This window comes from Streptomyces sp. NPDC006134, assembly GCF_040628835.1.
Lineage (GTDB): Bacteria > Actinomycetota > Actinomycetes > Streptomycetales > Streptomycetaceae > Streptomyces.
Genome location: NZ_JBEXTV010000030.1, coordinates 1 through 106343, shown reverse-complemented (window position 1 = coordinate 106343; position 106343 = coordinate 1). Strand labels below are relative to the sequence as shown.

The 106343-nt window shown below is 72.0% G+C and carries 87 protein-coding genes, 1 tRNA gene and 2 pseudogenes; 57 read left to right on the top strand and 33 right to left on the bottom strand.

Annotated elements, in window-relative coordinates; translation table 11 throughout:
* Window positions 1-160 precede the first annotated feature (160 nt).
* The 4 genes from ABZ340_RS20900 to ABZ340_RS20885 form a co-directional block, all read right to left on the bottom strand.
* Window positions 161-2551 (bottom strand): DUF3488 and transglutaminase-like domain-containing protein, encoded by a 2391-nt coding sequence (locus ABZ340_RS20900; protein WP_358783288.1) that lies wholly within the window; start codon window positions 2549-2551, stop codon window positions 161-163.
* The gene (locus ABZ340_RS20895) at window positions 2551-3912 is read right to left on the bottom strand and encodes a DUF58 domain-containing protein (protein ID WP_358783287.1); all 1362 of its coding nucleotides are present in this window, start codon (window positions 3910-3912) and stop codon (window positions 2551-2553) included. Before ABZ340_RS20895 ends, ABZ340_RS20900 begins: the two co-directional genes overlap by 1 nt.
* Window positions 3912-4925 carry a MoxR family ATPase gene (locus ABZ340_RS20890; protein WP_358783286.1) on the bottom strand — a complete coding sequence of 338 codons (1014 nt, stop codon included), beginning with the start codon at window positions 4923-4925 and terminating at the stop codon, window positions 3912-3914. Before ABZ340_RS20890 ends, ABZ340_RS20895 begins: the two co-directional genes overlap by 1 nt.
* 322 nt (window positions 4926-5247) lie before the next feature.
* The gene (locus tag ABZ340_RS20885; RefSeq protein ID WP_358783285.1) at window positions 5248-5793 is read right to left on the bottom strand and encodes a carbonic anhydrase; all 546 of its coding nucleotides are present in this window, start codon (window positions 5791-5793) and stop codon (window positions 5248-5250) included.
* Window positions 5794-6264: 471 nt separating this feature from the next.
* Here ABZ340_RS20885 and rsmH point away from each other — a divergent pair, with 471 nt between their 5' ends.
* From rsmH to ABZ340_RS20805, 16 genes are all read left to right on the top strand, one after another.
* Complete coding sequence (rsmH, locus tag ABZ340_RS20880; RefSeq protein ID WP_358783284.1) at window positions 6265-7221, top strand: 16S rRNA (cytosine(1402)-N(4))-methyltransferase RsmH; 957 nt, start codon at window positions 6265-6267, stop codon at window positions 7219-7221.
* Window positions 7222-7261: 40 nt separating this feature from the next.
* Window positions 7262-7720: a hypothetical protein gene (locus ABZ340_RS20875; RefSeq protein WP_358783283.1), complete on the top strand. Its 459-nt coding sequence runs from the start codon at window positions 7262-7264 to the stop codon at window positions 7718-7720.
* On the top strand, window positions 7717-9729 hold the full coding sequence (locus ABZ340_RS20870; RefSeq protein WP_358783282.1) for a penicillin-binding protein 2: 2013 nt from the start codon (window positions 7717-7719) through the stop codon (window positions 9727-9729). The genes ABZ340_RS20875 and ABZ340_RS20870 overlap by 4 nt, the downstream gene beginning before the upstream one ends.
* A gap of 200 nt (window positions 9730-9929) precedes the next feature.
* Complete coding sequence (locus ABZ340_RS20865) at window positions 9930-11450, top strand: UDP-N-acetylmuramoyl-L-alanyl-D-glutamate--2,6-diaminopimelate ligase (protein WP_358783281.1); 1521 nt, start codon at window positions 9930-9932, stop codon at window positions 11448-11450.
* Between the two features lie 4 nt (window positions 11451-11454).
* Window positions 11455-12861 carry a UDP-N-acetylmuramoyl-tripeptide--D-alanyl-D-alanine ligase gene (murF, locus tag ABZ340_RS20860; protein WP_358783280.1) on the top strand — a complete coding sequence of 469 codons (1407 nt, stop codon included), beginning with the start codon at window positions 11455-11457 and terminating at the stop codon, window positions 12859-12861.
* Window positions 12858-13931 (top strand): phospho-N-acetylmuramoyl-pentapeptide-transferase, encoded by a 1074-nt coding sequence (mraY, locus tag ABZ340_RS20855; RefSeq protein WP_358783279.1) that lies wholly within the window; start codon window positions 12858-12860, stop codon window positions 13929-13931. Before murF ends, mraY begins: the two co-directional genes overlap by 4 nt.
* Window positions 13913-15331, top strand: a complete 1419-nt coding sequence (murD, locus tag ABZ340_RS20850) for a UDP-N-acetylmuramoyl-L-alanine--D-glutamate ligase (protein WP_358783278.1) — start codon at window positions 13913-13915, stop codon at window positions 15329-15331. Before mraY ends, murD begins: the two co-directional genes overlap by 19 nt.
* A gap of 74 nt (window positions 15332-15405) precedes the next feature.
* A complete protein-coding gene (gene ftsW, locus ABZ340_RS20845) occupies window positions 15406-16758 on the top strand; it encodes a putative lipid II flippase FtsW (protein WP_358783277.1) in 1353 nt (450 codons plus the stop codon).
* A 6-nt stretch (window positions 16759-16764) separates the two neighbouring features.
* Window positions 16765-17862 (top strand): undecaprenyldiphospho-muramoylpentapeptide beta-N-acetylglucosaminyltransferase, encoded by a 1098-nt coding sequence (murG, locus tag ABZ340_RS20840; protein ID WP_358783276.1) that lies wholly within the window; start codon window positions 16765-16767, stop codon window positions 17860-17862.
* Window positions 17863-17887: 25 nt separating this feature from the next.
* Window positions 17888-18682 carry an FtsQ-type POTRA domain-containing protein gene (locus ABZ340_RS20835; RefSeq protein ID WP_358783275.1) on the top strand — a complete coding sequence of 265 codons (795 nt, stop codon included), beginning with the start codon at window positions 17888-17890 and terminating at the stop codon, window positions 18680-18682.
* A gap of 287 nt (window positions 18683-18969) precedes the next feature.
* On the top strand, window positions 18970-20190 hold the full coding sequence (ftsZ, locus tag ABZ340_RS20830; protein WP_358783274.1) for a cell division protein FtsZ: 1221 nt from the start codon (window positions 18970-18972) through the stop codon (window positions 20188-20190).
* Window positions 20187-20915, top strand: a complete 729-nt coding sequence (gene pgeF / locus ABZ340_RS20825) for a peptidoglycan editing factor PgeF (protein ID WP_358783273.1) — start codon at window positions 20187-20189, stop codon at window positions 20913-20915. The genes ftsZ and pgeF overlap by 4 nt, the downstream gene beginning before the upstream one ends.
* 6 nt (window positions 20916-20921) lie before the next feature.
* On the top strand, window positions 20922-21641 hold the full coding sequence (locus tag ABZ340_RS20820) for a YggS family pyridoxal phosphate-dependent enzyme (protein WP_358783272.1): 720 nt from the start codon (window positions 20922-20924) through the stop codon (window positions 21639-21641).
* A 129-nt stretch (window positions 21642-21770) separates the two neighbouring features.
* Window positions 21771-22412 carry a cell division protein SepF gene (gene sepF / locus ABZ340_RS20815; protein ID WP_358783271.1) on the top strand — a complete coding sequence of 214 codons (642 nt, stop codon included), beginning with the start codon at window positions 21771-21773 and terminating at the stop codon, window positions 22410-22412.
* Between the two features lie 61 nt (window positions 22413-22473).
* A complete protein-coding gene (locus tag ABZ340_RS20810) occupies window positions 22474-22758 on the top strand; it encodes a YggT family protein (protein ID WP_030248691.1) in 285 nt (94 codons plus the stop codon).
* 53 nt (window positions 22759-22811) lie between these two features.
* Window positions 22812-23924, top strand: a complete 1113-nt coding sequence (locus tag ABZ340_RS20805; protein WP_358783270.1) for a DivIVA domain-containing protein — start codon at window positions 22812-22814, stop codon at window positions 23922-23924.
* A 270-nt stretch (window positions 23925-24194) separates the two neighbouring features.
* Here ABZ340_RS20805 and ileS read toward each other — a convergent pair whose 3' ends face one another.
* Window positions 24195-27344, bottom strand: a complete 3150-nt coding sequence (gene ileS / locus ABZ340_RS20800; protein WP_358783269.1) for an isoleucine--tRNA ligase — start codon at window positions 27342-27344, stop codon at window positions 24195-24197.
* A gap of 615 nt (window positions 27345-27959) precedes the next feature.
* Here ileS and ABZ340_RS20795 point away from each other — a divergent pair.
* The 7 genes from ABZ340_RS20795 to ABZ340_RS20765 all read left to right on the top strand — a co-directional run bounded on the left by ABZ340_RS20795 (window position 27960) and on the right by ABZ340_RS20765 (window position 34778).
* Window positions 27960-28880: a TraR/DksA family transcriptional regulator gene (locus ABZ340_RS20795; RefSeq protein WP_358783268.1), complete on the top strand. Its 921-nt coding sequence runs from the start codon at window positions 27960-27962 to the stop codon at window positions 28878-28880.
* An 89-nt stretch (window positions 28881-28969) separates the two neighbouring features.
* The gene (gene lspA / locus ABZ340_RS20790) at window positions 28970-29707 is read left to right on the top strand and encodes a signal peptidase II (protein WP_358783267.1); all 738 of its coding nucleotides are present in this window, start codon (window positions 28970-28972) and stop codon (window positions 29705-29707) included.
* 57 nt (window positions 29708-29764) lie between these two features.
* On the top strand, window positions 29765-30862 hold the full coding sequence (locus tag ABZ340_RS20785) for an XRE family transcriptional regulator (protein WP_358783266.1): 1098 nt from the start codon (window positions 29765-29767) through the stop codon (window positions 30860-30862).
* Window positions 30859-31296 (top strand): type II toxin-antitoxin system VapC family toxin, encoded by a 438-nt coding sequence (locus tag ABZ340_RS20780; protein ID WP_358783265.1) that lies wholly within the window; start codon window positions 30859-30861, stop codon window positions 31294-31296. The genes ABZ340_RS20785 and ABZ340_RS20780 overlap by 4 nt, the downstream gene beginning before the upstream one ends.
* Before the next feature lie 180 nt (window positions 31297-31476).
* On the top strand, window positions 31477-32421 hold the full coding sequence (locus ABZ340_RS20775) for an RluA family pseudouridine synthase (RefSeq protein WP_358783264.1): 945 nt from the start codon (window positions 31477-31479) through the stop codon (window positions 32419-32421).
* A complete protein-coding gene (locus ABZ340_RS20770) occupies window positions 32418-32888 on the top strand; it encodes a GNAT family N-acetyltransferase (RefSeq protein WP_358783263.1) in 471 nt (156 codons plus the stop codon). Before ABZ340_RS20775 ends, ABZ340_RS20770 begins: the two co-directional genes overlap by 4 nt.
* Window positions 32889-33191: 303 nt before the next feature.
* Window positions 33192-34778, top strand: coding sequence for a Na+/H+ antiporter (locus ABZ340_RS20765; protein WP_358783262.1), 1587 nt, complete (start codon window positions 33192-33194; stop codon window positions 34776-34778).
* Between the two features lie 69 nt (window positions 34779-34847).
* Here ABZ340_RS20765 and ABZ340_RS20760 read toward each other — a convergent pair whose 3' ends face one another.
* A complete protein-coding gene (locus ABZ340_RS20760; protein WP_358783261.1) occupies window positions 34848-35963 on the bottom strand; it encodes a mechanosensitive ion channel domain-containing protein in 1116 nt (371 codons plus the stop codon).
* Window positions 35964-36070: 107 nt separating this feature from the next.
* On the opposite strand from ABZ340_RS20760, the gene ABZ340_RS20755 reads away from it, so the two are divergent.
* Window positions 36071-36664, top strand: a complete 594-nt coding sequence (locus ABZ340_RS20755; RefSeq protein WP_358783260.1) for a dienelactone hydrolase family protein — start codon at window positions 36071-36073, stop codon at window positions 36662-36664.
* A 52-nt stretch (window positions 36665-36716) separates the two neighbouring features.
* Here the strand turns inward: ABZ340_RS20755 and ABZ340_RS20750 are convergent, their stop codons facing one another.
* The 4 genes from ABZ340_RS20750 to ABZ340_RS20735 form a co-directional block, all read right to left on the bottom strand.
* Complete coding sequence (locus tag ABZ340_RS20750; RefSeq protein WP_358783259.1) at window positions 36717-38402, bottom strand: alkaline phosphatase D family protein; 1686 nt, start codon at window positions 38400-38402, stop codon at window positions 36717-36719.
* Window positions 38403-38506: 104 nt separating this feature from the next.
* Window positions 38507-39352 carry a thioredoxin domain-containing protein gene (locus ABZ340_RS20745; protein ID WP_358783258.1) on the bottom strand — a complete coding sequence of 282 codons (846 nt, stop codon included), beginning with the start codon at window positions 39350-39352 and terminating at the stop codon, window positions 38507-38509.
* 80 nt (window positions 39353-39432) lie between these two features.
* Window positions 39433-40137, bottom strand: coding sequence for a hypothetical protein (locus ABZ340_RS20740; protein WP_358783257.1), 705 nt, complete (start codon window positions 40135-40137; stop codon window positions 39433-39435).
* Window positions 40138-40224: 87 nt separating this feature from the next.
* Entirely contained in the window at window positions 40225-41574 is a 1350-nt protein-coding gene (locus ABZ340_RS20735) for a DUF2252 domain-containing protein (RefSeq protein ID WP_358783256.1), read from the bottom strand.
* A 255-nt stretch (window positions 41575-41829) separates the two neighbouring features.
* On the opposite strand from ABZ340_RS20735, the gene dnaE reads away from it, so the two are divergent.
* Window positions 41830-45369, top strand: a complete 3540-nt coding sequence (dnaE, locus tag ABZ340_RS20730; protein WP_358783255.1) for a DNA polymerase III subunit alpha — start codon at window positions 41830-41832, stop codon at window positions 45367-45369.
* Between the two features lie 124 nt (window positions 45370-45493).
* Here dnaE and ABZ340_RS20725 read toward each other — a convergent pair whose 3' ends face one another.
* Window positions 45494-45661, bottom strand: coding sequence for a hypothetical protein (locus ABZ340_RS20725; RefSeq protein WP_358783254.1), 168 nt, complete (start codon window positions 45659-45661; stop codon window positions 45494-45496).
* Window positions 45662-45885: 224 nt separating this feature from the next.
* Between ABZ340_RS20725 and ABZ340_RS20720 the strand changes: the two genes are divergently transcribed.
* The 4 genes from ABZ340_RS20720 (at window position 45886) to ABZ340_RS20705 (ending at window position 49998) form a co-directional block, all read left to right on the top strand.
* Entirely contained in the window at window positions 45886-47106 is a 1221-nt protein-coding gene (locus ABZ340_RS20720; RefSeq protein WP_358783253.1) for an NYN domain-containing protein, read from the top strand.
* A gap of 142 nt (window positions 47107-47248) precedes the next feature.
* Complete coding sequence (locus ABZ340_RS20715; RefSeq protein WP_358783252.1) at window positions 47249-48223, top strand: ABC transporter ATP-binding protein; 975 nt, start codon at window positions 47249-47251, stop codon at window positions 48221-48223.
* 172 nt (window positions 48224-48395) lie between these two features.
* Window positions 48396-49217 (top strand): ABC transporter permease, encoded by an 822-nt coding sequence (locus tag ABZ340_RS20710; protein ID WP_358783251.1) that lies wholly within the window; start codon window positions 48396-48398, stop codon window positions 49215-49217.
* A 34-nt stretch (window positions 49218-49251) separates the two neighbouring features.
* Window positions 49252-49998, top strand: a complete 747-nt coding sequence (locus ABZ340_RS20705; RefSeq protein ID WP_358783250.1) for an AAA family ATPase — start codon at window positions 49252-49254, stop codon at window positions 49996-49998.
* Window positions 49999-50055: 57 nt separating this feature from the next.
* Here ABZ340_RS20705 and ybaK read toward each other — a convergent pair whose 3' ends face one another.
* From ybaK to ABZ340_RS20690, 3 genes are all read right to left on the bottom strand, one after another.
* Window positions 50056-50556, bottom strand: a complete 501-nt coding sequence (gene ybaK, locus ABZ340_RS20700; protein WP_358783249.1) for a Cys-tRNA(Pro) deacylase — start codon at window positions 50554-50556, stop codon at window positions 50056-50058.
* Between the two features lie 65 nt (window positions 50557-50621).
* Window positions 50622-51362: an LON peptidase substrate-binding domain-containing protein gene (locus ABZ340_RS20695; protein ID WP_358783248.1), complete on the bottom strand. Its 741-nt coding sequence runs from the start codon at window positions 51360-51362 to the stop codon at window positions 50622-50624.
* A 318-nt stretch (window positions 51363-51680) separates the two neighbouring features.
* Window positions 51681-53258, bottom strand: coding sequence for an oxidoreductase (locus tag ABZ340_RS20690; protein WP_358783247.1), 1578 nt, complete (start codon window positions 53256-53258; stop codon window positions 51681-51683).
* Window positions 53259-53465: 207 nt separating this feature from the next.
* Here ABZ340_RS20690 and hisD point away from each other — a divergent pair, with 207 nt between their 5' ends.
* The 8 genes from hisD to hisF are packed head-to-tail and all read left to right on the top strand — an operon-like array spanning window position 53466 to window position 59231.
* Window positions 53466-54791 (top strand): histidinol dehydrogenase, encoded by a 1326-nt coding sequence (gene hisD / locus ABZ340_RS20685; RefSeq protein WP_358783246.1) that lies wholly within the window; start codon window positions 53466-53468, stop codon window positions 54789-54791.
* Entirely contained in the window at window positions 54788-55894 is a 1107-nt protein-coding gene (locus ABZ340_RS20680) for a histidinol-phosphate transaminase (RefSeq protein WP_358783245.1), read from the top strand. Before hisD ends, ABZ340_RS20680 begins: the two co-directional genes overlap by 4 nt.
* Entirely contained in the window at window positions 55891-56484 is a 594-nt protein-coding gene (gene hisB / locus ABZ340_RS20675; protein ID WP_358783244.1) for an imidazoleglycerol-phosphate dehydratase HisB, read from the top strand. Before ABZ340_RS20680 ends, hisB begins: the two co-directional genes overlap by 4 nt.
* Window positions 56481-56645, top strand: coding sequence for a hypothetical protein (locus ABZ340_RS20670; RefSeq protein WP_358783243.1), 165 nt, complete (start codon window positions 56481-56483; stop codon window positions 56643-56645). Before hisB ends, ABZ340_RS20670 begins: the two co-directional genes overlap by 4 nt.
* A gap of 17 nt (window positions 56646-56662) precedes the next feature.
* Window positions 56663-57331 (top strand): imidazole glycerol phosphate synthase subunit HisH, encoded by a 669-nt coding sequence (hisH, locus tag ABZ340_RS20665; RefSeq protein WP_358783289.1) that lies wholly within the window; start codon window positions 56663-56665, stop codon window positions 57329-57331.
* 4 nt (window positions 57332-57335) lie between these two features.
* Complete coding sequence (priA, locus tag ABZ340_RS20660; protein ID WP_358783242.1) at window positions 57336-58058, top strand: bifunctional 1-(5-phosphoribosyl)-5-((5-phosphoribosylamino)methylideneamino)imidazole-4-carboxamide isomerase/phosphoribosylanthranilate isomerase PriA; 723 nt, start codon at window positions 57336-57338, stop codon at window positions 58056-58058.
* A gap of 16 nt (window positions 58059-58074) precedes the next feature.
* Window positions 58075-58479 (top strand): RidA family protein, encoded by a 405-nt coding sequence (locus ABZ340_RS20655; RefSeq protein ID WP_358783241.1) that lies wholly within the window; start codon window positions 58075-58077, stop codon window positions 58477-58479.
* The gene (gene hisF, locus ABZ340_RS20650; RefSeq protein ID WP_358783240.1) at window positions 58476-59231 is read left to right on the top strand and encodes an imidazole glycerol phosphate synthase subunit HisF; all 756 of its coding nucleotides are present in this window, start codon (window positions 58476-58478) and stop codon (window positions 59229-59231) included. Before ABZ340_RS20655 ends, hisF begins: the two co-directional genes overlap by 4 nt.
* A 31-nt stretch (window positions 59232-59262) precedes the next feature.
* Here hisF and ABZ340_RS20645 read toward each other — a convergent pair whose 3' ends face one another.
* Entirely contained in the window at window positions 59263-59898 is a 636-nt protein-coding gene (locus ABZ340_RS20645; RefSeq protein ID WP_358783239.1) for a TIGR03085 family metal-binding protein, read from the bottom strand.
* An 82-nt stretch (window positions 59899-59980) separates the two neighbouring features.
* Between ABZ340_RS20645 and hisI the strand changes: the two genes are divergently transcribed.
* The 10 genes from hisI to lgt all read left to right on the top strand — a co-directional run bounded on the left by hisI (window position 59981) and on the right by lgt (window position 69173).
* Window positions 59981-60385 (top strand): phosphoribosyl-AMP cyclohydrolase, encoded by a 405-nt coding sequence (gene hisI / locus ABZ340_RS20640; RefSeq protein WP_358783238.1) that lies wholly within the window; start codon window positions 59981-59983, stop codon window positions 60383-60385.
* Between the two features lie 11 nt (window positions 60386-60396).
* A complete protein-coding gene (locus ABZ340_RS20635) occupies window positions 60397-61890 on the top strand; it encodes an anthranilate synthase component I (protein ID WP_358783237.1) in 1494 nt (497 codons plus the stop codon).
* Between the two features lie 41 nt (window positions 61891-61931).
* Complete coding sequence (locus tag ABZ340_RS20630; RefSeq protein WP_358783236.1) at window positions 61932-62573, top strand: TIGR02234 family membrane protein; 642 nt, start codon at window positions 61932-61934, stop codon at window positions 62571-62573.
* A 219-nt stretch (window positions 62574-62792) separates the two neighbouring features.
* Entirely contained in the window at window positions 62793-63059 is a 267-nt protein-coding gene (locus ABZ340_RS20625) for an HGxxPAAW family protein (protein ID WP_358783235.1), read from the top strand.
* 223 nt (window positions 63060-63282) lie between these two features.
* Entirely contained in the window at window positions 63283-63792 is a 510-nt protein-coding gene (locus ABZ340_RS20620; protein WP_358783234.1) for a DUF2752 domain-containing protein, read from the top strand.
* A gap of 174 nt (window positions 63793-63966) precedes the next feature.
* Window positions 63967-64776: an indole-3-glycerol phosphate synthase TrpC gene (trpC, locus tag ABZ340_RS20615; protein ID WP_358783233.1), complete on the top strand. Its 810-nt coding sequence runs from the start codon at window positions 63967-63969 to the stop codon at window positions 64774-64776.
* Between the two features lie 329 nt (window positions 64777-65105).
* Window positions 65106-66392, top strand: a complete 1287-nt coding sequence (gene trpB / locus ABZ340_RS20610; RefSeq protein ID WP_358783232.1) for a tryptophan synthase subunit beta — start codon at window positions 65106-65108, stop codon at window positions 66390-66392.
* Window positions 66389-67204 (top strand): tryptophan synthase subunit alpha, encoded by an 816-nt coding sequence (gene trpA / locus ABZ340_RS20605; protein WP_358783231.1) that lies wholly within the window; start codon window positions 66389-66391, stop codon window positions 67202-67204. The genes trpB and trpA overlap by 4 nt, the downstream gene beginning before the upstream one ends.
* Before the next feature lie 87 nt (window positions 67205-67291).
* A complete protein-coding gene (locus ABZ340_RS20600; protein ID WP_358783230.1) occupies window positions 67292-68065 on the top strand; it encodes a thioredoxin domain-containing protein in 774 nt (257 codons plus the stop codon).
* Window positions 68066-68183: 118 nt separating this feature from the next.
* Window positions 68184-69173: a prolipoprotein diacylglyceryl transferase gene (lgt, locus tag ABZ340_RS20595; RefSeq protein ID WP_358783229.1), complete on the top strand. Its 990-nt coding sequence runs from the start codon at window positions 68184-68186 to the stop codon at window positions 69171-69173.
* Window positions 69174-69242: 69 nt separating this feature from the next.
* Here lgt and ABZ340_RS20590 read toward each other — a convergent pair whose 3' ends face one another.
* From ABZ340_RS20590 to ABZ340_RS20560, 7 genes and pseudogenes are all read right to left on the bottom strand, one after another.
* Window positions 69243-70247: a CoA ester lyase gene (locus ABZ340_RS20590; RefSeq protein WP_358783228.1), complete on the bottom strand. Its 1005-nt coding sequence runs from the start codon at window positions 70245-70247 to the stop codon at window positions 69243-69245.
* Complete coding sequence (locus tag ABZ340_RS20585) at window positions 70244-71533, bottom strand: CoA transferase (protein ID WP_358783227.1); 1290 nt, start codon at window positions 71531-71533, stop codon at window positions 70244-70246. Before ABZ340_RS20585 ends, ABZ340_RS20590 begins: the two co-directional genes overlap by 4 nt.
* On the bottom strand, window positions 71530-71913 hold the full coding sequence (locus ABZ340_RS20580; protein ID WP_358783226.1) for a PfkB family carbohydrate kinase: 384 nt from the start codon (window positions 71911-71913) through the stop codon (window positions 71530-71532). The genes ABZ340_RS20585 and ABZ340_RS20580 overlap by 4 nt, the downstream gene beginning before the upstream one ends.
* Window positions 71910-73277, bottom strand: coding sequence for an ADP-ribosylglycohydrolase family protein (locus ABZ340_RS20575; protein WP_358783225.1), 1368 nt, complete (start codon window positions 73275-73277; stop codon window positions 71910-71912). Before ABZ340_RS20575 ends, ABZ340_RS20580 begins: the two co-directional genes overlap by 4 nt.
* 248 nt (window positions 73278-73525) lie before the next feature.
* Window positions 73526-74695 (bottom strand): annotated as a pseudogene (locus ABZ340_RS20570) (ADP-ribosylglycohydrolase family protein); the annotation flags it as partial.
* 8 nt (window positions 74696-74703) lie between these two features.
* On the bottom strand, window positions 74704-76011 hold the full coding sequence (locus ABZ340_RS20565; protein WP_358783224.1) for an ADP-ribosylglycohydrolase family protein: 1308 nt from the start codon (window positions 76009-76011) through the stop codon (window positions 74704-74706).
* Between the two features lie 530 nt (window positions 76012-76541).
* Window positions 76542-77525, bottom strand: a pseudogene (locus tag ABZ340_RS20560) (ADP-ribosylglycohydrolase family protein); the annotation flags it as partial.
* A 290-nt stretch (window positions 77526-77815) separates the two neighbouring features.
* Here ABZ340_RS20560 and ABZ340_RS20555 point away from each other — a divergent pair.
* From ABZ340_RS20555 to ABZ340_RS20545, 3 genes are all read left to right on the top strand, one after another.
* Entirely contained in the window at window positions 77816-78547 is a 732-nt protein-coding gene (locus ABZ340_RS20555) for a VIT1/CCC1 transporter family protein (RefSeq protein ID WP_358783223.1), read from the top strand.
* A gap of 397 nt (window positions 78548-78944) precedes the next feature.
* Window positions 78945-83543, top strand: coding sequence for a glutamate synthase large subunit (gene gltB, locus ABZ340_RS20550; protein WP_358783222.1), 4599 nt, complete (start codon window positions 78945-78947; stop codon window positions 83541-83543).
* Window positions 83536-84999 carry a glutamate synthase subunit beta gene (locus ABZ340_RS20545; RefSeq protein WP_358783221.1) on the top strand — a complete coding sequence of 488 codons (1464 nt, stop codon included), beginning with the start codon at window positions 83536-83538 and terminating at the stop codon, window positions 84997-84999. Before gltB ends, ABZ340_RS20545 begins: the two co-directional genes overlap by 8 nt.
* A 335-nt stretch (window positions 85000-85334) precedes the next feature.
* On the opposite strand, the gene ABZ340_RS20540 is transcribed toward ABZ340_RS20545, so the two are convergent.
* Window positions 85335-86210, bottom strand: a complete 876-nt coding sequence (locus tag ABZ340_RS20540; protein WP_358783220.1) for an aldo/keto reductase — start codon at window positions 86208-86210, stop codon at window positions 85335-85337.
* Window positions 86211-86269: 59 nt separating this feature from the next.
* On the opposite strand from ABZ340_RS20540, the gene ABZ340_RS20535 reads away from it, so the two are divergent.
* On the top strand, window positions 86270-86611 hold the full coding sequence (locus ABZ340_RS20535) for a MerR family transcriptional regulator (protein WP_358783219.1): 342 nt from the start codon (window positions 86270-86272) through the stop codon (window positions 86609-86611).
* Between the two features lie 273 nt (window positions 86612-86884).
* Here the strand turns inward: ABZ340_RS20535 and ABZ340_RS20530 are convergent, their stop codons facing one another.
* A complete protein-coding gene (locus ABZ340_RS20530) occupies window positions 86885-87856 on the bottom strand; it encodes an SDR family NAD(P)-dependent oxidoreductase (protein WP_358783218.1) in 972 nt (323 codons plus the stop codon).
* Between the two features lie 55 nt (window positions 87857-87911).
* On the opposite strand from ABZ340_RS20530, the gene ABZ340_RS20525 reads away from it, so the two are divergent.
* The gene (locus ABZ340_RS20525) at window positions 87912-88334 is read left to right on the top strand and encodes a MerR family transcriptional regulator (protein WP_358783217.1); all 423 of its coding nucleotides are present in this window, start codon (window positions 87912-87914) and stop codon (window positions 88332-88334) included.
* A gap of 69 nt (window positions 88335-88403) precedes the next feature.
* On the opposite strand, the gene ABZ340_RS20520 is transcribed toward ABZ340_RS20525, so the two are convergent.
* Entirely contained in the window at window positions 88404-89309 is a 906-nt protein-coding gene (locus ABZ340_RS20520) for a hypothetical protein (RefSeq protein WP_358783216.1), read from the bottom strand.
* 238 nt (window positions 89310-89547) lie between these two features.
* Between ABZ340_RS20520 and ABZ340_RS20515 the strand changes: the two genes are divergently transcribed.
* The 3 genes from ABZ340_RS20515 (at window position 89548) to ABZ340_RS20505 (ending at window position 94361) form a co-directional block, all read left to right on the top strand.
* Window positions 89548-89898, top strand: a complete 351-nt coding sequence (locus tag ABZ340_RS20515) for a chorismate mutase (RefSeq protein ID WP_358783215.1) — start codon at window positions 89548-89550, stop codon at window positions 89896-89898.
* Window positions 89899-90053: 155 nt separating this feature from the next.
* Window positions 90054-92546 (top strand): aminopeptidase N, encoded by a 2493-nt coding sequence (gene pepN, locus ABZ340_RS20510; RefSeq protein ID WP_358783214.1) that lies wholly within the window; start codon window positions 90054-90056, stop codon window positions 92544-92546.
* Window positions 92547-92930: 384 nt separating this feature from the next.
* Complete coding sequence (locus ABZ340_RS20505; protein ID WP_358783213.1) at window positions 92931-94361, top strand: SidA/IucD/PvdA family monooxygenase; 1431 nt, start codon at window positions 92931-92933, stop codon at window positions 94359-94361.
* Between the two features lie 110 nt (window positions 94362-94471).
* On the opposite strand, the gene ABZ340_RS20500 is transcribed toward ABZ340_RS20505, so the two are convergent.
* Window positions 94472-96283 (bottom strand): 5'-nucleotidase C-terminal domain-containing protein, encoded by a 1812-nt coding sequence (locus ABZ340_RS20500; protein ID WP_358783212.1) that lies wholly within the window; start codon window positions 96281-96283, stop codon window positions 94472-94474.
* A gap of 353 nt (window positions 96284-96636) precedes the next feature.
* Between ABZ340_RS20500 and pyk the strand changes: the two genes are divergently transcribed.
* On the top strand, window positions 96637-98064 hold the full coding sequence (gene pyk, locus ABZ340_RS20495) for a pyruvate kinase (protein ID WP_358783211.1): 1428 nt from the start codon (window positions 96637-96639) through the stop codon (window positions 98062-98064).
* Between the two features lie 44 nt (window positions 98065-98108).
* Here the strand turns inward: pyk and ABZ340_RS20490 are convergent, their stop codons facing one another.
* Together ABZ340_RS20490 and ABZ340_RS20485 are read right to left on the bottom strand one after the other, a co-directional pair.
* Window positions 98109-98888: a helix-turn-helix domain-containing protein gene (locus ABZ340_RS20490; protein ID WP_358783210.1), complete on the bottom strand. Its 780-nt coding sequence runs from the start codon at window positions 98886-98888 to the stop codon at window positions 98109-98111.
* Between the two features lie 81 nt (window positions 98889-98969).
* Window positions 98970-99053, bottom strand: a tRNA-Leu gene (locus ABZ340_RS20485).
* Between the two features lie 97 nt (window positions 99054-99150).
* Here ABZ340_RS20485 and ABZ340_RS20480 point away from each other — a divergent pair.
* A complete protein-coding gene (locus ABZ340_RS20480; RefSeq protein WP_358783209.1) occupies window positions 99151-99807 on the top strand; it encodes a response regulator in 657 nt (218 codons plus the stop codon).
* Between the two features lie 64 nt (window positions 99808-99871).
* On the opposite strand, the gene ABZ340_RS20475 is transcribed toward ABZ340_RS20480, so the two are convergent.
* The 5 genes from ABZ340_RS20475 to ABZ340_RS20455 form a co-directional block, all read right to left on the bottom strand.
* Window positions 99872-100588, bottom strand: a complete 717-nt coding sequence (locus ABZ340_RS20475) for an ABC transporter ATP-binding protein (RefSeq protein WP_358783208.1) — start codon at window positions 100586-100588, stop codon at window positions 99872-99874.
* Window positions 100585-101496: an ABC transporter ATP-binding protein gene (locus tag ABZ340_RS20470; RefSeq protein WP_358783207.1), complete on the bottom strand. Its 912-nt coding sequence runs from the start codon at window positions 101494-101496 to the stop codon at window positions 100585-100587. The genes ABZ340_RS20475 and ABZ340_RS20470 overlap by 4 nt, the downstream gene beginning before the upstream one ends.
* 5 nt (window positions 101497-101501) lie before the next feature.
* Entirely contained in the window at window positions 101502-103313 is a 1812-nt protein-coding gene (locus ABZ340_RS20465) for a branched-chain amino acid ABC transporter permease (protein WP_358783206.1), read from the bottom strand.
* Window positions 103314-103318: 5 nt separating this feature from the next.
* Window positions 103319-104251 (bottom strand): branched-chain amino acid ABC transporter permease, encoded by a 933-nt coding sequence (locus ABZ340_RS20460; protein ID WP_358783205.1) that lies wholly within the window; start codon window positions 104249-104251, stop codon window positions 103319-103321.
* Between the two features lie 112 nt (window positions 104252-104363).
* Window positions 104364-105596 carry a branched-chain amino acid ABC transporter substrate-binding protein gene (locus ABZ340_RS20455; protein ID WP_358783204.1) on the bottom strand — a complete coding sequence of 411 codons (1233 nt, stop codon included), beginning with the start codon at window positions 105594-105596 and terminating at the stop codon, window positions 104364-104366.
* Window positions 105597-106343 lie beyond the last annotated feature (747 nt).

The following is a 106343-nucleotide window of genomic DNA, read 5'->3' as shown; positions in this document are numbered from 1 at the left end:
CACGTCGGGGGGCCCGGGGGGGGGCCCCCCCCGCCCCCACCCCCCCAAACACACAACACCGACCGGGGGGGGGGGGGGCCGCCCCCCCCCCGCGCCCCCCCCCCCTCACCCATGTCCTGCCTGCCCTGCATGGCTCGCCCTGCCGCCGGCGGCCCGCCGCTCAGCCCCGCTGCCGGGACGGCCTGCGCAGGGCCGGGCGTACGGCGGCGGCACGGGCCTTCGCACCGGCCCACCAGGCCGACGCCGCCCAGACCACCCGCACGGCGGAACGCGGGGCGAACCACGCCCGCAGCCGCGTGCCGCGGCCGGCCGTGGCACGCAGCCCGGCCGTCACCCGGTGGACGTCGACGGCGAGTCCCGCCGCCGGGCGGGGCCGGGGGGCGTAGAGGACCTGCTCCACGGCGTCCGCCACCCGGTGCACTGCCGCCGCGGCCTCCGGATCCAGCCGCCCGAGCCGGACGATCCGGGCCGCGGCCTTGCGCGGGGTCTGCGACTCGTCCGGCGCGATCCCGAAGTCCCACGCCGTGTCGGCCAGCTCCTGCCAGACCGCCAGGGCGTGCAGTGCCGCGCCGGCCTCGGTGCGGCCGTGCGCCCCCAGGCGCACCGCCCGCATCCGCTGCCGCCACAGCAGCGGCGCCAGGGGGATCAGCAGGAGGACGAGAGCGCCGAGGATCCAGGCCGGCACCACGTACCACTGCGGGCCGCCGTCGTCCCGGGCCGGCGCGGCCTGCTGCGACTCGCTGACGCACGCCTGCGCCTTCTTCTGCTCCACCGTGCAGCTCTCGCTCGCCGACGGTGCGGCCGAGGGCGCCGCCGACGCCTCCTGGGACGGCTGCGCGACGTCCGGGAGCGCGGTACCGGGCACGTCCGGTGCGGTGTACGACGGTGCCGTGCCCCGGGTGGGGGTGGGCTCGAAGCGGGTCCAGCCCACGCCCTCGAAGTACAGCTCGGGCCAGGCGTGCGCGTCGCGCAGCGTCACCGACATCGAACCGTCCGCCAGCGGCGAACCCGGCGCGAAACCGACCGCCACGCGCGCCGGTATGCCCAGGGAGCGGGCCATCGCCGCCATCGCGAAGGAGAAGTGGACGCAGAAGCCCTCCTTCTCCCACAGGAACCGGGCGATCGCCTGGGAGCCGCTGCCGACCTGCACCCGGGTGTCGTACTGGAAACCGCCGGTGACCGCGAAGTACTCCTGGAGCTTGACCGCGCGGTCGTAGTCGTTCGCCGAGCCCCTGGTGACGACGCGGGCGGTGCGGGACACCACCTCCGGCAGCGAGTCGGGCAGCTCGGTGTACTCGCGCGCCAGGGCCGCAGGCGGCCTGGGCGCCCCGGCGAGCTGCTCCGCCGTCGGCTGCACCTCCAGGCTCCTGACCTCGTACGTCAGGCCCCGCGTGTTCTGCCCGTGGTCGCCGACCAGGGTCATGCCGACCGGTTCGTAGCGCCAGTTGCCGCCGACCCGCACACCGCTCGGCGGATACGGCATCGGCAGCCAGTCCTGGGCGTACCAGTCCGCGGCGGCGATCGTCGTCTCGATCCGGGCGCGCCGGATGTCGGGGCCGAGGCCGGGCGGGGCGGGGAAGGCGTCGTCCGGGACGGCGGTGATCTGCCGTCGGGACGGCTTCCAGGTGGTGCCGTCGAAGTCGTCCAGGGACACGATCCGCAGATACAGGTCGGAGAGGTTCCTGGTGCTGGTCTTCACCGACAGGACCTGGCGGTCCTCGTCCACGTTGAGACTGTCGCGCAGGGAGACCAGCGGGTTCACCGCGGAGATCGTGCCGCCGTTCCCGGAGCCGGAGCCCGCACCCGGGCCGACGCCGTCCAGCAGGCCGCCGTGCATCGTGGGCAGGGCCAGGGGCACCACCACGGCGATGCCGAGGACGACCGCGCCGATGCGGCGCCCGGTGCGGACCGGGGCGACGGCGCCGCCCGGCTCACCTCCGAGGGTGCGCGGCGTCCCGCCGAAGACCCGCCCCCACCGGGCGATCCGGTCCCGCCCCTCGGCCAGCAGCAGCATCAGGTAGCCGGTCGCCGCGAGCAGGAACCACAGCCAGTCGGTGCCGCCGTCGGACAGCCCCGCGGCCACCGAGTACAGCGCCAGCAGCGGCAGCCCGGCCGGTGCCGCGCCGCGGAAGGTCACCGCGAGCACGTCCACCAGCAGCCCGATCACCAGCACCCCGCCCACCAGCATCAGCCGGATGCCGTCGGACTCCAGCGGGGCCGGGATCGCGTACCGCGCGATGTCGTCGGCGCCCTGGCGCAGCAGGTCGCCGAAGTGGCCGAAGGCCCGGGGCCCGGGAATCAGCCAGGCGAGAGCCTGCTCGCGGGCGAAGACCAGCGTCAGCAGCACCAGCAGGGTCACGCCCTGCGCCGCCACGGTCAGCGGCCGGGCCAGCGGCACCCGCCGGCACGCCGCGCCCACCCCGGACTGGATCGCCAGCAGGACCGCGGCCTGGAGAATCCACGTGGCCGGGTCGACCAGCGGCAGCAGCGCGCAGGCCGCCATCAGCGTGGCCGCCCACGCGCACAACGCCAGCCGTCCCCGCCCGCTCATCACGCGCCCTCCCCGCCACTCGCCGCGGCGGCACCCGTGCGTTCCCGGTCCGCCAGGCGCCACAGCTCCTCCAAGGAGGCACCCCGCTCCACCCCGAGGGCCGTCCAGCCCGCCTCGCGCAGCATCCGCAGGCCCTCCCCGCTCCGGCCCGGCGGACCGGGCACACCGGCCGGTTCCCGCAGCCAGCTCCCGCTGTCCAGGACGAAGGCGACCGCGCCCCCGCTGCGCCGCCGCATCCTCGCGGCCACCGCGGCCTGTTCCTCGTCGAGGTCGCCGAAGAACGCCACCAGCAGCCCCTCGCCGCCGCCGCGCAGCACGTCGTAGGCCCGGGACAGCCCGGTGCCGTCGGAGTGGTCGATCACCGCGAGGGTGTCCATCATCAGCCCGGCCGCGTCCGCCGTCCCCTGGCCCGCCCCCGCGAACCCGTCGGCGCCCTCGCCGGGCACCGCGCTGCCGGTGTCCGTGAGCAGCCGCACCGTGAAGCCCCGCTCCAGCATGTGCACCAGCACCGACGCCGCGCCCGAGACCGCCCACTCGAAGGCGGAGTCCGGGCCCGCGCCCTCGAAGGCGGCGCCCCGGGTGTCGAGCAGCACCGTGCAGCGGGCGCGCTGCGGCTGCTCCTCGCGGCGCACCATCAGCTCGCCGTGCCGGGCGGTGGAGCGCCAGTGCACGCGCCGCAGGTCGTCGCCGTAGCGGTACCCGCGCGGGATCACGTCGTCCTCGCCCGCCAGCGCCAGTGAACGCTGCCGCCCGTCGCCGTACCCCTTGGCCTCGCCGCCGAAGCGCACCGGCGGCAGCGGCACCACGCGCGGGATCACGGTCAGGGTGTCCTGCGCCGAGAAGGACCGGGTCAGCTCGCACATCCCGAACGGGTCGGTCAGCCGCAGCTGGAGCGGCCCCAGCGGATAGCGGCCGCGCAGGTCGGAGCGGACCCGGTAGGACACCTCGCGCCGGCCGCCCGCCTCGACCCGGTCGAGCACGAAGCGGGGGCGCGGCCCGAGCACGTAGGGCACCCGGTCCTGGAGCATCAGCAGGCCGGTGGGCAGCCGCGAGACGTTCTCCACGCGCAGGTGGACCCGGGCCTCGCCGGTGGCGGGGACCCGCGCGGGGGAGAGGCGGCGGCTGCCCGCGACCCGGTAGCGGGTGCGGTACAGCACGGTCGCGCACACCAGCGGCAGCACCGCCAGCAGCAGCCCGACCCGGAGCAGGTCGCTCTGGCCGAGGGCGTAGGCGCACACGGCGGCGGCGACGCCGGCGGCCAGGAAGGAGCGCCCGCGCGTGGTCAGGCCCGCCAGGGCGGTGCGCACACCGCTGCGGCCCCCCCGGCCGTCCTCCGCCTGCCCCGTCCCCCCGGCGGACATCACAGCCTCCGCGGCGTCTGCCGGCCGTACGCCGGGCCACCGGGGGCCAGGCCGTAGCCGCTCGGCTGCGGGGGCGCCGCGGGCACCGGGGTGCGCTGGAGGATCTCCTGCACGACCTGCTCGGCGGTACGGCGGTCGAGCTGGGCCTGGGCGGTGGGCAGCAGCCGGTGGGCCAGGACGGCGACGGCGAGGGCCTGCACGTCGTCCGGCAGTGCGTACTCCCGGCCGCTCAGGGCGGCGGACGCCTTCGCCGCGCGCAGCAGGTGCAGCGTGGCCCGCGGGGAGGCGCCGAGTCTGAGGTCGGGGTGGGTGCGCGTGGCGGCGACCAGCTCCACGGCGTACCGCCGCACCGGCTCGGCGACGTGGACGCCCCGGACCGCCTCGATCAGCTTCACGATCTCGTGTGCGTGCGCCACCGGCTGCAGGTCCTCCAGCGGCGAGACGCCGCCGTGCACGTCCAGCATCCGCAGCTCGGCCTCCGCGCTGGGGTACCCCACCGAGACCCGCGCCATGAAACGGTCGCGCTGAGCCTCCGGCAGCGGATAGGTGCCCTCCATCTCGACCGGGTTCTGCGTCGCCACCACCATGAAGGGGCTGGGCAGCTCGTAGGTCTGGCCGTCGATGGTGACCTGCCGCTCCTCCATCGACTCCAGCAGCGCGGACTGCGTCTTGGGCGAGGCGCGGTTGATCTCGTCGCCGATCACGACCTGCGCGAAGATCGCGCCCGGCTTGAACTCGAAGTCCCGGCGCTGCTGGTCCCAGATGGACACGCCGGTGATGTCCGACGGCAGCAGGTCGGGCGTGAACTGGATGCGCCGCACCGAGCAGTCGATCGACCGTGCCAGCGCCTTGGCGAGCATGGTCTTGCCGACCCCGGGGACGTCCTCGATCAGCAGGTGTCCCTCGGCGAGCAGCACGGTCAGCGAAAGCCGTACGACCTCGGGCTTGCCCTCGATCACGCCCTCCACCGAACCGCGCACGCGCTCGACCACAGCGGTCAGGTCTTCCCCCACTCCCGAACTCACTCGGGTGGGGGCACCCCCATGGCTCGCTCGATCGTCATAGGTCGTCACCCGGCCCTCCTCGGCCCTTCCCCGCGCTCGCCAAGGAGCAAGGGGTACCCCAGCTTTCCGGACCGGTGCGCGACGCTGCGGACCGGCCCGCCCCGAAACACGGACACCACGCGTGAATGGTTCCGCGCGACGCCACTCCCCGCATTCTTGCTGCCGTTACCGATTCGTGTCACTCGCCTGTGGACAACTGCCCGCGATATGTCGGCTCTTCAGGCCTTTTGCGGCGCTCGTGCGGCGGGGTGTTCCGGGGCGGGAGGGACGGTCAGACGGGGGTGACCTCGCGCAGCAGGCCCGTCTTCACGTCGTAGACGAAGCCGCGCACGTCGTCGGTGTGCGGCAGGAACGGCGAGGTGCGCACCCGCTCGATCGACTGCCGCACGTCCTGGTCGACGTCCTTGAAGGAGTCCACCGCCCAGGCGGGGCGCTGGCCGACCTCGTGCTCCAGCTCGGCGCGGAAGTCCTCGGTGAGGGTCTCCATGCCGCAGCCCGTGTGGTGGACCAGGACCACGCTGCGGGTGCCCAGCTTGCGCTGGCTGATGGTCAGGGAGCGGAGCACGTCGTCGGTGACGACACCGCCCGCGTTGCGGATGACATGGCAGTCGCCGTTGCGCAGGCCGAGCGCGGCGGTCACGTCCAGACGCGCGTCCATGCAGGCCACGACGGCGGTGCGCAGAGCGGGGCGGGAGTCCAGAGCGGCGTCGGCGAAGGCGGCGGCGTACCGGGTGTTCGCCTCCAGGAAGCGGTCGGTGGCGGAGCCGCCGTCCAGGGCGGCCTCGGAGCCGGCGGGAACCGATGCAGAGTTCGTCATGGGTAAAACCGTACTGGCCAGGCATCCTCCCGGTCCGCACGAGGGGGGACGAACGGAGGACGGGCAGGGGGCGGGGCCGTGACGGTGGGCGCGAAGCGGCGGAGGCCGTCAGCGGGGCGCGCGGCCCGCTGGTCCCCAGGAGTGGTGCGCCTTCACCCGTTCGGGTGGTATCGCGGGCCGTGCCGCTCCCCGGCCCACGGCTTCCGCGACGCGCAGGCCGGTTGATTGACCGGGCGACACGGTGGACTAAAGTGACGCGAAGCGGGAGGCGAGGCTCTCCCCGCTGGACTGAATTTCACGGAGACCCCGGCGCCGCTGCCGGAGACTTCCCACGTGCGCGGCGCGTACGTACGGCTCGGCCTCCCCCCGCTCCCGGTCGGCTGACGCTTCCGGCGCCGGCGGGCCGTCTCCACCGCACGAGCGGGCGGGGACCCGGCGGTGCGTACCGCTCGCCGGACCTGAGAGGCCCCCTTGAGCCAGAGTCGACACGTCCCGGTGATGCTCCAGCGCTGCCTGGACCTGCTGGCACCCGCCCTGACGGAGCCGGGGGCCGTGGTCGTCGACTGCACGCTCGGCCTCGGCGGGCACAGCGAGGCACTGCTGCGGCGGTTCCCCGAGGCGCGGCTCGTCGCCCTGGACCGCGACAAGGAGGCCCTGCGCCTGTCCGGCGAGCGCCTCGCGCCCTACGGGGAGCGCGCCACCCTGGTGCACGCCGTCTACGACGAGCTGCCGGACGTCCTCGGCCGGCTCGGCATCCCGCGCGTGCAGGGCGTCCTGTTCGACCTGGGCGTCTCCTCCATGCAGCTCGACGAGGCAGGCCGCGGCTTCGCCTATGCGCAGGACGCCCCGCTCGACATGCGCATGGACCAGACCACCGGCATCAGCGCCGCCGAGGTCCTCAACACCTACCCGCCGGGCGAGCTGGTGCGGATCCTGCGCGCCTACGGCGAAGAGAAGCAGGCCAAGCGGATCGTCGCCGCGATCGTGCGCGAGCGCGAGAAGGAGCCGTTCACCACCAGCGCCCGCCTGGTGGAGCTGATCCGCGACGCGCTGCCGCAGGCCGCCAAGCGCACCGGCGGCAACCCGGCCAAGCGCACCTTCCAGGCGCTGCGCATCGAGGTCAACGGCGAGCTGTCCGTCCTGGAGCGGGCGATCCCGGCCGCCGTCAAGGCGCTCGCCGTGGGCGGGCGGATCGCGGTGCTGTCGTACCACTCCCTGGAGGACCGGCTGGTCAAGCAGGTCTTCGCGGCCGGCGCCGCGAACACCGCCCCGCCCGGCCTGCCGGTCGTCCCCGAGCGCTACCAGCCCCGGCTCAAGCTGCTCACCCGCGGTGCCGAACTTCCCACCGAGGAGGAGATCGCCGAGAACCGGCGAGCGGCGCCGGCCCGGCTGCGCGGGGCCCAGCGCATCAGGGAGGACGCCGAGTGAACCGGGCGCAGGCGCGGCGCCCCGGCCGGGAGGGGAGCGCGTGAGCGGGAAGAAAACCGAACTGAAGGGGAGGGCGGCCAGGCTCGCCCGGCTCCTCCCGCCGAGCGGCGGACAGGCGGCCCGTGCCCCCTTCGTCCTCCTCGTCGTCGTCCTTCTCGGCGGCGGCCTCATCGGGCTGCTGGTGCTGAACTCCGCCCTGAGCGAGGGCTCCTTCCAGCTCGACGACCTGAAGGAGGAGACCAAGAGCCTCACCGACGAGGAGCAGTCCCTCCAGCGGGACATCGACGCCTACTCCGCCCCGCAGGCCCTGCTGCGCCGCGCCCGCGAGCTCGGCATGGTGCCCGGCGGCGACCCGGCGTTCCTGGAGCCGGACGGCACCGTCAAGGGCGTCCCCAGCCCCGCCCCCGCCGCGGCCACCCCGCTCGTCCTCGCCCCCGAGGCCCTCACCGCGACCGCCCCGGCCGCCCCGCCCATGCCCTCCACGACCCCTGGCAGGTGACGGAAGTGGTCGACGACTTCGGCAGGCAACCGCCGCGCCGCCGCGTGCCCGGGCCCGCCCGCCCGGCCCGCCCCGGCGCCCAGCACCGTCCCGGCACCCAGCGCCGTCCCGGCACCCAGCGCCGTCCGGGCCCCGGCGCCCGCCCGGCCCGCCGCCCGGCCCCGCCCCGCCAGGCCGCCTCGCGCCCCCTGAAGCTGGGCAGCCCCCGCCCCCGGCTGCGGATGATCGGCCTGGCGCTGACCCTGGTCATGTCCGCCTTCGTCGTACGGCTGCTGCAGGTGCAGGCCGTCGACGCGAGCACGTACGCCGCCAAGGCCGAACAGAACCGGTACGTCGTCCACACCCTGCCCGCCGAGCGCGGCGGCATCACCGACCGCAACGGCGTCGCCCTCGCGTCCACCGTGGACGCCTACGACATCACCGCCGACCCGACGATGTTCACGCGCGAGCAGCTGAAGATCGGTGACGGGCCGGAACAGGCCGCCGCCCTCCTCGCCCCGATCCTCGGCGAGGACCAGGAGGCGCTGGCCGCCAGGCTCCGCCCGAAGAACAAGGAGCTGCGCTACGTCCGGCTCGCCCGCGGCAAGACCCCCGAGGTCTGGAACCAGATCAAGGACCTGAAGACCGCGCTCGTCAAGAAGGCCGAGAAGGACGACTCCGCCGTCAACGTCCTCGCGGGCGTCTTCGCCGACCCCAGCAGCAAGCGGATCTACCCCAACGGCGACCTCGCCGCCGGGATCCTGGGCTGGGTCAACGCCGAGGGCGAGGGCAGCGGCGGCCTGGAGCGGAAGCTGGACGAGACGCTGGCCGGCGAGGACGGCGAGATCCGCTACGCCCAGTCCGGCGGCCGTCAGGTGCCCACGATCGGCGCCAACGAGACGCCCGCCGTGCCCGGCAGCGACGTCGAGCTCACCATCGACCGCGACATCCAGTGGGCCGCCCAGCACGCCATCACCGAGCAGGTGGAGGAGTCCGAGGCGGACGGCGGTTACGTCATCGTCCAGGACACCCGCACCGGCGAGATCCTCGCCATGGCGAACTCGCCCGGCTTCGACCCGAACAACCTCTCGGAGGCCGACCCGGCCGCGCTCGGCAACGCGGCGCTCCAGGACGCCTACGAGCCCGGCTCCACCGCCAAGGTGATGTCGATGGCGGCCGTGCTGGAGGAGAACGCGGCCACGCCGACGACCCATGTCGTCGTGCCCAACCGGCTGCACCGCGGCGACCGGCTCTTCAAGGACGACGTCGACCACCCGACCTGGTACCTCACGCTCAACGGCGTGCTCGCCAAGTCCAGCAACATCGGCACCATCCTGGCCACCGGGCAGCTCGGCAAGACCCAGCGGGAGGCCAACCAGGTCCTGTACTCCTACCTGCGCAAGTTCGGCCTCGGCAGCTACAGCGGGCTCGGCTTCCCCGGCGAGACCAAGGGCATCCTCGCGCCCCCCGACCAGTGGTCGACCTCGCAGCAGTACACGATTCCTTTCGGCCAGGGCGTGTCCATCAACGCGATGCAGGCGGCGTCCGTCTACTCGACCATCGCCAACGGCGGCGTCCGCGTCGAGCCCACGCTCGTGCGCGGCACCAAGGGCCCCGACGGGCGCTTCACCCCCGCCCCCGAGCCCGAGAAGACGCGGGTGGTCAGTGAGAAGACGGCGAAGACCCTGTCCCGCATGCTGGAGTCCGTCGTGGACGACGAGGAGGGCACCGGCACCAAGGCGCGCATCCCCGGCTACCGGGTGGCGGGCAAGACCGGTACCGCCAACCGAGTGGATCCGGCCACCGGCAAGTACCGCGGCTACACGTCGTCGTTCGCCGGGTTCGCGCCCGCCGACAAGCCCCGCGTCACCGTCTACTGCGCCATCCAGAACGCCACCAAGGGCAGCTACTTCGGCGGCCAGATCTGCGGCCCCGTCTACAAGCAGGTGATGGAGTTCGCCCTGAAGACCCTCCAGGTCCCGCCGACCGGCGCCGCCCCAGCGAAGCTCCCGGTCACCTTCAGACCCTGATCAGCACCGATGCAGTCAGACCCTGCTCAGCACCGATGCAGTACCGAGCCACCAGGAACCACCTCGTGACAACGATCACCCCCGATTCCGGGAACCAGGAAGCCCCCCGCCCCTCACTTCGCCCGGAAGCGGGTGCGCCCGGTACGCTCACCGCCGTGCCACACGCTGATCAGTCCCAAACCACCCAGAAGGGCCAACCCGTGACATATCCGGGACCGCCCCGGCCGGTGCAGGTCTCCGCCACACCCCTCGCGGAACTCGCCGATCAGCTGGGTGTCACCGCGCCGGAGAAGAACGCCGAGGTCACGGGCGTCACCCACGACTCGCGCGCCGTCCGGCCCGGCGACCTGTACGCCGCCCTGCCCGGGGCCCGCGCCCACGGCGCCGACTTCGTCGCCCAGGCCGCCGGCCTCGGTGCCGCCGCCGTGCTGACCGACCCGTCCGGCGCCGAGCGCGCCGCCGCCACCGGTCTGCCGGTCCTCGTCGTCGACGACCCGCGCGGGCGCATGGGCGAGCTGGCGGCCACGATCTACGGCCACCCGGGCCGCGATCTGCTCCAGATCGGCATCACCGGCACCTCCGGCAAGACCACCACCGCCTACCTCGTCGAGGGCGGCCTGCGGACGGCGAAGACCACCGGTCTCGTCGGCACGGTCGAGATGCGCATCGGCGACGAGCGCATCAAGTCCGAGCGCACCACCCCCGAGGCCACCGACCTCCAGGCCCTCTTCGCGGTCATGCGCGAACGCGGCACCGAGGCGGTCGCCATGGAGGTCTCCAGCCACGCCCTCGTCCTCGGTCGGGTCGACGGCTGCGTCTTCGACGTCGCCGTCTTCACCAACCTCAGCCCGGAGCACATGGAGTTCCACTCCGGCATGGAGGACTACTTCCAGGCCAAGGCGCAGCTGTTCACGCCGCGGCGCAGCAGGCTGGGCGTGGTCAACGTGGACGACGAGTACGGCCGCCGGCTCGCCGGGGAGGCGACCGTCCCGGTCGTCACCTACTCCGCCGAGGGCCACCCGGACGCCGACTGGCGGGCCGAGGACGTGCGGGTCGGGCCGATGGACTCGACGTTCACCGTGACCGGCCCGAAGGGCGAGCGGATCTCCGCCCGCTCGCCGCTGGCCGGCCCCTTCAACGTGGCGAACACCCTCGCCGCGATCGCCGCCCTCGCCGCCGCCGGCCTCGACCCGCAGGCCGCCGCCGACGGCGTCGCCGCCGTGCCGGGCGTGCCGGGCCGGCTGGAGCGCGTGGACGCCGGCCAGCCGTACCTCGCGGTGGTCGACTACGCCCACAAGACCGACGCCGTCGAGTCCGTGCTGCGTGCCCTGCGCAAGGTCACCGAGGGCCGGCTGCACGTCGTCCTCGGCTGCGGCGGCGACCGGGACACCACCAAGCGCGCCCCGATGGGCGCCGCCGCGGCCCGGCTCGCCGACACCGCCGTACTGACCTCCGACAACCCCCGCTCCGAGGACCCCCTCGCCATCCTCGCCACCATGCTCCAGGGCGCGGCCTCCGTGCCCGCGCACGAGCGCGGCGAGGTCCAGGTCTTCGAGGACCGGGCCGCCGCCATCGCCGCCGCCGTCGCCCGCGCGCAGCCGGGCGACACCGTGCTGGTGGCGGGCAAGGGCCACGAGCAGGGCCAGGACATCGCCGGGGTGGTCCGTCCCTTCGACGACCGCCAGGTGCTTCGCGAAGCAATCCAGAAAACCCAGGGATGAACTTGTGATCGCCCTCTCTCTCGCCGAGATCGCAGACGTCGTCGGCGGGCAGACGCACGACATACCGGATCCGTCCGTCCAGGTCACCGGACCGGTCGTCCGGGACTCCCGCGAGGCGGAGCCCGGCAGCCTCTTCGTCGCCTTCGCCGGCGAGCGCGTGGACGGCCACGACTTCGCGCGGGCCGTCGTCGAGGCGGGAGCGGTGGCCGTGCTCGGCACCCGCCCCGTCGGCGTGCCCGCGATCGTCGTGGACGACGTCCAGGCCGCCCTCGGCGCCCTCGCCCGGCACGTCGTACGCCGCCTCGGCGCCACCCTCGTGGGCCTCACCGGCTCCGCGGGCAAGACCAGCACCAAGGACCTCCTCGCCCAGGTGCTGCGCCGCAAGGCGCCGACGGTGTTCACGCCGGGCTCGCTCAACAACGAGATCGGGCTGCCGCTGACCGCGCTGAGCGCCACCGAAGAGACGAGGTTCCTCGTCCTGGAGATGGGCGCCCGCGGCATCGGCCACATCCGGTACCTGACCGAACTCACCCCCCCGAAGATCGGTCTCGTCCTCAACGTCGGCTCCGCCCACATCGGCGAGTTCGGCGGCCGCGAGCAGATCGCCCAGGCCAAGGGCGAACTCGTCGAGGCGCTTCCGGAGGACGGCGCGGCGATCCTCAACGCGGACGACCCCTACGTACGCGCCATGGCCTCCCGAACGAAGGCGAAGGTGATCCTTTTCGGAGAGTCCGACGAAGCGGACGTTCGCGCCGAGAACGTGCGACTCACGGACACCGGTCAGCCCTCCTTCAGGCTTCACACACCCTCCGGTGCAAGCGATGTGACCATGCGCCTGTACGGTGAGCATCACGTGTCGAACGCGCTCGCCGCCGCCGCCGTCGCCCACGAGCTGGGCATGTCCGCAGACGAGATCGCCGTCGCGCTCTCCGAGGCGGGCTCCCTCTCCCGCTGGCGGATGGAGGTCACCGAGCGCCCGGACGGCGTGACGATCGTCAACGACGCCTACAACGCGAACCCCGAGTCCGTGCGGGCCGCCCTGCGCGCGCTGGCAGCCATGGCCAAGGGACGCCGTACGTGGGCGGTGCTCGGCAAGATGGCCGAGCTCGGGGACGAGGCGCTCGCCGAGCACGACGCGGTCGGACGGCTCGCCGTCCGGCTCAACGTCAGCAAGCTCGTCGCGGTCGGGGGCAGGGAAGCCCAATGGCTGCAACTGGGCGCATATAACGAGGGTTCGTGGGGTGAGGAGTCGGTGCACGTGTCCGACGCACAGGCGGCGGTCGACCTGTTGCGCAGCGAGTTGCGCCCGGGAGACGTCGTACTCGTGAAGGCGTCCCGTTCGGTCGGGCTCGAGAAGGTGGCCGAGGCGCTGCTCGAGACCGGTGCCGAGGGTGAGGTCGCAGCCCGATGATGAATCAGATCCTGTTCGCGGGTGTCATCGGTCTGTTCCTGACCCTGGTCGGCACACCGCTGCTGATCAAGCTGCTCGCGCGCAAGGGGTACGGCCAGTACATCCGTGACGACGGCCCGCGCGAGCACGCCAGCAAGCGCGGTACGCCGACCATGGGCGGCATCGCCTTCATCCTGGCGACGGTCGCCGCCTACTTCCTCAGCAAGGTGATCAGCGGCGAGCCGCCGCGGTACTCCGGCGTGCTGGTGCTGGGCCTGATGGTCGGCATGGGCCTGGTCGGCTTCCTCGACGACTACATCAAGATCGTCAAGCGGCGCTCGCTGGGCCTGCGGGCCAAGGCGAAGATGGCCGGCCAGCTCATCGTCGGCATCGCCTTCGCGGTGCTCTCGCTGCAGTTCGCGGACTCCCGCGGCAACACCCCGGCCTCCACCAAGCTGTCGTTCATCACGGACTTCGGCTGGACCATCGGCCCGGTGCTCTTCGTGGTCTGGGCGCTGTTCATGATCCTGGCGATGTCGAACGGCGTGAACCTCACCGACGGCCTGGACGGCCTGGCCACCGGCGCCTCCGTCCTCGTCTTCGGCGCCTACACCTTCATCGGCGTCTGGCAGTTCCAGGAGTCGTGCGCCAACGCCATGACGCTGACCAACCCGGGCGCCTGCTACGAGGTGCGCGACCCGCTCGACCTCGCGGTCGTCTCCTCCGCGCTGATGGGCGCCTGCCTCGGCTTCCTGTGGTGGAACACCTCGCCGGCCAAGATCTTCATGGGCGACACCGGTTCGCTCGCGCTCGGCGGCGTGCTCGCGGGCCTGGCGATCTGCTCGCGCACCGAGCTGCTGCTCGCCATCCTCGGCGGCCTGTTCGTCCTGATCACCATGTCCGTGGTGATCCAGGTCGGCTCCTTCCGCCTCACCGGCAAGCGCGTCTTCCGGATGGCGCCACTCCAGCACCACTTCGAACTCAAGGGCTGGTCCGAAGTCCTGGTGGTGGTCCGCTTCTGGATCATCCAGGGCATCTGTGTGATCGTCGGACTGGGCCTCTTCTACGCGGGATGGGCGGCCGACAAGTGACCGACTGGCAGGGAAAGCACGTCACCGTCGCCGGACTCGGCGTCTCCGGGGTCCCCGCGGCCAAGGTCCTCCACGGCCTCGGCGCGCACGTCACCGTCGTCAACGACGGCGACGACGAACGGGCCCGGGCCCAGGCGGCCGAGCTGGAGGCCCTCGGGATCACCGTGCGCCTCGGCGACGGCGACACCCTGCCCGAGGCCACCGAGCTGATCGTCACCGCGCCCGGCTGGAAGCCGGACAAGCCGCTGTTCGCGGCGGCCGAGCGGGCCGGGGTCCCGGTCTGGGGCGACGTCGAACTGGCCTGGCGCCTGCGCGGCCCCGACGCCGCCCCCTGGCTCGCCGTCACCGGCACCAACGGCAAGACGACGACCGTCCAGATGCTCGCCTCCATCCTGACGGCGGCCGGCCTGCGCACGGCCGCCGTCGGCAACATCGGCGTCTCGCTGCTGGACGCCGTCACCGGCGAGGAGCACTACGACGTCCTGGCCGTGGAGCTGTCCAGCTACCAGCTCCACTGGGCGCCCTCCGTGCGCGCCCACTCGGCCGCCGTCCTCAACCTCGCCCCCGACCACCTCGACTGGCACGGCTCCATGGAGGCGTACGCGCGCGACAAGGGCCGCATCTACGAGGGCAACCGCGTCGCCTGCGTCTACAACGTCGCCGACAAGGCCACCGAGGACCTGGTCCGCGAGGCCGACGTCGAGGAGGGCTGCCGGGCCGTCGGCTTCACCCTGGGCACGCCCGGCCCCTCCCAACTCGGCGTCGTGGAGGGCCTCCTGGTCGACCGCGCCTTCGTCGAGGACCGGCACAGGAACGCCCAGGAGCTCGCCGAGGTCTCCGACGTCCACCCGCCGGCGCCGCACAACATCGCCAACGCCCTCGCGGCGGCGGCCCTCGCGCGCGCCTTCGGCGTGCCCGCCACGGCCGTACGGGACGGCCTGCGGGCCTTCCGGCCGGACGCCCACCGCATCGCGCACGTGGCGGACGTGGACGGAGTGGCGTACGTCGACGACTCCAAGGCCACCAACACCCACGCCGCCGAAGCCTCGTTGGCGGCGTACGAGTCGGTCGTGTGGATCGCCGGCGGGCTCGCCAAGGGCGCGACCTTCGACGAACTGGTCGCGGGCGCGGCGAAGCGGCTGCGCGGGGCCGTCCTCATCGGCGCCGACCGCGCCCTGATCCGCGAAGCCCTGGCGCGACACGCCCCGGAGGTACCCGTCGTCGACCTCGACCGGACCGACACTGGGGCGATGCTCCAGGCCGTCCAGGAGGCGCGGCGGCTCGCCCGGCCCGGCGACACGGTGCTGCTGGCCCCGGCGTGCGCCTCCATGGACATGTTCGCCAACTACAACAAGCGCGGTGACGCGTTCGCGCAGGCCGTCCGCGAACTCGGCGCCTGACCCGGCCGCCTGCGCCGGGCGACCTTGGGAGGGACGCGTGGGACCGTCGAGGCCGACGTACGACGGAGGCTGCGATGCCCGGTAGCCGCACCGGGCGTCCGCCCGCGCAGCGGGCCGTCAAACGGCCCGTCGCGCCGGGGCCGTCGCGTGAGAACGCCCTCCTGCGCCTGCACACCCGCGCGCGCCGCGCCTGGGACCGGCCGCTGACCGCGTACTACCTGATCCTCGGCGGCAGCCTGCTGATCACCGTGCTCGGCCTGGTGATGGTCTACTCGGCCTCGCAGATCACCGCGCTGCAACTGTCCCTGCCCGGCTCGTACTTCTTCCGCAAGCAGTTCCTGGCGGCCCTGATCGGCGGCGCCCTGATGTTCGCCGCCTCCCGGATGCCGGTGAAGCTGCACCGGGCGCTGGCCTACCCGATCCTGGCCGGCGCGATCTTCCTGATGGCGCTGGTGCAGGTGCCCGGGATCGGCATGTCGGTCAACGGCAACCAGAACTGGATCTCCATCGGGGGACCCTTCCAGCTCCAGCCCAGCGAGTTCGGCAAGCTGGCGCTGGTGCTGTGGGGCGCCGACCTGCTCGCCCGCAAGCAGGACAAGCGGCTGCTGGCGCAGTGGAAGCACATGCTGGTGCCGCTGGTGCCGCTCGCCTTCCTGCTGCTCGGGCTGATCATGCTCGGCGGCGACATGGGCACCGCGATCATTCTCACAGCGATCCTGTTCGGCCTGCTGTGGCTCGCGGGCGCGCCCACGCGGCTGTTCGCCGGTGTGCTGTCGGTCGCCGCGCTGCTCGGTGTGATCCTCATCAAGACCAGCCCCAACCGCATGGCGCGGCTCGGCTGCCTCGGCGAGACCGACCCCGGCCCGGGCGACGCCTGCTGGCAGGCCGCGCACGGCATCTACGCCCTCGCCTCGGGCGGACTGTTCGGATCCGGCCTCGGCGCCAGTGTGGAAAAATGGGGCCAACTCCCCGAAGCGCACACCGACTTCATCTTCGCCGTCACCGGTGAGGAACTGGGTCTGGCGGGGACGCTGTCGGTGCTCGCCCTCTTCGCGGCTCTAGGCTATGCGGGTATCCGCGTGGCCGGACGCACGGAGGACCCCTTCGTGAGGTATGCCGCGGGAGGCGTGACCACCTGGATCACGGCCCAGGCCGTGATCAACATCGGTGCGGTGCTCGGTCTGCTGCCGATCGCCGGTGTCCCCCTCCCGCTGTTCTCCTACGGGGGATCCGCCCTGCTGCCGACCATGTTCGCCATCGGGCTGCTGATCGCGTTCGCGCGCGACGAGCCCGCTGCGCGGGCGGCGCTTGCGATGCGGCAACCTCGCTTTGGTAAAAAGCGGGGGGCCAGGGGCCCGCAGGGGCCTCGGAGATGGAACACGATGCGACGGCGCACCTCGGCGGTGCGCACGTCCGGAGAGCGGTGAATTTCGGTGCATGTCGTCCTCGCCGGTGGAGGCACCGCCGGCCACATCGAGCCCGCGCTCGCCCTCGCGGACGCCCTGCGCAGGCAGGACCCGACGGTGGGGATCACGGCCCTGGGCACGGAGCGCGGCCTGGAGACCCGGCTCGTGCCCGAGCGGGGCTACGAGCTGGCGCTCATCCCGGCCGTGCCGCTGCCCCGCAAGCCCACCCCCGAGCTGATCACCGTCCCGGGCCGGCTGCGCGGCACCATCAAGGCGGCCGAGCAGATCCTGGAGCGCACCAAGGCGGACGTCGTGGTCGGCTTCGGCGGCTACGTCGCCCTGCCCGGCTACCTCGCGGCCAAGCGGCTGGGCGTGCCGATCGTCATCCACGAGGCCAACGCCCGCCCCGGTCTCGCCAACAAGATCGGCTCCCGGTACGCCGCCCAGGTCGCCGTCTCCACCCCCGACAGCAAGCTGCGCGGCGCCCGGTACATCGGCATCCCGCTGCGCCGCACCATCGCGACCCTGGACCGGGCCGCCGTGCGCCCCGAGGCCCGCGCCGCCTTCGGGCTCGACCCCAACCTGCCGACGCTGCTGGTCTCCGGCGGCTCGCAGGGCGCCCGCCGCCTCAACGAGGTCGTCCAGCAGGTCGCGCCCTGGCTCCAGCAGGCCGGCATCCAGATCCTGCACGCGGTCGGCCCGAAGAACGAACTGCCGCAGGTGCACCAGATGCCGGGGATGCCCCCGTACATCCCGGTAAGTTATCTGGACCGGATGGACCTCGCGTACGCCGCGGCCGACATGATGCTCTGCCGCGCGGGCGCGATGACCGTCGCCGAACTCTCCGCCGTCGGGCTCCCGGCCGCCTACGTCCCGCTGCCCATCGGCAACGGCGAGCAGCGGCTGAACGCCCAGCCGGTGGTCAAGGCCGGCGGCGGTCTGCTGGTCGACGACGCGGACCTCACCCCGGAGTGGGTGCAGCAGAACGTCCTGCCCGTGCTCGCCGACCCGCACCGGCTGTACGAGATGTCCCGCGCCGCCGCCGAGTTCGGCCGCAGGGACGCCGACGACCTGCTCGTCGGCATGGTGTACGAGGCGATCGCCGCCGGTCGCGCACACCGCTAGGCACGGATGACGGAGGGCAGGGAGCGTGGCCGGAACGACCACCGCCGAACGCGGTGAACGCCGGCGGGAGTCGTCCGGCCCGCCCCGCACGCGGCGCCCGAGGGCTCCCCGCCTTCGTACGATCGTCGTTCTGGCGGTCGCCCTGCTGCTCGCCGGCGCCGGGACCGGCTGGGTCCTGTACGGCTCCGACTGGCTGCGCGTGGAACGCGTCTCGGTCTCCGGCACACGGGTTCTGACACCCGCTCAGGTACGCGAGGCCGCCGACGTCCCCGTCGGGGACCCGTTGATTTCCGTCGACACCGAGGCGGTCGAAGCCCGCCTGCTGAGAAATTCGCTCCGAATCGACGCCGTTGACGTGGTTCGTTCCTGGCCGGACGACATCAGGCTGAAAGTGACCGAACGTACCCCGGTTCTTCTGGTGCGAAAAGGCAGGAACTTCGTCGAAGTGGACGATGAAGGTGTCCGATTCGCCACGGTTTCCCGCGCCCCGAAAGGCGTGCCCCTGCTGGAATTGGCGCTTTCCCGCCAGGGTCCGGCCGCGGCCAGTCTGCGCCGCTTCGGGGAGGACCGGCTGGTGCGCGAGGCGGTACGGGTCGCCGGCCGGATCCCGGCCGCGGTCGCCCGCGACACGCAGGTCGTCAAGGTCCGTTCGTACGACGACATCTCGCTCCGGCTGCGTGACGGCCGGACCGTGGTCTGGGGGAGCGGGGAGAAGAGCGCGGAGAAGGCCCGCGCGCTGACCGCCCTGATGAAAGCCGAGCCCCGCGCGCGGCACTTCGACGTGAGTGCCCCCACGGCCCCGGCGTCAGCGGGGAGTTGACGCGCATCCGTGCAGGCCAGCACCCTGGTTGGGCGCCGCTATGGCTGATCACATAGGGTGAAAAGAAAAACGGGAGGTTCGGCGTGTTCGTTGAACGCGCGCCACTTGTCGACTTAGTGTCCTGTTCAGAAGACTTCAGGGAACAGACACACTGGTAACCCTAAACTTCAGGGTTAGGGTTCGGGTCGGCGATACGGACCGTCCCATTCGGCATCAGTCGTCGGGTCTCGGACGCAGCGCGTCACGAGGGACCGACGACACGTAACTCGAGGCGAGAGGCCTTCGACGTGGCAGCACCGCAGAACTACCTCGCAGTCATCAAAGTCATCGGTGTCGGCGGCGGTGGTGTCAATGCCATCAACCGGATGATCGAGGTCGGTCTCAAGGGCGTCGAGTTCATCGCCATCAACACCGACGCGCAAGCTCTGTTGATGAGCGACGCCGACGTCAAGCTGGACGTCGGCCGTGAACTCACCCGCGGACTCGGCGCCGGAGCCAACCCGGCCGTCGGCCGCAAGGCCGCCGAGGACCACCGCGAGGAGATCGAGGAGGTCCTCAAGGGGGCCGACATGGTCTTCGTGACAGCCGGTGAAGGCGGCGGCACCGGCACCGGCGGCGCGCCCGTCGTGGCCAACATCGCACGCTCGCTGGGCGCCCTCACCATCGGCGTGGTCACGCGCCCGTTCACCTTCGAGGGGCGGCGCCGCGCGAACCAGGCCGAGGACGGCATCGCCGAGCTCCGTGAAGAGGTCGACACCCTCATCGTCATCCCCAACGACCGGCTGCTGTCCATCTCGGACCGCCAGGTCAGCGTGCTCGACGCGTTCAAGTCCGCCGACCAGGTGCTGCTGTCCGGTGTGCAGGGCATCACCGACCTCATCACCACCCCCGGCCTGATCAACCTGGACTTCGCCGACGTGAAGTCGGTCATGTCCGAGGCCGGTTCGGCCCTCATGGGCATCGGCTCGGCCCGCGGCGACGACCGCGCGGTGGCCGCGGCCGAGATGGCGATCTCCTCGCCGCTCCTTGAGGCGTCCATCGACGGCGCCCGGGGCGTGCTGCTCTCCATCTCCGGCGGCTCCGACCTCGGCCTGTTCGAGATCAACGAGGCGGCCCAGCTGGTCAGCGAGGCCGCCCACCCCGAGGCCAACATCATCTTCGGCGCGGTGATCGACGACGCCCTCGGCGACGAGGTGCGGGTCACCGTGATCGCGGCCGGCTTCGACGGCGGCCAGCCGCCGGCCCGCCGGGACAACGTCCTCGGCTCGGCCTCGGCCCCGTCCGCCCCCGCCGCCCCCCGGCGCGAGGAGCCCGCGCCGGCCCGGCAGACCGAGAGCCGCCCGACCTTCGGCTCGCTCGGCAGCGTCAAGCCGAAGGAGGAGCCCGAGCCTCCGGCCCCCGAGCCGGTGACCGATCTGCCGCCGGTCGCCCCGCCCCCGGTCCCGCCGACGCGGACCTACGCGGACAGCGCGGCCGAGGAACTGGACGTGCCGGACTTCCTCAAGTGATAGGACAGCGCGACACCGTGAACGGCGCGCACTTCGCCTTCACCGACCGGTGGGGCGGGGTGAGCGCCGTTCCGTACGAGGAGCTCAATCTCGGCGGTGCGGTCGGCGACGACCCCGCCGCCGTCACCGCCAACCGCAAACTGGCCGCCACCTCCCTCGGCCTCGACGCGGCCCGCGTGGTCTGGATGAACCAGGTGCACGGCGCCGACGTCGCCGTGGTCGACGGCCCCTGGGGGGACGGCCCGGTTCCCCGGGTGGACGCGCTCGTCACCGCCGAGCGGGGTCTCGCCCTCGCCGTCCTCACCGCCGACTGCGTGCCCGTCCTGCTCGCCGACCCCGTCGCGGGGGTCGCCGCCGCGGCCCACGCGGGCCGGCCCGGCATGGTCGCCGGGGTCGTCCCCGCCGCCGTGCGGGCCATGACCGGACTCGGCGCCGACCCCGCCCGGATCGTCGCCCGCACCGGACCCGCCGTGTGCGGGCGGTGCTACGAGGTGCCGGAGGCGATGCGCGCCGAGGTGGCCGCCGTCGAGCCGGCGGCGCACGCCGAGACGAGCTGGGGCACGCCGGCGGTCGACGTGAGCGCCGGGGTGCACGCACAGCTTCAGCGCCTCGGGGTGCGCGACCGGGCGCATTCGCCGGTGTGCACGCTGGAGTCGCACGACCACTTCTCGTACCGCCGCGACCGCACCACCGGGCGGCTCGCGGGCTATGTCTGGCTGGACTGATGGGGCATGACGGACCGTAAGGACGAACTCGCCGCGAACCTGGCGAAGGTGGAGGAGCGCATCGCCGCCGCGTGTGCGGCCGCGGGGCGCCCCCGCGAGGACGTGACCCTGATCGTGGTCACCAAGACCTACCCGGCGAGCGACGTGCGGATCCTCGCCGAGCTCGGCGTCCGCCACGTCGCCGAGAACCGCGACCAGGACGCGGCCCCGAAGGCCGCCGCATGTGCGGATCTGCCCCTTACCTGGCATTTTGTCGGCCAGTTGCAGACCAACAAGGTGCGTTCCGTGGTCGGTTACGCGCATCACGTGCAGTCCGTCGATCGTTCCAAGCTCGTCACAGTTCTGTCGAAGGAGGCCGTGCGGGCCGGGCGCGAGGTGGGGTGCCTCATCCAGGTCGCCCTCGACGCCGGCGAGAGCGGGCGCGGGGAGCGCGGGGGCGTGGCCCCCGGGGGAATCGAAGAGTTGGCCGACCTCGTCGCCCGGTCCCCGGGGCTGCGGCTCGACGGGCTGATGACCGTCGCCCCGCTCACCGGCGAGTACGCCGGGCGCCAACAGGCGGCGTTCGAGCGGCTCATGGATTTGTCGACCGACCTGCGCCGAGTCCATCCGGCTGCGAACATGGTCTCGGCAGGAATGAGCGCGGACCTCGAACAGGCCGTGGCCGCCGGGGCGACACATGTACGCGTCGGCACCGCGGTACTCGGAGTCCGCCCCAGGCTCGGGTAACGTCGCCAAGAAGTCGGACCACAGCAGAAAATATGGTCAATGCCGCCGAAAGGCGGACGTAACGACCTCGTGGATCGCGGGCACTTGGCAGTCGTCAGCCGATCCACCACAGAGCGGAGGACTCAGAGCATGGCCGGCGCGATGCGCAAGATGGCGGTCTACCTCGGCCTCGTGGAGGACGATGGGTACGACGGCCGGGGGTTCGACCCCGACGACGACTTCGAGCCCGAACTGGACCCGGAGCCGGAGCGGGACCACCGGCGGCACGAACCGTCACATCAGTCGCACGGCTCACATCAGCCTCAAAGGGACGAAGAGGTGCGAGTCGTCCAGCCGCCCGCGCCGCGCGAGCCGGTCTCCCGCGTCGCTTCGCTCCCCGCGGAATCCGGGCGCCCGGCGCGTATCGCGCCCGTGGCATCCATCACACAAGAACGCGCAAGCCTGGAGAAGAACGCACCGGTGATCATGCCCAAGGTCGTGTCGGAACGAGAGCCTTACCGGATCACCACGCTCCACCCGCGGACCTACAACGAGGCCCGTACTATCGGGGAACACTTCCGTGAGGGCACCCCGGTGATCATGAATCTGACCGAGATGGACGACACGGACGCCAAGCGGCTGGTCGACTTCGCGGCCGGTCTGGTGTTCGGTCTTCACGGCAGCATCGAGCGGGTGACGCAGAAGGTGTTCCTGTTGTCTCCTGCTAACGTCGATGTCACGGCGGAGGACAAGGCCCGCATCGCAGAGGGCGGGTTCTTCAACCAGAGCTGAGACGCATTACCGGTGAGAGCAAGGGTCCGAGGTTGGATCAGGGGAGAGGGAAGCACAGGTCATGAGCGTGGTCCTGGATGTCGTCTACATCGCGCTGATGTGCTTCCTCATCGTGCTCATCTTCCGGTTGGTCATGGACTACGTCTTCCAGTTCGCCCGCTCGTGGCAACCCGGCAAGGCGATGGTGGTCGTTCTGGAGGCCACCTACACTGTCACCGATCCACCGCTGAAGCTTCTGCGGCGGGTCATCCCGCCGCTGCGTCTCGGGGGCGTGGCGCTCGACCTGTCCTTCTTCGTACTGATGATCATCGTCTACATCCTGATCTCGATCGTGAGCCGGCTGTGAGCGATGTGAACTACGGTCTTGCCGAATGCCGACGACTACGTTGAGGTGAAGAGATGCCGTTGACCCCCGAGGACGTGCGGAACAAGCAGTTCACGACCGTCCGCCTCCGAGAAGGCTATGACGAGGACGAGGTCGATGCCTTCCTCGACGAGGTCGAAGCCGAACTGACCCGCCTGCTCCGCGAGAACGAGGATCTGCGCGCCAAGCTGGCCGCCGCCACGCGCGCCGCCGCGCAGAACCAGCAGAACATGCGCAAGCCCCCGGAGCAGCAGGACCAGCAGCAGCAGGGCATGCGAGGTCCCGGCGCTCCGGTACCCGCCGGGATATCGGGCCCGCCGCAGCAGCAGATGGGCGGCCCCGGCCCCATGGGTGGCCCGCCCCAGCTGCCGAGCGGTGCCCCGCAGCTGCCCGCCGGTCCCGGCGGTCAGGGTGGCCCGCAGGGTCCCGGCCCGATGGGCCAGGGTCCTGGTCCGATGGGTCAGGGTGGCCCCATGCAGGGTCAGATGGGTCCCGGTCCGATGGGCGGCCCCATGGGCGGCCCCGGTCCGATGGGCCAGGGTCCCGGCGGCGACAGCGCGGCGCGCGTCCTGTCGCTGGCCCAGCAGACCGCCGACCAGGCGATCGCGGAGGCCCGTTCCGAGGCCAACAAGATCGTCGGCGAGGCGCGCAGCCGTGCCGAGGGTCTCGAGCGTGACGCCCGGGCCAAGGCCGACGCCCTGGAGCGGGACGCGCAGGAGAAGCACCGTGTCGCGATGGGCTCCCTGGAGTCCGCCCGCGCCACGCTGGAGCGCAAGGTCGAGGACCTGCGCGGCTTCGAGCGCGAGTACCGTACGCGGCTGAAGTCCTACCTGGAGTCGCAGCTGCGCCAGCTGGAGACCCAGGCCGACGACTCGCTCGCCCCGCCGCGCACGCCCGCGACGGCTTCCCTCCCGCCGTCCCCGGCGCCTTCCATGGCTCCGGCCGGTGCGAGCGCCCCGTCCTACGGCGGCAACCAGTCGATGGGCAGCGGTCCGGGCTCGTCGTCCGGTCCGTCCTACGGCGGTCAGCAGCAGATGTCCCCGGCGATGACCCAGCCGATGGCGCCGGTGCGTCCGCAGGGCCCGTCCCCGATGGGGCAGGCGCCCTCGCCGATGCGCGGGTTCCTCATCGACGAGGACGACAACTGACGGCCCCGGCGGCCATGAGCACGCCGTAGGCGTCGGCAGCGTTCACTGGGCGAGGCCCCGGATCCCAGGATCCGGGGCCTCGCCCTTTTTACGCGGGTTGACCGGGTGCCCGGGCCGGGACGCCCGGCGGCGGTCGAGCAGGGCGGATCGAGTGCTGCGGACCGGGCAGTGCGGGCCGAGCAGTGCGGGCCGAGCGGTGCGGACCGAGTGGTGAGGGCCCGGCCCCCGCCTGCGCGGCGGGGGCCGGGCCCTCGTGGCGTGTGCCGGTGCTTACGCCGCCTTGCGCAGGCGGAACGTCAGGGTCAGGCCCTCGTCGGTGAAGGGCTCGCCGTACGTGCCGTCCGCCTCGCCCTGGGCGAAGTCCGTGGCGAGGACCTCGTCGGCGATCAGGGCGGAGTGGTCCGTCAGGGCGGCGACGACCGCCGGGTCCGTGGCCGTCCAGCGCAGGGCGATGCGGTCGGCGACGTCGAGGCCGCTGTTCTTGCGGGCCTCCTGGATCAGGCGGATCGCGTCCCGGGCGAGGCCCGCGCGGCGCAGCTCCTCCGTGATCTCCAGGTCCAGCGCGACCGTGGCACCGGAGTCGGAGGCGACCGACCAGCCCTCGCGCGGCGTCTCCGTGATGATCACCTCGTCGGGGGTGAGGGTGATCGTCTCGCCGTCGACCTCGACCGACGCCGTGCCCTCGCGCAGGGCGAGGGAGAGCGCCGCGGCGTCCGCGTTCGCGATGGCCTTCGCCACGTCCTGGACGCGCTTGCCGAAGCGCTTGCCGAGCGCGCGGAAGTTGGCCTTGGCGGTCGTGTCGACCAGGCTGCCGCCGACCTCGGAGAGGGAGGCCAGGGACTCGACGTTCAGCTCTTCCGTGATCTGCGCGTGCAGCTCGGGGTCGAGGGACTCGAAGCCCGTCGCCGCGATCAGCGCCCGCTTCAGCGGCTGGCGGGTCTTCACGCCCGACTCGGCGCGCGTGGCCCGGCCCAGCTCCACGAGCCGGCGGACCAGCAGCATCTGCTGCGACAGCTCCGGGTCGATCGCGGTGAGGTCCGCCTCCGGCCAGGAGGACAGGTGGACCGACTCCGGGGCGCCCGGGGTGACCGGCACGATCAGGTCCTGCCAGACCCGCTCGGTGATGAACGGGGTCAGCGGGGCCATCAGCTTCGTGACCGTCTCGACGACCTCGTGCAGGGTGCGCAGCGCGGCCTTGTCGCCCTGCCAGAAGCGGCGGCGGGAGCGGCGCACGTACCAGTTGGACAGGTCGTCGACGAACGCGGACAGCAGCTTGCCGGCGCGCTGGGTGTCGTAGCCCTCCAGGGCCTGGGTGACCTGGTCGGTCAGGGCGTGCAGCTCGGACAGCAGCCAGCGGTCCAGGAGCGGGCGGTCGGCCGGGGCCGGGTCGGCCTCGGAGGGGGCCCAGCCGGAGGTGCGGGCGTACAGGGCCTGGAAGGCGACCGTGTTCCAGTAGGTGAGGAGCGTCTTGCGGACGACCTCCTGGATGGTGCCGTGGCCGACGCGGCGTGCCGCCCACGGGGAGCCGCCGGCCGCCATGAACCAGCGGACCGCGTCCGCGCCGTGCTGGTCCATGAGCGGGATCGGCTGGAGGATGTTGCCCAGGTGCTTGGACATCTTGCGGCCGTCCTCGGCGAGGATGTGGCCGAGGCAGACGACGTTCTCGTAACTCGACTTGTCGAAGACGAGGGTGCCGACCGCCATGAGGGTGTAGAACCAGCCGCGGGTCTGGTCGATGGCCTCGGAGATGAACTGCGCCGGGTAGCGGGACTCGAACAGTTCCTTGTTCTTGTACGGGTAGCCCCACTGCGCGAACGGCATCGAGCCCGAGTCGTACCAGGCGTCGATGACCTCCGGCACGCGCACCGCTTCGAGGGAGCAGCCCTCGTGGGTGCAGGTGAAGGTGACGTCGTCGATGTAGGGGCGGTGCGGGTCGAGGCCCGACTGGTCGGTGCCGGTGAGCTCGGTGAGCTCGGCGCGGGAGCCGACGCAGGTGAGGTGGCCCTCCTCGCAGCGCCAGATCGGCAGGGGGGTGCCCCAGTAGCGGTTGCGGGACAGCGCCCAGTCGATGTTGTTGTTCAGCCAGTCGCCGTAGCGGCCGTGCTTGACCGTGTCCGGGAACCAGTTGGTCTTCTCGTTCTCCGCCAGCAGGCGGTCCTTGATCGCCGTGGTGCGGATGTACCAGGACGGCTGCGCGTAGTACAGCAGCGCGGTGTGGCAGCGCCAGCAGTGCGGGTAGCTGTGCTCGTACGGGAGGTGCTTGAAGAGCAGCCCGCGCTCGCCGAGGTCCTCGGTGAGCTTCTCGTCGGCCTTCTTGAAGAAGACGCCGCCGACCAGGGGGAGGTCCGCGTCGAAGGTGCCGTCCTGGCGGACCGGGTTCACCAGCGGCAGGCCGTAGGAGCGGCAGACCTTCAGGTCGTCCTCACCGAAGGCGGGGGACTGGTGGACCAGGCCCGTGCCGTCCTCGGTGGTGACGTAGTCGGCGTTGACCACGAAGTGGGCCTCGGCCGGGAACTCCACCAGCTCGAACGGGCGCCGGTAGCTCCAGCGCTCCATCTCGGCGCCGGTGAAGGTCTGGCCGGTGGTCTCCCAGCCCTCGCCGAGGGCCTTGGCGACCAGCGGCTCGGCGACGACCAGCTTCTCCTCGCCGTTCGTCGCGACGACGTAGGTGACCTCGGGGTGGGCGGCCACGGCCGTGTTGGAGACCAGGGTCCAGGGCGTGGTCGTCCACACCAGGAGCGCGGCCTCGCCGGCCAGCGGGCCGGAGGTGAGCGGGAAGCGGACGTAGACGGAGGGGTCGACGACCGTCTCGTAGCCCTGGGCCAGCTCGTGGTCGGACAGGCCGGTGCCGCAGCGGGGGCACCAGGGGGCGACGCGGTGGTCCTGGACCAGCAGGCCCTTCTTGAAGATCTCCTTCAGAGACCACCAGACGGACTCGACGTACTCCGGGTCCATGGTCCGGTAGGCGTCGTCGAGGTCGACCCAGTAGCCCATGCGGGTGGTCAGCTCGGCGAAGGCGTCGGTGTGGCGGGTCACCGACTCGCGGCACTTGGCGTTGAACTCGGCGATGCCGTACGCCTCGATGTCCTGCTTGCCGGAGAAGCCCAGCTCCTTCTCGACGGCCAGCTCCACGGGCAGGCCGTGGCAGTCCCAGCCGGCCTTGCGGGCCACGTGGTAGCCGCGCATGGTGCGGAAGCGGGGGAAGACGTCCTTGAAGACGCGGGCCTCGATGTGGTGGGCGCCCGGCATGCCGTTGGCGGTGGGCGGACCCTCGTAGAACACCCATTCGGGGCGGCCCTGGGACTGCTCCAGGCTCTTGGCGAAGATCTTCTGCTCGCGCCAGAAGTCGAGCACGGCGTGCTCGAGCGCGGGCAGGTCGACCTGGGCGGGTACCTGGCGGTACTGCGGCGGCGTATTCAACGGGCTTCCTCCGGCGGACGTGCTGCCTTCCGTCGGAGGGACGAGAGCCATCAGTGCTGCGTACGCCGCTCCGTGTGCGGCGGGCTCCCGCGGTACCACCCTCCTTGGCCCCCCGGCACGGCGTGCGCCGCACGCGCTCCGGTGAGCCCCCTCATTGAGGTCGCGATGCCGGTTCTACTCGCCGCGCCTGGTGCTGCGCGGCTTTCTTCCGGCGGCTCCGGGGTGATCTTCACGTCGCGCTCGCCCCCGGGCTCACACCGTCCCCGGGTCGCTCTGGGCTGCCTACGCCGCTACTCGTCCCCATCCACGCTTTTCGCTCCGCCCAGTGTACGGCGCCGCGCGGCCGGCGGCCGACCGGTTTCGGCGGAGTGCGGGACCGGCGCGCGTCATGGCCTCCCGTGCCCCGAATGGGGCGGCGCGGTGTCCGGCATTCCGGGACGTCCGGACCGGCGGCATACCCGGCCGGGAGCTGGGCACAACGCATGCAGGTCCGCCGAGCGGCATCCGCGAGGCGGGCGAATCGGGCGGTGCGCCCCGTTGCCGCGGGACTCAAGTCGATTTATCGTCCCAGCACGATTCGCGAGCAAGATCACAATATGTGAGGGGGCCGCGGCCATGGTGGTGAAGAAGACCGCCGTACAGCAGTCGAGGTCCGGTACGTCCACGGGTTCCTCCGGCGGTGCGGCCCCTGCGACCGGAGGGGCGCGCGCCTCCGGAGGGGGGCCGGGCGAGGAGGCGGGCGGGAGGAAGGGCGCGCGGGAGCCCGTGGCGGAGGCCGCGGGACGGGCCGGGAAGAAGGCGGCGGCCGGGAAGACCGGGGAGAAGGCCGCCGGCGAGGCCCCGGTGAAGAAGGCGCCCGGGAGGAAGGCGGCCCGTACGAAGGGAGCCGCCGGCGCCGGGAAGAGCGGCGCCGCGACGGGCGTCGCCAAGAGCGGTGCCGCGACGGGCGTCGCCAAGAGCGGTGCCGCGACGGGTGTCGCCAAGAGCGGCGCCGGAGGGAAGAGCACGGCCAAGAAGGCGGGCGCGGCTCAGGCCGCGGAGCAGACGGGAGCCACGACGGTGGTTGCGAAGAAGACCCCTGGCACGGCCACGGCGGCGAAGAGCGCTGTTCCGAAGGCGCGGGGCGCCGCGGCGGAGCCCGGCGATCTCGCGGTGCGTCCAGGGGAGGACCCCTGGACCCCGGAGGAGATGGAGGAGGCGCGCGGCGAACTGCTGTCCGAGGAGGCGCGGCTGCGCGCCGAGATCGCCTCCTCCGAGCAGGCGCTGGCGGGCCTCATGCGCGACTCCGGGGACGGCGCGGGCGACGACCAGGCGGACACCGGCACCAAGAACATCACGCGTGAGCACGAGCTGGCGCTCGCCGCCAACGCGCGCGAGATGCTCACCCAGACCGAGCGCGCCCTGGAACGCCTCGACGCGGGGACGTACGGCCTGTGCGAGAACTGCGGGAACCCGATCGGCAAGGCCCGTATGCAGGCGTTCCCGCGGGCCACGCTGTGCGTGGAGTGCAAGCAGAAGCAGGAGCGCCGGTACTGACCGGCCGCCGTTCACGTCCTGAGCACGTGGGCCGCGGAAGGCGTACCGTACCCTCGTCCTCAGTCAGGCACCTAGGTTGAGGGACTCACGTGGCAGAGGCGGAGCGCATCATCGGTACGCCGGGCACCCCGGACGCGGCGCGGGCCGGGCAGGAGCGGCCGGACGGGCCCGCCGCGCCGGACGAGCGGTCCGGTGCCGGCCCGGCACGGACCCCGGCCGGCGGGTCCGGTGCCGACGGTACCGAGGGTGCCGGCGGCACCGGTGAGGCGGCCGTGCCCGCGGCGGACCGGGCCGTGCCCGAGGACGGTGCGGCGCAGGGCGGTGCGGCCGGGCGGCCCCGCGGCAGGCGCCGGATCGCCGTGCTGTTCGCCGTCGCCGCCTTCGCGTACGCCCTCGACCTGATCAGCAAGATGATCGTGGTCGCCAAGCTGGAGCACCACGAGCCCGTCGAGATCGTCGGCGACTGGCTGAGGTTCGAGGCGATCCGCAACGCGGGCGCGGCCTTCGGCTTCGGTGAGGCCTTCACCGTGATCTTCACGGTGATCGCGGCGGTGGTCATCGTCGTGATCGCCCGCCTGGCCCGCAAGCTCTACAGCCTGCCGTGGGCGATCGCGCTCGGCCTGCTGCTCGGCGGGGCGCTCGGCAACCTCACCGACCGGATCTTCCGCTCGCCCGGCGTCTTCGAGGGCGCGGTCGTCGACTTCATCGCACCCAAGCACTTCGCCGTCTTCAACCTCGCCGACTCGGCGATCGTCTGCGGCGGCATCCTGATCGTGCTGCTGTCCTTCCGGGGGCTCGACCCGGACGGGACCGTCCACAAGGACTGAGCCGGCCGGCTCGATGTTCCCACCGCGCTGATCCTGCGTTGCGCTAAATTCGCACACATGGGTATCGGGCAGCGGGTCGCAAAAGCGCGGGCTGAACAGGGGGTCACCCAGGAGCAGCTCGCGGCGGCCGTCGGCCTGGATCGCAGCGCCCTCGCCAAGATCGAAACCGGCACACGCCGCTTGTCTGCGCTCGAGCTGGTGGCCATCGCATGCGAACTCCAGCGGCGTGTGGAGTGGTTTGTCGATGAGGCTCCACCTGCCCTCGTGTCCTACCGCAGAGCCCATCCCGATGTCGCCACCCAGGCAATCGACATACGGCTCGACGAGCTGGTCCGTGAAGCCGAGTTCGTCGTGTCCTGCGTCCAGGGGCTGGTTTCCGGTCAGCCCGGTCCGCTGCCGCCGCCCGCCACCGCTGCCGAGGCCGAGGAAATGGCGGACACCGCGCGCCGGATGCTCGGGTTGACGCCTGCCGAACCCGCACACAACATCGCAGGTCTGGCCTCGAACCTCGGGCTTCTGGTCTTCTCGCTCGATCTGGGGGAGGGTGCCGACGCTGGCACCGTGCTGCTGGAGAGGGGCGGTGTGACGCTCGTCAACGGCAGCAGGATGGTGGGGCGGCGCCGCCTCGCCGCCGCGCACGAGTTGGGTCACTATCTCATCGCCGACGAGTATGCCCTGGACTGGCGGATCGCCTCGGCGGACGCCGACGGTCTTGAGGCACGTCTCGACAGGTTCGCCCGGGCTCTGCTGCTGCCGGAAACCGACCTGCGGGCCCGGTGGGCTCGATGGCTGGAGGCGCCCGATGAGAGCTGGAGGGACGCCGCGGTCCGGGCTGCCAGTCACTACCGGGTAGACATGGCGACTCTGGCCCGACGCCTCAAGGAGCTCCACCTGGCCGAGCACTCCAGGGCTGAGGACATCCGCCAGGTTCAGACTCGCAGAGCCGACATCGTCGAGAAGGATCTTGTGGTCAGCGACGAACTGGCACCCGTCTCCCTGCCCCGGGCGTACGAGCAGGCCGTGCTGACGCTGTACCGAAAGGAGGCGGTGACCGAAGGAAGGGCGCTGGGACTCCTGCTCGGCACCTTCGACAGTGCCTCTCTGCCCGAGCTGCCGCCTGTTCCGGCCTCCGGGATCTGGGCCGTCATGTCGTGACCGATGAGCCGCCGGCCTATGTGCTGGACACCGGTCCGCTCAGTCACTTTGCCAAGGCTCAGTGGCTCGGTGTCCTGAAAACCGTACTCAAAGAGCATCGCGTGTGCATACCGGACATCGTTCGTGAAGAGGTGCGCCAAGGGATTCCGTACCATCCACATCTGCGGTCGGTCCTCGAGGAGACGCCGTGGATCGAGGTCGTGCCGCTGGACACGGAAACCCAGCTATCGGCGTTCGCCTACTACGCGAAGCGGTTGATCGGACCCGACGGCCGTAACGCCGGCGAATGTGGCGTGCTCGCCCTTGCCGAAAGCACTCCCGGGGCGATCGCAGTGATCGACGATCGCGTCGCCGTGGAAGCGACACGCGGCCGTCGGTCATGGTGCGCAGGACCCTGGGCCTGCTGTGTGAAGCCATCCGCGCCGGGCTGCTGACCGTTCCTCTTGTCTCGGCGCTGGCGGACGACCTGTTGGAAAGCCACTACCGCATCCCCTTTCGCACCGGAGGGTTCGCCGACTGGGCGGAGGCCCAGGGCCTCCTGTGGAAGGCTGCTCCCGAGCCCTGCGCCCCGGCGTGCGTGATGGGCCGCGTCACTCGTCCGGCATACTCGACGGGTGAGCACGATTCCCGAGATCCGTACCCTGCCCGTGCCCGACGGCCTGGAGGGCGAGCGTGTCGACGCCGCCATCTCCCGCATGTTCGGCTTCTCCCGTACCAAGGCCGCCGAGCTGGCGGCGGCGGGGAAGGTCACGGTCGACGGGTCGGTGGTCGGCAAGTCGGAGCGGGTGCGCGGCGGGGCCTGGCTGGAGGTCGAGATGCCGCAGGCGCCCGCGCCGGTGCAAGTGGTCGCCGAGCCGGTCGAGGGCATGGAGATCGTGCACGACGACGAGGACGTGGTCGTGATCGTCAAGCCGGTCGGGGTGGCCGCCCACCCGTCGCCCGGCTGGAGCGGCCCGACCGTCATCGGCGGGCTCGCCGCCGCCGGGTACCGCATCTCGACCTCCGGCGCCGCCGAGCGCCAGGGCATCGTGCACCGGCTGGACGTCGGCACCTCCGGCCTGATGGCGGTCGCCAAGTCGGAGCGGGCGTACACCTCGCTCAAGCGCCAGTTCAAGGAGCGCACGGTCGACAAGCGCTACCACACGCTCGTCCAGGGCCACCCCGACCCGACCAGCGGCACCATCGACGCGCCCATCGGCCGCCACCCGAACCACGACTACAAGTGGGCGGTCACCGCCGAGGGCAAGCCGTCCGTCACGCACTACGACCTGATCGAGGCCTTCCGCGCCGCCTCCCTGCTCGACGTGAAGCTGGAGACGGGCCGCACCCACCAGATCCGCGTCCACATGGCCGCCCACCGCCACCCCTGCGTCGGCGACCTGACGTACGGCGCCGACCCGACGCTCGCCAAGCGCCTGCGCCTGACCCGCCAGTGGCTGCACGCGGTGCGGCTCGGCTTCGAGCACCCCGGCAGCGGCGAGTGGGTGGAGTTCACCAGCGACTACCCCGAGGACCTGCAGCGGGCTCTCGACCAGGTCCGCGAGGAGACCTGGGCATGAGCGCCGGCCCGTACGCGGTGCGCGTCGCCGAGGACCCCGCCGACCGGGAGGCCTGCTTCGCGGTGCGCAAGGAGGTCTTCGTCGCCGAGCAGGGGGTCCCCGAGGAGATCGAGTACGACGCCTACGACGCCGGCGCGGTGCACGTCCTGGCGGTCCGCGAGGACGGCGTGCCGCTCGGCACCGGGCGGCTGCTGTACGGCGAGGCCGCCGCGGCCAAGACCGGTGACGGGCCGGCCGTCGGCTCCCTGGGCCGGCTCGCCGTGACCCGGGCCGCCCGCGGGCTGGGCGTCGGGGCGGCGCTGGTGCGGGCGATCGAGGAGGCGGCCCGCGCGCGGGGGCTCACGGCGGTGGACCTGCACGCGCAGACCCACGCGCTGGGGTTCTACGAGCGGCTCGGCTACGAGGCGTACGGTCCGGAGTTCCCGGACGCGGGGATTCCGCACCGGGCGATGCGGCGCGTTCTGTGACCTCTCGTGTCCCGGGTGCTCTGTGACCCGTCGCGTCCCGGGTCCTCTGTGGCTGTCGTGTCCCGGGTGCTTTGTGACGCGCCGGGTCCGGCGTGCTCTGTGAGGTACAGGGTCCGGCGTGCTCTGGACGTACCGGGTCCGGCGTGTTCTGTCGCGCTCTGTGACGTACCGGGTCGGGCGTGCTCCGGGGCCTGCCGGTCCGCCGCGCCGTGTGGCTCAGGGGGCGGAAGAGGCTGGTGAGCGCGGTGTCGTGGCAGGCTTGAAGTCTGCCGTGTGAACGCCTAGATCGCCGGAGCGCTGACCGTGGATCAGTTGGCCCTGTTGTTCCTGCTCTTGCTCGGGGCCGTGCTGAGCGTCCCGGTCGGGGACCGCCTCGGGCTGCCGGCGCCGGTGCTGATGACGGTCCTCGGCATCGTCCTGGCGCTGCTCGACTTCGTGCCCAACGTCGACATCCCGCCCGACCTCATCCTGCCCCTGCTGCTGCCGCCCCTGCTGTACGCGGCCGTGCGGCGGACCTCCTGGCGGCAGTTCGCGGCCAACAAACGGCCGATCTTCCTGCTCGCGGTGGCGCTGGTGTTCGTCACCATGGCCTGCGTGGCCGCCACCGCCCACGCGATCGTGCCGGGGCTGCCGATCGCCGCCGCCTTCGCCCTCGGCGCGCTGGTGGCGCCGCCCGACCCGGTGGCGGCGACCGCCGTCGCCGGACAGCTGGGGCTGCCGCGCCGGCTCGTCTCCATCCTGGAGGGCGAGGGGCTGTTCAACGACGTGACGGCCATCGTCCTGTACCACGTGGCCATCGCCGCCGCCGTCAGCGGCACCTTCTCGCCGTGGAAGGCGGGCCTGGACCTGGTGCTGTCCGCCGTCGTCGCCGTCGCCGTGGGACTCGCCCTCGGCTGGGGCGCGAGCAAGCTGCTGGGCCTGCTGGACGACCCCACCCTGCAGATCGGGCTGACGCTGCTGGTGCCGTACGTCAGCTACGTCCTGGCCGAGGAGCTGCACGGCTCCGGGGTGCTCGCCGTGCTCACCACCGCGATGTTCCTCGCCGAGCAGGCGGCCGACGCCGACGACGTGATGACCAGGCTCGCCGGGCACACCGTCTGGGACGTCGTCGACACGCTCGTCACCGGGGTCGCCTTCGGGCTCATCGGCCTGGAACTGCACAACGCCATCCGCACGGCCTCCGGGCGCTGGGGCGAGCTGCTCGGCTGGGCCGCGGCGGTCGCCGCCGTCGTCGTCCTCGTCCGGCTGCTGTGGCTGCTGCCGGCGACCTGGCTGACGAAACGGCTGCACGCCAACCGGGACCACGACGAGGACATCCCGATGAGCTGGCGGGAGACCGTCGTCATGTGGTGGTCGGGGATGCGGGGCGTCGCCTCGGTGGCGCTGGCCCTGGCGATCCCGCTCAGGACGGACGACGGCAGCCCCTTCCCCAACCGCGACGAGATCGTCTTCATCGCCTTCGGGGTGATCATGGTGACGCTGCTCCTCCAGGGGCTCACCCTGCCGTGGCTGGTGAACCGGCTCGGGGTGCGGGCCGACACCGAGCGGGAGAAGGCGTTCGAGAAGGAACTGGCCCTGCGGGCGGCCAGGGCGGCGAAGCGCCGGCTGAAGGAGATCGAGGCGGTCGAGGAACTGCCGGAGGAGCTGTCCGAGCAGATGCTGCGGCGGGCCTACGACATCGGGGTGCGGATCAGCCCGGACATCGGGGGCGAGGAGCGGCGCGAGGCGCACGAGCAGCGGGCGCGGCGGGTGAAGCGGATCCGGCGGATCCAGGGCGAGCTGCTGAGCGCCGCGCGCCACGAGGTGCTCGCGGCGCGCAGCGAGCCCGGCGCCGACCCGGAGATCGTGGACCGGGTGCTGCGGCACCTGGACGTCCGCAGCCTGCGGTGACGGACCGGGCCCGGGGCGGCCGCGGCGGGGGCGGGCACCGAAGGCCCGGCGGCGGTCCGCGCGGCCCCGTCAGCGGCGCCGCGACTGCTCGGGCAGGCGGTGCGCGGCCCCGTCGGGCGAGGAGCGGCGGAAGCCGTCACGGGCCGGCGGCGAAACCGCCTCCCCCACGGCGACGCGGGGCAGCGCGTAGGGGTGCGCCTCGGCCAGCCAGCGGATCATCTGCTCGCGGACCGTCACCCGCACCGTCCAGATGTCGTCGGCGTCCTTGGCCGTCACCAGGGCCCGCACCTGCATGGTGGTCGGGGTGGTGTCCGTGACCGTCAGGTCGTAGGCACGCCCGTCCCAGGCGGGGCACGCGCGCAGGATGTCGCGGAGCTTGTCGCGCATCGCGTCCAGCGGTGCCGTGTGGTCGAGGTGCCAGTACACGATGCCGGTCATCTGCGGCGTGCCGCGCGACCAGTTCTCGAACGGCTTCGACGTGAAGTACGACACCGGCATGGTGATCCGGCGCTCGTCCCAGGTGCGCACGGTCAGGAACGTCAGTGTGATCTCCTCGACGGTGCCCCACTCGCCGTCCACCACCACCGTGTCGCCGATGCGCACCATGTCGCCGAAGGCGATCTGCAGCCCCGCGAACAGGTTGCCCAGCGTGGACTGCGCGGCGATGCCGGCCACGATGCCGAGGACACCCGCCGAGGCGAGCAGCGAGGCGCCCGCCGTGCGCATGTCCGGGAAGGTCAGCAGCATCGAGGCCCCCGCCACCACGCCGACCACCGCGGAGACCACCCGCATGATCAGCGTCACCTGGGTGCGCACCCGCCGCACCCGGGCCGGGTCGCGCTGCGCCCGGGCGTTGGCGTAGCTGGTGTACGACGTCTCGACGATCGCCGAGGCGATCCTGATGACCAGCCAGGCGGCCGAGCCGATCAGCACCAGCGCCAGGGTCCGGCCGATGCCGGCCCGGTGGGACGGGAACAGCCCGGCCTCGACGTACGACCCCTTCAGCAGGGCGGCGCACAGGACGAGCTGGTAGGGGATCCGGCCGCGGCGCAGCAGCCCCCACAGCGGGGTGTCGTGGTTGCGTTGGTCGGCCTTGCGCAGCAGCAGGTCGGTGGCCCAGCCGATGACGAGCGTCAGCACGACCGAGCCGCCGACCACGATCAGCGGGCGGAGTATGTTCTCCATGCCCACGAACGTAACCGGCACCGCGGGGGACCGAACATGTGACTTCGCGACGCTTGTGGATAGGGACGCCGCCCGGCGCTGTCGGACCCGGCTGGCACCATGGCCTCATGAACATCATGCTCTTTCACTCGACCCATGGCCTCACCCCCGCGGTGCGGCAGGCCGCGGACCGGCTGCGCGCCGCCGGGCACCAGGTGTGGACGCCGGACCTCTTCGAGGGGCGCACGTTCGGCACGGTCGAGGAGGGCATGGCGTTCCAGGACGAGCTCGGCAAGGACGAGCTGCTGAAGCGGGCCGTGCTGGCCGCCGCGCCCTACTCGGAGCGCGGGCTGGTCTACGCCGGGTTCTCGCTCGGCGCCTCGATCGCCCAGACCCTCGCCCTCGGCGACGACAAGGCGCGCGGGCTGCTCCTCCTGCACGGCACCTCCGACCTCGCGCCGAACGCCTCGGTGGACGGCCTGCCGGTCCAGCTCCACGTGGCGGAGCCGGACCCGTTCGAGCCGGACGAGTGGCTGAGCGCCTGGTACCTCCAGATGGGCCGGGCCGGCGCCGACGTCGAGGTGTACCGGTACGCCGGGGCGGGCCACCTCTACACCGACCCCGACCTGCCGGACTACGACGAGGAGGCCGCCGAGGCCACCTGGCGGGTGGCGCTCGGCTTCCTCGGCTCCCTGGAGGACGAGCGGCCCCAGGCCGGCTGACCGGGGCGCAGGTGCCGGAGCGGACCGCGGGCGCCGGAGCGGGGCGCCGGCGCTAGACCGGGGCGTAGGCGCGCTCGACCTTCTGCGTGCCGCTGCGCGTGCGGTAGGAGCGGGCCCAGGAGGCGGTCGCGTCCGCCGACGTGCGGTCGGACAGGACGTAGTAGTCCATCTGCGCGCGCTCGGCCGTGAGGTCCAGCACGCCGTACCCGTGGCGGTCGGTGTCGACCCAGTGGACGTGCCGGTTGGCGGCGCGGATCAGCGGCGCGGCGACGGCGGAGACCGTGCCCTCGCGGACCTTCACGAGGTCGTCGAGGTTGTCGGAGGTCACCGAGGTGACGACGAACTCCGTGGCGGCGGAGGCGGACAGCGGGTAGGTCCCGGCGTCGTGGGGCACGTCGTTGGCCCACGCCATGTGGATGTCGCCGGTCAGGAAGACCGTGTTGCGGATGGCGTGGGTCCGCAGGTGGGCGAGGAGCTCGCGGCGGTCGTCGGTGTAGCCGTCCCACTGGTCGGTGTTGAGGGCGAGACCCTCCCGGGGCAGGCCCAGCAGCTCGGCGAGCGGGCGGAGCAGGTCGGCGGTGAGCGAGCCGACGGCGAACGGCGCGATCATCACGGAGTTGCCGACCAGCCGCCAGGTGGTGTCGGAGGCCCGCAGCCCGGCCTTGAGCCAGTCCAGCTGGGCGCGGCCGGTGAGGGTGCGGTCCGGGTCGTCGACGTCGCCGTCGCCGATCGCGGCCTGCCGGGAGCGGAACGACCGCAGGTCCAGCAGGGACAGGTCGGCGAGCCTGCCGAACCGCAGGCGCCGGTAGGTGGTGCCCGCGACCGCCGGGCGGACCGGCATCCACTCGAAGTAGGCCTGCTTGGCGGCGGCCTGCCGCGCGGACCAGGCGCCCTCGGTGCCCTCGGTGTGGTTCCCGGCCCCGCCCGACCAGGCGTTGTCGGCGAACTCGTGGTCGTCCCAGATCGCGACCACGGGTGCGGCGGCGTGCAGGGCCTGGAGGTCGGGGTCCGTCTTGTAAAGGCCGTGCCGTATGCGGTAGTCGGCGAGCGTGCGGATCTCGTGGGCCGGGGCGTGCGGGCGGACGACGGTGCCGCGGGTGCCGTACTCGCCGGTGCCGTACTCGTAGAGGTAGTCGCCCAGGTGCAGCCAGGCGTCCAGGTCGCCGCGGGCCGCGAGGTGGCGGTAGGCGGCGAAGTGGCCGGCCTCCCAGTTGGCGCAGGACACCACGCCGAAGCGCAGGTTCACCACGGCCGCGCCGGCCGCCGGCGCGGTGCGGGTGCGGGCGGCGGGGGAGTCGGTGCCCCCGGCGGAGAAGCGGAACCAGTAGTCGGTGGCGGGTTCCAGGCCGCGGACGTCCGCCTTGACGGTGTGGTCACAGGCGGCGGTCGCGGTGACGGAGCCCTTGGCGACGATGTCCGTGAACGCCCGGTCCGTGGCGACGACCCACTCCACCTCGGTGTCCGGGCCGGTGCCGGAGCCCGGCACGGCCTCGGGGACCGGCGTCACCCGGGTCCACAGCAGGACGCCGTCGGGCAGCGGGTCGCCGGAGGCCACCCCGTGCAGGAAGGCGGGCGCGGCGCCGGCGGCACCGGCGGGTACGGCCGCGGCGAGCGGGGCGGCGAGGACCGCGCCGGCGGTCGCGGCCTTGACGACCGTACGGCGGCTCGGGGCGGGGGAGTTCGCGTGCGCGGCGGACGACGGGCCGTCGGATGCGGATGATCTGTGTCGACTGGTCACGGCCGATCAGATTACTGATCGGTATGGACGGGAGCGGGCGAACTCCCGAAAGTTCGCCCGCTCTTCGACGCCCGCTCTTCACCAGCGGGCCGGCGTCCGCGTGGTCAGGCCTTCAGCGCGGCGTCGACCGCCTTGGTGAAGTCCTCCACCGTCATGGGCGCGTTTCCGTCCGGGCCGGTGAGCTGCTTGCCGTCCATCACCAGGCTCGGCGTGCCGGTGACGCCGTCCTTGTTGTCGTTGAACGCCTGGGACATGGCCAGCGCCCAGGCGTCGTACGTCCCCTTCTTCACGGCGTTCCGGAAGGTGGCGTTGCCCTTCAGCGCGGGGACGCTGTCGGCGATGTCGATGAGGTAGTCGTCGTCCTTGAACTTGTCGTCGCTCTCCGACGGGTGCCACTTCGAGGAGTAGAGCGCCGCCTTGTAGTCGAGGAACGCCTCGGGGCTCACGTTCAGGGCGGCGCCCAGGGCGCTCATCGCGTTCTTCGACCCCTCGCCGTGCGAGCCGACCTCGAACTTCCCCTTCTTCTCGGTGTCGCCGTCGAGGAAGGTGCCGCCGACGAACTGGATCTTGTACTTGCCGGCGTCGACGTCCTTCTCGACGGTGGAGCCGACGGACTGCTCGAAGGCGGCGCAGATCGGGCAGCGCGGGTCCTCGTAGAGCTTGAGGGTCTTCTTCGCGCTGCTCTTGCCGATCGTCACGGTCGTGCCGTTCTCACCGGTGGTGTGGGCCGGGGCGACGACCTTGTCGTCCGCGACGGTCTCCCAGTGGGAGGGCTTGTTGGCCTGCACGACGGCGTAGCCGATGCCGCCGGCTATCGCCAGGATGCCGACGACGGAGCCGGCCACGACGGCCTGCCGCTTGGCCTTCTCGCGCTTGGCCTGGCGCTCGCGCTCCAGGCGCAGGCGCTCGCGGGCCGCCGTCTTCGCCGCCTGGCTGTTCCGCTTGCTCATGGTGGTGATCTCCATGGGGACGCGCACACGGGGGGTGTGCGGGAAACGTAGGGGGACTGCTGGTGCTCGGTTGAGGTTTCTCAGGCGAGGGCGGCCGAGCGCGGCGGTCCGCGCCGTCCCAGGGAGTGGATGAGGATGCGGTCGCGGGCCGCGGCGGTACGGCGGGCCGGGCGCGCCGGCCGGCGCACGGCGGGGGCCCGCCGCACGGTCACGGCCGCCACCGCCAGCAGCAGCGGCCGGAACGTGGTCGCGGCCACGGCCCGCAGCAGCTGGGCCAGTGCCCGCTCGCCGCGGCGCAGCCAGGCCGCCGCGAGCAGCCCGACGCCGATGTGCGCGCCGAGCAGCAGCCAGGGGGTGGCGGGGCCGGCGTGCGCGAGGGCGGCGGCGAGCCGGTCGGTGTCGGCGCCGGTCACCCGGGTCAGCGGTGCGGTGAGACCGGTGCCGACACCGGTGCCGGTCCCGCACAGCACATGGAGGCCGACGGAGCGCAGCGGGCCGGTGACCGGGCCGCCCGCCGCGCCGTAGCACAGGTGCTGGCCGGTGGTGAAGACCGTGTCGGCGGCCAGCTCCAGCGGGATCAGCAGGGCCGCGATCCGCCCGAAGGAGCGCTCGCGGCCCGCCAGGGCGTACGCCGGGACGAATACGGCGGCGGCGATCGCGGCCACCGTGTTCAGCGGCAGCGGGACCTGCGACAGCAGCACGTGCGACGCGGTGCTGAGCGTCACGACGAGTGCCGTGAACAGCGCCGCGCGTACGGCTCTGAGCGGGGTCCCGGATATGTCCATAGCGAGAGAAGAGTGTGTCACGGGAGTCGGTAGGAGACTCCTAAAGGGTTCCTGTGAACCCGGCGGGCCTCCCGGGAGAGCCTACGGTCACAGACCCGGGATCCGGCCGTTGCGGAACAGGTCCACGAAGATCTGGTGGTCGGCACGCGCGCGTGCCCCGTAACCGTGCGCGAAGTCGATCAGCAGCGGCGCGAAGCCGTCCTCGTCGGCGGCGATCGCCGCGTCGATGGCCCGCTCGGTGGAGAACGGCACCAGGGACTCGCCGGACTGGTCGTCCGCCGCCGCGTGCATGGTGGCCGTGGCCCGGCCCAGGTCGGCGACGACCTCGGCGATCTCCTCCGGGTCGTCGATGTCGTCCCAGTCCAGGTCGACGGCGTACGGCGAGACCTCGGCGACGAGCTGGCCGGCGCCGTCCAGCTCGGTCCAGCCCAGCCACGGGTCGGCGTGGGCCTGGAGGGCGCGCTGGGAGATCACCGTGCGGTGGCCCTCGTGCCGGAAGTAGTCACGGATCGCCCGGTCGGTGACGTGCCGGGAGACGGCCGGGGTCTGGGCCTGCTTGATGTAGATCACGACGTCGTTCTCCAGGGCGTCGCTGTTGCCCTCCAGGAGGATGTTGTACGACGGCAGCCCGGCCGATCCGATGCCGATGCCGCGGCGGCCGACGACGTCCTTCACGCGGTAGGAGTCCGGGCGGGTCAGGGAGGACTCCGGGAGCGTCTCCAGGTAGCCGTCGAAGGCCGCCAGCACCTTGTAGCGGGTGGCGGCGTCCAGCTCGACGGCGCCGCCGCCCGGCGCGAAGCGGCGCTCGAAGTCGCGGATCTCCGTCATCGAGTCCAGCAGCCCGAAGCGGGTCAGCGCACGGGCGTCGCGCAGCGCGTCCAGCAGCGGCCCGGACGCCGTGTCCAGCGTGAACGGCGGCACCTCCTCGCTCTTGGCGCCGGTGGCCAGGGCGTGGATCCGCTCGCGGTAGGCGCCCGCGTAGATCCGCACCAGCTCGGTGATCTGCTCGTCGCCGAGCGCCTTGGCGTACCCGATCAGGGCGACGGAGGCCGCGAAGCGCTTGAGGTCCCAGGTGAAGGGGCCGACGTACGCCTCGTCGAAGTCGTTGACGTTGAAGATCAGCCGACCGGTCGAATCCATGTACGTGCCGAAGTTCTCCGCGTGCAGGTCGCCGTGGATCCACACGCGGGAGGTGCGCTCGTCGAGGTAGGGGCCGCCGGAGGCCGTCCCGCCGCCCTGCCCGGCGCGCTCCGCGGCCAGATCGTGGTAGAAGAGGCACGCCGTGCCCCGGTAGAACGCGAAGGCGGACGCCGCCATCTTCCGGAACTTCACGCGGAACGCGGCCGGGTCGGCGGCCAGCAGTTCGCCGAAGGCGGTGTCGAAGACGGCGAGGATCTCCTCGCCGCGGTGCTCCTCGTCGAGCTGCGGGACCGACATCGCTGGGTGCCTCCTGGTGCGGGGTGGTGCGTGACGAGTGGGGCGGACGTTTCCGCAGGTGCGGAACGGCTCCGGCCGCGCACGGCGGCGGAGGCCCCACCCGGACCAACGTCCGGCGGCCCCCGTGAGTGCCCGGCACTCCCGGGTGACGGTACGCGGGGGAGCCCTCCGGGTGTCGGTGCCGGGGCATAGACTTCGAGGCTGACCCCCAGACTGCCCGCAGCCTGTCGCCCAGCGTTCCCCAGGAGGCCGCACGTGTCGAAGCCGCCGTTCACGCACCTGCACGTCCACACCCAGTACTCGCTGCTGGACGGTGCCGCGCGGCTGAAGGACATGTTCAACGCGTGCAACGAGATGGGCATGACGCACATTGCCATGTCCGACCACGGCAACCTGCACGGCGCGTACGATTTCTTCCACTCCGCGCAGAAGGCGGGCATCACCCCGATCATCGGGATCGAGGCGTATGTCGCGCCGGAGTCGCGCCGCAACAAGCGCAAGATCCAGTGGGGCCAGCCGCACCAGAAGCGGGACGACGTCTCCGGTTCGGGTGGCTACACCCACAAGACGATGTGGGCCGTGAACAAGACCGGCCTGCACAACCTCTTCCGCCTCTCCTCCGACGCCTACGCCGAGGGCTGGCTGCAGAAGTGGCCCCGGATGGACAAGGAGACCATCTCGCAGTGGTCCGAGGGCATCGTCGCCTCCACCGGCTGCCCCTCCGGCGAGGTGCAGACCCGGCTGCGCCTGGGCCACTTCGACGAGGCCCTGAAGGCGGCCGCCGACTACCAGGACATCTTCGGCAAGGACCGCTACTTCCTGGAGCTGATGGACCACGGCATCGAGATCGAGCGCCGGGTCCGCGACGGCCTGCTGGAGATCGGCAGGAAGCTCGGCATCCCCCCGCTGGTCACCAACGACTCGCACTACACCTACGCGCACGAGGCGCAGGCGCACGACGCGCTGCTGTGCATCCAGACCGGCAAGAACCTCTCCGACCCGGACCGCTTCAAGTTCGACGGCACCGGCTACTACCTGAAGTCGACGGAGGAGATGTACGCCATCGACTCCTCCGACGCCTGGCAGGAGGGCTGCGCCAACACGCGGCTGATCGCCGAGATGATCGACACCACCGGCATGTTCGAGAAGCGCGACCTGATGCCGAAGTTCGACATCCCGGAGGGCTACACCGAGGTCACCTGGTTCCAGGAGGAGGTCCGCCGCGGCATGGAGCGCCGCTACCCGGGCGGCATCCCCGAGGACCGCATGAAGCAGGCCGAGTACGAGATGGACGTCATCATCTCGATGGGCTTCCCCGGCTACTTCCTCGTGGTCGCCGACTTCATCATGTGGGCCAAGAAGCAGGGCATCGCCGTCGGTCCCGGCCGTGGCTCCGCGGCCGGCTCGATCGTCGCCTACGCGCTCGGCATCACCGACCTCGACCCGATCCCGCACGGCCTGATCTTCGAGCGGTTCCTCAACCCCGAGCGCATCTCGATGCCCGATGTCGACATCGACTTCGACGAGCGCAGGCGCGCCGAGGTGATCCGGTACGTGACCGAGAAGTACGGCGCCGACAAGGTCGCCCAGATCGGCACCTACGGCACCATCAAGGCCAAGAACGCGATCAAGGACTCCGCGCGCGTGCTGGGCTACCCGTACGCGATGGGCGACCGCATCACCAAGGCCATGCCCGCCGACGTCCTCGGCAAGGGCATCCCGCTGTCCGGCATCACCGACCCGAACCACCCCCGGTACTCGGAGGCGGGCGAGGTCCGCTCGATGTACGAGAACGAGCCGGATGTGAAGAAGGTCATCGACACCGCGCGCGGCGTCGAGGGCCTGGTGCGGCAGATGGGCGTGCACGCCGCCGGCGTGATCATGTCCAGCGAGCCGATCGTCGACCACGTCCCGGTCTGGGTCCGGCACACCGACGGCGTCACCATCACGCAGTGGGACTACCCGAGCTGCGAGTCGCTCGGCCTGCTGAAGATGGACTTCCTGGGCCTGCGCAACCTCACGATCATGGACGACGCCGTCAAGATGGTGAAGGCGAACAAGGGGATCGACATCGATCTCCTCAGCCTCCCGCTCGACGACCCGACCACCTTCGAGCTGCTCCAGCGCGGCGACACCCTCGGCGTCTTCCAGTTCGACGGCGGCCCCATGCGCTCCCTGCTGCGCATGATGAAGCCCGACAACTTCGAGGACATCTCCGCCGTCTCGGCCCTGTACCGGCCGGGCCCGATGGGCATGAACTCGCACATCAACTACGCCCTGCGCAAGAACGGCCAGCAGGAGATCACGCCGATCCACCCGGAGCTGGAGGAGCCGCTCAAGGAGGTCCTGGATGTCACCTACGGCCTGATCGTCTACCAGGAGCAGGTGCAGAAGGCCGCCCAGATCATCGCCGGCTACTCGCTCGGCGAGGCCGACATCCTCCGCCGCGTCATGGGCAAGAAGAAGCCCGAGGAGCTGGCGAAGAACTTCGTCCTCTTCCAGGAGGGCGCCCGCAAGAAGGGTTACAGCGACGAGGCCATCCAGGCGCTGTGGGACGTGCTGGTCCCCTTCGCCGGCTACGCGTTCAACAAGGCGCACTCCGCCGCGTACGGCCTGGTGTCGTACTGGACGGCGTACCTGAAGGCGAACCACCCCGCCGAGTACATGGCCGCCCTGCTCACCTCCGTCAAGGACGACAAGGACAAGTCGGCCGTCTACCTCAACGAGTGCCGCCGCATGGGCATCAAGGTGCTCCCGCCCAACGTCAACGAGTCCGAGGCGAACTTCGCCGCCCAGGGCGACGACGTGATCCTCTTCGGCCTGTCCGCGGTGCGCAACGTCGGCACCAACGTGGTCGAGTCGATCATCCGGTGCCGCAAGTCCAAGGGGAAGTACACCTCCTTCCCCGACTACCTCGACAAGGTCGAGGCGGTGGTCTGCAACAAGCGCACCACCGAATCGCTGATCAAGGCCGGTGCCTTCGACTCGATGGGCCACACCCGCAAGGGCCTCATGGCGCAGTACGAGCCGATGATCGACAACGTGGTCGCGGTCAAGCGCAAGGAGGCCGAGGGCCAGTTCGATCTCTTCGGCGGCATGGGCGAGGAGGAGAGCAGCGAGCCCGGCTTCGGGCTGGACGTGGAGTTCTCCACCGAGGAGTGGGACAAGACCTACCTGCTCGCCCAGGAGCGGGAGATGCTCGGTCTGTACGTCTCCGACCACCCGCTGTTCGGCCTGGAGCACATCCTGTCCGACAAGGCCGACGCGGGCATCTCCCAGCTCACCGGCGGCGACTTCGGCGACGGCGCGGTCGTCACCATCGGCGGCATCATCTCCGGCCTCCAGCGCAAGATGACCAAGCAGGGCAACGCCTGGGCCATCGCCACCGTCGAGGACCTCGCCGGTTCCATCGAGTGCATGTTCTTCCCCGCGACCTATCAGCTGGTCTCCACCCAACTCGTCGAGGACGCGGTCGTCTTCGTCAAGGGCCGCCTCGACAAGCGGGAGGACGTGCCGCGGCTGGTCGCGATGGAGCTGATGGTCCCGGACCTGTCCAACGCCGGCGCCAACGCGCCCGTGGTCCTGACCATCCCGGCCACCCGCGTCACCCCGCCGCTGGTCAGCCGCCTCGGCGAGGTGCTCAGCCACCACAAGGGCGACAGCGAGGTGCGGATCAAGCTCCAGGGCCCGCGCAAGACCACCGTGCTGCGCCTGGACCGGCACCGGGTCAAGCCCGACCCGGCCTTGTTCGGCGACTTGAAGGTGTTGCTCGGCCCGTCCTGCCTGGCCGGCTAGCGGACGGCCGGCCGGCGAGCGGCCGGGGCCGTCGGCCGATGCGCGAAGCGCACGAGGGGCGCACCCGGCAACGGGTGCGCCCCTCGTGTCATGTGCCCGGGCCCCAACGGCCCGGCACGCGGACTCAGTTGTGACCGAAGCGCTTCTGCCGGCCCTTGCGGGCGGCTATGTCGCCGGCCGCCACCTGCGAGGTGCGCTGCTCGTCCTGCGGCTCCAGCGCGGTCGGCTGGGACGACTGGGGGGCGCGCTCGGCCCGCTGCTGCTTACGGTCACGGTTCTTGTTCTTGGCCATGGTGATCTGCCTCCTGTGGGGGATCTAGGGGCCAGGGCCGGGACCAGATTCACATACGGCGATAAAGAACGCATGTCGGGTAATTACCGTCTGTGACAGGGTTCGTCGGCGCGCGCGGCACGGAAACGCCACGCCGAAGATCGAGTTCGGACCGTTAACCCCGGCGTGGTCGGGCAGACTCGAAGCAAGCCCGAAGCAAACCTCCCGGAAAGAGGGTGGATCGCGTGGACCGCTGCATCGTCCTGGTGGACGCCGGGTATCTGCTGGGGGCCGCCGCCAGTCTCCTCGCCGGGGAGCCCTCGCGGTCCCGCATCACCGTCGACCACGCCGCCCTCATCCAAGGGCTGCGTGAACGCGCCGAGTCCGACACGCAGCAGCCCCTGCTGCGCATCTACTGGTTCGACGGCGCCCCCGACCGCGTCCCGCAGCCCGAGCACCGCCGGCTGCGCGTGATGCCCCGGGTCACCGTCCGGCTCGGCGCGCTCACCCGCAGCGACGGCCGCTGGGCGCAGAAGGGCGTGGACGCCGCCATGCACGCCGAGCTGACCGAGCTGGCCCGCAACCGCGCCTGCTCCGACATCGTGCTGGTGACCGGCGACGGCGACCTGCTGCCGGGCATGATGGCGGCCAAGGAGCACGGCGTCGCCGTCCACCTGTGGGCCGTGCAGGCCGCCGACGGCGACTACAACCAGTCCGAGGACCTGGTCGCCGAGGCCGACGAGCGACGCGTACTGGACCGTACGTGGATCACCAAGGCCGTACGCGCCAAGGAGCTCACCGGGGTGTGCGCGCCGCCGCCCGAGCCCCGCCCCGAGATCGCCGCGATCCTCTCCGCGCCGCTGCCCGAGTCCGCGCTGCCCGCCCCCGTGCAGCGGCCGGCCGAGGAGCCCCCGCACCCGACGGCGTCCACCGCCGCGCGCAACGGCGGCGCCGAGCGCGTACCGGCCGCCGCCAAGGGCGTGCCCACCCCCAAGGACCTCGCCGCCCTGCGCGCCCCCGGCCCCCAGCCCACCGCCCCGCAGCCCGCCTCCGCCACCTTGCGCTGGTCCTCCGACAAGGGCTGGGTCGACCGCCCGGTCTCCGAGCCCCCCGAGGCCGTCTCGATGCCGACGCTCGCCCAGCTCACCACCGCGGAGCAGCGGTGGGCCGACCGCGAGGAGGACATCACCACGGTCGGCGGCGACCCCTACGAGGTGGGGCAGGTCTTCGCCCGCCGCTGGGTGGAACGCCTCGGTGACCAGGCGCACCTCCAGAAGCTCTCGGGCATGTACCCCCGCATCCCGCACCGCATCGACGGCGAGCTGCTGCGCTACGCCGCCCGCTTCGGGCTGCTCGCCCACAAGGACGACCAGATCGACGAGCACGACCGGTACGCGATCCGGGCCGGGTTCTGGCGGGAGATCGACCAGCGGACGGCGGTCGAACGCACCCCCGCGGGAGAGTGAGCCGCGCCCCCGCGGAGAGTGAGGGTTGGGCCGAGTTGACGCTTATGGGGCCACCCGGGAGCGGCGCGGGCACGCCGACCCCGTAGGCTCGTCCCTTGTGAGTACGCGCGCGGCACAGACATCTCGGCACCGTGATGATGCCGTGTGCGTGGTGCGCGGGCTGACCAAGACCTACCCGGCCGTGCGCGGCCGGCGCGGTGCCCCCGCGACGCCCGAGGTGCGGGCCACCGACGACGTCCGGCTGGACATCCGGCGCGGGGAGATCTTCGGGCTGCTCGGCCCCAACGGCGCCGGCAAGTCCACCCTGGTACGGCAGCTGACCGGGCTGATGCGGCCCGACGCCGGCACCGTGGAGATCCTCGGCCACGACATCGTGCGCCACCCGGAGCGGGCCTCGCGGATCCTCGCCTACCTCGGGCAGGAGTCCACCGCCCTGGACGAGCTGACCGTGTCGCTGGCCGCCGAGACCACCGGCCGGCTGCGCGGCCTGGACGCCCGCCGGGCACGGTCCGAGCGGGACGCCGTCCTCGACGAGCTGGGCCTCACCCCGATCGCCGGGCGCCCGCTGAAGAAGCTGTCCGGCGGGCAGCGGCGCCTGGCCTGCTTCGCCGCCGCGCTGGTGGGGGAGCGCCCGCTGCTCGTCCTGGACGAGCCGACCACCGGCATGGACCCGGTGGCGCGGCGGGCGGTGTGGGCCGCCGTCGACCGGCGCCGGGCCGAGCGCGGTACGACCGTGCTGCTGGTCACCCACAACGTCATCGAGGCCGAGACCGTCCTGGACCGGGTCGCCGTCCTCGACCGGGGCCGCGTGATCGCCTGCGACACGCCCACCGGGCTGAAGGAGCAGGTCGCCGGCGAGGTCCGCGTCGACCTGGTGTGGCGCGAGACGGCACCGCTGCACGTGCCCGAGGTGGCCGCGCTGCGCGACCGTGCCGCCGAGTCCGGGCGCCGCTGGACGCTCCGGCTCGCCCCCGAGGAGGCCCGCACGGTCGTCGCCACCGTCACCGGCGGGGCCGCCTTCGCCGCCCTGGACGACTTCACGCTCGCCACCCCGAGCCTGGAGGACGTGTACCTGGCGCTGGGCGGTGCCGCCCGGCAGGGGCTGGTGAAGGCGTGAGCACCCGGGCCGTGCGCACACGGGCCGCCGCTTCCGTACGCACCGGGCAGGGCGACACCCCCAGTGGCCCGCCGGCTCCGGCCGCCCCAGCCGTCTCGGTGTCTCCGGTGACCCCAGCGACTTCAGCGACTCCAGCGACTCCAGTGACCTCAGTGAAGAGGAGCAGCACGACGTGAGTGTCGTACCCGCCGATGTCCTGACGGGCGGCGCCGTGGCCGCCGGGGAGCCCGGTGCGCCGGCGGCCGAGCTCGGGCCGAAGGCGCGGTTGTGGCCCTCGCTGGCGGCGGTCTACCGGGCCCAGCTCTCCCGCGCGCGCGTGGCGCGGATCCCGCTGCTGTTCGTGGCGACCTTCCAGTCGATCGGGATCATGATCCTCATGCGCGGCGTCGTCGACGGCGGCGGCGAGGCGCGGACCGTGGTCGCCGGGTCGTCGGTGCTCGTCGTGGCGTTCGTCGCGCTGAACCTGCTCGCCCAGTACTTCGGCCAGCTGCGCGCCAGCGGCGGGCTCGACCACTACGCGACGCTGCCGGTGCCCCCGGCCGCGGTGGTGCTGGGCGCGGCGGGCGCGTACGCCTCCTTCACCGTGCCGGGGACCGTGGTGACCGCCGTCTTCGGGTGCATGCTGTTCGGGCTGCCGCTCGCTCACCTGTGGGTGCTCGCGGCCGTGATCCCGCTCGCCGGGGCCGCGCTCGCCGGGCTCGGGGCGGCCCTCGGCCTGCTCGCGCCGCGCCCGGAGCTGGCCACGCTGCTGGGGCAGCTGGGCATGTCGGCGGCGCTGCTGCTGGGCGTGCTGCCGGCCGAGCGGATGCCGGAGGCGGTGCGCCTGGCGCGGGACCTGCTGCCGTCGACGTACGGCGTGGAAGCCTTCGCCCGGACCTTCGCGGGCGGGCCCGACTGGGCCTTCGTCCTCGGCGACCTCGCCGTGTGCGGGGCGGTCGGCGTGGTCTCGCTGGCCGTCGCCACCTGGGCCTATCGCCGGGCCGCCGTCCGGTGACGCACCGCACGGGCGGGCCTGGCACGATGTCAGAGTGACCGCACCTCTGACTCCGCCTCCACCCCCGCACGACCACTCGTCGCACCGGCACCACCCGCTGATGCCGCCGCCGGCCGGCGCGCACCCGACGGGCGGCGCGTACGGACAGGACGGCCCCGGGATGAAGACCGAAGTGCGCGAGGCCCTCGTGACGGCCGTCGGGGCGACGCTCGCCGGGGTGCTGCTCGGGGTGCTGTGGTGGCGGCTGGCGCCGAGCGTGCCCCTGGTCGGGGAGCCGGCCGACGGGAACTGGGTCGTCTACCTCCAGGACACCGAGGGCGAGCAGGCCGTCGGCGTCGACGGGACGTTCACGCTGCTGGCGCTGGCCTTCGGCGTGGTCAGCGCGGTCCTCGTCTTCCTGCTGCGGCGGCGCGGGGGCGTGCCGCTGGTGGTCGGGCTCGGGGTCGGAGGCATCCTCGGCTCCCTGCTGGCGTGGCGGGTCGGGGCGTGGCTCGGCCCCGGCCAGGACGTGATCGCCCACGCCCGGGAGGTGGGCCGGGGCGTGACGTTCCCGGCACCGCTGAAGCTCGGGGCGAAGGGGGCGCTGCTGGCGTGGTCCCTGGCGGCCCTCCTCGTCCACCTGGGCCTCACGGCGCTGTTCGGGCCGCGGGACCCCGACCCGTACCAGTACCAGCAGGGCGGCCCGTACCCCCAGAGCCCCTACGGGGGGCCGCACGACCCACGCGGACCGCACGAGCCGCACGGACCGCACGACCCACACGGGAAAACCCCGGCGCCCTAGTGCCGGGGCCCGGGCGTAGTGCTGCGGCCCGGGCGCCGGGGCGCGCCCGTCAGGAGGTCACGCACGCCCGATGGGCGCGAGGACCGCGTCCGTCAGCCGGGCCAGGTCGCCGGGGGCGAGCTCCACCTCCAGGCCGCGGCGGCCGGCGGAGACGCAGATCGTGCCGTGCGCCGTCGCCGACGCGTCCAGGACCGTCGGCAGCTTCTTGCGCTGGCCGAGCGGGGAGATCCCGCCGCGGACGTAGCCGGTGGTGCGTTCCGCCAGCGCCGGGTCGGCCATCGCCGCGCGCTTGCCGCCCACCGCCGCCGCCAGCGCCTTCAGGTCCAGCTGGCCCGCCACCGGGACCACCGCCACCGTCAGGGCGCCGTCCACGTCCGCCACCAGCGTCTTGAACACCCGGTCGGGGGAGACGCCCATCGCCTCGGCCGCCTCCTCCCCGTAGGAGGGGTGGGAGGGGTCGTGCTCGTAGGAGTGGACCGTGTGGTCCACCCCGGCCGCGGTGAGCGCCACCGTCGCGGGCGTCCCACCGGCCTGCTGTTTCTTCGCTTTCTTCGCCATCCGGCCTGTTCCCGTACTCGTCGCCTCGGTACGTCGGTTGGGAGTCTCGGTACGTCGGTTGGGACTCAGTTGAGACTCGTCGGCCCGCGCGTCAGCTCCGACGCGGGCAACGACGGCAGCGTACGGAGGATGGCCGTCTCCGCGCGAAGGAGTTTCAGCTCGTCGCGCAGCCGGGACGCGGTGTCCGGCGCCTGGAGCAGCCGCTGCTTGGTGGGGGTGTCCAGCATCATCGCGGCGGCCACCAGGTAGGAGACCACGCCCGGTTCGTCCGGCAGGTCCGCGCCGGTCGCCAGCGACCGCTCCCTCGCCCCCGCCAGCCGCTTCTGGTACTGGCGGAAGGCCCGCAGCACCCCTTCGGCCAGCGCGCCGGCCTCGTCCCCGGGCTCCTCGGCGAGCGGCTCCAGCTCGGCCGTCAGGAACGGGCCCGAGGCGTCCACCGACAGCAGCCGCACCCGGGTCGTCCCGGTCGCCAGCACCTCGAAGGTGCCGTCGGGCTGCTCCCGGATGGTCGCCGCGTCCGCCACGCAGCCCACCTTGTGGAACGCCTTGGCCGGGTCGGTGCCGAACCCGGCGGCGGGCCCTCGCGCGGGCAGCGCCGTCGGATCGGGCATGCCGGGCGCGCTCGGCGCCACCTCGTGGCCGTCGCGGATCGCCACGACGGCGAACCGGCGCGGCTCGTCCTCGGACGTTTTCAGCAACGCGCGCATCATGGCGCGATAGCGCTCCTCGAAGACGTTCAGCGGGAGCACGAGCCCCGGGAACAGCACCGAGTTCAGCGGGAACAGGGGGAGCCGGACGGTGGTCACGACGCAGAAGCCTAATGGCCGACGCACCGGACACGGGCGCCGTGCCCGGATCGGGGACGGCCGGAACCCGCCGCCGGCGTGGAGGCGACCACCGCGCGGACCCCGCGGCGCACCTCCGGGAACCGGCCGGGCGGATCGTCCGTCTCCCGGTCCCGGGAGAAGGAAGCTCCCGGTCCCGGGAGAAGGAAGCTCCCGGTCGCGGAGGAAGGAAGCCCTCGGTCCCGGGGGAAGGAAGCCCTCGGTCCCGGGGGAAGGAAGAGCGAAGAGACGGGCCTGCCGGTCCCTCCGCTTCCCAGGGCACCGCCGCCGGCAGGAGCCTCAGTTGCGGCGCAGCAGCCGGGTCGCCCCCGCCGCCACCGTCGTCGCCAGGACCCAGCCCAGCAGGACCAGCGCCGCGGCCAGCCACTGCCAGCCGCCGCGCAGCTGCCAGGCGCCGGTCTGGCCCAGGTCGATGACCGGCAGCAGCAGGTCGAGGGCGAACAGGGCGGGGTCCCACGCCGGATGCTCGTCCCGCTTCACGGGCGGGTGCCCGGCGTGCGCGAAGGCGACCGAGCCCGCCGCCCACAGCACCGCCATCCACACCGCGGCCCGGCCCGGCCGGTAGCCGTAGGCGACCGTCCAGTCCTGCGCGTACCCCCACAGCTTGGGGCCGAGGGGCAGGCTCTCGCGGCGCCGGCGCTGCTTGGCGAGCAGTACCTCGCGGGCGTCCTCGTCCTCGCCCCCGGCCCGCAGCACGGCCGCGAGCCGCTCGTAGGGCTCGGGGTTGTACTCGGCGGTCGCGGCGGACACCCAGTCCAGCCGCTCGGCCAGCGGGAACGGGCCCCGCGGCACCAGATTCTCGTAGCAGAAGCCGCCCATGTGCAGCCGGCCCGGGCCCGGCCAGCTGTCCGCCCGGTCCATCAGGTTGACGACCCGCGCCCCCGACAGCACCACCCGGCCCCGCGCCGGCCGCTCCCCGAGGAAGCGCAGCTCGGGCGTCTGCACCCGGCGCAGCGACAGCTCCTGCTCGTCGGTGAGGGCGAACCGGGCCTGCTCGAAGTCGACCGCGTCGCCGAACCGCCCGTCGTCCAGCCGCATCCCGCCCTCGCACTCGAACCGCTGCACCCGGATGCCCTCCGCCGGGGTGGTGCCGCTGAGCAGCGGGCTGCCGACGCCCGCCGGGGTCAGGTACAGGGTGCGCTCGACCGACAGCTGGGGGGCGTTCAGCGCGAGCCGGGCCAGGGGGTTGCTGAGCCGGGCGCCGCGCAGGCTCAGCGAGACCCCGACGGTGGCGCCGCGCAGGCTCAGCTCGCCGTGCGACTCCAGCATCTCGGCCTGCAGGTCCTGCCCGACGCTCAGACCGTCCCCGGCGATCGACCGGCCGCTGCGGTCCCGGTGCACGATCGCCTGGTTGAGCAGCAGGTCCGTGCCTATCTGGGCGTCGGTGAGCCGGATGCCGCGGTGGAAGCGGCAGCGCGGCAGGTGCAGGTCCCCCTCGGTCTGCACCCGGGCCGCCTCCAGCCGCGGCACCGAGCAGTCCACCAGCCGGACGGTGGTGAAACGCGCCTCCGGCAGCAGGACGTCCTGGTCGAAGCGGCAGCCGCGCATCTCGACGTAGGGCGCGACCGTGCCGCCCGCCAGGTCCAGCGCGCCGCTGACCCGCACGCCGACGAGTTTCAGCGACGACACCCGGCCCGCCAGGGCGGGCGGCCCGTCCAGCAGCAGCCAGCACACGATCCGCGCCCGCACGGTCCGCTCGGGGCCCCACGGCTGCCCGCCGTGCGGATCGTCGGCCAGCGCGTCCCCGCTGCTCAGGTCGTACACGCTGCCGTTGCGGAAGGCCTGCCACATGCCGGCCTCCGCGGCGGACAGGTCCGCCGGCAGGTCCCCGGGGCCGAGCCCGGTCCCCTCGGTCACGGTGCTTGCCTCCGTCCCCCGCTACTCGCGAGTCGGTTTCCGGTACAACCGTTCATGCCCGCTGTGTGACGGCTCGAACGCACAACGTGAAGAGGATCTTCCGGGCGGTGGGACACGGGTGGCACCGGGGGTGGTTTCCGCCACGTTCCGTATCAGCCATTGATACGTGCGGACGGTGCCGGACGCGGGTCTGAGAGAATTGGTTGCGTGATCTCCCGAATCGATCTGCGCGGCGACGCCCTTCCCGAGGGCCCCGCCCTGCGTGACCTGCTGCCCCGAGCCGACTTCGACGTAGCGGCCGCCCTGGAGAAGGTGCGTCCGATCTGCGAGGCCGTGCATCATCGCGGCGACGCGGCGCTGATCGACTTCGCCGAGCAGTTCGACGGCGTACGGCTGGAATCCGTCCGGGTGCCGCGGCAGGCGCTCACCGACGCCCTGGAGCGGCTCGACCCGGCCGTGCGCGCGGCCCTGGAGGAGTCGATCCGCCGCGCCCGCCTCGTCCACCGCGCCCAGCGCCGCTCCCCCCACACCACCCAGGTCGTGCCCGGCGGCACGGTCACCGAGAAGTGGGTGCCGGTGGAGCGCGTCGGCCTGTACGCCCCCGGCGGCCGGTCCGTCTACCCGTCCTCCGTGGTCATGAACGCCGTGCCCGCCCAGGAGGCCGGCGTCGGGTCGATCGCCCTCGCCTCCCCGCCGCAGGCCGAGTTCGGCGGCCTGCCGCACCCGACGATCCTCGCCGCGTGCGAACTGCTCGGCGTCGACGAGGTGTACGCCGCCGGCGGCGCCACCGCCGTCGCGATGTTCGCCCACGGCACCGAGTCCTGCCCGCCCGCCAACATGGTCACCGGCCCCGGCAACATCTGGGTCGCCGCCGCCAAGCGCTACTTCACCGGCAAGATCGGCATCGACGCCGAGGCCGGCCCGACCGAGATCGCCGTCCTCGCCGACGACACGGCCGACCCGGTGCACGTCGCCTCCGACCTGATCAGCCAGGCCGAGCACGACCCGCTGGCCGCCGCCGTCCTCGTCACCGACTCCGTCCGGCTCGCGGACGCGGTGGAGAAGGAACTGGCCCCGCAGGTCGCCGCGACCAGGCACGTCGAGGACCGCATCCGCCCGGCCCTGTCCGGCCGGCAGTCCGCGATCGTGCTCGTCGACGGCATCGAGGAGGGCCTGCGCGTGGTCGACGCCTACGGCGCCGAGCACCTGGAGATCCAGACCGCCGACGCCGCCGCGGTCGCCGACCGGGTGAAGAACGCCGGCGCGATCTTCATCGGCCCCTGGGCCCCGGTCTCGCTGGGCGACTACGCGGCCGGCTCCAACCACGTCCTGCCCACCGGCGGCTGCGCCTGCCACTCCTCGGGCCTGTCCGTCCAGTCCTTCCTGCGCGGCATCCACGTCGTGGACTACACCAGGGACGCGCTGGCCGAGGTCGCGCACCACGTGGTGACGCTGGCCGAGGCGGAGGACCTGCCCGCGCACGGCGCGGCGATCAAGGCCCGGTTCGACTGGAAGGTTCCCGAGGGCAAGTGACCGGCATTGACGATCTCCCCGTACGGGACGAGCTGCGCGGCAAGTCCCCCTACGGCGCGCCCCAGCTCGACGTGCCCGTACGGCTGAACACCAACGAGAACCCGTACCCGCTGCCCGAGCCGCTGGTCGAGCGGATCGCCGAGCGGGTGCGCGAGGCCGCCCGCGGCCTGAACCGCTACCCCGACCGGGACGCGGTCGAACTGCGCACCCGGCTCGCCGCCTACCTGACGAAGACCTCCGGCCACCCCGTCGGCGTCGAGAACGTGTGGGCCGCCAACGGCTCCAACGAGGTCCTCCAGCAGCTGCTGCAGACCTTCGGCGGGCCGGGCCGCACCGCGATCGGCTTCGAGCCGTCGTACTCGATGCACGGCCTCATCGCACGCGGCACCGGCACCGGCTGGATCTCCGGTCCCCGCAACGAGGACTTCACGATCGACCCGGCCGCCGCCGAGAAGGCGATCGCCGAGCACCGCCCGGACGTCGTCTTCATCACCTCCCCCAACAACCCCACCGGCACCGCGGTCCCGCCCGAGACGGTCCTCGCCCTGTACGAGGCCGCGCAGGCGGCCAAGCCGTCGATGGTGGTCGTGGACGAGGCGTACATCGAGTTCAGCCACGGCGCCTCGCTGCTGCCGCTGCTCGACGGGCGCCCGCACCTCGTCGTCTCGCGCACCATGTCGAAGGCGTTCGGCGCGGCGGGCCTGCGCCTGGGCTACCTCGCCGCGCACCCGGCCGTCGTCGACGCCGTCCAGCTCGTCCGGCTGCCGTACCACCTGTCGGCCGTCACCCAGGCCACCGCGCTGGCCGCCCTGGAGCACACCGACACGCTGCTCGCCTACGTCGAGCAGCTCAAGGCCGAACGGGACCGGCTCGTCGCCGAACTGCGCGCGGCCGGCTACGAGGTGACGGCATCGGACGCGAACTTCGTGCAGTTCGGGCGCTTCGCCGACGCCCACGCGGTGTGGCGGAAGATCCTCGACCGGGGCGTCCTGGTCCGGGACAACGGCGTGCCGGGGTGGCTGCGCGTCACCGCCGGGACGCCGCAGGAGAACGACGCGTTCCTCGACGCGGTCCGTGAGTTGAAGAAGGAGCTGAACGCATGAGCCGCGTAGGACGCGTGGAACGCACCACCAAGGAGACGTCGGTCCTCGTCGAGATCGACCTCGACGGCACCGGCCGCACGGAGATCTCCACCGGGGTCGGCTTCTACGACCACATGCTCGACCAGCTCGGCCGGCACGGTCTGTTCGACCTGACCGTCAAGACCGAGGGCGACCTGCACATCGACTCCCACCACACCATCGAGGACACCGCCCTCGCGCTGGGCGCCGCCTTCAAGCAGGCCCTCGGCGACAAGGTGGGCATCTACCGCTTCGGCAACTGCACGGTCCCGCTGGACGAGTCCCTCGCCCAGGTCACCGTCGACCTCTCCGGCCGCCCCTACCTCGTGCACACCGAGCCCGAGAAGATGGCGCCGATGATCGGCGAGTACGACACCACGATGACCCGGCACATCCTGGAGTCCTTCGTCGCCCAGGCCCAGATCGCCCTGCACGTGCACGTGCCCTACGGGCGCAACGCGCACCACATCGTGGAGTGCCAGTTCAAGGCGCTGGCGCGGGCCCTGCGCTACGCCAGCGAGCGCGACCCGCGGGCCGCCGGCATCCTGCCCTCGACGAAGGGCGCGCTGTGAACGGCACCTCGACCGCCCTGATCGTCGTCGGCCTCTTCCTGATCGGCGGGATCATCTCCTTCGTCAAGCAGAAGATGCCCACGAGCCTGATCGTGCTGCTCTCCGTCGGCGCCGTGATGTGCCTGGCCGCCGGGGTCCTGCGTCTGGAGGTGTGGAATTGAGCACGGCGAGCACGTCCGTGAACACATCCGCGAGCACGTCCGCGAAGTCACCCGCGAAGAAGGTCGTCGTCTTCGACTACGGCTTCGGCAACGTCCGCTCCGCCGAGCGCGCTCTGGCGCGCGCGGGAGCCGACGTCGAGATCACCCGCGACTTCGACACGGCGATGAACGCCGACGGCCTGCTGGTGCCCGGCGTCGGCGCCTTCGCCGCCTGCATGCAGGGCCTGAAGGAGGCGCGCGGCGACTGGATCATCGACCGCCGCCTGTCCGGCGGGCGCCCCGTCATGGGCATCTGCGTCGGCATGCAGATCCTCTTCGCCCGCGGCATCGAGCACGGGGTCGAGGCGGAGGGCCTGGACGAGTGGCCCGGCACGGTCGAGCCGCTCCAGGCCGACGTCGTGCCCCACATGGGCTGGAACACCGTCGAGGCGCCGGCCGGCTCCGAACTGTTCGCCGGCCTGGACGCGGACGCGCGCTTCTACTTCGTGCACTCCTACGCCGTCCACGACTGGACGCTGGAGACCCACAACCCGGCCCTGACCGCGCCCAAGGTCACCTGGTCCACGCACGGCAAGCCGTTCGTGGCGGCCGTCGAGAACGGCGCCCTGTGGGCCACGCAGTTCCACCCCGAGAAGTCCGGCGACGCCGGTGCCCAGCTCCTCACCAACTGGATCGGAACCCTGTAGAGACATGGCCAAGCTCGAACTCCTCCCCGCCGTCGACGTCCGCGACGGCCAGGCCGTCCGCCTCGTGCACGGCGAGTCCGGCACCGAGACCTCCTACGGCTCCCCGCTCCAGGCCGCCCTGGCCTGGCAGCAGGCGGGCGCCGAGTGGCTGCACCTGGTCGACCTGGACGCCGCGTTCGGCACCGGCGACAACCGGGAGCTGATCGCCGAGGTCACCCGGGCCATGGACATCAAGGTGGAGCTGTCCGGCGGCATCCGCGACGACGACACCCTCGCCGCCGCCCTCGCCACCGGCTGCACCCGCGTCAACCTCGGCACGGCCGCCCTGGAGACCCCCGAGTGGGTCGCCAAGGTCATCGCCGAGCACGGCGACAAGATCGCCGTCGGCCTCGACGTCCGCGGCACCACCCTGCGCGGCCGCGGCTGGACCCGCGACGGCGGCGACCTCTACGAGACGCTGGAGCGCCTGAACAAGGAGGGCTGCGCCCGCTACGTCGTCACCGACATCGCCAAGGACGGCACCCTCCAGGGCCCCAACCTCGACCTCCTGAAGAACGTCTGCGCGGCCACCGACCGCCCGGTCGTCGCCTCCGGCGGCGTCTCCTCCCTGGACGACCTGCGCGCCATCGCCGGGCTGGTCCCGCTCGGCGTCGAGGGCGCCATCGTCGGGAAGGCGCTGTACGCGAAGGCGTTCACCCTGGAAGAGGCCCTGGAGATCACCTCTTGAAAAAGGACACAGCGTCATGACGTCCGGAGCCGTGCGGCGCGTGCAGAGCGGAAGTCCCTGGGAGGAGTCCTTCGGTTTCGCACGCGCCGTCGCGGCGGGCGACCGTGTCCTGGTGGGAGGCACGACCTCCTTCAGGGGCAGCGTGCTGTACGGGGAGGGCGACCCGTACGAACAGGCCAGAACGGCCTTCACCACCGCCCTGGAGGCGATCGGCGCGTTCGGGCTCGGCGTCGAGTCCGTGATCCGCACCCGGATGTACCTGACGCACGCCCGGGACGTGGACGAGGTGGGCCGCGCCCACAAGGAAATCTTCGGCCCGGTGCGTCCGGTGTCCACCCTCCTCGTGGTGGAGGGCTTCGTGGACCCGCGCATCCTGGTCGAGGTCGAGATAGAGGCATTCAGAGGAGCCGAGCAGTCATGACCCTGGCGGTCCGAGTCATTCCCTGCCTGGACGTGGACAACGGCCGGGTCGTCAAGGGCGTCAATTTCCAGAACCTGCGCGACGCGGGCGACCCCGTCGAGATGGCCAAGGTGTACGACGCCGAGGGCGCCGACGAGCTGACGTTCCTGGACATCACCGCCTCGTCGGGCAACCGCGAGACGACGTACGACGTGGTGCGCCGCACCGCCGAGCAGGTCTTCATCCCGCTCACGGTGGGCGGCGGCGTCCGCACCGCCGAGGACGTCGACAAGCTGCTGCGCGCGGGCGCCGACAAGGTCGGCGTCAACACCGCCGCCATCGCCCGCCCCGACCTGATCCGCGAGATCGCCGAGCGCTTCGGCCGCCAGGTGCTGGTCCTGTCGGTCGACGCCCGCCGTACCGGGACCGGCTCCTTCGAGGTGACCACCCACGGCGGCCGCCGCGGCACCGGCATCGACGCCGTCGAGTGGGCGCACCGGGCGGCCGAGCTGGGCGCGGGCGAGATCCTGCTGAACTCCATGGACGCCGACGGCACCAAGGACGGCTACGACCTGGAGATGATCGCCGCCGTCCGCAAGCACGTCACCGTCCCGGTGATCGCCTCCGGCGGCGCCGGCAGGCTCGCCGACTTCCCGCCCGCCGTCGCGGCGGGCGCCGACGCGGTCCTGGCGGCCTCCGTCTTCCACTTCGGCGACCTGCGGATCGGCCAGGTGAAGCAGACGCTGCGGGAGGCGGGGCACCCGGTGCGGTGACCCCGCGCCGGGCGCGGCCGCCCCGCCAAGGTCAGATCCCGAGCTGCTTGGTCTCCTGGAGCCGGGCGATCGCGTCCTTCTCCCCGTCCAGCTCCACCGTGGCCGCGTTCTGCCGGCCGAAGGCGAACAGCAGCAGCTCGGACGGCTCGCCGGTCACCGTCACCACCGGCGTGCCGCGGTGGGCGACCGCCGTCTGGCCGTTGGGGCGGCGCAGCACCAGGCCGGTCGGGATGCCGCGGCCCACCAGGCGGGCGGTGCGCTCCAGACGGGACCACAGGGCGTCCTGGAAGACCGGGTCCAGCTCACGGGGCGTCCAGTCCGGCTGGGCACGGCGGACGTCCTCGGTGTGGACGTAGAACTCGACGGTGTTCGCCGCCTCGTCGACCTGCTTGAGGGAGAAGGGCGAGAAACGGGGCGGGCCGGTGCGGATGAGCTGGATCAGCTCCTCGTACGGCTTCGCGGCGTACTCCTCCATCACCCGGTCCAGCCGCGTCGCCAGCTGCTTGATCAGGGTGCCGCCGGCCGCGTCGGGCCGGCGCTCGCGCACCACCACGTGCGCGGCGAGGTCACGGGTGCGCCACCCCTCGCACAGGGTGGGGGCGTCCGGCCCGGCCGTCTCCAGCAGGTCGGCGAGCAGAAGCCGTTCACGCTTGGCGAATGTCGACATGGAGTCAGCCTACGGCCGGGTGGCGCGTCCGCACAGTGAACGCGGCGCGGACGGACCGGACGCGCGCGGCACAATGGTCGGCATGACCAGCACGCCCTCCCGGCCCAGCCGCCTCGACCCGGAGATCGCCGCGCGCCTCAAGCGCAGCCCCGACGGCCTCCTGCCCGCCATCGCCCAGCAGTACGACACCGGTGAGGTGCTGATGCTCGGCTGGATGGACGACGAGGCGCTGCACCGCACGCTCACCACCGGCCGCTGCACCTACTGGTCGCGCAGCCGCCGGGAGTACTGGGTCAAGGGCGACACCTCCGGTCACGTCCAGCGGGTGAAGTCCGTCGCCCTGGACTGCGACGCCGACACCGTCCTGGTCAAGGTCGACCAGGTCGGCGCCGCCTGCCACACCGGCGCCCGCACCTGCTTCGACGCCGACGTGCTGCTCGAGAACGGCGACGGCGCCGCTTCCGGCGCGGCGCCCGCGGATCAGTAGGGTCGGCCGCCATGGACCTCGAAACGTTCCGCAAGCTGGCCGTCGACCGCCGGGTCGTCCCGGTCACCCGCAAGCTCCTCGCCGACGGCGACACGCCGGTCGCGCTCTACCGCAAGCTGGCCGCCGAGCGCCCCGGCACCTTCCTGCTGGAGTCCGCGGAGAACGGGCGCTCGTGGTCCCGCTACTCCTTCGTGGGCGTGCGCAGCGCCGGCACGCTGACCGAGCGGGACGGGCAGGCCCACTGGCTCGGCACCCCGCCCGTCGGCGTCCCCACCGGCGGCGACCCGCTCGCCGCGCTGCGCGCCACCGTCGAGACCCTGCACACCCCCCGCGACCTCGCCCAGGACCTCGGCCTGCCGCCCTTCACCGGCGGCATGGTCGGCTACCTCGGCTACGACATCGTGCGCCGCCTGGAGAAGGTCGGCCCCGGCGACCGGGACGACCTGCGCCTGCCCGAGCTCACCATGCTCCTCACCAGCGACCTCGCCGTCATGGACCACTGGGAGGGCTCCGTCCTGCTGATCGCCAACGCGATCAACCACAACGACCTCGACACCGGCGTCGACGAGGCATACGCCGACGCCGTCGCCCGCCTGGACGCCATGGAGGCCGACCTGTCCCGGCCGGTCGCCCAGCCCCCGGCCGCGCTGCCCCCCTCCGAACTGCCCGAGTACACCGCGCTGTGGGGCGGCCCCGACTTCCAGGCGGCCGTGGAGGACATCAAGGAGCGCATCCGGGCCGGGGAGGCCTTCCAGGTCGTCCCCTCCCAGCGCTTCGAGACGCCGTGCACCGCGAGCGCCCTCGACGTCTACCGGGTGCTGCGGGCCACCAACCCCTCCCCGTACATGTACCTGTTCCGCTTCGACGGGTTCGACGTCGTCGGCTCCTCTCCCGAGGCGCTGGTCAAGGTCGAGGACGGGCGGGCCATGCTCCACCCCATCGCCGGCACCCGGCCCCGCGGCGCCACCCCCCAGGAGGACCAGGCCCTCGCCGACGAACTCCTCGCCGACCCCAAGGAGCGCGCCGAGCACCTCATGCTCGTCGACCTGGGCCGCAACGACCTGGGACGGGTCTGCGAGCCCGGCTCCGTCGAGGTCGTCGACTTCATGTCGATCGAGCGCTACTCGCACGTCATGCACATCGTCTCCACCGTCACCGGCCGCGTCGCGCCGGACCGGACCGCCTTCGACGTGCTGACCGCCTGCTTCCCGGCCGGCACCCTCTCCGGGGCGCCCAAGCCGCGCGCCCTGCAGATCATCGACGAACTGGAGCCGTCCCGCCGCGGCCTGTACGGCGGCTGCGTCGGCTATCTCGACTTCGCGGGCGACTCCGACACCGCCATCGCCATCCGCACCGCCCTGCTGCGCGACGGCACCGCCTACGTCCAGGCGGGCGCCGGTGTCGTCGCCGACTCCGACCCGGTCGCCGAGGACACCGAGTGCCGCAACAAGGCGGCGGCGGTCCTGCGGGCCGTCCACACGGCGAACCGGCTGGGAAAGGCCTGAGATGAACCCCGGGTGACGGTTCGCCCGGGGTTCAGGCGATAGTGGAGTACGTGACTGCCGTACCGCACCCCCGTACCGAAGCCGCCCGTCCCGCCCGGGCCGGCCGCCGCAGCCTCGCCCTCGCCCTGCTGTGCGGCGCGCTGGGCGCGGCCGTGGCGCTGCTGGCGACCCGGCAGCAGTGGGCGGCGGGCACCGCGTCGGTGGCCGGCGGCGCCTTCCCGCTGACCGCCAAGGGAAGCGACGTCACCGGCGTCCCCGCGGCGCTCGCCATAGTGGGCCTCGCCGCGCTCGTCGCCGTCTTCGCCGTCCGCCGCGCCGGGCGCGTCGTCGTCGCCGGGCTGCTCGCCCTGTGCGGCGCCGGCACCGTCGCCGCGGCCCTCGCCGGCGCCTCCGACGGGTCCGCCCTCGACGACCAGGCGGCCAAGGCCGCCGGCGACACCGCCGCCGGCGTGGACGCCCTCACCCACACCGCCTGGCCGTACGTCGCCGCCGCGGGCGGCGCCCTGATCCTGCTGGCCGGACTGCTCGCCCTGCGCTACGGCCGGCTGTGGCCCGCGATGTCCGGCCGCTACGAGCGCACCGGCGCCCCCCGCCCGCGCCGCACGGCCGCCGCCGTCGACCCCGACCGCCCCGAGGACCTGTGGAAGGCCCTCGACCGGGGCGAGGACCCGACCGGCGCCTGACCGCGGCCCCGCCCGCGGAAAGGTTCACCCACGCGCGCGTGGGCACTCGTCACGCGCGGCACCCGGGCCCCGGCACCCGCTCACGCGGCGACGGGCCCCGCTCTCCCGCGCGTCGCGCGTGCCGGGGGAGCACCCCCGATCACTCCACGCGCGCGCGTGCGGGACAATGGGCGCACGAGCGTCCCGCTCGGACACGCACACAGCAACGAGGAGCAAGCAATGGCGGGCAGCAGCCACGGTCACACCCCGGCCGCCTGGACCGGTGTCATCATCGCCTTCATCGGTTTCTGCATCGCGGGCGTCTTCACGGTGACGGCCCAGCCCGTGGGCTTCTGGGCCGGCATGGCGGTCGTGCTCCTCGGCGGTGTCGTCGGCGCCATCATGCGTGCGATGGGCCTCGGCCAGCCGAAGAACATCCACCCGGTGCACCTGGCCACGGACAAGGAGAAGGCGGACAAGCGCCAGCCGGCGAGCGTCGAGGGCTGACTCGGCATCCCGTACGGGGTCCGCTGCGGCCTTGTGGACGAGGTCTGCCGCGGACGGACCGCGTACGGAGGGCCGGGCACGGTTTCGTGGAGGGGCGGCCGGCACACCAGGGTGCCGGAACCGCCCCTCACGCGCGCGTGCGGCCCTCGGCGGGCAGCCGCGGGTGGGACCCCTCACGCGTGTGCGGCCTCCGCCCGCGCGCCGCTGCCCCGCGCGGGGCACAATGCGGGGCGTGGACGCCGACAGCCGGAACACCGCACACCGCACGGCGGCAGCCCCGCCGCCCCGGCCGAATCCGCCGAATCCGCCGAGCCCGCCGGCTCCGACGACCGCCTTTCGCGCCGCCGCCCGGCTCGCCGTACCGGCCGGCGTGCTCGCGGCCGTCGCCGGCGCCTTCGCGTACGTGGGGGCCGTGGACCCCAACGAGCCCGGCCACTACCCGGCCTGCCCGCTGCTGCGCCTCACCGGCCTGTACTGCCCCGGCTGCGGCGGCCTGCGCAGTGCCCACGCCTTCGTCCACGGGGACCTCCCGGCGGCGCTGCAGGCCAACGCGCCCGCCGCCCTGGGCTACGTGGGCTTCGCCGTGCTGTGGACCGTCTGGGTGGTCCGCGCGGCGCGCGGCCGTCCCCTGCGGATCGACCCCGCCCCGTGGCACGTGTGGGCACTGGGGGCGTTGCTGCTGGTCTTCACCGTTGTCCGGAACCTGCCTTTCGGCGGCTGGTTCCACCCTTGACCGCGACGTGAACGTCCAAGGGGTGGGACCGGTGTCCACCGGATGCGGGGCCCGCACCGGCCAACGGATACCATCACAGGGACCATCGGTTCCGCCTGGTGACCCGCCCGACGCGGCGAGGCCCCGGAGCGGAAGCGTCCGCATGAAGCCAACCGTTGGAAGGGGGCCGCTCGCGTGAGTGTGCTCGACGAGATCATCGACGGAGTCCGTGCCGACCTCGCGGAGCGGCAGGCGCGCGTCAGCCTCGACGAGCTCAAGGAGCGCGCGGCCAAGGCACCCGCACCCAAGGACGGTCTGGCCGCGCTGCGCGGCGACGGCGTCAAGGTGATCTGCGAGGTCAAGCGCTCCAGCCCGTCCAAGGGCGCGCTGGCCGCCATCGCCGACCCGGCCGGACTCGCCGCCGACTACGAGGCGGGCGGCGCGGCCGTCATCTCCGTCCTCACCGAGCAGCGCCGCTTCGGCGGCTCGCTGGCGGACCTGGAGGCGGTGCGCGCGCGCGTGGACATCCCCGTGCTGCGCAAGGACTTCATCGTCACGTCGTACCAGCTGTGGGAGGCGCGCGCGCACGGCGCCGACCTGGCGCTGCTGATCGTCGCCGCCCTCGACCAGTCGGCCCTGGAGTCGCTCATCGAGCGCGCCGAGTCCATCGGCCTCACCCCGCTGGTCGAGGTGCACGACGAGGACGAGGTCGACCGCGCCCTCGACGCGGGCGCCAAGGTGATCGGCGTCAACGCCCGCAACCTGAAGACGCTGGAGGTCGACCGCGGCACCTTCGAGCGGGTCGCCCCGGAGATCCCCGAAGGCATCGTCAAGGTCGCCGAGTCCGGCGTCCGCGGCCCGCACGACCTGATCGCCTACGCCAACGCCGGCGCCGACGCCGTCCTGGTCGGCGAGTCCCTCGTCACCGGCAAGGACCCGAAGACCGCGGTCGCCGACCTGGTGGCGGCGGGCGAACATCCCGCATTGCGGCACGGGCGGGACTGACCCCCGGTACGCTTGGCCCCGATGAAGCCCCCGACCACCCTGCCGGCCAGGGACCCGTACGCGCGCCTCGCGCGTGGCTGCCGCCCGCGCGGCTGCCGCGCGCCCGCGCGCCGGGTCCACGGGCGCCGGGTGCGGTACGTGATCGGGGACGAGCCCGGGCAGGTGAACGGGCGGCGATGGCAACGCCCCGAAAGGGGCGCGGGACCGTGTCCGCATGGCGACTCCGCCGCGTGCGCGTGAGCAACCCCATCCGGCCCGCAGCCGGCCGGTGACCACCCCCGCCCCCACGGCGATCAGTGTTCCATCACACTCACCGTGAGGCTTTCCGCATGCCCAGCGAATTCTTCATTCCCGACCCGGAGGGTCACGTCCCCAGTGCCGAGGGCTACTTCGGCGCGTTCGGCGGCAAGTTCATCCCGGAGGCGCTCGTCGCCGCCGTCGACGAGGTCGCCGTCGAGTACGACAAGGCCAAGGCCGACCCCGAGTTCGCCCGCGAACTCGACGACCTGCTGGTGAACTACACCGGCCGTCCCAGCGCCCTGACCGAGGTGCCCCGGTTCGCCGAGCACGCCGGCGGCGCCCGGATCTTCCTCAAGCGCGAGGACCTCAACCACACCGGCTCCCACAAGATCAACAACGTGCTGGGCCAGGCCCTGCTCACCAAGCGCATGGGCAAGACCCGCGTGATCGCGGAGACCGGCGCCGGCCAGCACGGCGTCGCGACGGCCACCGCCTGCGCCCTCTTCGGCCTCGACTGCACCATCTACATGGGCGAGATCGACACCGAGCGCCAGGCCCTCAACGTGGCCCGCATGCGCATGCTCGGCGCCGAGGTCATCGCCGTGAAGTCCGGCAGCCGCACTCTGAAGGACGCCATCAACGAGGCGTTCCGCGACTGGGTCGCCAACGTCGACCACACCCACTACCTCTTCGGCACCGTCGCCGGCCCCCACCCCTTCCCGGCCATGGTCCGCGACTTCCACCGCGTCATCGGCGTCGAGGCCCGCCGCCAGGTCCTGGAGCGCGCCGGACGCCTGCCCGACGCCGCGATCGCCTGCGTGGGCGGCGGCTCCAACGCCATCGGCCTCTTCCACGCCTTCATCCCGGACGCCTCCGTCCGCCTCATCGGCTGCGAGCCCGCCGGGCACGGCATCGAGACCGGCGAGCACGCCGCCACCCTCACCGCCGGCGAGCCCGGCATCCTGCACGGCTCCCGCTCCTACGTCCTCCAGGACGACGAGGGCCAGATCACCGAGCCGTACTCCATCTCGGCCGGCCTGGACTACCCGGGCATCGGCCCGGAGCACTCCTACCTGAAGGACTCCGGCCGCGGCGAGTACCGCGCGGTCACCGACGACGCGGCCATGCAGGCCCTGCGCCTGCTGTCGCGCACCGAGGGCATCATCCCGGCCATCGAGAGCGCCCACGCGCTGGCCGGCGCCCTGGAGGTCGGCAAGGAGCTCGGCAAGGACGGGCTGATCGTCGTCAACCTCTCCGGCCGCGGCGACAAGGACATGGACACCGCCGCCCGCTACTTCGGGCTGTACGACACCGACGCCGAGGTCGCCGCCGACGAGGCCGGCGCCACCGCCGAGATCGAGGGGGACGCCAAGTGAGCGGGAACGTGCAGCTGCTGAGCGACACCCTCGCCGCGGCGAAGTCCGAGGGCCGCTCCGCCCTCATCGCCTACCTCCCGGCCGGGTTCCCCACCGTGGACGGCGGCATCGACGCGGTCAAGGCCGCCCTGGAGGGCGGCGCCGACGTCGTCGAGGTCGGCCTGCCGCACAGCGACCCGGTCCTCGACGGCCCGGTCATCCAGACCGCCGACGACATCGCCCTGCGCGGCGGCGTGAAGATCGCCGACGTGATGCGCACCGTCCGCGAGGCGTACGAGGCCACCGGCAAGCCGATCCTCGTCATGACGTACTGGAACCCCATCGACCGCTACGGCGTCGAGCGGTTCACCGCCGAACTCGCCGAGGCGGGCGGCGCCGGGTGCATCCTGCCCGACCTGCCGGTGCAGGAGTCCGCGCTGTGGCGGGAACACGCCGACAAGCACGGCCTCGCCACCGTCTTCGTGGTCGCGCCCAGCAGCAGGAACGAGCGGCTCGCCGAGATCACCGCGGCCGGCAGCGGCTTCGTCTACGCCGCCTCCCTCATGGGCGTCACCGGCACCCGCGCCTCGGTCAGCTCGCAGGCCGAGGACCTGGTGCGGCGCACCCGCGCCACCACCGACCTGCCCGTCTGCGTCGGGCTCGGCGTCTCCGACGCCGCCCAGGCCCGCGAGGTCGCCGGCTTCGCCGACGGCGTGATCGTCGGCTCCGCCTTCGTCAAGCGGATGCTGGACGCCCCCGACCACGCGGCCGGCATCGAGGCGGTCCGCGCGCTGGCGGCGGACCTCGCCCGGGGCGTGCGCGGACAGGCGTAACAAGGCGGCAGCTCACGCGGGTCCCTCGTACGGGTGGACCTGGGACCGGGGAGGCGCGGTGCGCCTCCCCGGTTCGTTCTGCGGGGTGTGAGCGAGAAGAACCGTGACGGAAAGCGCACCGCCCGACAGCGGCTGGCGGTCGAGCGCGAGAAGCAGAAGAGCGCGGAGAAGCGACGGCGCGCGCTGATCGTGGGGGCGAGCGTGGTCTGCGTCCTCGGCCTCGCGGCGGTGATCGGCGTGATCGCCGCCAACGCGGGCAAGGACGAGGGCGACACGGCGGGCCCGGTCGTCGCCCCCTCGGGCGCCCAGGGCGAGGACAGCCTCGCGATCCCGGTCGGCAAGGCGAGCGCCAGGTCGACGCTCACCATCTGGGAGGACTTCCGCTGCCCGGCCTGCAAGGGCTTCGAGCAGGCCTACCGCTCCACGATCCACGAACTGACCGACGCCGGACAGCTCAGGGTCGAGTACCGCCTGGCGACGATCATCGACGGCGGCATGGGCGGCAGCGGCTCCCGCAAGGCGGCCAACGCGGCGGCCTGCGCCCAGGACGCCGGGAAGTTCACGCCGTACCACGACGTGCTGTACGACAACCAGCCCGCCGAGGCCGACGACGCGTTCGGGCGGAACGACAAGCTGATCGAGCTCGCCGGGAAGGTCGACGGCCTCGACACGCCCGCCTTCCGCCGGTGTGTGGAGAACGGCACGCACGACAGCTGGGTCGAGAAGTCCAGCGAGGCCTTCCGCGCCGGTGATTTCCGCGGCACCCCGACCGTGCTGCTGGACGGCAGGAACATCTACCAGGACCGCTCGATGACCCCGGCGAAGCTCAAGCAGATGGTGCAGGACGCGAACAAGGGATGAGCACGGGATGAGCACGGGATGAGCGAGGGGCGCGGCGTGGGCGGCGCCCGCCCGTTATGGACCCGTAGCCGGGCTGCCCGCCGCGGGTCCCGCCCGGCACGGTAGCGTCGACCCTGCCATGGAACTTGCCTACATTCCCAGCCCGTCGCGCGGGGTGCTGTACCTCGGCCCCGTTCCGCTGCGCGGCTACGCGTTCTGCATCATCATCGGCGTCTTCGTCGCCGTCTGGCTCGGCAACAGGCGCTGGATCGCCCGCGGCGGACGGTCCGGGACGGTGGCCGACATCGCGGTCTGGGCCGTTCCCTTCGGCCTGGTCGGCGGTCGGCTCTACCACGTGATCACGGACTACGAGCTGTACTTCGGCGAGGGCCGGAACTGGGTGGACGCCTTCAAGGTCTGGGAGGGCGGCCTCGGCATCTGGGGCGCGATCGCGCTCGGCGCGCTGGGCGCGTGGATCGGCTGCCGCCGCCGCGGCATCCCGATGCCCGCCTACGCCGACGCCGTCGCGCCCGGCATCGCCCTCGCGCAGGCCATCGGCCGCTGGGGCAACTGGTTCAACCAGGAGCTGTACGGGCGCAAGACCGACCTGCCGTGGGCCGTGGAGATCACCTCGTCGGCGGACGGGCGGGTCCCGGGCACCTACCACCCGACCTTCCTGTACGAGTCGCTGTGGTGCGTCGGCGTCGCCCTGCTGGTGATCTGGGCCGACCGCCGCTTCCGGCTCGGCCACGGGCGGGCGTTCGCGCTGTACGTCGCCGCGTACTGCGCCGGCCGCTTCTGGATCGAGTACATGCGCGTCGACGAAGCCCACCACATCCTGGGCCTCAGGCTCAACAACTGGACCGCGCTCCTGGTGTTCCTGCTGGCGGTGACGTACATCGTCGTGTCGGCGAGGAAGCGGCCGGGCCGGGAGACGGTGGTCGAGCCGGGTGCGCAGACCCCCGGCGATGGGGGCGAGGAGGAGGACGGCAAGGCCGGTGACGCGCCGTCCGGTTCCTCCGGCGCCGGCGAGGGCGCCGACGAGGGCGCCGGTCCGGACGCGGGGAGCGCGAAGGGCGCCGGTACGGGCAAGGCGGAGGACAAGGCCGACTCGGCCGGGAAGAGCTGACGGCCGGCCGGTCGTGCGCCGTACGGCGCCGAGGGCGCCCGGGGGTTCCCCGGGCGCCCTCGGCGTGTGTCAGGGGCGGCGGGCCAGCGACAGGGTCCGCCGTGCCGCCGCCACCACGGCCGCGTCGACGAAGCGGCCGTCCGCCAGCGCCTGGGCGCCCGGCCGTTCCGTCGCCGCCTCCACGATCGTCTCCGCCTCCTCCAGCTCCCGCGCGGTGGGCAGATAGGCGCGCTCGATGATCGGCAGCTGGCGGGGGTGGATGGCGGCACGGCCCAGGAAGCCCAGGGCCCGGCCGTGGGCGCAGGAGGCAGCCAGCCCCTCCAGGTCGCGGGTGTCGGGATGGACCGACTGCGCGGGCGGGGCCAGGCCCGCCGCCCGCGCCGCCACCACCACCCGGGAGCGGGACCAGTCCAGGCCGGCGTCCTCGCGCACGCCCAGGTCGGCCCGCAGATCCGCCTCGCCGAGCGCGATGCCGCGCAGGGCGGGGTGGGCGCGGGCGAGGGCGTAGGCCCGCTCGACACCCAGGGCGGACTCCAGGAGCGCGTACAGCGGCGGGCCGCCCCGGCCGGTCCGGGCGGTGGCCTCGGCGACGGCGGCGATCTGCTCCGGGCAGGTCACCTTCGGCAGCCGCAGCCCGGACAGGCCGGGCAGGCCGGCCACCGCCTCCAGGTCCGCCCGCGCCAGCGGGCCGTCCAGGGCGTTCACCCGGACGTGGACCGGCACCGGCTGGGCCTCGCCGAGCAGTTCGGTGGTGGCCGCGCGGGCGTACCCCTTGCGCTCCGGGGCGACCGCGTCCTCCAGGTCGACCACCACCACGTCGGCGCCCGCCGCCAGGGCCTTGGCCACCACCTGGGGGCGGTCGCCGGGGGCGTACAGCCAGGTCAGCGGGGCAGCCGGCGGACGGGGCGGGGCGGTGGGCGCGGCGTGGCGGGCGGCGGGTGCCGGGGCGGGAGCGGCGGCCGGGGGGTGGGCGGCGGCGGAGGCGGGTCCGGTGGCGGTCGTCCCGGGCTCCGTGGCGGAAGCGGGCCCGGTGGCGGCCGGTCCGGGCCCGGTGGCGGTCGTCGTACGGGTCATACGGCGCCCTCCTCGCGCAGCGCCTTGACGTCGGTGCGGGTCAGGCCCAGCTCGGTGAGGACCTCCTCGGTGTCCGCGCCGTGCGGGCGGCCCGCCCAGCGGATCGCGCCCGGGGTGGCGGAGAGGCGGAAGAGGACGTTCTGCATGCGCACAGGGCCCAGTTCGGGGTCGTCGACGGTGGTGATGGTGCCCAGGGCCCGGTACTGCGGGTCGGCCATCACGTCGCGGACGTCCTGCACGGGGGCCACCGCCGCCTCGGCCTTCTCGAAGGCGGCCAGGACGTCGGCGCGGGAGTGACGGGCGATCCAGCCGCCGACCGCCTCGTCCAAGACGTCGGCGTGGCGGGCGCGGCCGGCGCCGGTGGCGAACCACGGTTCGTCGGTCAGGTCGGGGCGGCCCACCAGGCGCATCACGCGTTCGGCGACCGACTGCGCGGAGGTGGAGACGGCGACCCAGGTGCCGTCGGCGGTGCGGTAGGTGTTGCGCGGGGCGTTGTTCTGGGAACGGTTGCCGGTGCGCGGCTGGACGTGGCCGAGCTGGTCGTACCAGATCGGCTGCGGGCCCAGCACGGTCAGGATCGGCTCGATGAGGGCCATGTCGACGACCTGGCCCTCGCCGGTGCGGTCCCGGGCGGCGAGCGCGGTCAGCACGGCGTACGCGGTGGCCAGGCCCGCGATGGAGTCGGCGAGGCCGAACGGCGGCAGGGTCGGCGGCGCGTCCGGTTCGCCGGTCATCGCGGCGAAGCCGCTCATCGCCTCGGCGAGGGTGCCGAAGCCGGGCCGGTGCGCGTACGGGCCGAACTGGCCGAAGCCGGTGACGCGGGCCAGGACCAGGCGGGGGTTGACGGCGGACAGCTCGTCCCAGCCGAGGTCCCACCGCTCCAGGGTGCCGGGGCGGAAGTTCTCCACGATCACGTCGGCGGTCGCGGCGAGGCGGAGCAGGGTCTTGCGGCCGCCGGGTCTGGACAGGTCCAGGGTGATGGCGCGCTTGTTGCGGCCGAGCATTTTCCACCACAGGCCCACGCCGTCCTTCGACGGGCCGTGACCGCGCGACGGGTCGGGTTTCGCGGGGTGCTCGATTTTGACGACCTCGGCGCCGAAGTCGCCGAGCAGGGTGGCGGCGAGCGGGCCGGCGAACAAGGTGGCCAGGTCCAGGACGCGCAGGCCGGACAGGGGCGCGGGGTGGGTGGGGGAGTGGGAGCCGGTGGAGGGCTGGGAGGTGGTGGAGGGCTGGGAGGTGGTGGGGGACTGCGGGGTGGTGGAGGATTGGGGGGTGGTGGGGGTCATGACGCGTACCTCGCCTCGGTCTCGGTGCGGCGCGGCGTCGATGCCCCGGGCCGCTGCACGGACGGGGACGCCGCCGTGGCCGCCCACGCCAGCGCCTCACGTACGGGCCGGTCCTCGCCGAGCGCCACCGCGAGCGCGCCGGCGAAGGTGCCGTCGGCGCCGGTGGAGTCCACGGCGGTGACCCGGGGCGCGGGCACGGTCAGCGGCTCGGTGCCCCGGGCCGCGTGCAGGCTGCCCGCCGCGACGGCCTGGCCGGCGCCCTTGCCGCCGGGGGTCGCGCGGAGCTCCCGTCCCGGCACGGTCTCCCCGTGCCGCGGGGCCTTCTCGACGTAGGCGGCGAGATCCATGTGCGTGCTGCCGAGCACGACGATGCCGGTCATGGGCGGGTGGCCTCCCGGTGGGTGAGGTGGGCGAGGGCGTCGAAGCCGGTGCCGTCGAAGTCGGCGACGGAGGCGGACAGGCGGTTCTTGAGCGGGGCGGTCCAGCGGTCGGGGAGGGCGGCGGGGGAGCCGGCCAGCAGGGCGGCGACGCTGCCGGCCGTCGCCCCGTTGGAGTCGGTGTCCCAGCCGCCGGAGACGGCGCGGCAGATCGAGCCGGTGAAGTCGCCGTCGGCGTGGGTGAGGGCGGCGGCGATCAGGGCGGTGTTGGGGACGGCGTGCACCCAGTGGTGGGCGGGGGAGTGGGTGGCGTGGAGGGCGTCGACGACGTCGTCGAAGTCGTCGTGGGTCTCGGCGAGCCGGACGGCGTGGCGGACGGCGCGGGCCAGGCGCGAGCCGGGCGGGACGACGGCCAGGCCGGTGCGCAGGCAGGCGTGGACGTCGTGGGAGCCGGTGGCGGCACAGGCGATGACGGCCGCCGCGAACATCGCCGCGTAGACGCCGTTGGCGGTGTGGGTGAGGACCGCGTCGCGGTGGGCCTGTTCGGCCGCGGCACCCGGGTCGCCGGGGTTGGTCCAGCCGTGCACGTCGGCACGGATCAGGGCGCCGATCCACTCGCGGAAGGGGTTGCGGTGGCGGGCGGTGTGCGGGGGTTCCAGGCCGCACAGCAGGTTGCGGTAGGCGACGCGTTCGGCGGTGAAGGTGCGGCCGGCGGGCAGTTCGTCCAGCCAGACGCGGGCCACGTCGGCGGTGGTGAAGGCGCGGCCGTGGCGCTTCAGGAGCAGCAGGTTGACCAGGGGGTAGTCGAGGTCGTCGTCCTCGGGCATGCCGTCGATGTTCTCGGCGAGGGAGGTCGCCGCCGAGCGGCGGTTCCAGGGGTGGCGCGCGGCGAGCTCCTCGGGGACGCCGCGGGCGGTGAAGTACGTGGACAGAGGCCAGTTCCCGGTGGCCCGGGCGAGGGCGCGGATGCCGTCGAGAGGGAGTTTCTCGACGGGTTTGCCGAGGAGGCAGCCGACGGCCCGGCCGAGCCAGGCGGCTTCCAGGCGGGGGCGCAGGGGAGCGGAGAAGGCGGGCTCGGGGCGGGCCGGCCACTGCGGGCACAGGGCCTTGATCCGTGCCAGGTCCGTCGGTTCGGCGTCCGCCAGCGTGCTGGGCAGGTCGGCCAGTTCGTCCAGGAGATCGCAGGCCAGCAGGCGCAGGTAGCGGGAGACGGGGCCGGGCGACGCGCCCGCCCGGGCCGGGGCGTCGCAGCCGCCCGCCGCCCGCCAGCGCGCCGCGATCGCCGACGGTTCGCGGCCGTCCAGGGCCGCCTGGCGCAGTTCGTGGCCGATCAGGTCCTCGGGCTGGACCCAGGTCAGTCGGAGCATGCCGGGCTCCCGATTCCCGCCGGTGGCTCGGCCGCGGGGGCGGTCACGGGGGCGGCCACGGGGGCGGTCGCGGGTCCGGGGCCGTCTCCGTCCGTCCGCTCGCGCGTGTCCGCGTGTGCGGCTTGTGCTCCGTGTCTGCCGTGTGCGGCTCGCGCATCTCGTACGTCTTGTTCATCTCGTACGTGCTGTGTGTCGTGTGGGTCTTGCGCGCGGGAGCCGGGCGAGGTCTCCGGGCCGGTCCGCGGGTCGAGTGCGGCGAACGCCCGCTCGTGGGCGCGGCGCCGGCGGACGTCCCGGGCGAAGACCTCCCGGGCCACCTCGGTGAGGGTGGCCGCCGGTTGCCACAGGTCCAGGCGGCTCGCCTCCGCGACCGTCTCCGCCCACTCCCGCGGGACCGGGGAGCCCAGGGCCCCGCACAGCGCCCCCGCCATCGTGGCGATGGAGTCGCAGTCGCGGCCGTAGTTCACCGCGCCGAGCACCGCGTGGCGGTAGTCGCCGCCGGAGACGACCAGCATGCCGAGCGCGACGGGCAGTTCCTCGACGGCGTGCAGCCGGGAGGGGCGGCGGGCGCCCAGGGACGGGGCGCGGTAGTCGGGGCCCACCGTGTCGTACGGGGCCACCGCCGCCCGCAGCGGGACCAGCGCGGACTCGAAGTCCGTGTGGCGGGAGGCCGTCTCGCAGACCTGCTCGATCGCCGCCCGCGTGCCGTCCTTCGCCAGGGACAGGCAGGCCGCGACCACCGACTCCGGGGTCGCGCCGGGCGCGCAGGCCGCCGCCACCGCCGCCGCGAAGACACCGGCCGCCTCACGGCCGTACGACGACTGGTGCGCCCCCGCGACGTCGAGCGCCTCGGCGTACGCGCCCGCCGGGTTCGCGGCGTTGACCAGGCCGACCGGCGCCATGTACATCGCGGCACCGCAGTTGACGATGTTGCCGACGCCGGCCTCGCGCGGATCGACGTGGCCGTAGTGCAGCCGGGCCACCAGCCACTTCTCCGCCAGGAAGATCCGCTGGAGGGGGAGCGCCTCGGTCTCCAGCTCCGGGATCCAGCGCGGGTGCGTCATCAGGTCCGGGACCAGGTGCCCGGCGACCGCGTAGGCGTCGAGGTGGTCGCGGACGGTGGCGTAGACCCGGACCAGGGCGTGCGTCATCAACGTGTCGTCGGTGACGTGGCCGTCGCCCTTGTGGTACGGCGCGAGGGGGCGGGCGGTGCGCCAGGCGTCGCCGTGCCAGGGGCCGACCACGCCGTGGACGCGGCCCCCGTGGCGTTCGAGGATCTGCTCGGGGGAGTAGCCCTCGACGGGGCCGCCGAGCGCGTCGCCGACGGCCGCGCCGACCAGGGCGCCGGTGATCCGCTCCGCCAGACTCGCCGTTCCGGTCGGTCTGCTTCGGGTGTTTTGTTCCGGTTTGGGTGTCATGGGCCGCATCATCCTCCGGGGCGGGCCGGTTGTGTGGCTTCGAGGAGTTCGGCGAGTTCCACCAGGTCCGTGCCGGTGAGCCGGGGCAGGACGCATCCGGAGAGCGTGCGGCAGGCGTCCCGCCAGGAGGCCGGGATCGCCGCGCCGCCGCCGAGGGCGCCGGTCAGGGCGCCCGCCAGCGCCGGGGCGGAGTCCGCGACCCGGGACAGGCAGGCCGCCGCCGGCACCGCCCGCGCGATCCGGCCGCGGGCGGCGGTGGCCAGGGCGAGGGCGACCGGCACCGTCTCGGCGGCGGCGATGCCGTAGCTGTAGACGTGGTCGACGATCTGGTGCTCCAGCAGGGGGATCAGGGCGAAGGTGCTCTCGGCGTCCGCCGCCAGCGCCAGCGCCTGCCGGGCGTTGCGGCCGATCTCCGTCTCCTCGGGCAGCTGGGCGAGCGCGGCCGTCACGCAGGCGCGTACGCCGTCGCCGGCGAGGGCGCACGCGAGCGCCGCCGCCATCGCCCGTGCGCCGTGCACGCCGTCGCCGTCCTGGGTGTAGCGGGCGTCGAACTCGGCGAGGCCGGCGGCGCCTTCGGGGTCGCCGGGATGGGCGACGGCCAGGACGCAGGCGCGGACGCAGGCCGCGTCGTCGAAGTAGTGCGGGTTGTCGTGGCCGGTGGCGGGCGGGCGCAGGCCGGTGGCGAGGTTGCCGAGGCCGGCCCGCACGGAGATCCGGGCGCGCAGCGGCAGGACGGCGGACTCCACCTCGGGGGCGCGTTCGGCGGCGGCCGCGACCTCGCTGGCGACGGCGTTCCAGGTCAGGTCGATGGCGGCCCGCATCCGGCGCTCGCGGCTCAGATCCCCGAGCGCGGTGTCGTCCCCGGCCCGCAGCACCGCCTCCGCCGCGAACGCCGCCCACTCCGCGTCGTCCGACGGGCCCAGGCGCAGCGGCTCCGGCGGCTGGTTGAGGGCGATGGGCACGGGGAGGGTGGTGGTCGCGTTCTGCTCGGCGAAGGTGTCCAGTTCGCGGGTCAGACGCCGGGTCCACTCGGGCATCCGCGCGGCCCGGTGCCGGGCGGCCGGCCAGCCGGCGGCGTCACCGGCGGCGAGACCGAGGAGGAGGCCCTCGACGCGGCGGGGGCGGTGGGTGTCGCGGGGCGGGGCGGGGGAGCCGGCCGGCGCCGGATTGCCGGGGGAGCCGGCCGGTGCCGGCGCGGTGGGGCCGGGGCCGGGGTGGTGGCCGTTCCCGGCGGGCGGTGGCTGCTGCGGCGTGCCGGGCGGGGCGACGTACGCCGTCGTGGCCGGTTCGTCGCCCGCCGGGCGGGCCCGGGTCACGGCCGTGCCTCCGCGGTACCGGCCGGGTAGGGGAGGGGCGCGGGTGAGGGCGCGGATGCGGAAGTGGCCGGTGTGGGTGCCGGTCCCCGGCCGGGCGGGCCGGGGGCGGGGGCACCGCCCGGGGGCGGTGGTGGTGCGCCGGGGGCCGGGGGCGGTGCCTGGCCGGTCTGTACGGACGCGTTCGGGCCGGGAGTGCTTACGGGGGTGGGGGTGTTCGGGCCGGGAGTGCTCGCGGGAGCGGATGTGCTCAGGCCGGGAGCGCTCGTGGGCGCGAAGGCGGAAACGTTCACGGGTACGGGTGCGGGCGCGTCCACAGGCGTGGACGTGGGCGTGGACGTGGGCGTGGACGTGGGCGTGGGCGTGGGCGTGGACGTGGGAGTGGGAGTGATGGCGGGCGTCGGCGGAGGCGGTCCCTCGTCGGCCCGTGAGCCCGCGGTGGGACCCCCGCCCGGTGCCGGCGCGGGCCCGGACGGGACCGGGGACGGCCGTCCGCCGGGGCGCGGGGGCGGTTCGGCGGGGTCCCCGCGCGTCAGCAGCTCCGCCACCTCCAGCACATGGCGGCCGGCCATCGCCGGCAGGCAGCTGCCGCGGGCCGGGCCGATCGCGGCGGCCCACTCCGGCGGGATGGCGGACTCGCCCCGCGTCGCCCCGGCCAGGGCGCCGGCCACCGCGGCGGTCGTGTCGGCGTCGCGCCCCATGTTGACGGCGGTCAGGACGGCGTCCCGGAAGTCGCCGTCGGCCGCCGCGTACGCCCCGAAGGCGAGGGCGACGGCCTCGGGGGCCAGGTCGGTCCAGGGGTAGCCGCCGACGACCACCGCGGAGCGGACGGCGCGTTCGCCGCGGTGGGCCGCCGTCACGGCCCGGCGCAGGCAGCGGGCCGTCCAGGAGTCGTCCGGTACGACGGCCAGGGCGGCGGCGACGACCGCGGGGACCGGTGCCCCCGCCATGGCCGCCGCGACGCCCGCCGCCACCGCCCGGCCGCCGTGGATGCCCTCGCCGTCGTGGCTGACCGAGCCGTCGATCGCCACCAGGCGGGCCGCCTCGGCGGGGCGGCCCGCGGCGAACACCCCGTACGGCGCGGCCCGCATGGCCAGGCCGTCGCTCCAGGCGTGGCGGTGCTGGGCGGAGATGGGCGCCGCCAGGCCCCGGCGCAGGTTCTCCAGGGTGCCGCGCTCGCTGAAGCCCGCGCCCCGGAAGGGTCCCTCGTCGCGGTCCGCGATCCACTCGTGCCAGGCCGCCTCCACGTGGGCGGGCGTGAGTGAGGAGCCGTGCCGGGCCAGCAGGAGACCGGAGAGGATCGCGTACTCGGTGTCGTCGGTGCCGGACGGTTCCTCCGCCACGTATCCCGTGATGCGGCCCCAGCGGGCGCGGATCTCGGAGGGCTTCAGGTTCTCGGCCGGGGCACCGAGGGCGTCTCCGACGGCCAGGCCGAGCAGCGCGCCGCGCGCCCGTTCGCGCAGATCGCCGGCGTCCTGGGGCGCCGGGACCGAGGGAAAGCAGGCGGTCGATGCCATGCGGCCTCCTCTCAGGGGGCGCCCCGGAAGGCGCGGGGCCCTTTGCGGAACTGTCCCCGGTGCGGTGTCCCACCGAGCCTCGGTGACCTCAGCGTCACCCGGTCGACATCTGTGCGCTACCCCTCACGGATGAGCGCGCGAGGGTAAAAGCGCAGGTAAGCGCAGCCTTTCCTTGCTGGCGGGCGAGGAATGGCCGACGTAGATTAGGTGTTGTCGAAAGTTGGATTGCGTCCAAACAGGGCGCTTGGGAGCCCCGCAGCGGCTCCACGGACGTCACCTGGGGGAACCTCATGGCCATCATCGAGACCGAAGCGGCCCTGCACGAGGCGCACCGCGACAACCACACGCACCGGGACGTGAACGGCGGCTGGCTGCGCCCCGCCGTCTTCGGCGCGATGGACGGCCTGGTCTCCAACCTCGCCCTGATGACCGGTGTCGCGGGCGGGGCCGCCGGCCGGCAGACCATCGTGCTCAGCGGACTGGCGGGCCTGGCCGCGGGCGCCTTCTCCATGGCCGCCGGCGAGTACACCTCCGTCGCCTCGCAGCGCGAGCTCGTCGAGGCCGAGCTGGACGTGGAGCGGCGGGAGCTGAGAAAGCACCCCAAGGACGAGGAGGCCGAGCTCGCCGCCCTCTACGCGGCCCGGGGCGTCGAGCCGGAGCTCGCCCGCGAAGTGGCCCGGCAGCTGTCGCGCGACCCCGAGCAGGCGCTGGAGATCCACGCCCGCGAGGAACTGGGCATCGACCCGGGCGACCTGCCCTCGCCGCTGGTCGCGGCCGTGTCGTCCTTCGGGTCCTTCGCGCTGGGCGCCCTGCTGCCCGTCCTGCCCTACCTGCTCGGGGCCACCGCGCTGTGGCCCGCCGTGGCGCTGGCGCTGCTCGGGCTCTTCCTGTGCGGCGCGGTGGTGGCCCGGGTGACCGCGCGGACCTGGTGGTACAGCGGCCTCAGGCAGCTCGCCCTCGGCGGCGCGGCGGCCGGTGTGACGTACGCCCTGGGCAGTCTGTTCGGAACGGCCGTAGGATAGCGCGGCTCGGACTTATACGCCGGTCCGCATAAGTAGTCGTTACTTGCTGGTTTCGGCCGCGTGACCGCCGGGCATGAGCCGTAAGCGCTGCGGGCAACGAGGCCCGCCGCGCGTCTGCGGGGCGGGCGACGGAGCCCTCCCCGACCCCCCCCTCGGGCCGCCGGGCGCCGATCCGACCGGATCGTGTCCGTACCGGTCCCCACAGCTTCTCCCGCCGGGCGCGGCACCCCGCCCGCGACCCCGCGGTGTCCGCATGCTGGAACGGAGTATCCGGTTCCCGAGAACCGCTCCATCATGTAACCTGCACGAAATTTTGATCTCACCGTAGATCTCCGCAGAGGGCCAACGTCGTCCCTCGGCACCTGCCACATGCCACATGACGACGACGGGAGAGCCGATGCGTACGCCGCGCCAGCCGTCCCAGCACTCCACGAACGGCCGGAACTGGTCGTCCATGGATGCTCGCCCTGCTGCGCAGGGTATGTACGACCCCCGCAACGAGCACGACGCCTGCGGCGTCGGCTTCGTCGCCACCCTCACCGGCGAGGCGTCCCACACCCTGGTCGACCAGGCACTCACCGTGCTGCGCAACCTGGAGCACCGCGGAGCCACCGGCTCCGAGCCCGACTCCGGTGACGGCGCCGGTCTGCTGTCCCAGGTGCCGGACGCGTTCCTGCGCGAGGTGGCCGGATTCGAGCTGCCCGAGGCCGGCGCCTACGCCGTCGGCATCGCCTTCCTGCCGGTGGAGGGCACCGAGGACGCCGTCTCACACATCGAGACGATCGCCGCCGGCGAGGGCCTGACCGTCCTCGGCTGGCGCGAGGTCCCGGTCGCCCCCGACCTGCTGGGCGCCACCGCCCGCTCGACCATGCCGGTCTTCCGCCAGCTCTTCGTCACCGACGGCGCCTCCCGCGGCATCGCCCTGGACCGCAAGGCGTTCGTGCTGCGCAAGCGCGCCGAGCGCGAGGCGGGCGTCTACTTCCCGTCGCTGTCCGCGCGGACCCTCGTCTACAAGGGCATGCTGACCACCGGCCAGCTGGAGCCCTTCTTCCCGGACCTGTCCGACCGCCGCTTCGCCTCCGCGATCGCGCTCGTGCACTCCCGGTTCTCCACCAACACCTTCCCGTCGTGGCCGCTGGCCCACCCCTACCGCTTCGTCGCGCACAACGGCGAGATCAACACGGTCAAGGGCAACCGCAACTGGATGGCCGCCCGCGAGTCCCAGCTCGCCTCCGGCCTGTTCGGCCCCGACGGCAAGAGCCTGGAGCGCGTCTTCCCGGTCTGCACCCCCGACGCCTCCGACTCGGCCTCCTTCGACGAGGTGCTGGAACTGCTGCACCTGGGCGGCCGTTCGCTGCCCCACTCGGTGCTCATGATGATCCCGGAGGCGTGGGAGAACCACGACTCCATGGACCCGGCCCGCCGCGCCTTCTACCAGTACCACTCCACGATGATGGAGCCCTGGGACGGCCCGGCCTGCGTCTGCTTCACCGACGGCACCCAGGTCGGCGCCGTCCTGGACCGCAACGGTCTGCGCCCCGGCCGCTACTGGGTCACCGACGACGGCCTCGTCGTCCTCGGCTCCGAGGTCGGCGTCCTCGACATCGACCCCGCCAAGGTCGTCCGCAAGGGCCGCCTGCAGCCCGGCAAGATGTTCCTCGTCGACACCGCCGAGCACCGCATCATCGAGGACGACGAGATCAAGGCCCAGCTCGCGGCGGAGAAGCCGTACGCCGAGTGGCTGGAGGCCGGCGAGATCGAGCTGGGCGACCTGCCCGAGCGCGAGCACATCGTCCACACCCACGCCTCGGTCACCCGCCGCCAGCAGACCTTCGGCTACACCGAGGAAGAGCTGCGCGTCATCCTCGCGCCGATGGCCAAGACCGGTGCGGAGCCGATCGGCTCCATGGGCACCGACTCGCCCATCGCGGCCCTCTCCGAGCGCCCGCGACTGCTGTTCGACTACTTCACCCAGCTGTTCGCGCAGGTCACCAACCCGCCGCTGGACGCCATCCGCGAAGAGCTCGTCACCAGCCTGCGCTCGTCGCTGGGCCCGCAGGGCAACCTGCTGGAGCCGACCGCCGCCTCCTGCCGCTCCGTCGTGCTGCCCTTCCCGGTGATCGACAACGACGAGCTGGCCAAGCTCATCCACATCAACGCCGACGGCGACATGCCCGGTTTCAAGGCCGCGACCCTGTCCGGCCTGTACCGGGTGCACGGCGGCGGCGAGGCCCTCGCCGCCCGCATCGAGGAGATCTGCGCCGAGGCCGACGCCGCCATCGCCAACGGCGCCCGCCTGATCGTCCTGTCCGACCGGCACTCCGACGCCGAGCACGCGCCGATCCCGTCGCTGCTGCTCACCGCGGCCGTCCACCACCACCTCATCCGCACCAAGCAGCGCACCCAGGTGGGCCTGCTGGTCGAGGCCGGCGACGTCCGCGAGGTCCACCACGTCGCCCTGCTCATCGGCTACGGCGCCGCCGCCGTCAACCCCTACCTGGCGATGGAGTCCGTCGAGGACCTGGTCCGCGCCGGCACTTTCCTGCCCGGCATCGAGCCCGAGCAGGCCATCCGCAACCTCATCTACGCCCTCGGCAAGGGCGTACTGAAGGTCATGTCCAAGATGGGCATCTCCACCGTCGCCTCCTACCGCGGCGCCCAGGTCTTCGAGGCCGTCGGCCTGGACGAGACCTTCGTGGAGAAGTACTTCAACGGCACCGCCACCAAGATCGGCGGCGTCGGCATCGACGTCATCGCCCAGGAAGTCGCCGCCCGCCACGCCAAGGCGTACCCGGCCAGCGGCATCGCACCCGCGCACCGGGCGCTGGAGATCGGCGGCGAGTACCAGTGGCGCCGCGAGGGCGAACCGCACCTGTTCGACCCCGAGACGGTCTTCCGCCTCCAGCACTCCACGCGCACCGGCCGCTACGACATCTTCAAGAAGTACACCGAGCGCGTGAACGAGCAGTCCGAGCGGCTGATGACGCTGCGCGGCCTGTTCGGCTTCAAGTCCGGCCGGGGCCCCATCCCGGTCGAGGAGGTCGAACCGGCCAGCGAGATCGTCAAGCGGTTCTCCACCGGCGCCATGTCGTACGGCTCCATCTCCCAGGAGGCGCACGAAACCCTCGCCATCGCCATGAACCAGCTGGGCGGCAAGTCCAACACCGGTGAGGGCGGCGAGGACCCCGAGCGCCTGTACGACCCGGCCCGCCGGTCCGCCATCAAGCAGGTCGCCTCCGGCCGCTTCGGCGTCACCAGCGAGTACCTGGTCAACGCCGACGACATCCAGATCAAGATGGCCCAGGGCGCCAAGCCCGGCGAGGGCGGCCAGCTCCCCGGCCACAAGGTCTACCCGTGGGTCGCCAAGACCCGCCACTCCACCCCCGGCGTCGGCCTCATCTCCCCGCCGCCGCACCACGACATCTACTCCATCGAGGACCTCGCCCAGCTCATCCACGACCTGAAGAACGCCAACCCCCAGGCGCGCATCCACGTCAAGCTGGTCTCCGAGGTCGGCGTCGGCACCGTCGCCGCCGGTGTCTCCAAGGCCCACGCGGACGTCGTCCTCATCTCCGGCCACGACGGCGGCACCGGCGCCTCCCCGCTGACCTCCCTCAAGCACGCGGGCGGCCCCTGGGAGCTCGGCCTGGCCGAGACCCAGCAGACCCTGCTGCTCAACGGCCTGCGCGACCGGATCGTCGTCCAGACCGACGGCCAGCTCAAGACCGGCCGCGACGTCGTCATCGCCGCGCTGCTCGGCGCCGAGGAGTTCGGCTTCGCCACCGCCCCGCTGGTCGTCTCCGGCTGCGTCATGATGCGCGTGTGCCACCTGGACACCTGCCCGGTCGGCATCGCCACCCAGAACCCGACCCTCAGGGACCGGTTCTCCGGCAAGGCCGAATACGTGGTGAACTTCTTCCAGTTCATCGCCGAGGAGGTCCGCGAGATCCTCGCCGAGCTGGGCTTCCGCTCCATCGAGGAGGCCGTCGGCCACGCCGAGGTCCTCGACGTCACCCGCGCGGTGAACCACTGGAAGGCACAGGGCCTCAACCTGGAGCCGCTGTTCCACGTGCCCGAGCTGCCCGAGGGCGCCGTCCGCCACCAGATCGCCGCCCAGGACCACGGCCTGGAGAAGGCACTCGACAACGAGCTGATCAAGCTCGCCGCCGACGCCCTCGCCGCGAACGACGCCACCGAGGCCCAGCCCGTGCGCGCCCGGGTCGCCATCCGCAACATCAACCGCACGGTCGGCACCATGCTCGGCCACGAGGTGACGAAGAAGTTCGGCGGCGCGGGCCTGCCCGACGACACCATCGACATCACCTTCACCGGATCCGCCGGCCAGTCCTTCGGCGCCTTCGTCCCGCGCGGCGTCACGCTGCGCCTGGAAGGCGACGCCAACGACTACGTCGGCAAGGGCCTCTCCGGCGGACGGATCATCGTCCGCCCGGACCGCGGCGCCGACCACCTCGCCGAGTACAGCGTCATCGCCGGCAACACCATCGGCTACGGCGCCACCGGCGGCGAGATGTTCCTGCGCGGCAAGGTCGGCGAACGGTTCTGCGTCCGCAACTCCGGCGCGCTGGTCGTCTCCGAGGGCGTGGGCGACCACGGCTGCGAGTACATGACCGGCGGACACGCGGTCGTCCTCGGCGAGACCGGGCGCAACTTCGCGGCCGGCATGTCCGGCGGCATCGCCTACGTCATCGACCTGGACCGCGACAACGTCAACGCCGGCAACCTCGGCGCCATCGAGGCGCTGGACGACACCGACAAGCAGTGGCTGCACGACGTGGTGCGCCGCCACGCCGAGGAGACCGGCTCCACGGTCGCCGGGAAGCTGCTCGCCGACTGGTCCGCGTCCGTGGAACGCTTCAGCAAGATCATCCCCAGCACGTACAAGGCAGTGCTCGCCGCCAAGGACGCCGCCGAGCGAGCCGGTCTCTCCGAGACCGAGATCACCGAGAAGATGATGGAGGCGGCGACCAATGGCTGATCCCAAGGGCTTTCTCAACCACGGCCGCGAGGTCGCCCGGACCCGCCCCGTCCAGGAGCGCGTCAAGGACTGGAACGAGGTCTACGTCCCCGGCTCCCTGCTGCCGATCATCAGCAAGCAGGCCAGCCGCTGCATGGACTGCGGCATCCCGTTCTGCCACAACGGCTGCCCGCTGGGGAACCTGATCCCCGAGTGGAACGACTACGCCTACCGCGAGGACTGGCAGGCCGCCTCCGAGCGCCTGCACGCCACCAACAACTTCCCGGAGTTCACCGGCCGCCTGTGCCCCGCTCCGTGCGAGTCGGCGTGCGTGCTCGGCATCAACCAGCCGCCGGTCACCATCAAGAACGTCGAGGTCTCCATCATCGACAAGGCGTGGGAGACCGGGGACGTCGCCCCGCAGATCCCCGAGCGCCTGTCGGGCAAGACGGTCGCCGTCGTCGGCTCCGGCCCGGCGGGCCTGGCCGCCGCCCAGCAGCTCACCCGCGCCGGCCACACGGTCGCCGTCTACGAGCGCGCCGACCGCATCGGGGGCCTGCTGCGCTACGGCATCCCCGAGTTCAAGATGGAGAAGCGGCACATCAACCGCCGTATCGAGCAGATGCGCGCGGAGGGCACCCGCTTCCGTACCGGCGTCGAGATCGGCCGCGACCTGCCGGCGACCGACCTGAAGAAGCGGTACGACGCGGTCGTCCTGGCCGTCGGCGCCACCACCGCCCGCGACCTGCCGGTCCCCGGCCGCGAGCTCAAGGGCATCCACCAGGCGATGGAGTACCTGCCCCTGGCCAACAAGGTCCAGGAAGGCGACTACGTCACCCCGCCGATCACCGCCGAGGGCAAGCACGTCGTCGTCATCGGCGGCGGCGACACCGGCGCCGACTGCGTGGGCACCGCCCACCGCCAGGGCGCGCTCTCCGTCACCCAGCTGGAGATCATGCCCCGCCCGAACGACGAGCGGGACCCGGCCTCCCAGCCCTGGCCGACCTTCCCCATGCTCTACAAGGTCACCTCGGCCCACGAGGAGGGCGGCGAGCGGGTCTACTCCGTCTCCACCACCCACTTCGAGGGCGACGAGGACGGCAACGTCCAGTGGCTGCACCTGACCGAGGTCGAGTTCGTCGACGGCAAGCTCACCCCCAAGCCGGGCACCGAGCGCAAGATCCCCGCCCAGCTGGTCACCCTCGCCATGGGCTTCACCGGCACCGACCGGGACAACGGTCTGGTGGACCAGTTCGGCCTGGAGCTCGACGCACGCGGTAACATCGCCCGCGACGCCGATTTCCAGACCAACGTTCCGGGCGTGTTCGTCGCCGGCGACGCCGGCCGCGGACAGTCCCTGATCGTGTGGGCGATCGCCGAGGGCCGCTCGGCCGCCCGCGGCGTCGACCGCTACCTGACCGGGGCCAGCGACCTGCCGGCCCCGATCCGGCCGACCGACCGCGCGCTCGCGGTCTGACGGCCCCGACCGGCTGACGGACCGCCCCCCGGCGGTCCGGCGGCCCGAAGAGACGTCCCGTACAAAGGCGTACGGAACACAGACGGCGCCTGCCCCTGTCCCCGACCGGACGATTGGGCAGGCGCCGCCGCATGTCCGGGGCGTCTGCGCGCGGCGCGCGTCCAGGGCGCCCGCGCGCGAGGCGTGCCCGGCGGGCTTTTGCGCGGTGCGTGTCCGGCGGGCTTTTGCGCGGCGCGTGCCCGGCGGGCTTTTGCGCGGCGCGTGTCCGGCGGCCGGCGGTTCCCCGAAGCGGCCCCGGGGCCGGGGCGGGCCGGGGCCGGGGGCGGGCCGGGGATTCAGGCCGTCAGGCGCTTGATCTGCTCCTCGGTCAGGGACACCCGCAGGGCGTCCACGTTCTCCGCCAGGTGGGCGGGGGAGGAGGTACCCGGAATGGGGATCACGTTCGGGGCGCGGTGCAGCAGCCAGGCCAGCGCGACCTGGGACCGGGTGGCGCCCACCTCCTCGGCGACCGCCGCCAGCGGGCCGCCGTCCGCCGCGTGCTCGCCCCGCGCGACCGGGAAGTACGGCAGGAAGGCGATCCCGCGCTCCGCGGTGTGGTCGATCACGGCATCGTGGCCGCGCTCGGCCAGGTTGTAGACGTTCTGCACGCTCGCGACCGGCGCGATCCGCGAGGCCGCCGTCAGCTCCTCCACCGTCACCTCCGACAGCCCGATGTGCCGGATCTTGCCCTCCTCCTGCAGCTGCCGCAGCGCGCCGATCTGGTCGGCGAGGGGGTAGGCGGGGTCGATGCGGTGCAGCTGGAACAGGTCGATGCGGTCGGTACGCAACCGCCGCAGGCTCAGCTCGGCCTGCTGACGCAGATAGGCGGGATGGCCGTGCGTGATCCACTCCGTGGGACTCGGCCGCACCACCCCCGCCTTGGTCGCGATCACCACACCGTCGCGGTAGGGGTGCAGGGCCTCGGCCAGCAGCTCCTCACCGGCCCCCAGGGCGTAGGCGTCGGCGGTGTCGAAGAAGTTCACCCCGAGGTCGACGGCCCGGCGCAGCAGGGCGATCGACTCCGCCCGGTCGGTGGGCGCCGTCCAGATGGGAGCGGTCATGCCGCCCCGTTCGTGCGGGGCACCCGCCAGCCGCATCGTGCCGTAACCGATCCGCCGTACGGCGAGGTCGCCGCCGATCCGGAATATCGTCGAGTCCGTCGTGTTCGTCATGTCTGCGACCGTAGGAGCTCACATGGATGTGAGCTTCAAGGCGATGTGAGGGGGATCACATGAGAATAGGGGAGCTGTCCCGCGCGACCGGAGTCAGCGTCCGGCTGCTGCGCTACTACGAGGAACAGGGCCTGCTCGACGCCGCACGCACCCCCGGCGGCCAGCGCGTCTACGACGCCGACGCGCCCCGGACCGTCCGCCGCATCCGCGCCCTGCTCGACGCGGGCCTGCCCACCCGCGTGATCCGCGAGGTCCTGGACTGCGTGTGCGGCAGCGACGCCGAGGTCGAACCCTGCCTGACCCCGGTCCTCCTCGACCAGCTGCACGGCATCGAGGAACGCATCTCCCGCCTCCAGGACTCCCGCCGGTCGCTGACCCGCCTGCTGGCCCCGGCCGACTGACCGGCCCGCCGGGGCGGCGCGAACGGTCCCCCCGGGCCCGTCCGCGCCGCCGGGTGCCCGGGTGCAGGAGGGCTGGACATCGGTGATGCCGCTCTCGAGCCGTGATGCGGGCGTAAGAGGTGCGTTGCGGTGAGCCCTACCCGGGCCCCTCCGCCCCCGGTGACAGCGGATCGCCGGATGAGCCGGCCCGGGCCGGCCGCGATGAGGCCGAAGGCTTCCCGTCCCGCGCCGAGTGCCGCAGCGGCCGTCGCCCGGCGCATGCAGAGCGCGGGCTCATCGCGTGACCAAGGTGGCGCCGGTCGCCGCGACGGACAGGTCCCACAGCCGTGCGGCTGCGTCGGGGTCGACGGCGTAGGCGCGGACACCGCCGTCGTCCATGGGCTCGTCGGGGGCGGAGACACGCGCGACGTCGCAGTCCTCGAGGTAGAGCCCGCCGTGGCCGTCGAGGAGCGGGGAGGTGGCGGCCCACAGGCCGGTGGCGGCGCCCTGGGCGGGCGTCTTGAAGCCGGCGCCGATCACGGTGCCGTGCTCGTCCACCCAGCCGCGTTCGATCTGCTCCTGGAGCGTCATCTCTCGCTGGAGACCAGTGATGATCTTGCCCGGGTGGAGGGCGAACGCCCGGACGCCGTCGCCTCGCCCGAGGGCGTCGAGCTGCACGGCGAACAGGGCGTTGGCGGTCTTGGCCTGACCGTAGGCCAGCCACTTGTCGTAGCCGGTACGGAAGTGCGGGTCGTGCCAGCGGATGTCGGTCAAGGTGTGCCCGGCGGAGCTGTTGACGACGACGCGCGCACCGCCGGCGGCGGCCAGGAGCGGGTAAAGCTCGCAGGCGAGGACGGAGTGTCCGAAGTGATTGATGGCGAGCTGGCCCTCCCAGCCGGGCCCGACGCGTCGCTCAGGGGTGGCCATGACGCCGGCGACGGCCATGAGGAGGTCGAGCCTGTCGAGGGAGTCATTGATCTGTGCGGCGGCGGCGCGCACGCTGCCGAGATCCGCCAGATCCATGGGGATGACGTCGCAACCGTCCACATCCGCGAGAGCGGCGCGGGCGCGGCCTGGCCGGCGTGCCGGAACGATGACCCGGGCCCCGGCGGCGGCCAGGACCCGGGTGGTTTCCAGACCGAGTCCGGAGTAGCCCCCGGTCACGACGGCGGTCGTGCCGGAGAGGTCGAGGCAGGCGATGACGTCCTCGGCGGTACTGGTGCCGGAGAAGGGCGAACCGAGCGGCTGCTGATCAGTGATGGTCATGCCGACGACGTTAGGAACTAGAGCGAGGTCTAGATCAAGTCCTAGGCTGGGCGGCATGGCGACTGTCGAAACCCGTGCGGAACCGCTGAGCATCGGCGAGGTGGCCGAGCGGACCGGACTCAGCGTGCATGCGCTGCGCTTCTACGAGCGCGAGGGCCTGCTGGTCGGACCGGTCCAGCGCACCGCGGGCGGTCGGCGGCGATACACCACCACCGATGTCGACTGGCTGCTGATCTGCGTCAGACTGCGCGAATCCGGCATGCCGCTGGCCGACCTCAAACGGTTCGCCGAACTGGTACGGCACGGCCCGGGCAACGAGGCGGAACGGCTGCAGCTCCTCGACACACATCAGCGGCGCGTCGAGGCACAGATCCGGGCACTGGAGGAGTGCCGCTCGGTCATCGCCTGGAAGGTCGGCGTCTACGCCGAACACCTTGCCCGCGGCGAGGCCGGCGGCCTCTGGGACCCGACGGTCTGAGACAAGGACGAACACGGTCACGTCTCGTCCACCTGCCGATGCCGCCGACAACGTCCTGACCCGCGACACCTAGGTGTCGCACTCCCACACCGTCCGGCACAGCGCACACCGCGCCCGCACCCGCCCCCGTACCGGCACCCTGATCCGCTGCTGACACGTCGGACAGGGAAAGGACACCCGCAGCGAACCGTGCCCGTCGGGCCCCTCGGGGGTGAACGCGTACGCCACGTCCGCCCCCGGACCGGCGGCGTGACGGTCCTGCGCACGACGGCGATCCCGGGCATAGCGGCGGCGGCCCGCCCAGCCCGCCGCCGTCAGCGGCGGCTGCTGCTCGTCCCGCAGGGCCCGCTCCCTGCCCCTGACGTACGCCGTGTACGCCTGCGGACTGGTGAACCACACCGACGGATCCTCGTGGAAGACCAGCGCCCGCTTGGCCAGGACGTAACCGAACTCCTCCGGCGTCAGATAACCGAGCTTCTGCGACGACGCCGCGTCCTCCCGGTACGCGTCCAGCAGCAGCCACCCCGCACCCAGGTACGTCGCCGCCGTGTCGGTGAGGATCTCGTTGTCCCGCGTGCCGGGGAAGGACAGGCCGAGACGGTGCAGATACACGTGCATCACCTCGTGCGCGAGGGCCGCGCCGATATCCCGCCGGTGCGTACGGAAGCGGTCGTTCAGCTCGACGAAGTACTCCGGGCCGGCGGCCAGTTCGACGTTGGCCGCATGCGTCATCCCACGGAAGCCGACGATCATCCGGGCATCCGGCAACCGGTAGTGCCGCACCAGCTCGCGGGCCACCCGCTGCGCACCCAGATACAGGTCGTCGGTGTCGCAGAAGGCCACGTCGGCGGGGGCCACACTGGTGGAGAACGTCCGGATCGTGTCGTACGACAACCGCTTGTACAGCGCGGTGATGGCGGCCCGCACCGTCTCCAGATGCGGGTAGCCGTGCTCGACCGGTCCGCCGTTCGCCACGCCTGAACCCCCAAGACGCCTGAACCCGACTCCACTGTACGAGCAGGACGCGGCCGGGGCCCGCCCACCGGACGAAAGCCGGCCGGCACCGCCCCGCCGCCCCCGGCCCGATCCGCGCCGTGACCGGCGCACCACACTTCGCCACCGCCCCACGGGAAGGCAGCGAGGAGACCGGCGAGACCGTCAAGGAATGAGACGGCCCGGCGCGGCCGACAGGGCGCCCGTAGGCTGACCCCCCATGACCACCAGCAACACCGGTACCGGTGACGTCGACCCCGCCGTCCGCGAGGAACTGGCGCGGCTGCGCGACAGCATCGACAACATCGACGCGGCCGTCGTCCACATGCTCGCCGAACGCTTCAAATGCACCCAGCAGGTCGGCCACCTCAAAGCCCGCCACCAGCTGCCGCCCGCCGACCCCACCCGCGAGGCCCGGCAGATCGAGCGCCTGCGCGCCCTCGCCGAGAGCGCCAAACTCGACCCGGCGTTCGCCGAGAAGTTCCTGAACTTCATCATCGCCGAGGTGATCCGCCACCACGAGCGCATCGCCGAGGACACCGGCAACGGACGGACCCCCGCGACCGGCTGACCCCGCCCACGACGCCACCACCCCCACACGACGCCACCACCCCCACGAGGGGGCGCACGCCCGGGGAACGCGGCGCCCGCCGACGAGACCGGACCCGGCCCGCGTTCCCCGTCCGCCCCTGTGCCGTGCCGACCGGATCAGGCAGCATGAGCAGCATGTCCGTACTGACGCGCGACGAAGCGCAGACCCGTGCCCAGCTCCTCGACGTCCACCACTACACGATCGAACTCGACCTGACCGGTGACGACGAAACCTTCCACTCCCGCACCGCCATCCGGTTCACCGTCCGCGACGGACAGGACACCACGGACACCTTCGTCGAAGTCAAGCCCGCCGAGCTGCGCTCCGCCACCCTCGACGGACACCCCCTGGACCCACAGACCCTGGACGGCAACCGGCTGCCACTGAAGAACCTCACCCCCGGCACCCACGAACTCCGCGCCGACGCCACCATGCGCTACTCCCGCACCGGCGAGGGCATGCACCGCTTCACCGACCCCGCCGACGGCGAGACCTACGTCTACACCCAGATGTTCCTGGACGACGTCCAGCGCGTCTTCGCCGCCTTCGACCAGCCCGACCTCAAAGCCGCCTTCACCCTGACCGTCAAGGCCCCCGCCCACTGGACCGTCCTCGCCAACGGCATCACCGAACACACCGGCGACGGCACCTGGAAAGCCACCACCACCCCCCGCATCTCCACCTACCTCGTCGCCGTCGCCGCCGGACCCTGGCACTCCGTACACACCGAACACCGCAGCCTGCCCTTCGGCATCCACTGCCGCCGCTCCCTCGCCCCCCACCTCGACGCCGACGCCGACGAAATCCTCGACGTCACCCGCGCCTGCTTCGACCGCTACCACGAAAAATTCGACGAGCCCTACCCCTTCGACTCCTACGACCAGGCGTTCGTCCCCGAATTCAACGCCGGCGCCATGGAAAACCCCGGCCTCGTCACCTTCCGCGACGAATTCGTCTACCGCTCCGCCGTCACCGACACCGAACGCCAGACCCGCGCCATGGTCATCGCCCACGAAATGGCCCACATGTGGTTCGGCGACCTCGTCACCCTCCGCTGGTGGGACGACATCTGGCTCAACGAGTCCTTCGCCGAGTACATGGGCTACCAGACCACCGCCGAAGCCACCCGCTTCAACGGCCCCTGGACCGAGTTCGGCGTCGCCCGCAAAGCCTGGGGCTACGACGCCGACCAACGCCCCACCACCCACCCCGTCGCCCCCGAGAACGTCGAGGACACCGCCTCCGCCCTCCTCAACTTCGACGGCATCTCCTACGCCAAAGGCGCCTCCGCACTCCGGCAACTGGTGACCTGGCTCGGCGAAAAAGACTTCCTCGCCGGCATCAACACCCACTTCACCCGCCACAAATTCGCCAACGCCACCCTCGCCGACTTCATCGACTCCCTCGCCACCGCCACCGACCGCGACGTCCACGCCTGGGCCGACGCCTGGCTGCGCACCACCGGCGTCGACACCCTCACCCCCACCCTCACCCCCACCACCGACGGCACCTGCACCCTCACCGTCACCCACACCGGCCACCGCCCCCACCGCATCGCCGTCGGCCTCTACGACCGCGACCTCGGCGACGAGGGCGGCCTCATCCTGCGCGAACGCCTCGACCTCGACATCCCCCAGACCGAACCCCGCCCCATCGGCAAACGCCCCGCCCTGCTCCTCCTCAACGACGGCGACCTCACCTACACCAAGATCCGCTTCGACCCCGACTCCTCCACCACCATCACCGCCCACCTCTCCGGCCTGCCCGACCCCCTCACCCGCGCCGTCGTCTGGAACGCCCTGCGCGACGCCGTCCGCGACGGCGAACTGGCACCCACCGCCTACCTGGACACCGCCCGCACCCACCTCCCCCACGAAACCGACATCGCCCTCGTCCAAGGCGTCCTCGCCTTCGCCACCACCCACATCGCCGACCGCTACCTCACCCCCGGACAACGACCCGCCGCCCTGGCCACCCTCACCGACCTGTGCCGCGCCCTCCTGCGCCACACCGAGGACGGCGACCACCCCGGACTGCGCCTGACCGCCGTACGCCACTACATCGACGTCGCCGCCCAGCCCGACACCATCAGCGCCTGGCTCTCCGAAGGCACCGTCCCCGGCGGCCCCGAACTCGACCCCGAACTCCGCTGGCGCGTCCTCGGCCGACTCGCCGTCCTCGGCGCCATCGACGACGACGTCATCGACGCCGAACTCGTCCAGGACCCCAGCGCCGCCGGACAGGAAGGCGCCGCCCGCTGCCGCGCCGCCCTGCCCGACCCCGAAGCCAAACGCCGCGCCTGGGACGCGATGTTCACCGGCGACGACCTGTCCAACTACCTCTTCACCGCCACCGCCCAGGGCTTCTGGCAGCCCGAACAGGCCGACCTCGTCCGCGCCTACGTCCCCCGCTACTACACCGACGCCGTCGCCGTCGCCGCCCGCCGCGGCCCCGCCATCGCCGACGCCGCCGGCCGCTGGGCCTTCCCCGCCCACGCCGTCGACCCCGACACCCTCCGCCTCGGCGAACAATGCCTCCGCGACGCCGACCCCGTCCCCGCCCTGCGCCGCAAACTCGCCGACCAGCTCGACGACCTGGCCCGGGCCCTGCGAGTCCGCCAGGCGTAAAACCCCACCCCAGCCCCCCCCAGGCCCAGGTCACCCGCCCCCCAAGCCCCGGGGGCGGGGAGCCGGGGCCACGCCCCATCACCGGAAACGGCACCCCCACCGCCCTCCGCGCGACCGCCCCCACCCGAGGGAAGCAGCCCCCACACCCCGGGACCACAGAGCCCCAACACGCCCTCCCCGCACAGCAGTACACCCTTTCGGGTTGTGATCACCGGGCTGTCCGGGTGCACCCGCCCACCCGCGTACAAGCTGGGAACCACCCCCTCACCGCACGTTTCCGCCACGCGCCCCGGAGAACACCCACAAGCACACCACCCCTGACCCCCAGCCCCGACGGCCCCCACACCCCGCACCCCGCACCCCCGCGGAAGGACACACCCCCCGATGACCCCCCACCCCACACCCCACCAACCCACCACCCCCCACGACCTCGTCGGCATCGGCATCGGCCCCTTCAACCTCTCCCTCGCCGCCCTCGCCCACCCCCTCACCGAACTCGACACCGCCTTCTACGACCACAACCCCGCCTTCCACTGGCACCCCGGCCTGCTCATCGACGACACCACCATCCAAGTCCCCTTCCTCGCCGACCTCGTCACCCTCGCCGACCCCACCAGCCCCTGGACCTTCCTCAACTACCTCAAAACCCGCGAACGCCTCTTCCCCTTCTACTTCGCCGAGCGCTTCCACATCCACCGCACCGAATACGACGCCTACTGCCGCTGGGTCGCCGAAAACCTCCCCACCCTCCACTTCGGCCACCACGTCGACGCCGTCCGCTGGAACCCCGAACACAACGTCTTCGAAATCGACCACACCCGACTCGACACCGACGGAAAAACCCAAACCCACGGCCGCACCCACACCAAGAACGTCGTCATCGGCATCGGCACCGAACCCCACATCCCCGAACCCCTCGCCCCCCTCGCCGCCGCCCCCGGCGTCCCCGTCATCCACGCCGCCGACTACCTCCACCACCGCGACACCCTGCTCACCGCCGGCCACATCACCATCGTCGGCACCGGCCAGTCAGGCGCCGAAATCTTCCTCGACCTCCTCCGCCACCGACCTCCCGGCCACGAGAAACTCCACTGGCTCGGCCGCACCGCGGCCTTCGCCCCCATGGAGTACTCCAAACTCGGCCTCGAACACTTCACCCCCGACTACACCCGCTACTTCCACGCCCTCGCCGAACCCGTCCGCGACCGCCTCGTCCCCGCCCAATGGCAACTCCACAAAGGCATCGACACCGACACCCTCACCACCATCCACGACGAGCTCTACCGCCGCACCCTCCACGGCGGCTGGCCCGACACCGTCCTCACCCCCGGCGTCCACGTCCGCACCGCCGGACGCGTCACCACCACCAAAATCGAACTCCACCTCGAACACACCCAGCAGAACACCCGCACCCGCCTCACCACCGACGCCGTCATCCTCGCCACCGGCTACCGGCAACGCCCCCTCGACCACCTCCTCGCCGGCCTCGACCCCTACCTCCGCCGCGACAACAGCGAACGCCCCCGCATCGACCAACACTTCCGCCTCGTCCTCGACCCCTCCATCACCGCCACCGGCTGCCACATCTACGTCCAGAACGCCGAAACCCACACCCACGGCATCGGCACCCCCGACCTCGGCCTCGCCGCCTGGCGCAGCGCCACCATCCTCAACACCCTCACCGGCAAAGAGCCCTACCCCCTGCCCACCCGCACCGCCTTCACCACCTTCGGCCTCCACCCCCACCCCCACCCCCACACCCCACCCACCCACCACCCGGCCCCCACCCTCACCCCCCTCGCCGACCACTGGTAAAACCGCAACCAGCAACAGAAAAACAGCGGGCGGCGGCCACACGGCAGCCGGACACGACCACCACACGACCACCGCCCCACCCGCCCACCGGCGAGCAACAACCCGGCGACTCAGAACACCGGCACACCCTCCCGCGTCAACCGCCAGCCCACCGACGCGAAGTCCGCCGGATCCAGCACACCCCTCGCAGTCACCCACTCCGCGATCCGCGTACGGATCTCCGTCGACTCCGACCACACCTCCTGCGCCGACGCCACATGCGGAAACGCACCCCCACCATTCGCCCGGTAATTGTTCACCGCCAGCACGAACCGCTGCCCATCATCCAACGGCACACCACCGAACGTCAGACCCCGAATCCGCGAACCGGCCGGCCGCGCAATATCGATGTCGTACCGCAACCCCGACACATAATCGTAGTTGTAATCCGGACAGCCATTCGCATTCGTCAACTTCGCCACATCCACCGGCACACCGGCCGGCGTCTGCACGAAATACTCCGCCGAATACTCCAGATACGCCCGGACCTGCGCCCCCGTCATCACCTTCGCCACCAGCGTGTTGTCGTACACATACAGACCCGACAGATCCCGGATCGTCACCTCACCCGCCGGAATCTCAGACGTACGCGAGAACGGCGACGCCTGCGACAACACCGGCAGCGACGCATACTCCGTCCCCACCAACGCCTGACGGACCACATCCTCCTGCACCCTGTTGATCAAATCGATGATCGGAGCGTCCTTGTACCGCGCCTCCACCGTCGTCAACACCGCCGTCGCCGTCCCCACGACCTGATTGACGTACGCCACCACCTTCGCGTGCTCGTCCGCCAGCAACCTCGTGATCCGCGGATCATCGGCCACCGCATTCGTGTTCCGCAGCGACGCCCTCACCGACTCCACCCGCCACCGGCCCCGCTCGAAGACCAGACCGAAGTCGAACAACGTCAGCCGCTCGGCATAACACAACGGCTCCGACAGCACGACCTCCCTCCCCGTTTCCTCGTTGACGACCCGCAACTCCTCGATCTCCGCATGCGCGTGCCCCACCAAAATCGCGTCGATCCCCGGCACCCGACGCGCCACATCCGCCGCCGCATTCTCCACATACGGCAACTGATCACCGTACGACGACGTCCCCGACGTCCCCGAATGCGCGGACACCACCACCACGTCCGCACCCATCGACCTCAACTTCGGCACCCACTTCGCCGCCTGCTCCTCCAACCCCGGAAACACCAGCTTCCCCTGCACATACGCCTTGTCCCAGACCGCGATACCCGGATTCGTCAACCCCAGCACCGCCACCTTCACCGGCGGCGCACCCTTCACCCGGAACGACTTCATGAAATACGGCGGAAAAGCCGGCCGCAACGACCTCGCATCGACCGCGTTCGCCCCCAGCAACGGAAAACGACACTGCTCCTCGAACTTCCGCAGCGTCTCGATGCCGTAATTGAACTCGTGATTCCCCAGCGCCACCGCGTCATACCCGATCGCGTTCATCGCCTGCGCCATCGGATGCACCGGCCCACCCTCGGCCGTGATCGGATCCACCTTCGCGTAGTAATACGTCAGCGGCGTCCCCTGGATCGTGTCCCCCGCGTCCAGCAGCAGCGTGTTCTGCCGCCCCTTCTCCGCACGGACCTGGTCCACCAGCGTCGAGATCCGGGCCAGACCCTGAGCATTGCCCTGCGCGTCGGAATACTCCGCGTCCTTGAAGTAGTCCCAGTTGAAGACGTGCCCGTGCAGATCGGTCGTCCCCATCACCGTCAGCGCGTACCGCTTCGGCCCGCGGCCCCCACGCCCCTCGACACCCTCGGCGGCGCCGGCCGCCGGAGCCGCCACCGCACCGGCCAGCGCGACTCCCGCACCCGACACGGCGGACCTCTTCAGAAACTTCCGGCGGTTCAACGGCATGACTGCCCCTCCTCGGTGAACGAGCGTCACGACACACGTCGGTGACGCGCGTAGATTCTGGCCCGTCCAGACAGACCACAACACCCCCCCCAGGTTGCGATCTGATGACCGACAGCCCCCTCCACCCCCACAACCCCCGGCACAGCGGGGCGTACCACCCCATCAACCCCGCACTCAACCGATCACGACGGAAACCGAACAACCGAATACACGCCCGAAAACCACCCCGGATAACGCTCATCAGAGCACCGCGACGCACAACTCACCACTTGTCAAAACCACTTCACCCAAAGGACGTTGAGCAGTCACGCCCGACCAATTCTCTACCCACCGGTAAGTCATAGGCTCACCCCATGCGCCGAGCAAAAATCGTCTGCACCCTTGGCCCCGCCACCCACACATACGACCAGATCAAGACACTCATCGACGCCGGAATGGACATCGCCCGCTTCAACCTCAGCCACGGCACCCACACCGAACACGAAGAGCGCTACCACCACGTACGCAAAGCCACCGACGAAACCGGCCACAGCGTCGGCCTCCTCGCCGACCTCCAAGGCCCCAAAATCCGACTCGGCCGCTTCACCGAAGGACCCATCCTCCTCGAACCCGGCGACACCTTCACCATCACCACCAAACAAGACACCGAAGGCAACCGCCACACCTGCCCCACCACCTACCCCGGCCTCACCAACGACACCACCCCCGGCGAACGCATCCTCATCGACGACGGCAAAGTCACCCTGCGCATCACCCACATCGACGGCCCCCACATCCACACCACCGTCCTCGAAGGCGGCATCGTCTCCGACCACAAAGGCCTCAACCTCCCCGGCGCCGCCCTCTCCGTCCCCACCCTCTCCGACAAAGACGAAGCCGACCTCCGCTGGGCCCTACGCACCGGCTTCGACATCATCGCCCTCTCCTTCGTCCGCACCGGACGCGACATCGAAGACGTCCACCGCATCATGGACGAAGAAGGCCGCCGCCTCCCCGTCATCGCCAAAATCGAAAAACCCCAAGCCGTCGACCACCTCGACGACATCATCGCCGCCTTCGACGGCATCATGATCGCCCGCGGCGACCTCGGCGTCGAAATGCCCCTCGAACACGTCCCCCTCGTCCAAAAACACGCCATCACACTCGCCAGGCGCAACGCCAAACCAGTAATCGTCGCCACCCAAATGCTCGACTCAATGATCGAGAACTCACGCCCCACCCGCGCCGAGGCCAGCGACGTCGCCAACGCCGTCATCGACGGCACCGACGCGGTCATGCTCTCCGGCGAAACCAGCGTGGGCACCTACCCGATCGAAACAACCAGAACCATGGCCAAAATCATCGAAGCAGCAGAAGAAGACCTGCTCGCCAACGGCCTCCCACCCCTCACCGAACACAACAAACCACGCACCCAAGGCGGCGCGGTCGCCAGAGCAGCAGCCGAAATGGGCGACTTCCTCGGCGCGAAATACCTCGTCGCCTTCACCCAGTCCGGCGACACCGCCCGCCGCCTCTCCCGCTACCGCTCCCCGATCCCCCTCCTCGCCTTCACCCCCGACCCGGCGACCCGCTCCCAGCTCAGCCTGACCTGGGGCGTGGAGACGTTCCTCGGCCCGCACGTCGACTCCACGGACGCGATGGTCGACCAGGTCGACGACCTCCTCACCGAGAACGGCCACTGCCAGGAGGGCGACCTGGTCGTGATCACGGCCGGCTCACCGCCCGGCGTATCGGGGACGACGAACCTGGTCCGGGTCCACCGCATCGGGGAGAAACCCTGAACGACCGGCTGTGACGGACCGCGGGGGCCTCCGAGTGGGGCCCCTCAGTGTTTGGGCCCCACGTGGGCGTCCATCAGCGCGACGGAGGCCCTCCGCGCGACGGAGACGTTGAACGGGACACCGCCGCGGGTGCAGTACGTCCACTGCACGCCGAGCCGGTCGAGGGTGTCGGTGTAGAGGCGCCGGATGTCGTCCGACTTGTTGGTGAAGAAGTACCGGGGGTACTCGTAGCGCTTGCGCTCGCCGTTGACGAGGCGGGTCGTCCAGTTGGTGATCCGGCACCCGTCGGAGTGGACGAGCCCCCGGACGAACTCCCACGGATGGTTCTCGACGATCACCTGCTGCCAGGGTTCGAGCACGATGGGCCGCTCGTGCTTCTTGCCGGGGCCGTGCTGGGGGAAGAGGCACGTCCAGTGTTTCGTGTACGACTTCACCTCCACGCACCCCGGCTTGTGCCGTCGCCCCACGCTGGGCAGCGACATGACTTGCCGCATGGCGTGCTCGGCGGCATCGATCAGGCCGGTCTGTGTGGCGTTGCAGAAGATGGAGAGGTGGTGCTGCTTGCGCTTGGAGATGATGTGGCCGTCGCCGAGATAGAGGCCGAGCAGGTAGCTGTAGGCAGCACCGTGGAGGTCGCGGCCCGTGCAACGGGGGCAGTCCGTGGGTTGCTCGTAGATCTCACCGCGTAGTCGGCGGTCTTCGCTGCGCCACCAGCCGATCGTTCCTCGGGGGACATTCAGCTGCTCGGCGACTACGCGGTTCGGTACCCCCTGCCGCAGAAGTGCGATCGCCTGTGCGCGGATCGAAGGGCTGTGCTGCTCCATGTGGCTACTGTGCGTCACTGTTTGTGGCTTTGTGCAGCAAAAAGCGGAGGTTCACGCGAATGTGAGCCTCCGCTTCAGCGGTGCCGGGTACGGGATTCGAACCCGTATGTCCTCTCGGACAGATGTGTTTGAGACATCCGCGTAAGCCAGTTCCGCCAACCCGGCAGTAGTGCTGCTGGGAGTGTACCCGGTCACCGATGTCGACTTCAGCTAGGTACGCTCTTGTCAGCAGTACCGCCTGCCCCGGAACAAGGAGCGCCACGTGACCGCCCCCGAGTCGCCCCAGCCCGTAGACGTGCCCGACGACGACAAGTCGCACGTTCCTCCGCTGACGACCCGCGTCGTCATCGCCGAGGACGAGGCCCTGATCCGGCTCGATCTCAAAGAGATGCTGGAGGAGGAGGGCTACACCGTCGTCGGTGAGGCCGGTGACGGCGAGCAGGCCGTGGAGCTGGCCCGCGAGCATCGGCCGGATCTGGTGATTCTCGATGTGAAGATGCCGAAGCTGGACGGTATCTCCGCGGCGGAGAAGATCGCGGAGGAGCGTATCGCGCCGGTGTTGATGCTGACGGCGTTCTCGCAGCGTGATCTGGTGGAGCGGGCGCGGGATGCCGGGGCGATGGCGTACCTGGTGAAGCCGTTCAGCAAGAGTGATGTCGTGCCGGCGATCGAGATGGCCGTGTCGCGGTTCACGGAGTTGAAGGAGCTGGAGAAGGAGGTCGCGGACCTCAGTCAGCGGCTGGAGACGCGGAAGCTGGTGGACCGGGCGAAGTCGATTCTGCAGACGGAGTACGGGTTGACGGAGCCGGCGGCGTTTCGGTGGATTCAGAAGACGTCGATGGATCGTCGGATGTCGATGCAGCAGGTGGCGCAGGCTGTTATTGATGATGCCGAGGAGAAGAAGGCGTCGAAGGGCTGACGTTGTTTGTGGGGAGGCCCGCGTCCTGTTGGGGGCGCGGGCCTTTTTGTGTGTCTGTGGGGGGTTAGTCTTCGCCGAGGTATGCCTTGCGGACGGATTCGTCGTGGAGGAGTTCTTGTCCGGTTCCGGAGAGGACGATTTTGCCGATTTCCATGACGTGTCCTTGGTCGGCGAGGGAGAGGGCGGCTTGGGCGTTTTGTTCGACGAGGAGGATGGTGGTGCCTTGGGTTTTGAGTTCGGCGATGGTGGCCATGATTTTTTGCATCATGATCGGTGAGAGGCCCATGGAGGGTTCGTCGAGCATGAGCAGTTTGGGTTGTGACATGAGGGCGCGGCCCATGGCGAGCATTTGTTGTTCGCCGCCGGAGAGGGTGCCTGCGGCTTGTTTTCTGCGTTCTCCGAGGATGGGGAAGAGGTCGTAGGCTCGTTGGATGTCTTTTTCGATGCCGGGTTTGTCGTTGCGGAGGAAGGCGCCGAGGCGGAGGTTGTCCTCGATGGTCATGCGGGGGAAGATGTGGCGGCCTTCGGGGGAGTGGGCGAGGCCGAGGGAGACGATGTGGTGGGCGGGGATTCGCTTGAGGGATTTCCCGTTGAATTTGATGTGGCCGCTCACGGGCTTGAGGAGGCCGGAGAGGGTGCGCAGGGTGGTGGTTTTTCCGGCGCCGTTGGTGCCGATGAGGGTGACGATTTGTCCGGCGTCGACGGTGAAGGAGATGCCTTTGACTGCTTCGATCTTGCCGTAGGCGACGCGGAGGTCCTCGACGTGGAGGAGGGCGGTCATCGGTCGTTCTCCTTGGTGGCCGCGGGGTCCGTCGGGGTGGTGGCGGCGTGTGCTTCGGCGGCTTCCACTTCGGCGAGTTCTTCGGCGCCGGGGGCGTTGTCGAAGGGTTCGCCGAGGTAGGCGGCGATGACGCGTTCGTCGCCTTGGACGGTGGTGCTGTCGCCTTCGATGAGTTTTTCGCCCTGGACGAGGACGGCGACGCGGTCGCAGAGGTTGAAGATGAAGCGCATGTCGTGCTCGATGACGAGGACGGCGATGCCTTGGTCGCGGATGGCGAAGACGAGTTCTTCGGTGGCTCGGGTCTCCTGTGGGTTCATTCCGGCGGTGGGTTCGTCGAGGAGGAGGAGGCCGGGTTCGCTGGCGAGGGCGCGGGCGATTTCGAGTTTGCGTTGTTCGCCGTAGGGGAGGTTGCGTGCGAGGTGGTCGGCTTTGTGGGCGAGGCCGACGAAGGTGAGGAGTTCGGTGGCGCGTTTGCGTGAGGCGGCTTCTGCTCTGTGGAAGGCGGGGCCGCGCAGGATGGCGGACCAGAATCCTTCTTTGGTGCGGGTGTGGCGGCCGACGAGGACGTTTTCCAGGACGGTCATGTTGGAGAACAGGCGGATGTTCTGGAAGGTGCGGGCGATGCCGGCTGCGGTGACTTTGAATGGTGTGGGTGGGAGGGTTTGGCCTTTGTAGCGGACTTCGCCTTCGGTGGGGGTGTAGAGGCCGGTGAGGCAGTTGAAGAAGGTGGTTTTGCCGGCGCCGTTGGGGCCGATGAGTCCGACGATTTCGCCGCTGTTGACGGTGAGGTTGACGTTTCGTACGGCGGTGAGTCCGCCGAAGCGCATGGTGACGCCGCGGGCGTCGAGGACGGTGTCGCGGGCGGGGGTGGTGCCCGGGGTGTCCTTGGTGGTGGTGTCGGTGGTCATGGTGATCAGGCCCCTGTCTTGCCGAGGACTGTGGGCGCGTCGGCTTCTTCGTGGAATTCGAGTTGGCGGCGGCGGTTGGGGATGAGGCCTTCGGGGCGGAAGCGCATGAGGAGGATGAGGGCGAGTCCGAAGGCGAAGAGTTGGTAGTCGCCGAGGAATTGGAGTTTGTTGGGGATGAGGAAGAGGAGGGCTGCGCCGATGAGGGGGCCGCCGATGGTGCCCATGCCGCCGAGGACGACGGCGGCGAGGAGGAAGGCGGAGTTGGGTGGGATGGTGCCGGCGAAGAGGTATTGCTCGGGGGTGACGGTGTAGGTGACGTGTGCTTGGACGGTGCCGGCGAGGCCGGCGAGGGAGGCGCCGACGGCGAAGGCGATGAGTTTGACGCGGAAGCCGTTGATGCCCATGGCGAGGGCGGCGGTTTCGTCTTCGCGGATGGCGACCCAGGCGCGGCCGATGCGGGAGTCTCCGCTGCGTCGGAAGACGAGGACGACGATGGCGGTGATGAGGAGCATGAGGAAGAAGTAGTTGGCGAATCGGCCGATGGTGAATCCGGCGATGGTGTGTTCGGCGCCGAGGTCCCATCCGAGGATTTTGAGGTTGGGGATGGAGGAGATGCCGTTGGAGCCGTTGGTGACGTCGGGGCCGGAGGTGCCGTCGAGGTTGTTGACGGTGATGCGGAAGATTTCGCCGAAGCCGAGGGTGACGATGGCGAGGTAGTCGCCGCGGAGGCGGAGGGTGGGGGCGCCGATGAGGACGCCGAAGATGAGGGAGGCGGCGGCGCCGATGAGGACGGTGGCCCAGAAGGGGAGGTGGAGGTCGAGGGGTGAGCTGGGGGAGCCGGAGACGAGTGAGGCGGCGTAGGCGCCGACGCCGAGGAAGGCGACGTATCCGAGGTCGAGGAGGCCGGCGAGGCCGACGACGATGTTCAGGCCGAGGGCGACGGTGGCGAAGATGAGGATGTAGACGCCGATGGTGGCGTATTGGTCGTCGGTTTGGGTGAAGGGGAAGAGGGCGGCGGCGGTGAAGGCGCCGCAGATGGTGATGTTCTGGTGGCGGGCGGTGATCTGGGAGGCGTGGGCGATGAGGCCGGCTTTGTGGAGGGCGGCGAAGCCGAGGCCGGCGGTGATGAGGAAGCCGACGAAGAGTTCGTCGTATTCGGTGCCGATGCCGTAGGTGAAGACGGTCAGGGCGAGGGCCATGATCCCGGCGATGATCAGGATTTCGGCGTAGGGGGGGAGGGTGGGGGCCGGGTGTGGGGCGGGCGCGGTGAAGGCGGCCTTGATGGTCTGTCCGGCGTGGGCGAGGCGGTGCCTGATGCGCTCCCAGGGGGTGCTGTCGGGGTCGATGGGGTCGGGCTGTGGTTTGTGGTAGGGGAGGGCGAGGGCGCCGAGGAGGGTGAGGAGGGTGGTGGCGGCGGCGGTCCAGCCGCCGGGTTCGAGGTTGATCAGGCCGCCGAGTTGGTAGCTGATGGCGAGGAGGGTGTACCAGGTGGTGGTGAAGGTGGCGAGGGCGGCGAATCTGAGGGCTGGGTCGGGGTTGGTGGGGGTGAGTCGGCGGAGTCCTTTGATGTTGTAGGAGGTGAGTCCGAGGAGGGTGGTGAGGGCGCCGCTGGTGAGGACGAGGACTTGGAGGCCGCCGGGGTAGCCGTAGACGGTGAGGTTGCCGGGGAAGGCGGTGGTCCAGGTCCAGGCGAGGAAGGTGGTCAGGGTGGTGAGGAGTCCGCCGCCGGTGGCGAGGGCGCGTGCGAGGTGTGGGGGTATGGGGATGAGGCCGGTGGTGGGGGTGGTGGTCTTGTGTGGGGTGGTGTGTGTGGTCATCGGTGTCACGCCCTGTCCGCGACGCGTTCGCCGAGCAGGCCTTGGGGCCTGAGCAGCAGTACGAGGATGAGGAGGATGAAGGCCCAGACGTCGGCCCAGGATTGGCTGCCGAATTGGTGCATGCCGGGGATGTCGGCGATGTAGGCGGTGGCGAGGGTTTCGGCGATGCCGAGGACGATGCCGCCGATCATGGCGCCGTAGATGTTGCCGATGCCGCCGAGGACGGCTGCGGTGAAGGCTTTGAGGCCGAGGATGAAGCCCATGCGGAAGTCGATCTGGCCGTATTTGAGGCCGTTGGCGAGGGCTCCGACGGCGGCGAAGACGGCGCCGAGGGCGAAGGCGATGACGATGATGCGGTCGGTGTTGACGCCCATGAGTTTGGCGGTGTCGGGGTCTTGGGCGGTGGCCTGCATGCCGCGTCCGGTGCGGGTTTTCATGACGAAGTAGGCGAGGACGGCCATGCTGATGGGTGCGGCGATGAGGAGGAAGATGTCGCCGGTCTGGATGGTGACGTTGCCGATGTGGAAGGGGCCGCCGTCGATTTGGGGGAAGCTGCGGGCGGATTTGGCTTCGGGGTACCAGGCCCATACGGCTTGTTGGAGGGCGAGTGAGAGGCCGATGGCGGTGATGAGGGGGGCGAGGCGGGGTGCGCCGCGCAGGGGCCGGTAGGCGAATCGTTCCGCTCCGACGGCGACGGTGACGGCGACGATGATGGCGCCGAGGAGCATGAGTGGCAGGGCGATCCACATGGTGGTGCCGTCGGGCAGGATGTACACGTAGACCGTGAGGGCGCCGAAGGCTCCGGTCATGAAGATCTCGCCGTGGGCGAAGTTGATGAGCTGGACGATGCCGTAGACCATGGTGTAGCCGATGGCGACCAGCCCGTACATGGATCCCAGTAGCAGGCCGTTGACCAGCTGCTGCGGCAGTTCGTTCACCGCATGTCCTCCGAGACTTTCGGATGTTCGACGAATGTGGCCGGATGCGCGTGCGCGCGGGGCGCTTGTGGAACAGCGCCCCGCGCGGCTGGTGGGCTGTGGTGCGGTGTGATCAGCCGGTGTAGGTGCCGGACTTGACGGCGCTGAACTCGCCGTTCTTGACGGCGTAGACGGTGAGCTGCTTGTTGGTGGCGTCACCGTATTCGTCGAAGGAGACCTTGCCGGTCACTCCGTCGAAGGAGACGTTCTGCATGGCTTCGGTGACCTTGGCGCGGGCGTCGGAGGGGAGTTTTCCGCCGTTGTCGTCGACGACCTTTTTGACGGCTTCGATGATGGCCCAGGCGGAGTCGTAGGAGTAGCCGCCGTATGCGGCGTAGTCCTCTTTGTAGCCCTGTGCTTTGTAGTCGGTGACGAACTGTTTGGCGGAGGCGATGTCTTCGACGGGGGCGCCGACGAGGGTGGCGAGGTCGCCTTCGCTGGCGGGGCCGGCGAGTTGGATGAAGGCGGGGTCTTTGATGCCGTCTCCGCCGACGAGGGGAATCTTGGCTCCGGCTTCCTTGATCTGCTTGCTGAGGGGGCCTGCCTGCGGGTATTCACCGCCGTAATAGACGACGTCGGCGCCGGAGTTCTTGACCTTGGTGGCGACGGCGGAGAAGTCCTTGCTGTCGGGGTTGATGTGTTCGGTGCCGACGACTTTGCCGCCGAGTTTCTTGAACTCGTCGGTGAAGGTGGCGGCGAGGCCGGCGCCGTAGGTCTTCTTGTCGTCGATGACGAAGACCTTCTTCTTCTTGTAGTCGTTGTAGACGTATTGGGCGGCGAAGGGGCCTTGGACGGCGTCGGTGGTGGCGGTGCGGAAGTAGGACTTGTACGGGCGGACCTTCTTGGTGCGCCAGTCGGGGCCCTGGGTGAGGGAGGGGCCGGTGTTGGCCGGGGAGACCTGGACGAGTTTGGCGTCGTCGAAGACCTTCTGCATGGATTCGCCGACGGAGGAGTTCAGCGGGCCGACGACGCCGAGAATGTCCTTGTTCGCGACGAACTTGGTGGCGTTCTGCTGGCCGGCCGACGGCTGGCCCTGGTCGTCCAGGGCTTGTATCTCGAAGGTGACGCCGTCGACATACTTCTTCTTGTTGGCGATCTTGGTGGCGAGGTCCGCCGAGTTCTTGATGCCGAGGCCCATCGCGGACAGGTCACCGGTCATCGGGGCGTCGACGCCGATGACGACCTTGGTGCCGCCGTTGTCGGAGTCCGAGCCGCCGCCGTTGTCGTCGCGCGAGCCGCAGGCGGTGAGGGTGAGTGCTCCTGCCGCCAGCGTGGCGGTGAGGGCGATGAGCGAACGTTGACGCACGATCAGTCCTTTCCCCTGGCACAGTCGCTTCCCCGTGGAAACGGCCGAGTCGAGCGCTGGGCGGAAGTGACAATCCGACGGCGCGGTGACTGGCCGTGACTCTAAGCGGGTGTGGGGAACGTGGAGGAGAGTCTGGAAGAGGCTGTGACGCTCTTGTTATGACACGGCGTAATGCAGAGCGGTGCGGCCGGGGGAGAAGGGCGGAATTCGGGCCGATTCGCCCTGTCCGGATGGCGAGAACCCGCAGGATTCGCAGGGGGTTGTTCAGGCGTCTGGGGCGTTTTGGTGATTACGCGATTCGTTGCTGCGGGCGACCTGTAGGGCGTTGGAGAGGTGCTGTGCGTGGTGCGGTCCGAGGGGGCGGCTGTGTACTTGTATTGCACGCGTATTACACAGGGTTACGTTCAGGAAAGGGAGTCCTGCATTCCGCGGTACTTTCGCGCACTCCGTCACGGTCGCGCGCAGGGTGAAAATGATCTTGCGGGGGGATTCCCCGCCTCCGTGCGGAAAGGCGGGGCGAGTGCGGAAGGCGCCGAGAGACCGGCGCAGGGCCGGCCGGTTCGGGGCGCAGGGCCGGCCGGTTCGGGGCGTGGTGACGGCCGGTCTGGGGCGTGGTGACGGCCGGTCTGGGGCGTGGTGACGGGCGGCCCGGCGTCGACGACCGGGCCGATGACCCGCGCGACGCGGCCGGTGGCCACGCCCGACGCAGCGGTCGGCTCAACAGTGGTGGTCATTAGTTGTCACTCC

What these genes read in the sequence shown, in the direction of transcription:
- ABZ340_RS20900 (WP_358783288.1), bottom strand. Translation starts at nt 2,551, where the DNA reads ATGAGCGGGCGGGGACGGCTGGCGTTGTGCGCGTGGGCGGCCACGCTG.
- ABZ340_RS20895 (WP_358783287.1), bottom strand. Translation starts at nt 3,912, where the DNA reads ATGTCCGCCGGGGGGACGGGGCAGGCGGAGGACGGCCGGGGGGGCCGC.
- ABZ340_RS20885 (WP_358783285.1), bottom strand. Translation starts at nt 5,793, where the DNA reads ATGACGAACTCTGCATCGGTTCCCGCCGGCTCCGAGGCCGCCCTGGAC.
- mraY (WP_358783279.1), top strand. Translation starts at nt 12,858, where the DNA reads ATGATGAATCAGATCCTGTTCGCGGGTGTCATCGGTCTGTTCCTGACC.
- murD (WP_358783278.1), top strand. Translation starts at nt 13,913, where the DNA reads ATGGGCGGCCGACAAGTGACCGACTGGCAGGGAAAGCACGTCACCGTC.
- ftsW (WP_358783277.1), top strand. Translation starts at nt 15,406, where the DNA reads ATGCCCGGTAGCCGCACCGGGCGTCCGCCCGCGCAGCGGGCCGTCAAA.
- ABZ340_RS20820 (WP_358783272.1), top strand. Translation starts at nt 20,922, where the DNA reads ATGACGGACCGTAAGGACGAACTCGCCGCGAACCTGGCGAAGGTGGAG.
- sepF (WP_358783271.1), top strand. Translation starts at nt 21,771, where the DNA reads ATGGCCGGCGCGATGCGCAAGATGGCGGTCTACCTCGGCCTCGTGGAG.
- ABZ340_RS20810 (WP_030248691.1), top strand. Translation starts at nt 22,474, where the DNA reads ATGAGCGTGGTCCTGGATGTCGTCTACATCGCGCTGATGTGCTTCCTC.
- ABZ340_RS20805 (WP_358783270.1), top strand. Translation starts at nt 22,812, where the DNA reads ATGCCGTTGACCCCCGAGGACGTGCGGAACAAGCAGTTCACGACCGTC.
- ABZ340_RS20795 (WP_358783268.1), top strand. Translation starts at nt 27,960, where the DNA reads ATGGTGGTGAAGAAGACCGCCGTACAGCAGTCGAGGTCCGGTACGTCC.
- ABZ340_RS20785 (WP_358783266.1), top strand. Translation starts at nt 29,765, where the DNA reads ATGGGTATCGGGCAGCGGGTCGCAAAAGCGCGGGCTGAACAGGGGGTC.
- ABZ340_RS20770 (WP_358783263.1), top strand. Translation starts at nt 32,418, where the DNA reads ATGAGCGCCGGCCCGTACGCGGTGCGCGTCGCCGAGGACCCCGCCGAC.
- ABZ340_RS20760 (WP_358783261.1), bottom strand. Translation starts at nt 35,963, where the DNA reads ATGGAGAACATACTCCGCCCGCTGATCGTGGTCGGCGGCTCGGTCGTG.
- ABZ340_RS20755 (WP_358783260.1), top strand. Translation starts at nt 36,071, where the DNA reads ATGAACATCATGCTCTTTCACTCGACCCATGGCCTCACCCCCGCGGTG.
- ABZ340_RS20745 (WP_358783258.1), bottom strand. Translation starts at nt 39,352, where the DNA reads ATGAGCAAGCGGAACAGCCAGGCGGCGAAGACGGCGGCCCGCGAGCGC.
- ABZ340_RS20740 (WP_358783257.1), bottom strand. Translation starts at nt 40,137, where the DNA reads ATGGACATATCCGGGACCCCGCTCAGAGCCGTACGCGCGGCGCTGTTC.
- ABZ340_RS20735 (WP_358783256.1), bottom strand. Translation starts at nt 41,574, where the DNA reads ATGTCGGTCCCGCAGCTCGACGAGGAGCACCGCGGCGAGGAGATCCTC.
- ABZ340_RS20725 (WP_358783254.1), bottom strand. Translation starts at nt 45,661, where the DNA reads ATGGCCAAGAACAAGAACCGTGACCGTAAGCAGCAGCGGGCCGAGCGC.
- ybaK (WP_358783249.1), bottom strand. Translation starts at nt 50,556, where the DNA reads ATGGCGAAGAAAGCGAAGAAACAGCAGGCCGGTGGGACGCCCGCGACG.
- hisB (WP_358783244.1), top strand. Translation starts at nt 55,891, where the DNA reads ATGAGCCGCGTAGGACGCGTGGAACGCACCACCAAGGAGACGTCGGTC.
- priA (WP_358783242.1), top strand. Translation starts at nt 57,336, where the DNA reads ATGGCCAAGCTCGAACTCCTCCCCGCCGTCGACGTCCGCGACGGCCAG.
- ABZ340_RS20655 (WP_358783241.1), top strand. Translation starts at nt 58,075, where the DNA reads ATGACGTCCGGAGCCGTGCGGCGCGTGCAGAGCGGAAGTCCCTGGGAG.
- hisF (WP_358783240.1), top strand. Translation starts at nt 58,476, where the DNA reads ATGACCCTGGCGGTCCGAGTCATTCCCTGCCTGGACGTGGACAACGGC.
- ABZ340_RS20645 (WP_358783239.1), bottom strand. Translation starts at nt 59,898, where the DNA reads ATGTCGACATTCGCCAAGCGTGAACGGCTTCTGCTCGCCGACCTGCTG.
- hisI (WP_358783238.1), top strand. Translation starts at nt 59,981, where the DNA reads ATGACCAGCACGCCCTCCCGGCCCAGCCGCCTCGACCCGGAGATCGCC.
- ABZ340_RS20635 (WP_358783237.1), top strand. Translation starts at nt 60,397, where the DNA reads ATGGACCTCGAAACGTTCCGCAAGCTGGCCGTCGACCGCCGGGTCGTC.
- ABZ340_RS20625 (WP_358783235.1), top strand. Translation starts at nt 62,793, where the DNA reads ATGGCGGGCAGCAGCCACGGTCACACCCCGGCCGCCTGGACCGGTGTC.
- ABZ340_RS20620 (WP_358783234.1), top strand. Translation starts at nt 63,283, where the DNA reads ATGCGGGGCGTGGACGCCGACAGCCGGAACACCGCACACCGCACGGCG.
- trpB (WP_358783232.1), top strand. Translation starts at nt 65,106, where the DNA reads ATGCCCAGCGAATTCTTCATTCCCGACCCGGAGGGTCACGTCCCCAGT.
- lgt (WP_358783229.1), top strand. Translation starts at nt 68,184, where the DNA reads ATGGAACTTGCCTACATTCCCAGCCCGTCGCGCGGGGTGCTGTACCTC.
- ABZ340_RS20590 (WP_358783228.1), bottom strand. Translation starts at nt 70,247, where the DNA reads ATGACCCGTACGACGACCGCCACCGGGCCCGGACCGGCCGCCACCGGG.
- ABZ340_RS20585 (WP_358783227.1), bottom strand. Translation starts at nt 71,533, where the DNA reads ATGACCCCCACCACCCCCCAATCCTCCACCACCCCGCAGTCCCCCACC.
- ABZ340_RS20580 (WP_358783226.1), bottom strand. Translation starts at nt 71,913, where the DNA reads ATGACCGGCATCGTCGTGCTCGGCAGCACGCACATGGATCTCGCCGCC.
- ABZ340_RS20575 (WP_358783225.1), bottom strand. Translation starts at nt 73,277, where the DNA reads ATGCTCCGACTGACCTGGGTCCAGCCCGAGGACCTGATCGGCCACGAA.
- ABZ340_RS20555 (WP_358783223.1), top strand. Translation starts at nt 77,816, where the DNA reads ATGGCCATCATCGAGACCGAAGCGGCCCTGCACGAGGCGCACCGCGAC.
- gltB (WP_358783222.1), top strand. Translation starts at nt 78,945, where the DNA reads ATGCGTACGCCGCGCCAGCCGTCCCAGCACTCCACGAACGGCCGGAAC.
- ABZ340_RS20545 (WP_358783221.1), top strand. Translation starts at nt 83,536, where the DNA reads ATGGCTGATCCCAAGGGCTTTCTCAACCACGGCCGCGAGGTCGCCCGG.
- ABZ340_RS20540 (WP_358783220.1), bottom strand. Translation starts at nt 86,210, where the DNA reads ATGACGAACACGACGGACTCGACGATATTCCGGATCGGCGGCGACCTC.
- ABZ340_RS20535 (WP_358783219.1), top strand. Translation starts at nt 86,270, where the DNA reads ATGAGAATAGGGGAGCTGTCCCGCGCGACCGGAGTCAGCGTCCGGCTG.
- ABZ340_RS20530 (WP_358783218.1), bottom strand. Translation starts at nt 87,856, where the DNA reads ATGACCATCACTGATCAGCAGCCGCTCGGTTCGCCCTTCTCCGGCACC.
- ABZ340_RS20525 (WP_358783217.1), top strand. Translation starts at nt 87,912, where the DNA reads ATGGCGACTGTCGAAACCCGTGCGGAACCGCTGAGCATCGGCGAGGTG.
- ABZ340_RS20515 (WP_358783215.1), top strand. Translation starts at nt 89,548, where the DNA reads ATGACCACCAGCAACACCGGTACCGGTGACGTCGACCCCGCCGTCCGC.
- pepN (WP_358783214.1), top strand. Translation starts at nt 90,054, where the DNA reads ATGTCCGTACTGACGCGCGACGAAGCGCAGACCCGTGCCCAGCTCCTC.
- ABZ340_RS20505 (WP_358783213.1), top strand. Translation starts at nt 92,931, where the DNA reads ATGACCCCCCACCCCACACCCCACCAACCCACCACCCCCCACGACCTC.
- ABZ340_RS20500 (WP_358783212.1), bottom strand. Translation starts at nt 96,283, where the DNA reads ATGCCGTTGAACCGCCGGAAGTTTCTGAAGAGGTCCGCCGTGTCGGGT.
- pyk (WP_358783211.1), top strand. Translation starts at nt 96,637, where the DNA reads ATGCGCCGAGCAAAAATCGTCTGCACCCTTGGCCCCGCCACCCACACA.
- ABZ340_RS20490 (WP_358783210.1), bottom strand. Translation starts at nt 98,888, where the DNA reads ATGGAGCAGCACAGCCCTTCGATCCGCGCACAGGCGATCGCACTTCTG.
- ABZ340_RS20475 (WP_358783208.1), bottom strand. Translation starts at nt 100,588, where the DNA reads ATGACCGCCCTCCTCCACGTCGAGGACCTCCGCGTCGCCTACGGCAAG.
- ABZ340_RS20470 (WP_358783207.1), bottom strand. Translation starts at nt 101,496, where the DNA reads ATGACCACCGACACCACCACCAAGGACACCCCGGGCACCACCCCCGCC.
- ABZ340_RS20465 (WP_358783206.1), bottom strand. Translation starts at nt 103,313, where the DNA reads ATGACCACACACACCACCCCACACAAGACCACCACCCCCACCACCGGC.